A 115,343-nucleotide genomic window follows, 5' to 3' on the forward strand; every position below is an offset into this window, starting at 1 on the left:
ACTAACGGACACCGAGCGAAGTCGAGGTGAAACTAAATAGAATTTGGCTACTGGCAGAATTGCGTATATCCATATAAATTTTTGATGTAACATTTTTCTAATCAAGAAAGTCCATTCCTCGAGTCGATTAAGTAAGTTTTTGGACGGCTTCTGGGATCGTCAATTTAGTCTGTTCACCGGAATTCATATTCTTGACAGCAATCTGCTGCGAATTGATTTCTTCCTCGCCGCAAACACCCACAAAAGGAATCCCTTTCTTATTGGCAAAATCAAACTGCTTTTGGATCTTGGCCTGATTGGGAAAGATCTCGGTTTTAATTCCTGCATCACGAAATTGATTGAGCAACCCTAAGGCATACTGAAATCCCTGCTGATCAAAATACGTCAGCAGCAATCGAGTACTCGTGTGAGTTTCTTTCGGAAATAAATTCAATTCATCCATCACATCATAAAGGCGATCTACTCCGAATGAAAAACCGACCCCAGACACCCCTGAAAGCCCAAAAACTCCAGTTAGATTATCATATCGCCCTCCCCCACTGACCGATCCGATAGATACATGGTGAACTTTCACTTCAAAGATCGCACCTGTATAATAAGTAAGTCCTCTGGCCAACATGATATCGAAGTCAATGTGGTCTAGGTTCTCTCCCATTTGCTTAAGGATCTCAAATGTCTCTTCCAATTCCTTTACTCCCTTTAAACCCATTTCAGAATCCCTCAAGAAATGTTTCAAAAACTCAAACTTACCGTTCAGATCACTTTGCAATGCGACTAAAGGAGCGAGTTTTTCCAATGATTCATTTCCAAACCCCCGTTGGGTCAATTCTTCTTTCACCTTCTCCCAGCCGATCTTATCCAGCTTATCAATTGCTACACATAGCGGGCCTTCTTTTCCAGATTCTCCTATTGCCTCTGAAATTCCTGTAAGTATTTTTCGATTGTTGATTTTGATGCTATAATCCCTCAGTCCCAACTTCTCAAAAACACGTCGGATCATCAAGACGATTTCAGCTTCGCAAACCAAACTATCTGTCCCGACCACATCGGCATCGCATTGATAAAATTCTCTGTAGCGACCTTTCTGAGGACGATCTGCCCTCCACACCGGCTGGATTTGGAATCGCTTGAATGGAAAAGTCAACTCATTGCGATTCATCACGACATAGCGGGCAAATGGAACAGTGAGGTCGTAACGAAGGCCTTTTTCGGAGACTTTACTCAATACCGAACTTGAACCCTTTTCTAAATCAGAGGCATTCACATCTTTCAAAAAATCCCCACTATTTAACACTTTGAAAAGAAGTTGATCTCCCTCATCTCCATACTTCCCAGTTAGAGTGCTGAGGTTTTCCATCGCTGGAGTTTCGATCTGCTGGTAACCAAAAAGTTGAAAAGTATCCTTGATAGTGTCCAAAATAAAGGTTCTTCGGGCCATCTGCATGGGTCCAAAATCTCGGGTACCTTTTGGCAAACTCGGCTTTTGCATGAGTGATTTTTGGTGAATGAATGCCAAATTTATTTAAAAATCACCAAATGCCTGACTAATTCCCGCTAATACTCTGGAATAAAATAGGAAGTTTTGTAGGCAGTAATAAATTGTTTACTTACTTTTGCACCTCGTTTTGAACTCAAAAATTTAAACATATACGACCATGGCAGTAACCACATTAAAAAGAAAACTGAAAAGAAAAAGACAAGGTCAGACCGCTCGCGTGATCAAAATCAAGCAATTGTGCGCAAAGCCTGTGATCAGAAACGTAGACGTTGAGGCTTTGAAAGCTTCTTTCGCTAAGTAATCACTAGTCTCATAAAGATACTTGAGGCGACCCTTGGTCGCCTTTTTTGTTTATTCCAAAATTTAAAAAAGAGGAAATTCCTATTTGTTTCTTTCTTTTTGGAGTCGCTCAAATTCCTCCAGTAAGGCAATGAGCTTGATCCGCACATTTTTATCAGAAATATCCAGCCCCATAGCTGAAAACTGAGTGGTAATAAATTTCAAAGCGTTGTAAGGGGTCACTTGGACTTTTTTAAATGCTGCTTCTTCCGGTGTAAGGATATTGTTATACATGTCCATTAGGACATATCCACGGTCAGAAGTTCGCAAGACTTCGAGTGCCTTGTCGATGACAGAATTCCAATTCATTTGTGTTAAGGGTTGAATAAAGGGTGGGTTAAGCTTTAGGAAATTTTCCTCGCCAAAAATACAGAATTGAACCCATTCACTTAAAGATCAAACGCAAATCCTTCATTTAACTTTATTTTTTCCATTTCGTGGTAAAATTAAAGAGATACAATCCTTATTTTGGATAAACTTTTATCGCAAACCGATCAAAGCAGAAAGCACTAGGGCGCTGATAGGTGAATTTTTAATTTTAAAACGGACAAAAAATGGGTGTTTCACCAACTGTTGCCTTCCAGACTTTGCGAAGTATCCCAGAGTTCTCCAATGTCCCTGACGGGCAATTAAAATGGCTTTTTGAAAATTCAGAAATCAGATCTCTCCAAGAGGGGGAATTTCTATTTGAACCGAACCAACCCATCGAGTGGATCTATATATTCCTTGAGGGCTCTCTGGATTTATATTATTTTCAAGGAGGAAATAAAAGATCCCTTGCCCAATATCAAAAAGGAGGAATTCTAGGATACCTCCCCTATTCTCGAGCCCAGAAATCCATCGGGTATGGTGAAATCACCAGTCAGGCGAAAATTCTCAGCTATCCCAAATCAAAAATTCAGGAATTGATCCATCAAAACCCAGAATTAACCGAGGAATTCGTGCATTTCATGGTCTCACGTGTTCGCAGCTTCACCTCACAAAATCTACAAAACGAGAAGATGCTCGCACTTGGAAAACTTTCGGCTGGTTTGACACATGAACTAAACAACCCAATAGCTTCAATCAATCGGGATAACGCAGAGCTTCATCGGCTTTTTCAGTCTGAGAATATGAGCAACTTTTCTCTAATATGCTCAGGATTAGATGTTTCACAAAAGCATCAGTTGATTGAAGCTATCGAAAAGTGGAAAAAGTCCAACCGTCCCAAGGAGATGAAAGCTTTGGACATTCGTAGACTCGAAAAGGAATGGGTAGACAGACTTGAAAACTGGGGAATAGAAGATGCCGACGAAACCGCAGAAGTTTTTTGCGACTTTGGAATCAATCAGGAAGAAATCAGCCTGTGGGTAGAAAAAATCAAACCTGATGCGCTTCCTGTTTGGCTGGGATGGATCCAGTTTCTGCTTCAAAGTCAAGCATTGATTAACAATATCCTAACTGGAACTGAACGGATAGGAAAACTAATAGGAGCGGTAAAATCCTATACCCACATGGACCAAGCTCCCGAAAAAGGTGAAGTAGATTTGGTTCGTGGGATCGTAGATACTTTGGCAATTTTAGCTCATAAAATTAAGGATTCTAAAGTTAAAGTCTTGTTTGAAAAACCCGAAATGGAAGTATTCATTTGCGGATATGCCGGAGAACTCAACCAAATCTGGACAAACTTGATCGACAATAGTATTGATGCGATGGAAACTACATCCGATCCAACTCTTGAAATAAACCTGATTCCCGAAAAAAGCAAGGTTTGCGTTGAATTGATTGACAATGGAACAGGCATTCCAGATGAAATTAAATCGAAAATTTTTGATCCATTTTTCACCACCAAAGCCATCGGAAAGGGAACGGGAATGGGTTTGGATCTTGTTAATCAAATTGTCTTAAAACACGGTGGAACCATTCGGGTGGATTCAAAACCCGGCCGGACAATTTTCAAAATAGAATTACCAAAAGACTAATGCAAAATCCTGTAATCCTCATAGTGGACGATGATCCTCAGGTACTTCGCTCCATTAGCAGAGATCTGAAGTCCCGATACAGAAAAGACTACGAACTCCTGAGTACTTCGTCTGCCAAAGAAGCCTTGGAGTTGCTCACCGACCTCAAAAATCAGGGAACCGATCTCGCACTGATCGTCTCCGATCAACGGATGCCGGAGATGGAGGGAGTTGACTTTTTGGAAAAAGCAAAACCATTTTTCCCAAAAGCAAAAAAGGTGCTGTTGACCGCATATTCCGACACCAATGCTGCGATCAAAGCAATCAATCACATACAGTTGGATTACTACCTAAGTAAACCTTGGGATCCGCCTCAGGAAAAATTATTTCCTGTTTTGGATGAGCTTTTGGATGATTGGCAATTTGACTTCCGCCCTGAATTCAAAGGGATAAAAGTGGTCGGATTTCAGTTTTCACCTGTTTCACATGCGATAAAAGATTTTCTATCGGGCCACCTTGTGCCATATCAATGGATTGATTTTCCCAATCATCCCGAGAGCAAATTGCTGATGGAATCCAATAATTTCAACTCGGAGTGCCTGCCAATTGTCTTTTTTCCCGATGGAAAAATTATCCAAAAACCAACCTTGAGCCAACTGGCAGAGTCGATTGGACTCCAACAAGCAGTAAAGGAAGAAACCTATGATGTAGTCATCGTTGGAGCTGGACCGGCAGGCTTGGCTGCGGCAGTGTATGGCGGTTCGGAAGGATTGAAAACCTTGCTTATTGAGCGAAAGGCTCCGGGCGGACAGGCTGGAACAAGCTCAAGAATTGAAAACTACCTCGGCTTTCCGACGGGATTAAGTGGTGCTGAATTGACCCGTAGAGCTTTGGCACAAGCCAAGCGCTTCGGTACTGAGTTTATTTCTCCTGGAGAAGTAAAAGCTATTGGACAGCAGGGCACCTACAAAATCATCCACCTCGCTGACGGACAAAAAATCCCTACCAAAGCAGTTGTGCTTACCGCCGGGGTCGACTATAGAAAATTGGATCAACCAGGTTTGACTGAACTCAATGGCGCTGGAGTATATTATGGCGCAGCAAACACGGAAGCTGCAGCCTGCAAAGAAAAAGATGTATTTATCGTCGGAGGAGGGAACTCTGCCGGCCAAGCAGCGATGTATCTTTCCCAGTTTGCAAAATCTGTGACGATTCTAATTCGGAAAGATTCGTTGACATCCACTATGTCTTCCTATTTGATTGAACAGATTTCGCTAACTCCCACCATACAAGTTCTGGGAAATTCGGAAATTGTCAAGGCTTATGGAGATTCCAATTTAGAAGGACTTGACATTAGAGACTTGAGTAAAAATGAGATTAAGAATTTCCATGCTGATGCTCTGTATATATTTATCGGTGCCAAGCCGATGACAGAATGGCTTGATGAAGGGATTGTCTTGGATGAAAAGGGATTTATCGTAACGGGAAGAAATCTTTTGGGGCTTACTGAATTCAAAAAATCATGGAAAAAAGACCGAGAACCACTACTTCTGGAAACGTCCATTCCTGGTATTTTTGCGGCAGGAGATGTACGATCAGGAGCTATGAATCGAGTAGCATCTGCGGTTGGTGAAGGTGCCATGGCAATCAGTTTTGTTCACAAGTTTCTTGCGGAATAGCAAAATCCTGTTTCCGGATTTTCTCTTTACTCACGAATTTTTTTTTAACAAATACTATTTTTCTACATACCCTATAATATTTGTAGAGTATAAAATCAGAATAAATATTATTTATATATTTGTCATACTAACTATTGGTATGACACAGGAACTATTTGCAAAGTATTCTTTCCTCCTCGATCGCACGGCGCGAAAGGTAAAGCAATACGCGCAGCATCAGTTTAAGACAGGCGAATTCGACGTCACTGTAGATCAATGGCTAGTCTTGAAAAACCTTTCCGAAAACGAACTGTTAAGCCAAACGGAATTGGCCAATCTTGTTTTCAAGGACCACCCCACGCTCACACGAATCATTGACTTGCTTTGCAAAAAAGGTTATGTGGACCGAGTGCCACATCCTCAGGACAGAAGAAGTTTTCAACTTCATTTGACAGAAACGGGTCTGGCAAAAGTAAGTGAACTCAAACCGAAAATCCTGGAAATCCGGGAAAAGGCATGGGAAAACCTGACATCAAGAGATTTTGAAGAGTTTAAGCGCATTCTGGATACTATTTACCAGAATTTAGACAGTCAAAATTTAGAAGAATAAAAGTATTTAGCATACTAATTATATTTGTACGAACATTTTGGAATTTACATGGGTTAAAACCCAAAAACCATGAACACAAACACAATCCACACTGACCTTTGCATCATCGGTGCCGGCCCTGTAGGGCTGTTTGCTGTTTTCGAAGCAGGATTGCTTAAGATGCGTTGCCATCTGATCGATGCCCTTCCTCAAGTAGGAGGTCAGCTGTCGGAGATTTATCCTCAAAAACCGATCTATGATATCCCTGGATATCCTGAGGTGAAAGCGCAGGATTTGGTCGACAACTTGATGGAGCAGGCGAAACCATTCCAACCAACTTTCACCCTTGGTGAGCGTGTTGATCATTTGGATAAGCAAGCCGATGGAAGTTTTATTGTCACTACAAGTGATAAAACCCATGTCCATGCACAGGTAATTATCATTGCAGGCGGCTTGGGTTGCTTTGAGCCAAGAAAGCCGGTTTTGACTAATCTGGAAAAGTTTGAAGGTAAAGGAATCACCTACATGGTGAAAAATCCGGAAACTTTCCGAGACAAAAATGTAGTAATTGCAGGTGGTGGAGATTCAGCATTGGATTGGTCCATTTACTTGGCCAAAGTTGCCAAACGAGTAACCCTTGTTCACAGAAATGAAACTTTCCGTGGTGCACCGGATTCCGCGGCAAAGGTTTTTGACTTGGCAAACCGAGGCAAAATCGATTTGATCCTTTCTGCAAACTTGAAAGAAGTAACCGGAGACGAAAAACTTGAAAAGGTAATCCTTGAAGATAAATACAAGCAGGATATGGTTTTGGAGGCTGACTATCTTATCCCACTGTTTGGGTTGAGTCCAAAGCTTGGCCCGATCGCAGATTGGGGATTGAGCATCGACAAAAATGCTATTGAGGTAGACACACGTGATTACTCCACCGGAGTGGAGCGGATTTATGCTATCGGAGATATCAATACCTATCCAGGCAAATTGAAGCTGATCCTTTGTGGATTCCACGAGGCAGCAATTATGATGCATTCAGCTTTCAAATACGTGTATCCAGATCAGAAATTGAGCTTCAAATACACCACCGTCAACGGAGTAAACGCATTCTAATCACCCCAACCCCAGCCATGATCAAATTTACTGTAGAAGACCAAGACGGCAATCGCCAAGAAATCGAAGCCCCCGATGACATGGGTTTCAGCCTGATGGAAATCCTGAAGGCATCTGAATACCCCGTTTTGGCGACTTGTGGAGGAATGGCCCTTTGCGCTACCTGCCATGTTGAAATTTTGGAAGGTAAAGACGCACTTGGTCACGCGACTGACATAGAATTGGATCAGCTGGAAAACCTACCGGAATACTTTCCTACTTCCCGACTTGCCTGCCAAATCCGCATCGGAGATATTCTCGATGGTGCAGTGGTAAGGTTGAGAGGGGAAGATGTGGTTTAAAACAGTATCAAGTAGCTAGACATTAGTATCAAGATTTTAGAGGCAAGAGGCAAGAAGCGAGAGACAAGAGACAAGACTGAAAGAAACCACTTGGAGACAGGTGGTTTTTTCTTTGTCTTATTGGTAAGCTAAAAAAGGACCCGCATAGTTAAACAAATAGGTTATTTCAGTTTCAACATATTCTTCGGAAAAAAAGTCATACAGCTGTTGGTCAGTCACCATCCGAATGGATTTATCGCCTGGAAAATATTCTAAACTTTTTACTTCAAATTGATTAAGAAATCTTTTTGGGTTATTCGAAATACTTTCTTCGTCACCGAAATATTTCAATTCCACCTCGCCATTTTCTTTGAGCGCTACAATCCTCCGTGAGAATCCACATCCCCTAATAATTTCCACCTCTTTTGTAATTTCATCTACGCGATCCCAAAACATGAACGTGTCAAAATCCATGATAGGGGTTTGCCTATTCAGACGCCATTCTATAGAAAATTCTCCATTACCACACCATGTAAAATTAGCTACGTGCTCGGTGCTTTGCTCACCTGAATTCGTAAAATCTACAGGAATAGCTGTAGAAATAGATTCTGCAACATATACACCATAAGGTCCATCAGGTTTTTCTTCTTCCTTACACCCAAACAAGAAAATAAGGCTAAAAACATAAAGGATCGTAATTTTTCTCATAGTTAAATGTAAATATTAATTTGATTAATTTTTCTATATGTATATCCGCAATTCTGCCAGTAGCTAAATTTTATTAAGTTTCACCTCGACTTCGCTCGGTGTCCGTTAGTTTTGCTTTTAGGGGAGGGGAGGTATATGCGGCTGCGCCGCATATACCTCCCCTCCCTTTAATAACCTGAAATCCGGTGGCCGAGCAGCTTGTCCGCCGTGGCGGGAAGTCGAGGCCATTTTGATCTACTGGCAAAGAGGTAGATAGATTTTTTTATTTCGCTAGGTGAAACTTACCTATTCATTTTTTGAATGATTAAAAACGACCTCTTATCAACTTTTCAACTAGTAAATTCTAAGAAAACCGCCTAATTAACAGTATTTGCGCTGCTTAACCAGCCTAATTTACATTAATTGGGCTGGTCAAATACTTTTTTTGCCATTCGGCTCCCGTTTACTTGTCATTTTTAGCACATGGAAACCGATAAAAACGACACCCAAAACATCCACTGATTTTTCATTAACTTTCTTCCCTCTCAATTTATAAAAAAATGAAAACCCTACTCCTCTTCCTGTTTTTCATCCCCAATCTGGTTTTCTCTCAAATCACAACAGAACAAAAAGAAGATGCAGTCAAAATCCACCAATTGATCGACCAATATTCTCAAGCAAGGGAAACACAGGATACCGTTTTACTTAAAAGTATTTTGACAGAAGACATCGATCAATTGGTATCAAGTGGAGAATGGAGAAATGGAATAACTGAGTCTCTAAAAGGAATGCAAAACAGCACCCAAAGCAATCCTGGAAGTCGAATCCTTAAAATAGATAAAATTAAATTTCTGGCTGACGAAATTGCGTTAGTAGATTGCCGATATACCATTAAAACCCCCGATGGAAATGAGCGGAAAATGTGGAGTAGTTTTATGGTAATTAGCCACAATGGTAAATGGAAAATCACAGCGATTCGAAACATGAATCCAACTGTAGGATATTAAATAAGTCAATTCTTAACCTTCTGATTTTTAAATATTTTCATTTAGTTTTATATAAGTTCACTTCGGAATTCAACAATTAAATCAAAAAACCGAAAGACGATTGAATAAGCAGCGTTATCATTTCCCAAAATGCCGAAGTATGTAATCGAGCGAGAAATTCCCGGAGCGGGAAAACTCAGCACTGAACAATTGAAAGGAATTTCGCAGACTTCCTGCGGAGTGCTAAGTAATATGGGACCTCAGATTCAATGGCTTCAAAGCTATGTCACTGGGGATAAAATTTACTGCGTTTACATTGCTCCAAATGAAGAGATGGTCAGAGAACATGCCCGGCAAGGAGGTTTTCCATCCAATTCCGTAGCAGAAGTCAAAACCATTATTGACCCAACTACGGCGGAATAATCATTTGCAGAAGTAAAGAAGAGGCTGTCTCAAAAGGCTTCTCGGTGTCAGCCTGAGCACCTGACCAACGAGAGTTGGGCAGTACGAAGGCCATTTCCAGTAAATTAGGCTACATTTCGACTACGCTCAATGTGACAATCGGTACTTATGAGACAGCCTCTTCGTTTTTCGATCAATCCTTACATAACCAATTTAATGAAATGAGAAGGCTTCTCCTTTTTTCACTGATCTCGCTTTTTCTCTTGAATTGCAAACCTACTTCCGAACCGCCTACTTTAATTCTAACGAATGGTAAAATCTGGACTGGAGAAGGCGCTGACACCTTTGTGGAAGCTATGGCTATCACCGGAAATAAAATAACCCAGCTAGGCTCTTCGGAATCAATTCTAGCTTTAGGCAGCACAGAAACAGAAATCATCGATCTACAAGGAAAACTCGTCACTGCAGGATTCAACGATGCTCACATTCATTTTCTTGGTGGATCATTGGGTTTGACCCACGTAGATTTATTGGCCACATCTTCATTGGAGCAGGTCCTTTCAATAACTCAGGAATTCAATAAAAACAATCCTGAAAAAGAATGGATTACCGGTCGAGGTTGGCAATACACCTACTTTGAATCTGGTATGCCTGATCATCAAACCATGAAGGCTCTTGACATTGATAAGCCGGTATTCCTTCGTGCTTACGATGGCCATAGTGCCTATGCCAATCCGAAAGCCATGGAAATGGCTGGAATATCATCAGCAACAGTTTTCGAGGGTTTCGGAGATGTGGTAAAAGATTCCAATGGAAATCCTACTGGAGCCCTCAAAGAAGGAGCTATGGGATTAGTGGGAAATCTTGTCCCTGCACCAACTTATGAAGACAAGATTCAGGCGCTCCGACAAGGAATGGAACTTGCCGCCTCCCTTGGAATCACCAGCATGCAGAATGCCAGTGGATCTGAGGAAGAGTTAAATCTTTATCTAGACTTGCTGAAAAAAGAAGAACTGACCGTCCGTTATGCTGCTTCTTTTTCCGTAGGAGAAAAAACTTCCCTAGACCAACTTGCTCGCTTCAATTTTTTAAAGGATAGCATAGGCACCGAAAACTCTTGGATCCGGGCTGACGCCATCAAATTCATGATCGACGGAGTCATAGAATCTCACACAGCGGCCATGCTGGAGCATTATTCCGATCTGCTTTCAGATGACGAATTAGCACTTGGTATGCTGAATATCACCGAGGAAAAATACAAGACTTTAGTAAAACATCTCGACGCAATGGGTATTCGACTTTACACTCACGCTATCGGTGACCGAGGAGTACGGGAGGTGTTTATAGCCTATGAAAAAGCAATTGAAGAAAATCCACCTCGCGAGAGAAGACATCGAATCGAACACATCGAAACCATATCGCCCGATGACATTTCACGATTTGCAAAGTCCGGGATCCTGGCGAGTATGGAACCCATTCATGCTGATCCTGGCACAGTGGGAGTTTGGGTAAAAGCAATCGGAGAAGAACGTTTGCCTTGGTCTTTTGCCTGGAAGTCGATTCTGGAAAGTGGCGCTCAATTGGTTTTCAGTTCTGATTGGCCCGCCTGCATCAGTCTCGATCCAATTCGTGGGATTCACGTCGCTGTCAACCGTCGTGATCCTTCAGGTTTTCCTGAGAATGGATGGATTCCTGCCGAAAAAATCAGCATTTACGAAGCGATGAAGGCCTACACTTCAATGGGAGCCTATTCGAGTTTTGAGGAAAACAGAAAAGGACTTATCAAAGTCGGTCACCTTGCAGACTTGATTGTCTTTTCTCAGGATTTGTTCACAATAAATCCTATGGACATCCATACCACCAAAGTCGAAATGACAATTGTGGATGGAAATGTAATCTTTGAAAAATAAGTGCTTCGTTTAAAAAATACCCAGAACTGGGTATTTTACTGATCTGAATAATATTCAACTTTAAGTAAGAATCTTAGAAAATCCAGACATACCCTCAACCAATAGTAGAACCAAAACTCAATAAAACATGCCAGTTGAACCTTTAAAAGAAACCCCATTGATTTCCGGACAAATCGAAATCCTAGATTATAATGTAAATTTTAATATTATGGCTGAAAGAGATCAAACCGGAAAACACCTACCCAAGATTGTTCACCAAATAATCCTAAATGGACGGAATCTCAATGGACACGAATTCACGACTGTAGATATTCGGTTTCGTGAATCAAAAGACATTGTAACTAATCCTGCTGGTTCGACAGAAAAAGTAATCATGGATATTCCAAAAACCGATTTTGAATCCTTTGATTGGCTTTTGAAAAAAACAATCGACTCCCAGAATTCTGATCGAAAAACTCTCCTAATGGAATATTATTCGACTCAAAATTATAATGAGTACCATGTAACTTTTTTCATGGGCTAAAGGATATCCAAAAAATGTCGAGAATCTTTTGTAGCTATTGGATTCCTCTTTTCGTTCATGAGTAAAAATCAAACTACCTATGAAAAATCTACTTTGGATAATCGGATTGCTTCTTTTCGCAAGCTTCAGCTGTGAGGATACCTCAGAAAAAACTTATAAACTGGGAGAATTGGAGGAACTGGGCAAAGAAATTCAGGCCCTTTCAGAATCTGTGACCTGCACGAATTCTTCCGAATGGAGATTTACTCCAATGGGAAGTAAAGCCTGCGGAGGTCCAATTAAGTATATCGCTTATCATCAGAGTATTGAGCAGAAATTTCTGGATTTGGTCACCCAATACACCAAACTTCAGGCTGAATACAATCAAAAAAACAATGTCATCTCAGATTGTATGCTGGTAGCTTCCCCAAAGTCAGTGACCTGTGAAGGTGGGAAGGCAATTCTGGTGAATTAAAAAATATATATCCATATATTCCCTATAGGAATTGTAGGATTTTATATTTTTGCGGTCTAGCATACCGCCATGAATCAATCTGTCTTCTTTTACCTTGGAATTCTAATCGCTTTTTTGGGATTTAACCAAGCGACTTTTAGTCAAACCACCTCTCAAAAAGCAGTGTGGTACGGGTATTTTTTTACAGTTCCGATTGATTCAAACTGGTACACAGTAACCGAAATTCAAGAAAGACATCAGGTTGATCCTTTCAGCCAAAATCAATTTCTTGTAAGAGGCAGACTTCATCGGTCATTGGGAGAATCTTGGGATTCTTCTACTGGCATGAGTTTATTCTTACACCATCGAATTGCCAGATTGGACAATGAAGATTTTGAATGGCCCGAACGTCGCCCTCATCTAGATGCGACTTTCAAAACCAAGATTTTTAAAGTCCCCATTGAACAGCGAATCCGAACAGAAGCCAGGTTTTACAAAAACTTGGATTTAGAAACTGGACTGCCGGATGAAGGATATTTTTTTCGGGCATTCCGATATCGATATCGCATTCAGGCCACGATTTCTATAGCTGAATTTTCAAATGGGAAATCACTTAGGTTAAAATTCGCTGACGAGATCATGGGGATGTCAGCAGGAGAAGTTGGTGCGTTGAGATTTGATCAAAACAGAATCAGTGGGGATTTGAATTTTTATCTTTCTCGGGATTTAATTCTAGAAGTTGGATATCTCTATTGGCATCAAAAAAGAGAATCAGGCGCTTTTTTGGATCAGCATATTCTTCGGACCGTTGTAAGGCATAGGCTTGATTTTTCTAAAAAGTAAAGAGCCGAATATTCGACCTTTTGGTTAACAAAATGGAGTTAAGTTTAAATCTGCTATTGGTATTTCTTATTGATCTTTTTGATCCATTGTATCAAACTGAGACAATTATAATTGCTTGATCCAAAAATTCCTAGTTACTTAGATTAGAATTAAATCCATTATGCCTTTACCTGATTTCTCAGCATATATCCCTCACATCGCATTTGATTCTGTAGTCTTTGGATTTTCCAAAGGAAAATTGAAGATCCTTCTCATGGAATACCATGCTACAGGCTGGTTTGCTCTTCCGGGAGGATTTGTGGAGCGCAATGAAAATTTGGAAGATGCAGTAAAGCGAGGACTATTAGAAAGAACAGGTCTCCAAGATGTCTATTTGGAACAATTTCACACGTTTGGATCATTAGATCGCTTCCAGCCAGAGGTGATGAAGACGATTTTTGAGGCCAACAATCATTCTATTGAATGGGGTCATTGGCTATTGGACCGGTTTCTTTCTATCGGCTATTACGCACTTATAGATCATGAAAAAGTCACCTTGCAGCCAGATGCCATCTCGGATTCTATCGCTTGGTATGATATAGAACATTTGCCGGAACTGATTTTTGATCACAGCACAATTGTTGAAAAAGCACTTCAAACTCTTCGGGAAAATCTAGATCGAAAACTAATTGGGGGAAATCTCCTACCCGATCGCTTTACCATGAATGAGCTTCAAGCTGTGTATGAAGCGATTTTGGGAGAAAAACTCCGTAGAACCAGCTTTCAGCGAAAAATGCTCAGCATGGATATTTTGGACCGTCATGAAAAATTATTCACAGGCAAAAGTCATAAAGCTCCCTATCTCTACAGCTTCAAAACTCAATAACCGTGAAAATTACACTCTTTACACAGATTTTAGCGATGAGCTTTCTGTTTTTCTCCTGCGGAAAAACAGAAAAGTCTTCACTTATTTCAATTGAATCAGTAGCTGTTGAAGGTGGATTGATTTCCGGAAAAACGGATTCAACTGGGCAAGTGAAAATCTTTAAAGGGATTCCTTTTGCAGCACCGCCACTAGGAGATCTTCGTTGGAAAGGACCTGAGCCAGTTCAACCTTGGGATGGCATCAAAACCTGCACAGAAAACCCAGCTTCTCCGATGCAAAAACCACCAGTTCCTTTCTTTGCCTGGTCCGAAGAGTTTTTGATTCCCAAAGAACCTATTTCAGAGGATTGCTTGTATCTAAACGTTTGGACAGCTGCGGACAAAGCTGATGAAAAACGGCCAGTAATGGTCTGGATTTATGGAGGAGGATTCGGGTCAGGAGGCAGTACAGTACCACTTTACGATGGAGAAGACTTAGCCAAAAAAGGAATTGTCGTAGTCAATATTAATTACCGTGTTGGAATTTTAGGCTTTTTGGCTCATCCAGAACTTAGCTCCGAAAACCCTGATCAAACATCCGGGAACTATGGTATTTTGGACCAGATTGCAGCATTGGAATGGGTAAAAAAGAACATTGCAGCATTCGGCGGAGATCCTGATAATGTTACCATAGCCGGTCAATCCGCCGGCGCTTTCAGTGTAAATGCCCTGGTGGTTTCCCCAAAGGCAAAAGGACTTTTCCACAAAGCTATCGCCCAAAGCGGAGGAATATTTACAAGAAATAATGGATTGGTTACTGGGATTAGAGGGGCAGAGGAAAGGGGAAAAGAACTTACAGATCAAATGAACTTATCACTTGCGGATCTAAGAAAAATCTCGCCGGACAGCCTCATTAAAATCCCTGGAAGATATGGCCCTGTGTTCGATGGAAAGGTTCTTCCAAGTGTGAGACAAGCATTTGAGGAAGGTAAATTCTCCGATGTTCCTCTTCTGACAGGTTGGAATGCCGATGATCGAGTTTCGGGCAATCAAGCATCCTCACCGGAAGAATTTAAAGCAAATGCCGAAAAACAATATGGAGGCCGGGCTGGAGAATACTTGCAATTATTCCCTGCTGGAAATGAAGTTGAACTCCAAGAGACTTTGAAAACAATAGGCCTACTTGGTTTCGGTTTCCAAAATTACACCTGGGCAAGGATGCAATCTAAGAAAGGACAGAAAGACGCCTTTTTATATTATTTCACTCGAATTCCTCCAGGCGAACCCAATTATGGAGCATTCCATTCCGCTGAATTTAGCTATGCACTTCATACCCTTCGCAACTGGAACAGGCCATTTGAACAGGAGGATTTTGATTTGGAAAAAATCATGTCAGCCTATTGGGTAAACTTCGTAAAAACAGGAAATCCAAACGGCGAAGGACTTCCTGAATGGCCGATTTTTGATCCGGAAAATCCACTCGTCATCGAATTAGGTGCAGAGATTAAGACAAGAGCCTTACCATTTTGGGAGCAAATGAAGTTTATGGAAAGTATTAATTAAACTTAATTAAAAGTGAAAAATATGTATATAAGGAATCCTGCCAGTAAGCGAATTTCCATTGGTCAAGGGGTCGGAAGACCGAAGACCGAAGTATCCAAAATCAATCGTTCCTCAGAATTTTTACCAGTAAATTTCAATCTACTGGCAAAGTAGCGTATTTGAAAATAACTAACTACTCCTTCATCAACTTCTGCAAAACTTCTATTGCCGCCTCTGAAAGCACTGTTCCCGGCCCAAAAACAGCCGAAACACCCGCATCAAATAGAAAATCATAATCCTTCTGAGGAATCACCCCACCGGCTACTACCATGATGTCAGGACGTCCCAGTTCTTTCAATGCTTCAATCAACTGAGGGACCAAAGTCTTATGGCCAGCAGCCAAAGACGAAGCTCCGACGATATGAACATCATTTTCGACAGCCTGCTCGGCTACTTCCTGAGGAGTCTGAAAAAGTGGCCCGATATCCACATCAAAACCCAAATCCGCAAAACCGGTAGCAATGACTTTTGCACCACGGTCATGTCCATCTTGCCCCATTTTTGCTACCAAGATCCGAGGACGACGACCCTCAACCTCCGCAAAGCGGTCTGATAATTCCTGTGCTTTTTTGAAAGAGTCCTGATTTTTCACTTCTGCTGCATATACTCCTGAGATCGCTTGGGTTTGGGCTTTGTGTCGACCAAATACTTTTTCCATCGCATCGGAGATTTCCCCTAAAGTAGCCCTTTTTTGCGCTGCTTCTACTGCCAAGGCCAGCAAATTACCTTCTCCCGATTTGGCAGCATTCGTGATTGCCTCCAGACTTTTTTCCACCTCAGCTGGATTTCTTTTGGACTTCACTGCTTTCAACCGTTCGATTTGAGAATCTCGAACAGCCTGATTGTCCACATCACGAACTTCAATTTCACTTTTTTCATCGACCTGATAGCGATTTACACCGACGATGATATCTCGTCCGCTATCAATTCTTGCTTGTTTTTTAGCCGCCGCTTCTTCGATTCTAAGTTTTGGAAGGCCGGTCTCGATTGCCTTAGCCATGCCTCCTAATTCCTCCACTTCCTCGATTAAACTCCAGGCTCGCTGCACCAACTGATCCGTCAAATACTCCACATAATATGAACCGCCCCATGGATCCACCACTTTTGTAATTCCTGTTTCCTCCTGCAGTACCAATTGCGTGTTTCTGGCGATTCTTGCAGAAAAATCGGTTGGCAAGGCAATCGCCTCATCCAGTGAATTGGTGTGGAGTGACTGTGTATGTCCCATCACTGCGGCCAGCGCTTCAATGGCTGTACGAGTGACATTATTGAAGGGATCCTGCTCGGTCAGCGACCAACCCGAAGTCTGACAATGCGTTCGCAAGGCAAGGGATTTGGGATCCTTGGGATTAAACTGCTTTACAATCTTCGCCCAAAGCAATCGACCTGCCCGCATTTTGGCGATTTCCATGAAGTAATTCATTCCTATGGCCCAGAAGAAAGAAAGCCTTGGAGCAAAATCATCAATATCCAGCCCTGCTTTGATTCCAGTTCTAAGGTATTCCAGCCCATCGGCGAGTGTGTACGCCAATTCCAAATCCGCTGTCGCTCCTGCTTCCTGCATGTGGTAGCCTGAGATGGAAATGGAGTTGAACTTGGGCATTTTTTGCGAAGCGAATTCAAAAATATCCGCAATCAGCTTCATGCTCGGCTGAGGTGGATAGATGTAGGTATTTCGCACCATAAACTCCTTCAAAATGTCATTCTGAATCGTACCAGAAAGCTGTTCGGGCTTCACTCCCTGCTCTGCGGCTGCTACGATGAAAAATGCCAAAATTGGAATCACCGCCCCATTCATGGTCATGGATACAGACATCTGATCCAATGGAATCTGATCAAAAAGGATCTTCATATCCTCCACCGTGTCAATGGCGACTCCGGCTTTACCCACGTCTCCCTGAACTCGTGGATGATCTGAATCATAGCCCCGATGCGTCGCTAAATCAAAAGCAACAGAAAGTCCTTTTTGTCCTCCGGCTAGGTTTTTTCTGTAAAAAGCATTGGATTCTTCTGCGGTAGAAAATCCGGCATATTGTCGGATCGTCCAAGCCCGCTGTACATACATCGTACTGTAAGGCCCACGGAGAAATGGTGGAATTCCGGCAGCAAAGCCCATATGGGGTAAATTTTCGAAATTCTCAGAATCAAACCGGTCAGGAATCGAAATCTGCTCCGGGGATTCCCAAACAGTTTGCTTTCCTTCTGCTACAGAGTCAGCTTGCCCTATTTTCCAATTTTTAAAGTCGGGTCTCATGCAATTGTCTGGTTTTGAAGTTCGACCAAATAAGAAGCTCGACTTGGCTTCAATTCATTTCCATTTTCAGTAATCGGGAGAAACTCAAGATCGTTTTTCAATTTTTGCGAAGCTGGAAATTTGTTGACTCCGATTTTGCCAACTTTTCCGGAGAGAACTTGATTTTGCTGAATTACTCGACTTTGCTTTACTTTTTGCTGGATTTCACCTAATTCAAATGAAGCCTTCCATCCACCTTTCTCTTCCAAAGTTTGAAGTCCAGCTCTCGTTTTTTTCATGATTTGAGAAATCAAAAAATCCAAATAAAATGAGCCGGCAGCAGGGTCAAGTACTTTGTCGAGATAAGATTCATGAATTAAAATCGAAGAAACGTTTCTGGCGACCCGAAGCTCAAGTTCTGATGCATTTTGATTTTGTAGTGGCACTACCCAAATTCCATTTGCACCACCCAATACCGCTGCCATGGCTTCGTAAGTTTGCCTAATCAGATTGGTGTGGGCATCCAATGTGGTTTTGGACCATTCTGATGTTTTGGCGAAAATAAAGGGCTCTGGGGGATTAAGCTCAAGGTCATATTGGCGTGCAAGGTCTACAGCAAATAGTCGAATTGCTTTCAATTTGGCCATTTCAGGAAAATGCAAATCTCCAATTGCAGTATATAACCCACTTTTCTCGAATAGCACTTTCGGGTCAATTTCGGATTGGGCGATTAATTCCACCACTTCTCCAAAACCAAAAATCAATTCGTCCAAACCCGTTGCCCCTGATTCGGAGTAGCGGCTAAAATTGAAATGAAAGGCCTTGAAGTTTGGTGACTTTGGGCAGATGGACAGTATGTCTTTCAAAACTGAAATCATTTCACCCCAACTTTTCCCATCATCAAAAAGAAAGTCTATTGGAGACCAAAGCAAACCACCAGTGAGGATGTTTTCATCAGCTCCATTTTCTTTTGCCCAAGCCAAAAAAGACTTCAAAGCTGTTAAGGGATCTCCTGTTGGCTTGATCAAAAGAGAAATGTATTCGGGCAAAACTCCCTTCAGCAATTCCTCAAGAGTTTCATTTCCCTGCAAATGGAGAATGAGGCCAGTCGCACCATTTTCCAAAGCATTCAATACTTGTTTATTGGTAGTATATGGATAAACCGCCACTAGATTTGCCCAGTTTCTGGAAGGAAGACCAGTGACCTCCGGCGCACTTTCAAAAGTGTTTTCCGGAAATTTTCGGATATCGAAAAGATCTTCTTTGGTGTAAAAAGGCTGAATTTCAATTTCATCCCAAAGCAAAGAATTTAAGCTTTGGTCAAAATCTTTTCCTTTTAAGTCTCGAATAGCTTGACTTCTCCAAGCCTCTTTACTTGTTGATGGGAAGTCTTCAAAAAGATCTCTTATCATAATTGGGTTTATTAAATCCTGTATTTGGATTAAGTCAAAAATAAGGAATGACAGGGGAATTGTCAGTTAGAAATGTAATTCAAAAGCTTTTCTAAACCCGAAAATCCTAACAGTCTAACATTCAATACATAATGTTAAAAACTGGGGATTCACTTTATAGCCATTGAAAATTTTTATCAAATTATTTTTTATAAAAGAAACAATTTGGAATGATATTTTCTGCCAAACATTATTCTGAAGCTTGCAAAAATTCTCTAAAAATTGACTTTTTCAAGCCTTATTTGATTTTTTATTTAAGTTAATTTTCCACAAATTTGACCCCCTTGCAATCGTCAGGGAATCCAGGATTACAATCTGAAAATTTTTCTAAATGAGTTTGGAAGCTAGCGCCGTATGGAATGAGTGTTTGCGTGTTATTGAACAACACGTCAACGAGCAGAGCTTTTCGACCTGGTTTAAACCAATCCATCCTATTAAACTGGAGGGTTCTAGCCTCACAATTCAGGTTCCAAGCCAATTTTTCTACGAATGGTTGGAGGATAACTATGTGCAGGTGCTCAAACTTGCCATCAAAAATACTTTAGGTCAAAATGGTCGCTTGGACTATGCCGTAGTCGTAGACAAAGGCAATTCAAACAATCAGCCTTATGTAGTGTCTTTTCCTCAAGGAAATGCTCCTGGTAAGAAGCCTTTCGAACAGGCTGAAGTGAAGACTCCCTTTCAGATGCAATCGCTAAATGCAGACATGCTGACGCAAAGCAACCTGAATCCGACCTACTCATTCAGCACTTATATCGAAGGAGATTGTAACCGTCTAGCCAGATCAGCTGGATTTGCAGTAGCTACCAAACCCGGAATCACCTCTTTTAACCCACTTATGGTCTATGGAGGAGTTGGTTTAGGAAAAACTCACTTGGTTCAGGCCATCGGAAATGAAATCAAAAACGGTCCCGAGGATAAGTTTGTACTTTATGTCTCTTCAGAAAAATTCGTGAATCAATTCATGGACTCCATCAAAGATGGTAACGTGAAAAGCTTCACCAATTTCTACATGCAAGTGGATGTGCTAATTATCGATGATATTCAATTTTTAGCCGGAAAAGACAGGACACAGGAAATGTTTTTCCATATTTTCAATCACCTGCATCAGAATAAGAAGCAAATCATCATGACTTCGGATTGTCCTCCTAGGGATCTGAAGGGCTTGGAAGAACGCCTGCTTTCTAGATTTAAATGGGGTTTGACCGCAGATTTGCAAATGCCGGACTTCGAAACCCGTGTTGCAATTATTCGTCGCAAGATGGAATCCGAGGGGATCATTATCCCCGATGACGTGGTGGAATATTTGGCTTATTCCGTGGATACCAACGTTCGTGAATTGGAAGGTATCCTGATTTCCTTGATTGCCCATGCGTCGCTCAATCGGGTCGAAATCAGCCTTGAACTTGCGAAAACGGTCATAAAAAACTTCATCAAAGACATAGAAACTGAAGTTGGTATTGATTTTATCCAAAAGGCAGTTTCAGAATACTTCGGGATTCAGCTGGAAGATCTTAAGGCCAAAACCCGTAAGAAAGAAATAGTAATCGCCAGACAAGTTGCGATGTATTTTTCCAAAGAGTTTACCAATCACTCGCTCAAGTCCATCGGATACCACTTTGGGGGCCGGGATCACAGTACGGTAATTCATGCCGTTCAGACTGTGAACGACATGATCGAAACCGACTCGGGCTTCAAACATTCTGTTGGAGAGCTAAAGAAGAAGTTCAAGATGAGATCCTATTAATCTCTGGATTTCTCACCAAAAACTAAGTCCGTCACGAACTTAGTCCCTCCCGCTTCCCTTAAACTGATCCTCTTTGTAGGCAAAAAGCACATTGAAAGTCGTCAATGAACCATAGCATCTCGTGATGTATTGCTGCAAGTTGACCCGATCTTCGTCGTCCAACTTTGGATGGTTATTGATATTTTGCTCAAGTACTCGAAGCTTTTCACGCACCATGACGATTTTATGAAAGAACGTTTCGACTGGGATTTCCTTTGTCTGAAGATTTTTGTCAGAAGGCTCGATTACTAATGTACCTCCCATCCACTTTCCACCCAAAGGAATCAATGGTGCCCGTTCTGAAGTAGCAATCAACGCTTCCCGAATCGCTCTTTCCACATCTTTCATGCTGAGCATAGGAAAGTCAGGTGCTTTAGCTTCCACCACACTAAATCCTTCATAATCCCTTGCCAAAGTTTTGACTTCCTCCGAGGAGGAAAAATAAATTTTGTAATAAGTCTCATCTACAGAGACGATGACTCCAGTTCCAAATTTCGGATGGCCAATTTTGCTTCCTACTCCAAGATCGCTTGCTGACATAGTTTGTTAAAAAAAGGTTGATTTACTGCCAAAATAAAGAGAAAGTACGAAATCTATCCTGCCTAGAATTAAACTTTAAACAGAAAACAAGAAAGTCTGTAACTTTTTCGAAAATCGCACATTACTTAACCGAGGATTTTCCACTCAATTCCACTCGACTTTGTAAAAAATGAAAAAAATCATTCCTCAACTAATTTCCGTTTTTCTAGGCTTCACCTTTTGGGGTGCCGGAATGGTCAAACTTTACGCAGGACACAGATTTATCGGATGGATTGGTCCGCCTTGGCTCGTCGAGCGTTTGGCAGAATACGAATTAGGGCTTTTTGCAGAATTTATTGCCATTTGCCAGATCACAATTGGTTTCATGCTACTTACCACACGGTTCAAGCTCATAGGAAGCATCATGTTGTTGCCAATGATTTTGAATATCCTCATGGTAACTGTTTCGCAAAACTGGGCAGGAACGCCCTATGTACTAGCCATTCTTTTGTTGATGAATCTATACTTGCTTTGGCAGTATCGAGACTATTTCCAACCCTTGATCGATGAAACTTTTCCCATAAATTCATTGAGAACGAAATCAGAAAGAACGTGGATTGGCCATGGGATTTGGCTTACTGGCCTGATTATTAATCTATTATCTATCCCGGTATCCCATTCGCAACTTTATCTGGCTTTTTCTCTGGTGGGAATAGGTCTTTTATTAAGTCTCTTGGCATTTAGGCTGGATCGTTATTATCTTAGCTAACAATATTTTGTTACTTCAGAATGACTGAAACATTTTTCAAAATCCTTCTATTTCTCCACATATCAGGAGGTTCAATTGGGCTTATGTGTGGGATATTGGTTTTCATCTTAAGAAAAGGGGATCGAAGGCATCACACCTTAGGAAAGGTGTTCATTTTCGGGATGATGTTGGCCGGGTTTACATCGTTAGCGATGGCCATACTTCACCCAAACACCTTTCTGTTTTTGGTGGGAATTTTTACAATCTACTTGGTTGGAACTGGGGCAAGAATTATTTCCACCAAGAGCACCTTGTCCAATCACCCGATCGACCGAATGCTTCAAATTGGCATGCTTCTCTCGGGGTCTATCCTGATCTATCTAGGTGCTAAGGGTTTAATTGAGGGGAATTATTTCGGAATTGTCTATGTCGTATTCGCTTCTATAGGACTCGTGATGGCAATTCAGGATATTCGGACAGCTTCCAAAACTCCATCCGACAATAAAGCTTATATCCGAAAGCACTTGCAGCGCCTAGGGGGTGGATTTATTGCTTCCGCTACCGCTTTTTTGGTAGTAAATCTTACAGCGCTTCCAGAATGGTTTCCGGTTTGGTTGCTCTGGATTCTTCCTACCATTTTGATTACTCCATTGATCGTCTTTTGGTCAAAAAAGTATAAACCAGCCAAATTAATTTCAACCTAATCTCAACGCACTATGGACATCTATCCTTATCTCAACTTTGACGGCAAAGCCGAAGAAGCCATGACCTTTTATCAATCTGTTCTCGGAGGTGAATTCGAAGGCGGAATCAGCTATTTCGGCGAGGCCCCTGGAATGGACCTACCCGAAGATGAGAAAAACAGAGTCATGCATATCAGCCTCAAAATCGCTGAAGGCCTAAAAATTATGGCCAGTGACACCAGCCCAAGCATGGGGCAAATTTGGATCAAAGGAAACCATAATTATGTCTCGATTAACGCAGATTCAAAGAAACAAGGAGAGCAAATATTCAATCAACTTTCTGAAGGTGGATCGGTGGAAATGGATTACCAAAAAACCTTCTGGGGAGCCTATTTTGGCAGTTTCGAAGACAAATTCGGCATCGGTTGGATGGTGAATTATGATTTGAAGACTGGAGAAGAGTAGTATCAAGTATCAAGACTTAAGTATCAAGATTGGAGACTGAAGACCGGTGTTAAGTATTATTTATCAAGATGTTAGTATCAAGAGCGAAGACTAGAAACAAGAGACAAGAGACACTTCAGTCTCCGGTCTTCCGTCTTCGGTCTTCGGTCTTCCAGCTGATTTAAATAATAAAATCGTTCAGTGGGGAAATAGCATTTAATCATTTCTAATCCTACGCCGCATTTCGAGCTGCGTTGATGATGCCAAACATTGTTCTAAGGATGAGCTTGTCGAGAATTTCTGTGGATCCTTCATTTTCAAGGATAGTTTGAATCGCATACTGCTGGATCGTGATCAATGGTAAAACGATTCGCTCCCGGATTTCAATTGACCTTTTGGTCACCAGATTATCCTCCATGAGCTCCTCCATGTCCGCTATTTTCTTTAGTTCTTGAACCGAACATTCGAATTCAGAAAACAGCATTTGCCAAAACTCGCTATACTCAGGATTGTCTTTTAAATAGGCTGTGGCTGGATAAAAGCACTTTTTGAGTGACTGCATGGAATTACTGAGGAGAGTTCTGAAGAAAAGACTGTCTTGGTAAAGTTTCTTTAGCTCTTCTAACCCACCTTCCTTCTCCACGGCATTGATTGCGGTTCCTACACCATAAAATCCCGGAATATTTTGCTTCATCTGAGCCCAAGATCCTACAAAAGGAATTGCCCGGAGATCTTCAAATTGAAGTCCACCATCTTTTCCTCTTTTCAAAGGTCTGGAACCAATATTAGTCATCCCGAAAAATTTCAATGGAGCAACATGCTCTAAATAAGGGACGAACTTCGGATGATTTTTTAGATCCTTGTATTTTTCGTAGCCGATATTGGCCAATTTTTCAATGAGCGCTCGCTGTGATTCATTTAGACTTTTTTCGAAGTCAGGATACAAATGGCTTTCCACCCCGGCGCTCAACAATTGCTCAAAATTATAAATACAGGAAGCCTGCTTTCCATAATTGGATGAGATCGTCTGACCCTGAATCGTCACTTGGATTTCAGAATTTTCCACTTTCTCGCCTAGCGAGGCATAGAAGTTATGAAGATTACCTCCTCCTCTGGCTACCGGGCCACCTCTACCATCGAAGAATACGACACTGATCTCATTGGCTCTGGAGGCCTGAGTCAGTTCTTCCTTTGCAATGAGAATTGACCAGTTGGCTTTAAGATATCCTCCGTCTTTGGTGCCATCCGAGAAGCCAAGCATGATGTTTTGTTTGTTGCCCCGACTTTCCAAATGCTTTCTATACTCGGGCATTTGATATAATTGGGTCATGATTTGGGGAGCCATCTTCAGATCATCGACGGTTTCAAAAAGCGGAACGATGTCTAATGGCAGTTCGCCGTCTTTTTTTCCTAGGGTCAATTTGGCCATCTGATACACTTCTATCATATGAAGTACAGATTGGCAATTGGAGATAATATAGCGGTGTAGCCCATCTTCTCCATTGGTTGCTTGTACGGAATTGACAGTCGCCATTGACTGCAGCATTTCTTTATGAAATGGCTCTTTGTATTGATCCAAGACCGGAAGTTCCTTGGTCTTCATGACCTTTTCAATCAGTTCTTCTTCAGTGCCGCTAAATTCTTTTCCCTGAAGGCTGAAAACCTCCTCCCAGAGCCCGTCATGTTTTCTGCTGTCCTGCCTCAAATCCATGTAGGCAAAGTGAAAACCAAATATTCGCACCTTAAGAATAAACTGATCCAAAAGATCTAAAAATAAGCCATCATGATGGATGATCAGTGCTTCTCTTGCTTCAAATAGTATCGCTAGGAGATCTTCTTTGGATGAGAAAATTTCTTTGTTTTCAAAAAGGCTGAAGTAAATTCCTCGTTCCGCTTTGACTATATGTTCCTCTACATGATTGAAAGTCAATCGCTTTCGAAGCTTACGTAGATCACGATAATAGCAACGCATCAACCATTTCTTCAATCTATCGGCCACTTGAAGGGTAGTCTCGTGCGTGACAAAAGGATTACCATCACGATCTCCTCCCGGCCAGAATCCTACTTTCAGAATCGCAGGATTTTCCCAAGTATGGAGTGGCTGTCCAAGGCCTTTGAGCAGGCGAATGATGATGTCCGGAATGCTGTGATAAAAGACATTTTCAAGGTACCAGATCAGACTGATTGCTTCACCGAATGGCGTCGGCTTTTCCCGATTAATAAATCCTGTTTTACCCAATTGCTGCAAGAGCAAATTGATGCTTTCCAGATCATCGGTACGAATAGCATGCTCCAAGTCAGTGATAATACCCAACACATTACCGGGATAAAACTGCGTGGGGTGAGCCGTGAGTGTCAGTCTGACAGAGAAGTTTTTAAGCTTTTCGATCAGTTCTTCTTTTTTCCGGTCGGTTTCTACGCGGCTGATTAGGGCTTTAATGGAGCCTTTTCCGGAGATGTCGTTGATCTTTTCGTAGGCTGCATCCTCGATGGAGTCAAACAAAACAACCTGCCGCTCCACATATTGGATCATTTGAAAAAGAAAATCAGTTTTCTTTTTTTCATTTTCGCCCGGCAGCATCTCCTCAAAGAATCCATTGATTATCTCCCGCGGGGATTTTCCGGCAGCAAAACCTCGCTCACATGCTTTTCCCAAAAAAGGAAGCAGAGTTCCGGTGACATAGATGTCATCAAAAGGCAAGTCTAAAAAGAGACTGTTGTAAATCGTAAATCGCTTGGCGACTTGGGTATCATAAACTTGAAACATCCAGGGTCAGATTTGATAGGTATGGCAAATTAATAATTTTTCTTTTTTTTTGAACCAAAAATGAAAATTCAACAAGTTTTCGAATCTTTTATTTTCTTTTTTACAGTTTTTATTCCGCTTTTTGATGAAAAAAGAAAAGAGTGGAAGTTAAAATTATTTGTATTTCCTCAATTCCATTAAGATTCACCTCGACTTCGCTCGGTGTCCGTTAGTTTTGTTTTAGGGAGGGGAGGAATATGCGGCTGCGCCGCATATTCCTCCCCTCCCTTTATTGTCCTCAAGTCCGATGGCCGAGCGTAGTCGAGGCCATTTTGATATACTGTAAAAGAAGCGGATAATCATATAAAATTATCTCTAATTTCAGGATATGAAATTCATCTACTTCCTGACGCTAGTTCTTACAGCAGCTGCCTGTAATTCTCCAAAACAAGAAACTCAAGTGATCACCACTCCCACACCTTCAAGTTATGAATTCTTGGTTGGAACCTACACTGATTCTCCGATTCAGGGCATCAATCATCTCTATTTTTCACCGGAGGAAAATATCCTGACCATTGAAACTATCGCGGCCGGAATTGCCAATCCATCTTTCGTCATTGCCTCTAAGGATGGGCAGCGGGTCTTTTCGCTAGAAGAAGCTTCCGGCACTCCAGGAGGACAAGTCTTGAGTTTTGTCAGAAACCCAACAGATAATTCGCTCACTTTAATTGATCAAATGAAATCCGGAGGAGATCATCCATGCCATATTTCGATTTCGCCCGATGAAGATTTTGTCATTTTGGGGAATTATACCGGAGGAAGTCTGAGTGTATTCAAAGTGTCCCCTGAAGGAATGCTGGAACATGCCCAAACGATAGCCCACAAAGGAAAAAGTATCAATCGAGACCGCCAGAAAAGCCCGCATGTTCACAGCACCACATTTGATCCGGAAGGAAAGCGGGTGCTTGTAGCCGACTTAGGCACGGACAAGATTTATGTGTATGACTTTGACGCTTCCAAAGCCGAACCATTGAAACTTTCAGGAGAATTTCCTGTGTCTCCCGGTGACGGACCTCGTCATCTCACTTTTTCAGCCGATGGAAAAGAAGTGCTTGTCGTGCAGGAAATGGCAGCAGCAATGGATGTTTTCTCTTATAAAGATGGAGTTCTGGAGCTAAAACAAGAAATTACCTTGCTCGATGAGGGTTTTGAAGGAAAGGTAGGGGCGGCAGAGATCCGACTTTCTCCCGATGGAAAGCAGGTTTATGTCTCCAATCGAGGAGATGCCAATACGATTTCGGTTTTTGGAAAGCGGCCTTCAGGTCAATATGTGTTGGTTCAAAATATCTCCTCAGGAGGCCTGATGCCCCGCAACTTCAATCTCACATCAGATGGTAAATACCTATTGGCTGCGCACCAAGCTAGCAATGATATTGTGATTTTTGAACGCGATTCATTTACCGGAAAACTCACCCAAACACTCTGGAAGGCAGAACTGAATAAACCCGTATATCTTTTCAGATTGAACGATTAGGAAGGAGTTTCCCAAGTTTGACCCGAATTGTATCGGATAAATCCTGACTTGATTTCCAGTGGTGATTCGAGGTTGTTATGGTACAATTTTCCTGTTCCCAAACCTTGAGGAATGGCTGATCCAAAAGTCGAGGCAAGTTGAGTGATGGCGTTGAGTCCAATATTGCTTTCCAGTGCCGAAGTCATCCACCAGCCAATATTTCGCTGCTCCGCAAGATAGATCCACTCCTGCGTTTCGAGAATCCCACCGACTAAGGTCGGCTTCAAAATAATATGTTGGGGCTGAATTTGATCGAGAAGTTCTTCTTTTTCCCTCACTCCAATCAATTCTTCATCCAAGGCAATTGCTAAGGGGGTAGAAATACAAAGTTTTCGCATTTCTACCCAATTCCCGGCAGGAATAGGTTGTTCGATACTTTGTATATCGAACTCGGCCAACCGTTTCAGCTTATTCAATGCTTCTAATGGAGAAAAAGCGCCATTCGCATCGATCCGAAGCGTAATTTGTTCTTTTGAAAAACGAGACCGGATATAGCCCAAAAGTTCTATTTCCTGCTCAAAATCAATGGCACCGATTTTCATCTTGATGCAATTGAATCCTTCACTTAATTTCTGATCAATCTGCTGCAACATAAAATCCCGATCTCCCATCCAGATCAACCCGTTGATCGGAATTGGTTTATGAACATCAAAAAATTCACTGGCTAGAATTCGCTTTTTTCCTCCATTGATCCAATCCAAAATGGCCGTTTCGAGCCCAAAGCGAATAGCTGGAAATTCTGCGGCAATCAGACCTTTCAATTTGAAAAGCACGGAATCCTGATCATTTTCCCAGGTTTCCTTACACATTTCCCTAAGCGTCTTTTCCAATATCGCCTCAAAATCTTCCCGGTAATCGAGACTGAGTTTGACTAAAGGCGCCGCCTCTCCCCAACCCATGATTTCAGGATTTTTGGGATCCCTAGCTTTGATCCAATAGACATCCCGAGTCTTCAAAACTCCACGGGAAGTCCCTGCATCAAATCTGAAAATGAGTGTTCGCTTGATGTATGAAAACTGAAGTTGCACTGTATTTACCATGGATTACTTAACCAAAAATACCGGAGAATGTCTGACTGAAACCTATATTTGTGCCCGAAAATAAGTGACAAATGCAGATTCCAAAGATCGACCTGAGTGAGTACGAATATACACTGCCTGATGAACGCATCGCTAAATTTCCTCTGGAAAAGCGAGATGCCTCGAAGCTTTTGCATGTTCAAGATGGGAAAATCGAACATCTGCATTTCTATAATCTTCCGAATTTACTTCCTGCAGACACACTTTTGGTGTACAATGACACCAAGGTGATTCCAGCACGATTGATTTTCCAGCGGGAAACCGGAGCGAGAATCGAGATTTTTTTGCTTCAGCCGATCGCTCCGACCACCGTAATTCCTGAAATCATGCTAGCCAAGCATCCTGTCACTTGGGAGACGATGATTGGCAATGCCAAAAAGTGGAAAGACGGCGAGATTCTCAAAGGTCATGTTCAAATAAATGGACAGGATATCGTCTTATCGGCAAAGTTAATTGACCGAGAAAAGAAAGCCGTGGAATTTTCTTGGGACGATGTTGAAATTGCTTTTGTGGACTTAGTCGAAGCTAGCGGAGAAGTCCCACTTCCTCCCTATCTCAACCGAAAGCCAAATGCAGAAGACAAATCGCGGTATCAAACGGTCTATTCCAAAAAGGAGGGCGCTGTGGCTGCCCCGACCGCCGGGCTTCATTTTACAGATGAAATTTTCGAAAAATTAAGATTAAAAGGGATCCAGGAAGCACAAGTCACGCTGCATGTCAGTGCAGGTACTTTTCAACCCATAAAAGCCGAAAACGTGCTCGAGCATCCAATGCACAGCGAGCAAATTCAAATCAGCAAGGAAACTATTGAAAAGCTTTTATCCCACCAAGGAAAAACTGTTGCTGTGGGAACGACTTCTGTGAGGACACTGGAAAGTCTTTTTTGGTTTGGAGTCAAGCTTTTGGAAGGAAAGGGGGAAGAATTCTCCATCGAAAAACTGTATGCTTATCAAGATCGGAAGTCGATACCAAGCAAAAATGAATCGTTGAACGCTGTACTTGATTTTATGAAAAAAAATGGCATTGAAAGCATTCTTGGAAATACTGAAATTTTCATCTTCCCGGGATATCAATATCGTATGATTGACGGCTTAATCACCAACTTCCATCAACCTGGATCGACCCTGATTTTATTAATTGCTACTATTCTAGGTGAAAATTGGAAGAATATCTATCAGGAAGCATTGGACAGAGAGTATCGATTCTTAAGTTATGGAGACAGTAGTTTGTTATGGATTTAATCCGGAATGTTTCCCAGTTTTTGAATTCCGTTCACTAAATCGTGGTAGTAAGTTCTGCCTACTGGTACCAGATCTGTAGCCACTTTGATTTCTCGGGTATTGATGGCGTTGATTTCTGCGACTTGCACGATGTAACTTTTATGAATACGCATAAATCGATCAGCAGGAAGGGCAGTTTCGAAGTCTTTCAGGATGTTTCGGACTGAAAAAACAGAATGTCTTGCAACCAGGGTGGTATAATTTCCATCCCCTTTCAACCACAGAATATCATCATATTTTACTTTGACCAGATTCCCTTCAAACCTTACAAAAATCGCATCTTTGATCAATATTTTATCCTCATGATTCCGCTCAAGTTCAGCTTTTCGATTTCCGTTTCCGTTGATCTTGATATCTTCCAGTAGTTCCTTCATAACTTTGGTGTTTAGAATGGCAACAGGGTGTATAATGAATTTGTTTTTCAAGGGCAGTGTTTGCCAATTGTGAAAAGCTAAAAATCGACTTTCCGGAAAATAAAATTCATCCAAAATCCTCAAATGATTCGATCAAAGGAATTTTCTAAATGTTTTTTCCCAATTACCTCATCATTATGAATATCACTAGTCCTATTTTTTTAATGTTCTTTCTTTTGATTTTTTCCTGTGGGGAAAAAGAAAAACCAGGTTCCGACATTGGCAAAGTGACCATTTCGGGAATGGAGCTTACTAAATCCACTAATCCCTCCGGTCGAACTTTAGCAACATCTCAATGGAAACATATTTTCTCCAATCAGCTGAATCTCACTTTCACCGGATCCGGAGGCGAGACATTCAGCCTTTCCCTCGATCCAAACGATTTCAGCAAGTCATACACCATCGATTTGCCCTTTGGAACCTATGAATACAGCGGTGCCTCCACAGCACAAGCACTTTCATCAACACTTCCAGTCAATGTTTCCGGCCAGTTGGTCGTTGATAATACCAACGAGTCACTTTTGCTGAAAGCAAGTTCGGATTACGGACTGTTTACATTTTCCAAACCGGAACTTTCCACAGCACCGAAAATTCTCGAACCACAAGCAGGAACGCTCTCCAGTACCTCAGATTTCTATTACACTTATGTTAAAGGCAATGAATTGCTGAAAACAGAAATTCCACTAAGCAATGGAAAGTCATTTCGAATCGTAGCACCTGCCAGAAGTTTTTTCCATCAGCAATACCAATTTTCCAGCTCCTCAACAGGAACTCCTGATTCCTTTCAGAAGGTAGATTTTGATGTTGCTTCAGAGCGATTGGTTTTGGGCGGAAATGGCTATCCTTCCATACTTTTCCCCTATCGCATCCATGAACTCGGAACTGCCCTAAATGAAACCTCTGGTTTGCAAAGAATTCAAGGCCGGCTGTTTTCAATCAATGACAGTGGCAACTCAGCGGAAATTCAGGAAATCAACCCTGCAAGCGGTTCGTTAATTCGGACGATCAAAGTGACCAATGCTCCAAATATTGATTGGGAGGATTTGGCTTCGAGTTCTACGCATTTGTTTATAGGAGATTTCGGTAATAATGTCGGTAACCGAACCGATCTAAAAATCCTGAAAATCCCAATTTCAAACCTCTTGAATCAAACTGAGGTAACAGCAGAAATCATCGAATTTAGCTATCCTGATCAAAGTGATTTTTCAGGATCGAATGCTAATCACAACTTTGATTGCGAGGCGATGATTTTCAGGGACAATCAGCTTCATCTCTTTTCAAAAAATTGGGGAGATGAACGGACTAAGCATTACACCCTTTCACCTACTGTCGGAAAGCAGGTAGCTGCTTTCCAAGAAAATTTTGATTCCAAAGGCCTTATCACTGGCGCAGATGTCAGCCCTGATGGCAAAAATGTCATTTTGTTGGGGTATGAAAACAAAGGAATCAGCTCAAGATCATTTGTCTGGACCTTTGCTTCAGTCACAGGATCTATTTTCTCAGGGTCGGGGAATCAGTTTTTTCTGGGAAGTCCCGCTGGATTAGGCCAGACAGAAGGTATTTCTATTGATTCCAAAATGGAATTAACGATCTCGGGGGAACGGATCAGTTTTAGTGGACTGACCGTTCCCCCGAGATTATTTAAAGTGGATGTAGGTGGAATTTTTACACCTTAGCCATTTCGCATTTTTTTATAAGCATTGATCAGTCCGTTGGTCGAACTGTCATGCGAAGTCACTTCGTCATCATGGATAAGTTCGGGAAGGATGCCATTAGCGAGTACTTTTCCCAGTTCTACTCCCCACTGATCAAAGCTGAAAATATTCCAAACGACCCCTTGTACGAAAATTTTGTGCTCGTACATCGCAATCAATTGACCCAATGTGTAGGGATTGATTTCTTTGACTAAGATGGAATTGGTCGGACGATTGCCTTTAAAAACCCGGTGTTGAGCGATCTTTTCGATTTCTTCTTCTGATTTTCCGGCCTTTCTCATTTCAGCTGTCACTTCTTCAAGTGATTTGCCTTTCATCAAAGCTTCCGTCTGAGCAAAGAAGTTGGAGAGCAGCTTCTGATGATGATCTCCGATTGGATTTTGTGAGATTGCCGGAGCGATGAAGTCACAAGGGATCAGATGGGTGCCCTGATGAATCAATTGATAGAATGCATGTTGGCCATTTGTTCCGGGCTCTCCCCAAATGATAGGACCAGTGGTGTAATTGACTTTTTGACCGTCACGAGTTACGTATTTACCATTACTTTCCATATTTCCCTGTTGAAAATAGGCCGCAAAGCGATGCATGTATTGGTCGTATGGTAAGATTGCCTCAGAAGTGGCTCCGAGAAAATTGGTATTCCAGATTCCAATCATCGCCAAAATGACCGGGATATTCCGCTGAAAAGCGGAGTGACGGAAATGCTCATCCATGGAATGGGCACCAGCTAACAGCTTTTCAAAATGTTCAAAACCTATCACGCAGGCAATTGGTAAACCTATTGCAGACCAAAGGGAATACCTACCTCCTACCCAGTCCCAAAATGCAAACATATTAGCCGGATCGATCCCAAAGACTTCCACCGCTTTTGAGTTGGTGGAGAGTGCAACAAAGTGCTTGGCAATTGCCGTCTCGTCTTTTGATTTTCCCAGAAACCATTCTCTTGCAGTGTGTGCGTTGGTCATGGTCTCCTGTGTAGTGAAGGTCTTAGAGGCAATAAAAAACAGTGTGGTCTCAGGGTCCACTTTTTTCAAGGTTTCCGCGATATGGGTACCGTCCACATTGGACACAAAATAGATGTCCAAATTTGGATTTTGAAAAGGCTTGAGCGCCTCCGTCACCATTACCGGACCAAGGTCAGAACCCCCAATACCGATATTGACCAGTGCAGTGATTGGTCTCCCGGTATAGCCAAGCCATTTACCGTAATAAATTTGGTCCGCAAAATCTTTCATCTGAGTCAGGACCGCATTGATATCAGGCATGACATCCTTACCATCGACATAGACCGGATGACCCTTTCGATTTCTTAAGGCAGTATGCAGAACTGCCCTATTTTCGGTTTGATTGATCGGCTCACCGGAAAACATAGCCTCTATCGCTTGATGAAGATTGGTCTCTCGCGCCAGATCCATCAAAGCCAACAAGATTCCGTCAGAGATTCGATTTTTAGAAAAATCCACCAACATATCTTCATGGTGAATACTAAATTCCTCAAATCGACCGGGATATTGAAAATGGGAGGAAATAGTGTGGTCTTTATGTTTTTCGACTAACTCGAGAAGCCTTGACCAAGCTGGAGTTGTTGTCGGGTTGATTGTATTCATGTGATTTTGGTTGATGGGATAAAGAAGCAAAAATAAGATTTATATCGAGGGAGTGATGGTGAAAAATGGCGTTTTGGGTTAAATTTCTAATTTGTAAAGTATAAATAACTCAAGAATCATTCCTCAATTTTTATTCAAGATCTGGAAAGCAATCCTATCGAGGCTTGGCTTTACATTCCGGTGAGATTTAAATTGGGTTAAAAAAAATCTGAAACTCGATTCAGACTAGATCAATTCTTTTTATTATTTCAGAACAATGGGAGAATTTTTATTTGAAGTTTAGAAAAGAGCAATCCCTATTATCTTATTTTTCAATAAAAATCCCATTTCTTTACTTTCTTTATCAAACCCAGCTTTAGTGGAAATCCTCATACTGAAAATTTTTATAGTCCTATTCACTGGATTCACCTGGATTCCCTTGATCAAATTTGATCACTGGTGGATTAGGGTTTTTGATTATCCTCGATTTCAGAAACTTACTGCTTTTACAATCTTTCTAGTTCTTTGGTTGATTTTGGGCCAGAGTGATGATCTATTTTGGTATTGGGCTGCGGGCATTTTAGTCAGCATGGTTTACCTTAGTTATTTGGTTTGGCCCTATTCGCCTTTGGGTAGAAAAATGATTCAAATGGTTCCCTTCGACCGCCAGAAAGGAATTCATTTAATTGTGGGCAATGTCTACCAATACAATCGGAAATTTGAAAAAACTATTGAAATTATTCAAAAAAACGATCCTGATCTTGTTTTCTTGGTGGAAACAGATCAAGCTTGGAATGAAGCTTTGGTTCCACTTCACGCTTCTTTTAAGCACCAAATTCTTCTTCCTCTGGAAAATACCTATGGGATAATTTTATTTTCAAATCTTCCAATCCGAAGACAAGAGATCAATTATCTAATCAATAAGGAAATTCCTTCTTTGGAGATTGATGTCGAACTTAGAAATGGACAGTTAATCACCATTTATGCAATTCATCCCTCTCCGCCTGTCCCTGGTGAAAGTCTGAAATCAACAGAACGTGATGCGGAAATCCTGATAGTTGGGAAAAAATCCAAGAAAAACCCATTGCCTTCGCTGGTTATCGGGGACTTGAATGATGTGGCATGGAGTTATACAACTTCGCTTTTCCTGAAAATTTCAGAAATGGCCGATCCGCGCAAAGGGAGAGGATTTTATAACACCTTCCATGCAAAATATCCGTTTTTTAGATGGCCGCTGGATCATGTTTTCATAAGTCATCATTTTGGATTGTCTAAAATCCATGTCCTTCCATTCATTGGTTCGGATCATTTTCCTATCGAGTTGAAGGCTACGTTAACTGAACTGAATACAACCGACATGGACAAAGCATCTATCGATGAAGTGAAAGAAGCCAATGAAAAAATCAGAGACGGAAGAAGGGAAGGCAAGCAATAATGAAAAAAACCGATCAATTGTGATCGGTTTCTGATGTTAGTTATCTTTTGCAGCTTTTTCTTCGGCTTTTGCTTTTCGCTTAAACCCTCTGTTGAATGGCCAAGTATATTCCAGCGCTTCCATTCCTTTGTTCAGGTTATAAGTAGCTGAATCGGTATTTTCTATCGTGCTTTTCAGCGACTTGGCAAATTCGGGATCATTGAGTAGCATACCCATTGGATTATCAGTGGAGCTTAGCTTATCTGTCAATTCACTCAGTTTTCTTGTCATTTCTTGGGAATTAGCCGCTGTCACCTTGAAGCTTTCCATGGTAGCTTTGAGGTCGGGAACCATTTCAGTATCTGTGGCCAATTCGTTGAAAAAGTTTCCATCCTTATTCATTTTTGCTGTAAAAGAATTCAAATCATTGATCATTCGAATACTGTTTGCCGATGCTCGGTCCAAGTTTACCAGAATGGCTTTGAAATTATTGGCTAGGGTGGCATCAGTCAGTGCCTGACCTACAATCCCTTCACCCGCCGCGATTTTACTGGTCAAAACTTTCAAATCTTGTGTGATTGCCACCAAGTTTTCATTGTTCACCTGCAGCGTCTCCATCATTTTATCTGTATCTAGTGGCATGACTGAGGTCAATCTGTCACCGTCTTCTACTGCAGGCACTTCTGTGCTCCCTCCATAGATTACGATGATTTTGTTCCCAATCAGACCATCCGAGCTGATCGTAGCTTTGGAGTCTTTACGGATAAAATCTGACACAGATTTCTCCACGTTCATCTCTACCTCTACTTGGGATTCTCCATAAAAATTGATTTTGCGGACAGTACCTATCTTCACTCCGGAAAACCAGATGTTGTTACCTGCCTGCAATCCTCCAATGTCATCAAATACAGTTTTCAATTGGATTGATTTTACAAATTTTTTCTGTTGACCTCCTAGAGTCATTACTCCTGCTACCAGAATTGCTATTCCAAGAAACACAAAAATACCTACTAGGACAGTTCGCTTATTTTCTCCTCTCATGAGTTTATAAAATTATAGTCGTAAAATGATTTGATTCGCTCGTCATCTGCATTTGGAAATACCTCATCAAACGTGCCAATAGCATTAAATTGCCCCTCCAGTAAAACTGCCATCCGATCTCCGGTCTGTTTGGCGCAGGTCAAATCATGGGTAATAACGATAGAAGAGGTCTTATATCGCTCTCTGACCTCAAGGATCAAATTGTTAATGTCTCCGCAGGTAATTGGGTCTAACCCGGCCGTAGGCTCGTCATAGAGCATAATCTCAGGGTTTAGAATCAGTGTCCTAGCAATGCCAATCCGCTTTTTTTGACCTCCCGATAGTTCGGAAGGCATTTGGTTGATCGTCTGAGGTAATCCTACACTATCCAAAAGATCCTCTATTCTTTTATCAATTTCTTTTCTGGTCAAATTCTTTTCATTTCTCACCAATGGAAATTCCATGTTCTCTTTGACAGTCATGCTATCATAAAGGGCAGAATTTTGAAAAGAAAATCCGATTCTTAATCGAATTGCATTCAAGGCTTTCTTTTTGAGTTGAGCCACTTCCTGACCCAACACCTTCATGCTTCCGGAGTCCTGTGTCAATAATCCTACCATGATTTTGATCAATACCGATTTACCAGAACCTGATTTCCCCAATACCACGAGGTTCTCTTGCTTGTACAGATCCAAGTCTACACCCTGTAGCACCTTTAAATCGCCAAAGGATTTTTTCAACCCTCTTATTTCTACTACTTTTTCTTTCTCATCCATGATTTATGACCCTCTGATTGCATTGACCACTTGAAGCACCAGAAGCTCCTCGATAAATATTAAGAACATCGCCATCACGACTGCTGCATTGGCTGCTAAACCAACCCCTTCAGTTCCTTTAGAGGAGTTATATCCCTTGTAGCATCCTACTATTCCTATCGTAAAGCCAAACAAGATGGATTTAAAAATGGATGAAGTAACATCCAAAAAGGTAATTGATTCAAAAACCTGCACAAAAAAGGTTGTCATACTTACCAGTTCATTTTTATTGACACTCAAAAACGAACCCATGAGGGCTACAAAATCGGTGTACATAACCAGTAGTGGAATCATAAATGTGGTGGCTAGGACCCTCGAAACCACCAGGAATTTGAAAGGATTCGTTGCTGAAACTTCCATCGCATCGATTTGTTCGGTTACTTTCATCGAACCTATCTCAGCACCAATGCTGGAGCCTACTTTTCCCGCTGCAATCAACGCAGTGACTAAAGGCCCCATTGCTCTTACCACGGCGATTGAAATTAAGGAAGGCAACCAGGATGCTGCCCCAAACTCAGTCAGTGAGGGTCGTGATTGATTGGTAAACACAATTCCCACGATGAATCCCGTAAGCGAAATTAATGGGAGTGACTCCACACCGATCCGGTAACATTGATGAACGACCTCCTTAAATTCATAAGGGGGCAAAAACACTTCCTGAAAAAATCTCTTCACGAAGTTCCATGCATCTGCTAATCCGGTAAAAAACTTATCAATTTTCTTTGAAAGCAAAGGCTTTCGGTCATCTGATTCTTCAGCCATAATATTATTCTGATTTCCGAAATTAAGTAATTTTATTAAAAGGCCCCGATTAATTGGGTCTAGCTAGTAAGGATATAATTCAGGTCACTTTCTCTGATAGGCTTTTCAAAAAAATCTGTGACAAAGGAATCCTCATTTGCCCGGTTTCGATCATCAGGAAATATTGAACTTGAAAGAAAGAAAAAACTCCCTTTATAATTCAAATTCTTTAACATTTCCAAAAAATTCCAACCATCCATTTTGTTTAGATTGATGTCGGAAATCACTACATCTGGCGGAGTACTTTCTATGAATTCCAAAGCTTGAGCGACATCTTCAAAAAAGATTAAGTCAACATCAATATTCATCAGACTTAATTTTTTCCGCATCAAAAGATGTTGAATTTTATCATCATCCAACACTAAAATTTTTCTTTTCAAAGAATGACTCATTGGGAAAAATCGTTGGTTAAGATTTAAAATTTTGAAAGCGATCCAAGCAGTTAAACAAAAGCAAGGAGAGGAATCGTTCCACTTGGATTGATATACTTCTAACACTATTCATGCCTACAATTCTTGTGAAATCTATTTTTAGGCAAATCTAATTTTTTTAGACAGTGCAAATTTTGACCTATCAAAACCTTATATAATAACGTTATAAATCAATGATTTAGATCTTCTGTTTTCATCAATTAATTAACTGCTAAATATAGAATTCCGAAGCCAAATTAGGCTGGAAGAAATTTTGACTGATATCTCTCTTTGGAGAAAATATTTCATCCAAAAAGGAAAAAGAAGCCCCATTCTGAAAAATAAGTTACTTTTAAACTATGTCCAAAATAGAAAATAAGCCTCGAAAACCTAACATAAAGAGGAGCGGTTTGATCCGAATGCTCATCTACCTTAGACAAAGATTTGACCTCGAAGAGGGCAAAGAAGATGAATTGGAAACTATCGAATACATCAAGAAAGATGTGGAATTTAAGGGGGCAAATCTTTGGATTCTAATCTTTGCAATCTTAGTGGCCTCGGTAGGATTAAATGTGAATTCCACTGCCGTCATCATTGGTGCCATGCTTATCTCCCCCCTCATGGGGCCGATCATGGGCATCGGGATGGCGGCAGGGATTAATGATTTTGACTTGCTCAAAAAGTCATTCAGGAATCTGATGATTGCAGTTTTTATCTCCATCCTAACTTCCACTATTTACTTTTCCATTACTCCAATATATGGAGCAGCGTCTGAATTACTCGCGAGAACTGAACCTACATTTTGGGATGTGTTGATTGCTCTATTCGGTGGACTTGCCGGAATTATCGCTGGTTCGAGAAAGGAAAAAAGCAACGCCATTCCAGGTGTGGCCATTGCTACTGCTTTGATGCCACCCCTATGCACAGCAGGCTACGGTTTGGCTACAGGTAATCTTTACTACTTCTTTGGAGCCTTTTACTTATTCTTTATCAATTCATTTTTCATCAGCCTTGCTACTTACCTGATTGTGCGGTTTATGGGCTATCCCAAAAAGCACTTTTTGGATGCTACAAGAGAAAAGCGAGTACAGACATATATCACTGTTTTTACCTTGTTGACACTGATTCCAAGTATTTATCTGGCTTATGGAATTGTCAAAAAAACGATCTGGAATGAGCAAGCACGGCAGTTTGTGGCTATAGAAATGCAATTTCCAAAAACACAGGTTTTGAACAGCAACTTTGAATATTCCAATTCAAGCAGACTGATAGAGGTAAGCTTGATCGGAGAATTTATCAAGGAGGAAGAAATTGAGATTTTAAATAATAAAATTTCAGCAATGGGCCTGACAGACACTGAGCTATTGATCAACCAAAGCGGTAGTAATGGCACAGATATCAATGTGTTAAGGAATGATATTCTAAAAGATCTCTATGAGCGGAATGAGGGTTTAATTCTGGATAAAGATCGAAAAATCGCTCTACTGGAACGCGAGCTCTCGGAAGATGCCCAAATTCGGACTCTAAGTAACGAAGTAGCTCGAGAGGCTAAAATCAATCATCCCAATTTGAGGAAATTTAGTTTGGGACGATCTATCTTCACTGATTTGGAAAAAAATGAAATCGATACAATAATCTCTGCTTATGCCTCCTTTCAACCCCTACCCCCACGAGCAGAGATCAAAAAACTACAGGATTGGCTTAAAATCCGAACAAAATCAGATACAGTCGCACTTATCATTGACTAAACACGCAACCATGAAAACCTTCTTTATTACACTTCTCATACTCCTTTTCGCTGGAGCAGCGTTTTCTCAGGATAAATACGACGAAGCTTTGGCGAATAAACTCGGAGCTGATGACTACGGTATGCGGAAATACGTGATGGCATTTCTCCTTCGCGGAGACAAAGTCAGTGAACACACACCTGAACAGCGGGCCGAAATCCAAGCCGGACACATGGCTAACATTGGAAAAATGGCCGAAATGGGTAAACTGATCGTGGCAGGGCCATTTATGGGGAATGATGAGCTTCGAGGAATTTACATCTTCGATGTCCAAACACTGGAAGAAGCTAGAGCTTTGACTGAAACTGACCCAGCTATCAAGGCAGGAGTCCTCAAGATGGACCTGAAAGAATGGTACGGTTCCGCTGCATTGATAATGCTACCGGAGATGTATCCTAAAGTGACGAAGAAGAGTTTTTAGTGATCAGTGTTCAGTTGTCAGTGGTCAGTTTTCAGTCGCAGAGTCAGACTTGGCTGTCGAAATCCCTTTTGGGGATGGTAAATTGTAAGTAGTCAGTGGCGAGTTGTAAAGTCAACAAACAACTTTCTAATCACTTTTTACCACTCACAAATTCTTTCCACTCTGCCTACTGAAAACTGAGACTGCCTACTATCACTGCTTACTCCTCACTTTTTACCACTTACAAAATCTGCCTACCGCAACTACCTCCCACAAATCTCCTTATACGGGCAATATTCGCATTTTTTTAGATCATCTGTCTGATCAAATGGCTTATCCGGATCAAACATCTCGGCGAGAAGTCCTTTTAGACCTAATTCAAATTCCTCCTGGTATTCCATGAAATTCCCAAATTCCTCTCCGTCCAAAACCAGGAAAGGATTAAACTTGGGATCATAGATATCCTTGATGTTGAAAATGGCAGGCTTGAGTGGCAGCTTATTATTTGGATTGCGATATTGATAAAAATAAGCATAGAGCATAGTTTGCATCGCTGCCTTATTTCGCTTTTTATTTTCCCGCTCAAAAAGTGAAGCCACAGACACCACCTTTTTGTCATCCTTACCGGTTTTATAATCAATCAGGCGAATGACCCCATTCTTTTGATCCACTCGGTCAATGTAGCCACCCAAGGCTACTTCACGTTTGCCCCAAGGAGTAGGCACAGCAATACCAGCCATGTATTCTTTTTCCAACCCGATTACCCGAAAAGTCCCGTTCTGCTGATCGTAGTTCAAAATTGCCTTCAGGTACTTGATAAAAATGGCTCTTGCGATTTGCAATTGTCCACTAAGTTGGAGTTCTTCCCCATCTTCGGCTTGGTAAAATTCCCGGATCGCATCATCGACCGCTTTTGGGATTTGAGGTTTGAGCCGCTCAATTTCGTGTGTATCAATCTCTCGAAAAGCCTCTCCTTCTTTGGGTGCATAGAGCAATTCGATGGCTTTGTGAAGCATCGTGCCAAAGGTCATCGGATCAATCTCTGTGACGACCTCCTCTTTTTCCTTAAGCCCGGCAACATAGCGGAAGTAAAACCTCAGCCTGCAATCCAGAAACATGTTGATTGCAGACGCTGATAGCTTTTGAATGTAAGCCGCCGGATCGGGATTAAATAGGAATTTTCCCATACTTCGAAGGACCGAATCGGTTTTTTCTATCTTAATCTCCCGGCCCGCAGTCAAGCCCACAGGCACCAACACCACCTCAGGCGATGCAATCTCCATTTCGGCTTGCATCTGCTGGATAAACCGACTTCGTTCCCCGGATTTGCCACCATCCGAAGCAGTGGTATAGATCAGGTGAACTTCTTCTGCCTGATGAAGCAAACGGTAAAAGGTATAGGCATAGATCGCGTCATTCTGCTCCTGAACAGGTAATCGGAAGGCCCGACGGAGATTAAACGGAATCATCGAATTGATCCCTCCACCAGGTGGAAAGCTTCCTTCATTCACATCACAAATAATCACTCGCCTGAAATCCAAGTTTCTCGACTCCAAGACCCCCATCACCTGCAGTCCTTCCAAAGGTTCCCCCTCAAACGGCAATTTCACCTCCCTGAAAATCTGACGGAAAAGTTTCAGAAAAAAATCTGCTTTGACAGGACCCAATGGGTTTTTTGCAAAAACCTCCCGAATCCGAGTCAATTGTTTGAAGGCCTGATACAAGTAACTTCGTTGAATCGGATCTTCCTTCAACTGGCCGGCAAGTGCCTGCATTAAATCACTCAAATAGCCAAAAAGGGCTTCAGATTCCAATTTTCTGAAAATGAGGGAAAATAACTCCCCTCCTGCCTGTAACTTTTCTGAGGGAACATCAAACTGATTGGATTTTTTGATTTCCTCCAGAAGCTTTTCCACAAAAATTGGATCCTGGTCCTTCAAGTAAGGAAATGAAAGCAAGTCCGTCACCGGTTTGTGGTAAAAAGAAAACGAGTGGCCTTTCACTTTTACATACCGCTGCAAATCCAAAACTGCGTCCAGAAACGCATAAATCGGAGCATTTCGGATGGGATAACCCATGGTCACATTGAGTTTGCCAATGCTATCAGGCAAGGAATGAAGCATGGGAAAAAGCAATTGCTCATCGGGAAGAATGATGACAGTTTCCTCAAGTGCCTCGTCCGATCCAATGGATTCCATCAGCTTGCCAACGAGATTAGCTTGATTGGTTTTGAGCGGAATGGAGTGTGTGAAAATCCTGGAAGCTTTTGACTTGATCTGATCAGGGATTTCTTTAGGGAAAGTAGGTCCAAGGATGGTATCTTTTCTGTAGTCTCTGAAAAACAAGCCAGCTTCTTGTCTTGAATCCAGGAGGTAATATGCATCCACATCCCAAAAAACTTCAGCCCCAAATTCCTTTACAAAGTGCTTGATCAACTTTTCTTCTGCGAGGGTAAAGGCATTGAATCCTACGAAATAGTAATGTTTGGTTGGCTTTGGGGCTGTGGAAAGACTCTCTGCTACCTGGCGGTAAAGTTGACCTGAGTATGCCAAACCAGTGGTTTTGAGATGGACTTGAAATTGAGTATACAACTGCCCCAGAATCTCCCAAAAGCGAAGAAACTTCTCCTTTTCAGTTTCATTCTGTTTTTCGAAGGATTTCCAAAACTGGGAAATCAACTCAACCTGCTCAGGGCTCAGGTAGCTCAGATCAGACTCAAAGGCTTTAATTTCAGCCAAATTCCGATAAACCGTTTTGGCATCTGCCAGAAACTGATCCAAGTCATTGAAGTCCTTCAGGATCAATTCCCCCCAGAAATAGAACCGGTCAAAATTTTCGGGTTTATCTTTTTCTTCAGCCCTATCCCTCAATTTGCTGTAAACCTGGTATAATTCAAAAATCAGAGTTAAGTCATCGGCGGGAGTCTGTTCGGCCAAGCCATAAAAAACTTGCTCAATAGTCTTCACTTCTGGCATCCAAAGCGGCTTTTGGATCAGATGGCCCAAGTGGCGAGTGAAAAACAAGCCTGCTCTGCGGTTGGGAAGAACCACAACCACGTCTTTCATATCCCTACCGGATTTCAATAGGGTGAGAGCGGTATTATTCAAAAAACTATCCATGGACTGCAATGATTTGGGTGGGTTCGAGGTAACAGAGGTATCCCTCTACTGGTTTTTGACTGAGCTGACTGATTAAGTGCATGTAATCCCTGACTTGGCTGAAGTGACTCTCTTTTTGCTCTCCTGTTTTAAAATCCACCACCACAGCCTTGTCTTTTCCGATTAAAATTCGATCAGGCCGTTTTTGACTTCCATCCGGAAGAAGAATTCCCTGCTCCGACATAGCCTGAAAATCATCGCTATACCAACTTTTGAACTCATCTAAATCAAAAAGTGCCTCAAGTTGGGAAGAGACCAAAATGCGGGTTTCCTCATCCAACCTCCCTTCGAAGCCAAATTGACGCACCAAATTCAGTCCTTCTTCCAGATTGTTTGCTTTTTCCAAAATTTCATGGACGAGCATTCCCAATAACCGTTGATTTCTGGCCGAAACTCCTGCCTCTGAAAAATCCCAGGCATATTCACGGGTTTTGAGCTTCGTCTTCCAATCGGAATATTCCCACCGCATCGGCGTGAAGGAAAAGTCCTTTTCCAACTGATCCTCTTTTGGTTCCGGCCAATCTCCCCATTCGAACATGGAGGATTCGGAATTCCAAAATTGCATGGAGTCCAAGTTTTCTCCGGAAAATCCTTTTGAAAACAGCTCATAGAGTAGATTACCAGTACGCTTGGGAGATATTTCACCTTTTTTATTCTGGGTAAAATCTGAAATTCCCCAAATCACTTCTTCCGCTCGGGTAAAGGCGACATAAAGCATATTCAATGAATCCAGATAAGCCAACCGAACTTCATTTCCATAAGTTGACTCAAATTCAGAATCTGCCAACATAGACTGATGAGTCAAAGGCAAGACAGTTCGCAATCCGGATTCAGTTTCAAATTCGCTCCATAGGATCGGTGCCTGTTGACCAGTGGCCACGATGGTCCAATCCAGAAATGGAAGAATAACGGCTTTATATTGGAGACCTTTGGACTTGTGAATGGTCAAAATCCGCATGGCATCGTGATCCTCCGGGATTTTGACGGTTCGCTTTTGTTGATTGAGGTCCCACCAATCCAAAAAACCACTGAGATCGGCTCGGTTCTTTTTCACAAAGTCAAAAACAGCCTCTTTGAAGCCTGAAATGTAAGAAAGGTCCTGCCGCTTTTCCACAAATCCCAAAAAGTCCAGCACCTCCTCCATCAACTCCAACAAAGGCAACTGAAGCCAAAAATTCAGCTTTGTTTTCATTTCTTTTTCCTTATTCTGGAGTCCGGCAGGCAGTTTATGCTTTTCAAACAACTCATGGGAATACTCCAACTTATGTATGAGGGAGTAGTAAAACCACATCGTTTTTATCGGAACCAAATCAGCCGGATTCTGCAAAAATTGAAGCATCGCAAGTAGGCATTTGACAGTTGGTGATTTGTGGAGAAAAAGAGATTCCTCAGACAGTACGTCAAAACGATATCCTGAATCTGGGTTTTCCCGGGCGTAAGTCATCAAAGCATCGGCAATCTCGGCTCCCTGCTGATTTTTGCGAACCAAAAAAGCAATGTCCTTCAACGCATATCCCTGATCCTGAAGCTTCATGACCATCCCTGGGATTCTATCCAGCACCCCGTTCAATTCCTCCGATTCCTCGTCTTCTTCCCACTCTTCCCCAAAGCCTCGTGCTTCTTTTTTGGAAAACTCAAGCCGTATTTTACCCTGAAAAGGCAAGCCTCGTTTCTTTTCAGGCACTTTTTGGCCTACTTCGGCAAAAGCTTCGGAAAGTAAATTCTCTGGATCCACGGAGAAACCTTGATTCATACCCTCTTGCATCAAAAGCGGAAGTTCCTTAAAAACCGAATTATTGAAATCAACCACTTTGGGAAGACTTCTGTAATTCATGTCCAAAGGCTTCACCTCTTGAAAATCCTTTCGAATCTGCTCCTGAACTTCATTCAATAACAGCTCCAGCCTACCCCCTCTCCAGCGATAAATGGACTGCTTCACATCACCTACCAACAGATTGGTATTGCCTGAAGCCAAAGAGTTTTCGAGCAGGGGTTTAAAACTTGACCATTGAAAATCCGAAGTGTCCTGAAACTCATCTATCAGGAAGTTTTTGTACTGATTGCCAATTTTCTCATAGATAAAGGGAGCATCGTTTCCTTTGGTGATTTCCTTCAAAAAATCATTTACATCCGAAATCAGCATAATTCCCTCTTCATCCTTTAAGTCTCTCAATTCTAAAATCAAGTTTCTAAAAACTCCAAAGGCATTTAAATTTCGCTGCAATGCCTGAAGGGTATTCCACTTAGTCCTGAGCGCCAAAGCGCCAAAAAGTATGTCTATCAAGCCTTCTTCGGCTGCAGCTTGGATGGAACTTGCCAACTTGGAAGTTTTGGTAAACCAATTTTGAGAATCCGGTAAATCCCGCTTCATGTTTTCGGAAAGCCCAGGAAATGGCTCGTTAGAATCACCCAGTTTATCAAATCGTTTGGCAAAAGTGTTAGCCCCCCCTTTGAAATCCGTCCATTCCAGACCATGGCTCAATCGGATTTCGCTGGCCTTTTTCTTCATTTCCTCGGCAGTTTGGATGAGATCTTTCTTTTTGGTCGTAATCAGCTTTCGGAATTCCGTCAAGAAACCATCCTGCTCTGCACTTTCTTTAAAAAGCTCCTTATGCGCTTTAAATTTTTCTTGGAAAATCTCCCTCCCCAGATTTTTGATGCCCTTACGAATATCCCAGGATTTGCCTTCCTCAATCTGTTCCTCAGCATAATCAACGAGCCAGGAACGAAGTGAGGCATCATCCGCTACTTTCTCCACCAATCGGTCTACCAAGCGTTCGAGTACTGCATCCTGATCCATTTCCAAGTCAAACTTAGCCTGCAGGTCCATCTCCCTGGCAAAGGATCGAATCACACGCTGAAAGAAAGAATCGATTGTGCTAACTGCAAAATATCCGTACCCATGAAGGATATCCAAAAGTGTTTCACTTGCCTTTGATTGAAGTTCGTTGGAATCAATTTCCAGATGCTTCATCAATTCTTGGTCAAGAAATTCCTCTGGCTTCACAATTCTGCTCAGCCTATCCAAAAACTCCAGGATTCGCTCCTTCATCTCCGCAGTTGCTTTATTGGTAAAAGTCACTGCAAGAATCTGCCGGAAAGCACCGGGGTTTGCCAGAGCAAGTTTGAGATATTCCAAGGTCAGCGTGTAAGTTTTACCCGAGCCGGCGGAGGATTTGTAGATGATGAAGGGTTTCTTGTCCATTGGAAAAAGTTAGGCTTCCAAGATAGGAAAGTGGGTTGTTTTAACTGTAGCTAAAAAATGAAGTTGACGAAAATTGTCGGAAAATATTGAACTAATTATTATTCCCCACCAGTAATAGATTGTGAATAGTGTTGTCTAGGAGAATTGAATTTCCAATTTGAAATTGTCGTTACATTGTCACGAAAATTGAGTTGGAGCCATTTTTCAGTATTAATCCCTTTGCACATAAGCTCAAATCCCGAATCCTCTATCTCTGAGAACCCTGCCTGCGGAAGGCCAAGTCTGTGGTGAAGAATCTTTGCAGTACTTGGTGTGTTCACAGAAAACCCTTTGCGATCTCTCATTTTTCCTCTGCGACCTCAGTGGTAAAACATTCCTCGATTCAAATCCTTTTTCCCACCCAATCCACAATCACCTTCATCACTTCCTCCCGATCCGAATCATTGATCAACTCATGATATCCTCCGGGAAAAATTTTAAACGTCTTATCTGCGGATTTTGCTTTTTGAGCTAGCAGTTCTGATCCTTTTGGATTGGTAAGGCGATCTGCATCCCCATGGATAAGTAGAAAAGGAAGGTCGAAATTTTCCGCTTGACTCTGGATAAACTGCATCATTTGATACAATTCATAGCCCGTTCGGGTCGGAATATTCTCCTGATAGATCAAAGTGTCAGTTTTATATTTCTCCACTTCTTCTGGAATCCTCGAAACTCCTGCTACATCCAGTTTTAAAACTTTGAACTTGGGTAAAATTTTATTGATCAGACCCGAAAGCGTGATCAATAGGTAGGATGTCCCCTCTGCTTCTTTGATTGCCGGCGAACTCATAATCACTCCAGTAGCCTCAGGTTTATATTTCAACACATAAGCCGCCACCAATCCTCCTCCCATGCTATGGCCATATAGAAATGAAGGTTTCCCGGGAAGGTAGGCTTTGACTTTCCCAAAAAGTGCATCAATATCCTTCAAATAATCCTCATAGGAATCGAAGTATGCCGTTGGCTTACCTTCAGACGATTTTCCATGCCCTCTTCCGTCAAAGGTAAAAACCGCCACACCCAAGTCATTCAGCTTTTCAACGATGTGCCCATATCGACCGCTATGTTCCCCCAATCCATGAACAAGTAGCAATCCTGCTTTCGGATTTTCAGGCATCCAAGCCTGGAGGTAGAGTTTCAGACCGTCGTGAGTAGTGTAGGAGGTTTCGAGATGGGACATGGATCGAATTAGTTTTTGATTAAATTTAGAATTATACCGACCATATTCAACCAAAATGGGTTTAGATTTTTCTTTTGTGGAAATCCCAACTAGCTGTTTTAAAATAATCTGCACCTCGACTCCGCTCGGTGACCGGAATTAATATAATTGAGAGAGGGGAAAGAAGTGCGGCAGCGCCGCACTTCTTTCCCCTCTCCAGTCAGCAGACCTCGGTGGCCGAGCGAAGTCGAGGCCGAATAGAAAATATCAAATTATTGAAACATCCTATCTATACCGAAAAATCCGGGATGACAGCCAAATTCAATTTAAACCCAATCAAACTGATAGTATCAAAAAAGTTTTCAGCTACCGAGTTGCGGGAAATTCGTATTTTGATCGAATTAAATTTAGAATTAATAGAAACACGCTGGGATGAGCACTTTAACTAATCTTAAATCAAACCAAGTCATAAACCTTTCTTTTACTAAAGAAAAAATGACTGTTTTCATGGAAGACGGACGTGAAATTGGTATTCCGCTTGAGTGGTTTCCAAGTCTCCGAGAAGCGACCAAAGAGCAGCTGGAAAATTGGCAATTCATTGGAAATGGTGAAGGAATTCACTGGGAAGAATTGGATGAAGATTTATTAGTCAGCGAGTTAGTATCTTAAGAATATACCTAATCGAGATTCGAGATTTTTCGAATCCTTTTTAATTAAAACCTAAAAACATGTTACGAAAAACACTTCCCACCTTCCTCTTATCACTAGTCTTAGTTTTTTCAGGACTTGCACAAACCAGTCTTTCCACAGAGCGCCTCGACCGCTACGATGCCTATTTCCAAAAAGAAATTGATGAGGGCAGGTTACCCGGAGTCGTTACACTTGTTTATAAAAACGGCGAAAAAGTCCATGAATCGGCCTTGGGTTACAATGATTTTTCTTCAAAAACTCCCGTAAAACCCGATCAAATCTACTACATCCAGTCGATGACCAAGCCAATTATCACCACGGCTTTCATGATGCTGTATGAGGAAGGTCACTTTTTCCTGAACGACCCGCTTCATAAGTATCTACCGGAATTCAAAGATGCCATGGTGGCTAAAGATCCGAAGTTGGGAACAGAAGGTGGTTTGGAGCCTGTCAAATCACCCATCACCATCGCCCAACTGATGAGTCACACAGCTGGGTTTTCCCATGGCTTGGGAAACTCCAAGGTAGACGAAGAAGTAATTCGAGGGATCTACTATGCCCAGCACAAAGATATTGCTGAACGGGTCACAGCATACGCCAAGCTCCCACTTTACGGCCAACCAGGCGAGCAATGGTACTACTCCGCTGCTCCTGATATTTTGGCAAGATTGATCGAAGTATTTTCCGGCAAGACGGCCGAGGAATTTCTAAAGCAGCGACTTTTTGATCCGCTGGGGATGAAGGATACCGGTTATAATCTTTCCGAAGAGCAAAATAAGCGAATGACTGTCTTGCATACTTATGATGATGAAAAGAAATTGATCAAAGCTCCAAGGCAAACCGCAACAACAGGAATCACTGTCTTTGCAGGAGCAAATGCGCTTTTTTCGACAGCACGGGATTATTCGCTTTTTGCACGGATGATACTCAATGGAGGAGAATTGGACGGTAAAAGATATCTCAGTTCGAAAACCGTCGAAATCATGTCACTTAACCAGAGCAAGGATCTTTTTCAGGATCCTGGGAAAGGTTTCGGGTTTGGATTTGCTGTGGTGGATGATTTGGCGGATACCAAAGCCTTGGGTTCGGAAGGTACCATTTATTGGAGCGGTGCCTATTGTACTTACTTCTTTATAGATCCAAAAGAGGAGATGGTCGCTATTTTCATGACTCAAGTCGCACCGTTCAGTTCGTACTATGAGAATAAGTTTAAGCAGATGATTTATCAAGCTGTTGAGTAGATATCAACCAGCTAAAAATCTCTGCTGAGATGATTTATCTCAGTATTTTCTGAGAAACATTTTGCTTATTTTGGAATACTTCTGGTCTTCCCTCCTATGCGAAAAATCTGTTTTTCATTCTCTGAAATTGGAGTCTTCATCGTCCTGATTTTTCTCTTCATGGGTTTTTTCTCCTGCAGAAAATCTGGAGAGGAGGTTATTTATCCCGAGAAAAAATCCCTAACCGAATCAGTTTATGCTTCAGGTTTGGTCAAAGCCAAAAATCAATATGAGGCATTCACTTTGGCAAGTGGACCTGTAGAGGAAATTTATATTAGGGAGGGTGACTCGGTAAAAGTCGGACAAGCCATTTTAAAAGTGTTTAGCGAGCGGGAAAAGCTCGGTCGTGAAAGCGCCCAACTTTCTCAGAACAATGCAACTCTTCAGGCCAATCAAGGTAGAATCCGAGATCTCGAACTCAGTATTGAGTTGGCAAAGAGCAAAAAACAAAATGATTCCCTGCTTTTCCTTCGTCAGAAAAATCTTCGAGCTCAAAGGATCGGAAGCGCAGTAGAATTGGAGCAACGAGAGTTGAATTTCCAAAACTCCAAAACCTCCTATGAATCGGCTTTGCTTCGCTATCAAGATCTCAAGCGAGACATCGAATTCAACTCCAGAAGCGCCTCAAAAAGCCTCGCCATTAGCGATGTTCTCCTTGGTGAGTATGTCCTAACCAGCAAAATCGATGGAGTGGTCTATTCGATTTTGAAAGAAAGGGGAGAAATGGTCAACCCCCAAACTCCATTGGCTGTCATAGGGAGTGCTGGGGAATTTCTTCTCGAACTTCAAGTGGATGAATATGACATCGCTAAAGTTGAATTGGATCAAGTAGTCATGGTGACGATGGACAGTTTCAAAGAGCAGGTTTTCGAGGCAAAAGTGAGTCGAATCTATCCGATCATGAATTCCCAAAGTAAGAGTTTTACAATCGAGGCTATTTTCACCAAAGCCCCTCCAAAGCTTTACCCGAATCTCACTTTGGAAGCCAATATCGTGACTCAAGTAAAAGCTGAGACACTGGTAATTCCGAGAAACTACCTCTGGATGGGTGATCGAGTGATCACTGAAAATGGAGATACGATTCCAGTAATAGTTGGAATCAAGACCTATCAATTCGCTGAAATCCTGGAAGGAATTGATGAAAAAACACCATTAATTCTTCCTGGACGATGAAATCGAGCTTGACGGAAGCGATACATACTGAGATGCCCCGATCCCTATCGGGGCTTGAAGCGAGATTCCATAAGGCCATTGAAAATCAAATTATAATCATATGAAGTGGTCCTTAATTTTTGAGATCGCTCAAGCCCTGATGTTTGCTCGAATGAAGCAAACATTGATTGCAGCTACAGGTGTGATGTTCAGCATCACCATGTTTGTGGCATTGCTGGGTTTCATGAACGGCTTGAATACCATGCTCGATGGATTGGTCCTGAATCGTACACCCCACATTCGTTTTTACAACGAAATCCGTCCCAACCCCAACCAGCCTATCGACCAAAGCCTACAGTTTGGAAAATCTTTAAATGTCATCCGATCCATCAAGCCAAGCACCGGTCGATTAGCCATTCACAATAGTGAAGCAATTATAAAGACTTTGGAAGAGGACTCCAGGGTATTGGGAGTTAGCCCAAAGATCTCCGCTCAGGTTTTTTTCAACGTCGGCACCATCGATCTTACAGGAATTGTCAGCGGAATCAACGTGGAAAAAGAGGCCGAGCTTTTTGCTTTTAACGATTATGTGACCAGCGGAAATTATGCGGATCTCAACCAAACCAACAGCATTATTCTAGGTAAAGGAGCGGCAGACCGGATGCTCGCTGACATCGGAGATGTGATTCAAGTGACTACTGCACAGGGAAATCGAATCCAACTGAAAGTCGTCGGTTACTTTCAATCTGGCCTTGGAGATTTTGACAATGTTAACAGTTATGCTTCCATCTCCACGGTTCAGAAAATGCTTGGCGAACCTCCCGCCTACATCACTGACATTCAGGTGAAACTTAAAGATCTAAGCCTGGCACCTCCTCTTGCGAAAGAATTTGGAAAAGTATTTGAAATCGATGCAGATGATATACAGACTGTAAATGCGCAGTTTGAAACAGGTACGTCAATCCGAACTTTAATCAGCTATGCAGTAGGAATCACCTTGCTTGTCGTATCGGGCTTTGGGATTTACAATATCCTGAACATGATGATTTTCGAAAAACTTGATACTATTGCCATCCTGAAGGCGATCGGATTCAGCAGTCAGGATGTCAACCGAATTTTCATCACGATCGCACTCACTATCGGCTTGGTTGGTGGAGCTTTAGGTTTGCTTTTTGGGTTTTTGGCTGGATTGGGAATTGAACGAATTCCATTTGAAACCGCAGCTTTACCCACAATCAAAACTTTCCCTGTGGACTTCAATCCTAAGTACTATTTTATTGGCGGCACATTTAGTCTGATTACCACCTATTTAGCAGGATTTTTTCCAGCGAGAAAAGCAAGTGGAGTAGACCCTGTAGAAATCATACGAGGAAAATGATAAATCCGGGCAAAGTCGTACTCGAAACGAAAAACATTGATAAGTTTTTCTACAATCCCACTGAAACGCAAGTCCTTAAAAAAGTCAGTTTCACAATCAACCGTGGAGAATTTGTCTCTGTGGTGGGGAAATCAGGTTGCGGAAAATCTACGCTGTTGTATATTCTATCCACAATGGACACCGATTACAAGGGCGAGCTTTTCATAGATGGGGAAAAAATCTCCGGGAAGTCTTCCAATTATCTTTCTCAATCGAGAAATGAGAAAATTGGCTTCGTTTTTCAATTTCATTATTTGCTTAATGAGTTTTCAGTTTTGGAAAATGTGATGATTCCGGGGTTGAAACTCGGAAAATATACCCGTGAGGAATTGGAGCATCGAGCACTGGAAAAGTTGCGGATCTTTGACATGCAGGATCATGCCACGAAGAAAGCAAATCAACTTTCCGGAGGTCAAAAACAAAGAGTGGCAATTGCCCGCGCCTTAATCAATGATCCGGTTTTGATCATGGGGGACGAACCCACAGGAAATCTGGACAAGAAAAACTCGGATATTGTCTACAATAAATTCCGGGAATTGGCGAAAGAATTTGGTCAAACCATGCTCATTGTGACCCACGATCCTGATTTCGCTGCCGGTACTGACCGCACCATTGAGATGGAAGATGGTAGGGTGGTTAATTTTTAAGCGATCTGTCCTTGATGATCGGGATCAGTTTTTTTTTTTCAGAGGGATTATAGTTGATCCATCGTCCCTGTTCCAGTTACAATGGATCAACCCTGAATCGTGTCCTCAAACAGCTTTCTTTAAAGGATACTCTTTAATCAACCATTCAGCAGGTATTTTAAGAAGTTGACTGAATTTTCTAATCATGGAAAGCGAAAGGGATTGCTTGTAATTCAAGACTTTGCTTACTGTTCCCTTATCCCCATATTCTTTAGCCAAAGTCGCAGCATTGTAACCAAAGTCCTGCATTCTTATTTTAATAATTTCTATTGGATCAACCTCAGGCAAATCCCACAACTTATTTTCATATTCTGACATCAAATGCACCAAAAGCATTTTTTCCTTATGCTCTTTGGAGCCTTTAACTGAGGCCTTTATGCTTTCATAGCGGTCTTTAGCCGCTAAAAAATCGGCTTCATTGTCAAGGAGATACCAGTTATTTTTGATTTCCATTTTCTAAGGTAATTAAATTGTAGTTGCGTCAATTTGATCATACTCTGAATGAGTACCTATAAAACGAATTTCTGCCAACTCATCTTCGAAATCCACTTCAATTATTATTCGATATTTATTTCCGACAATTTTAAACCTCGCCCTATTCCCTTTTATGATTTTAGCTGTAGGAAAACTATCCAATATATCTTGGTTCTTTTTCCAATTGGCATTTTCTACAACTGCCTTCCAAGTCGATAAGCTTTTTCCTGAATCAGAATGCTTTTTGGAAAATTTTATAAGGCGATATAAATATAGAATTACCATGTTAAAAGAGCCTTTGGCAAAAATAGAAAAAGGTTGGCTTTTTGCCAACCTTTTATGATTCAAATATGGAAAGCTCTGCTTTTACTTTTTATTATTTTCTCTTCATTATAAACCCCAAAAGATCATCATATCCCCTACTCCAAGTCCAAACGAATTGCGTGATCATAGGGATGTGCTTTTTCTTTGGATAGATTTCCAATTTAATGTCGAGGTTTTTTTCCTCTACTACTTTCATAAATCGTTCCCTTCCCGCCCGAATGCTAGGATAAGTCTCTTCGCCCTCTAAAATCAACATTGGAATCTGACCCTGATCCAAAAAGAAAATTGGTGAGGATTGCTTCCAAATCTCAGGATCTTGTGTAAATGCATTCGTGTATTTTTTTCCTTCTCCCTCACTGGTCTCCATCAAGTAGCCATACATATCCAAACCCGCAGGATCCATCAAAATAGCACCTTTTAAGGGGTTCTCTTTTCCCAATTTTTCAAAATTAGAATCTTTGACAGCCACCAAACTTGCCAAATGACCTCCGGCAGAATGCCCGGAAACGAAGATTTGATCAGGATTTCCACCATATTCCTGAATGTTTTCAGCGGTCCATATTACAGCTTTGGTAGCCGCAATTTCCATCGTAGGCACTTGGTACTCCGGATTGAGAGGATAATCAACAATCACGGCAACTACACCTCTTCGCGCCAATCTATTTCCAAGGAAACTATACGTCTCCTTTTTGCCACTTTTCCAGCTTCCTCCGTAATAGAAGATCAGGACAGGATAATTTCCAGCTTTTCTGGGAGCAAAAATATTAAGCTCCTTTTCAGGTAAATTCATTTTTGAATCAGCCTGCATGTAAGAAATGTTTTTGCTTCGCTTCACTGATTTGAAAGCGCATCCAAAAGTGGAAAGGCAAAGACTGAGAATAAGGAAACGGATAATTGATTGCATATGTAGGAGGACGGGAGATCGAAGACAGGAGACCGAAGAGTCTGCCCCTTATCATCTCATTTAAATTTGATACTCTGGAAATACAAAATTGTTATATAAAGATTCAATTTACGTTGTTAAAGTAAAATCGGATTGGAACAAATAATCTATAATCATAAGCTTCCATTTAAAATTGAACTTGGCTCTTCTTTTCTGGTGTGCTGGGTACGGAATCATACTTTTTTTAAAAATTCCAAATTTACTCCCGTCTTCGGTCTACGGTCTACCAGCTCTTTCAAAACACCAACAACCCATGCTCGCGGAGAATCTCCCAAACCTCGGAATCCAACATTTCCTGAAAATCTCCCAACTCCTGCTCGTAATTCTCTCGGATCGGCTTCAGGATATTGAGGTCTTTTTCGTAACTAACTTTTTCCAATAGCCATCTCACCCACTCGCCCAACTCAATCGGAAGTTCGATGGCGAAATCCTCTTTCTTTCCAGAAAAGATCAATTCGCAGAGTCCCTCATCAGTCTCCATGAATTCCGGAGGAGAACCGATCCAAATGATTCGGTTTTGATCTCGATAGGAAAATACCGCTTCGCCCTGAATCTGTCGTTCGATATACTTTTTGGGAATTGAAGACGGCGGAACTTTGATGTCAAACCAGTCCTTGAGGGGAATATCAAACCCAACTCCGTGCATGTAATTAAAGAGCGATTTTCTTAGCCCTTCGGAAAAAATCGCGTGATCTAATCCCACGGGATCGTCAAAGTCTAGTTCATTATTGGCAAAAGTCCCTACTTCCAAATCTGTCCGCTTTACTCCAAATGCTTTGGGATCCAAACCAACCGGACTATGCGCTGTCATGGCAAATCGATGCCAAAACCCGGATTGCAAAACACCAATTTCGAACAATTGACGCACCATTTCCATGGAATCGATGGTCTCCTGCGCGGTCTGAGTGGGGTACCCATACATCAGATAGGCATGAACCATGATACCTGATTGGGTGAAATGGTTTGTCACCTGAGCAACCTGTGCGACAGTTACGCCCTTTTTGATCAGTGCCAAAAGCCGATCTGAAGCCACCTCCAATCCACCGGAAACCGCAATGCAACCCGATGCCCGAAGCAAGCGACAAAGATCAGCTGTGAAACTGCTCTCGAAGCGAATATTGGTCCACCAAACCACCACGAGCCCACGTCTCAATATCTCAATTGCCAAATCCCGCATCAACGCAGGCGGTGCAGCTTCATCCACAAAGTGAAAACCATTCGTTCCCGTCTGGGCCATGATTTCCTCGATTCGATCGCAGAGAATTGTAGCATTGATCGGTTCGTATCGACCGATATAATCGAGCGAAACATCACAAAACGTGCATTTACCCCAATAGCAACCATGGGCAAGAGTAAGCTTGTTCCAGCGACCATCACTCCAGAGACGGTGCATGGGATTAGCAACCTCGATAACCGAGAGGTAATCCCGCAACTTCAAATCGCTGTAATCTGGCGTTCCGACTTCTCTTTGAGGAAGATCTTTTACTGCTGAATTATTCAAAAATTTGACTTCACCATCAACTCGAACAAAAGTGCGTTTTAGGTCATTCAGTGCTCTTTTTCCATCCAAATAATCAAGTAAAAGTTGGATCGGGGCTTCACCGTCATCCAAGGTGATGTAGTCGATGTAATCAAAAACTCTTGGATCCTTCAATGACCGAAGTTCAGTATTTGGATATCCTCCACCCATCCAAACTTTAATATCGGGATGGTGCTGCTTCAGGTATTGACCGCATTTGAGTGCTCCGTAGAGGTTGCCGGGGAAAGGCACTGAGAATGCCACTGACTCTGGTTTCCAGATTTGAATTTTTTCTTCCAAAAGATCCAGCAGCATGGAATCTATCAAACTCATCGGCTGATGGAGTGCTTCCTCCATTTCATCAAAAGTCAAAGCCGACATTCCCAATCGCTCGGCATAGCGGCTAAACCCAAAATGAGGGTCTACCGCTTCAGCGATCAGGTCACCGATATCTTCTAAAAAAAGTGTGGCCAGATATCTTGCTTTGTCCCGCACGCCCAAAGTTCCAAAAGCCCACTCCAAATCATCCAATTGTTCGAATCGACTGGCTTCGGGAAGGAAATTTCCCTCGGAAATGTGGTAGGCCAATGTGGGATTTTTGTCCTGTAAAAAATCAATGACCGTTCCAATTGTTTGCAGATAGGCCGACTTCATTCTCAAAATTCGAGCAGAATTCTCTGAAAGTTCCTCGGCTTTTTCAGTAGCAATTTCCAACACTCGACTGAGTCCGTTTTTGGAAAAAAGCTTCAAAATCACCTCAATCCCCAAATCAGCTTGCTTGCAAGAAACCTGAAGTGTATTCAAAAAACCCTTGATGTAAGCTGTCGCCGGATAGGGTGTATTGAGTTGGGTGAAAGGTGGGGTGATGAAAAGGACTTTAGTGGACAAGGGCACAGAGAGTTGAACTGGGTCAAAGGTCGTATTTATTCACCGCAGCCACGCTGTGATGGCAGAGAAAATTTAAAGCTTTTGGTTTTTTAGCCGCAAAGAGCACCAAGTCACGCAAAGGGAATCTGTGAACATCTGTGCCATCTTTGAGATATTTTTTTTACCACAGAGAAAAAAAGAGAGAGGTTTGGCTCTTCTCAAACCTTATTAGAACTGCATTCCATTAACCTATTTTCAGTCTTTTTAGAGAACACAGAGAAAGCTAAAGCTTTTGGTTCTTTAGCCGCAAAGAGCACCAAGTCACGCAAAGGGAATCTGTGAACATCTGTGCCATCTTTGAGCTATTTTTTTTACCACAGAGAAAAAAAGAGAGAGGTTTGGCTCTTCTCAAACCTTATTAGAACTGCATTCCATTAACCTATTTTCAGTCTTTTTAGAGAACACAGAGAAAGCTAAAGCTTTTGGTTCTTTAGCCGCAAAGAGCACCAAGTCACGCAAAGGGAATCTGTGAACATCTGTGCCATCTGTGAGCTATTTTTTTTAACCACAGAGAAAAAAAGAGAGTTTGATTTTGGCTCTTCTCAAACCTTATTAGAACTGCATTCCATTAACCTATTTTCAGTCTTTTTAGAGAACACAGAGAAAGCTAAAGCTTTTGGTTCTTTAGCCGCAAAGAGCACCAAGTCACGCAAAGGGAATCTGTGAACATCTGTGCCATCTGTGAGCTATTTTTTTTAACCACAGAGAAAAAAAGAGAGTTTGATTTTGGCTTCTATTTAACTTGATGAGAACTGCATGCCCGTATGCTTTTTTTGATCTCTTCTGAGTTCACGGAGAAAAGCTAAAGCTTTTGGTCCGAAGCCAGCCGCAGAAATCTGTGATTTTCAGTGGCCATCTATGAAAAATAATCCGCCAAGATCAGCGTCCTTTTCTGTGACCATCAGCGGGACCAATTTCTTGTGCGAAGCAAATCTGTAAAAACTTGCCTCCTGCAGGAAGATCTCTGAGAAATCAATATTCAAGAGGCCTAAAATATTAAAGTTTCTTAGAAAAATTTGTCGCCTAAATCTCCTTTTCTCAGTGAACTCTGTGGTGAAATTTCTTTCCGTTCCTTCGTTTGCATAGCAATCAATAAAACTAACCGCCCCATTACTTTTATCAATAAAGAGGAAATTTATCCGCTCATTTTAAGCCTCTACGATGAAATTGAAGCATCTTTGTCCCTATGAGCAACAACGACGTAATTCGATCCCTCCGCTATACCTTCGATTTCAATGATTTTTTGATGATTGACATTTTCAATAAAGGTGGTCTGACTGTCACTCGGGAAGAAGTGAGCAATTGGCTAAAAAAGGACGAGGACGAAGGATACAAAGCGATTTACGACAAGGATCTGTCAGCATTTCTCAATGGTCTGATCATCCTAAAACGCGGTCCAAAAGAGGACTCCGCCCCTGTTGCAGAGAAAACGCTGGACAACAATGCAATCCTCCGCAAACTGAAAATCGCCTTAGACATGAAAGACGAGGATATGCTAGCAGTTTTCGCTTTGAAAAGCTTCAGGCTGAGCAAACATGAATTGAGTGCCTTTTTCCGTCGACCTACTCAACCTCAATACCGACAGTGCAAGGATCAGATTCTACGAAATTTCTTGCAGGGATTACAGATGAAGTTACGGCCTGGACAGGAATAACATTGGATTTATTCAAGACATTTTAAAATGAGAAATAAAAAAAGGTTTAATTTTTTTTATTTTGGAATATAAAGACAGTCAAGTCATTAGAATTATTCTGGCTCAGCAATTAATTTAAGTGGGTCAAGGATTTTCCCATTGATTTTTTCTACCAAAGCCACCCTTTATGAACCAAGTCCAAAAGCTTGTCAAAGAAGTATCTGCTGCACGTAGTCGGTACCTCGAATTAATAGCCAATGTGTCAGAATTTCAGGCCCGATGGAAACCAAACACTGAAGTCTGGAATATTATCGAAAACACAGAGCATCTCTATTGGGCAGAACAAGGAGGGATTTTGGGGATGTGGAAAACACTTCATGCCATCAGAGAGGGGGAAATGATTCGCACCTATGAGTTCAATCATAAGGATTTGACAATCGAAGAAGTCGTCGAGAAAACCTGGCAACCACTCGAACAAGTTCCTTCTGTGGCTGCGCCGCGACTTGGGGGTTCATTATCTTTTTGGAGGACCTCTTTTTTGAATATGCAGAATGTCCTCGAAGCTTTCGCCCAAGACTTGCAGGAAAACGAACTGAGGTTGCAAGCACAGCATCACCCGATTTCAGGACCTTTGGACTTCCATCAGCGCTTGGAGTTTTTGCGATTTCATATTGACCGACATCGGGGACAGATTTCGCAACTTATTGCTACCATGCCTGTATTTTAATTTTCGGTATTGAGAGAATTGCAAGAATTAAATAAATCTCTTTTTAAATGGAAACTTCAGCAGACTTATTCAAGGAATTAAAATCTTTTTCAGAACCTGAGCTTCAAAAGGAAATTCTGAAACATGGGAAAATTATAAAAGCCAAGAAAGGCGATATCCTCATTCGTGAAGGTCAGTATTTGAACTTTTTACCTATCGTGATCAAAGGATTGCTTAGAGTATATCAAGAAAATGAAGACCGGGAAATTCTCTTATATTATGTGGGCCCGGAGCAAACCTGCATGATGTCCCTGTCAGCTGCTTATTTTGATTATTACAGCACTGCAAACGGAATAGCAATGAAGCCCTCTGAAATTCTTGTTCTACCCGCCCACTTGATAGCTGAGTGGCAACTTAAATATCCATCATGGAATAAGTTTATTCTCAGCACTTTCAAAAGCCGATACGATGAGTTGCTTTCAGCTTTTGGAAATGTGGCCTTCAAACCCATTCAAGTTCGGGTAAAGGAGTACTTTTCGGAGTATTTCAAAAATGAAGGGACAAGAAAAATCTCTATTTCCCACCAAACCTTAGCCAACGATTTGGGCACTACCCGAGTAGTAATTTCAAGGATTTTGAAGCAATTCGAAAAGGAAAATCTCGTCAAACTTCACCGGGGATATATCGAGCTAATTCATTAACTACCTAAATTTTATCAGGTAATTAAGCATATTGGCAATCTTATCTTCTGTTTTTTAGTATTTATTTTCAGTTTTGTATCATTTGATACACACATTTTTTGAGATCTGGCTTTATAATTAAGGAATCAAACTGTTAACGATTTCTGATTTTTTACCGAACCAGCAAAAAGTATGAAAAGTTCTCTAACAACACTATTAATCCTCTTGCTATCAATGGCTGCATTCACTACGGATGTGTTAGCACAAACGGACAAAACAACAAACTCAGAACTCAAAATTCTAATCCACATTACAAACGGTCCTGAAAACCCGACGGTCGCAGCACTTGGTTTCCTAATGGCTAAAACTGCAATCGAGGAAGGTAACTCGGTGACACTATTCCTTGCAGGGGATGCAGTTCAGCTTCTTCGAAATGACGTTCTTGACAATTTATCAGGTCTAGGTACCGGAAAGTTGAGAGAGCATTATGACACGATTGTGAAGGGAGGAGGAAAATTCTATTTATCAGGCATGTCAAGTAAGGCTCGTGGGCTTACTGAAGCGGATTTGGTAGACAAACCATTTGAATTTGCTATGCCTAAGGTACTTCTTAAGTTGTCGATCGATAGTGATCGAATGTTTGTGTACTGATACTTTAAAAACTAAACACTAATAATGATGGAAAAACTAATCCGTTGTCGAGATGTAGGCTTTGATTGCGAGGGTGTCATCAAAGCCAAAACTGAAACAGAAGCATTAAATCTTGCCGCTGAGCATGCCAAAACAGTACACGGAGTACGAGAAATCACTCCCGAGATAGTTGACAAAATCAAGTCAGTTATGGTTGATTTACCCGATGATAAAACGACTTAGGAAAACCGAAATGCAAAGTTTGAAAAGTGGTAAAATTAAGTTGAAAGTGAACATTCACCATTGATTATTCTAGCAGACTTATTTTTTTCTCATTTGAAGACATTTTGGAGCTTCTGTTCTATTTAAGTATTTTACAGGAAAACCACTACTTATGCGAATTCCTGTCTTTATATTTTGCTTCCTTTTTTCTATATCCCTTTCGGCCCAAAAACTGGACAGAAATCAACTCGAAGCTCTTACCGAAAAACAATGGCAGCCTGCTTTGAAACTCCTGAACGAGATTGTTGCAATGCCTAATGATGCTGTTTTTCCAGAGCAGATCGAAGTGAACATCAAATGGTGCGAGCAGGTCTTTGCAGCTCGGGGTTGGACGCAAGAACGACTGGAGACCGGTGGAATTCCTCTACTACTCCTTGAAAAAAAGCAACCCAATTCAAAAAAAACGGCACTTTTCTACTTCCATGTGGACGGACAAGCGGTAGATATCAGCAAGTGGGATCAGCCAAATGCCTACGAACCAGTTCTGAAAACACAGGCTGCCTCCGGAAATTGGGAAGTCCTACCGATGGAAAGACTTCAGACCGAATACAATCCTGATTGGCGAATATTCGGACGCTCCACATCAGACGACAAGGGTCCATTGGCCATGTTTATTGCTGCATGGGATGCTTTGGCTGAGGCTGGTCTTTCTCCCGATTATTCGGTGAAAATCATCCTGGATTTCGAAGAAGAACAAGGATCTCCACTCCTTCCTGCTGCAGTGGTAAAATACAAAGGCAAATTAAACGCAGACTTGATGTTGATCATGGATGGACCGCGGCATACCTCCAATCTTCCAACTTTAAGTTATGGGGCTCGGGGAATTTCAGATCTCTTCCTTACCACCTATGGAGCCAAACTCCCCCAACACAGCGGTCATTATGGGAATTACGCCCCAAATCCAGCTTTATTGATGAGTCAGCTCCTTTCTTCTATGAAGGATGAAAACGGAAGAGTGGTCATTCCCGGATTTTATGATGGAATTACTTTCACTGAGGCGGAGCGAAAAATCTTTGCTGCTGTACCAGATAATGAACCCGAAGTGAAAAAAAGATTGGGAATTAGCCGAACCGATCAAGTTGGGCAAAGTTATCAGGAAAGTATCAACTACCCCTCGCTAAATATCCGAGGTATGTCCGCTGGCTACACCGGGTCACAGTCTACCACAATCATTCCTTCTATTGCGTTAGCTGAGTTGGATATGAGGCTGGTACCTGAATCAGATCCAGTGAGGCTATTGGGCCTGATCAAGGATCATATCAGGAATCAAGGCTTTTATATTACCGAAACCGATCCTACAGATGAGGAACGTATGACCTATCCCAAGATAGTAAAGGTGAGTTCTACCATTTCCTACCAAGCTTTCCGCACTCCGATGGATTCTCCCACGGGTGCTTGGTTGAGGAAAGCGATGAATCGTGCTTTTGGGGAGGACCCTGTGCAGATAAGAATTTCTGGGGGTTCAATTCCCATTTCACCCTTTGTAGATGCCTTAGGTATCCCTGCAGTCACCATTCCCACCGTAAATGCCGACAACAATCAACATAGTCCAAACGAAAATCTCAGACTCGGAAATTACAAAGAAGGGATTTTGACAATTATGAGCATTTTGAATGAGTCGATGTATTGATTCCCAAATGGTTTACTAATATGTTCGATATCTTCACCAAATTCAAAATTTTAACAAAAACACAATTGATCTAGGCAACTGGAAGCGTTTCTTCGCTTTCAGGATTAGTATCATTTGCTATAGGTAATTTTTTAACCTCATCGAGTTCTTCCACTTCTTCGGTCTTTTCTCTCGCTAAAAATAAAGTTGAAGATCCAGTACCCATTCCCACAATAGTACGCATGGCCTTTTCGGGTTCAATATCCAAAAACTTCATTTGGGCAACTGGAACGTGGTAAATATTACCGTTCATTGGATTTGGTGCAGTCGGGACGAAAACCGTGTAAACTCCATCACAAGCTTTTTCTGTAATAAAACCTGTCAGCAAAACACCGGTATTGTAAGCATCTATCAAGACCACCTGGCTAAACGGCATTTTTTTAAGTCCCGAGAATTGCGCGATGGTTTCTTGGAGGGTAGAATAAAGAGGAATTTTCAATAAATATCTAGTTTCGAAACCCTTAAAGGATTTGATACTTCTGGCACTTCTAATGATCAATCCTATAATAAAAATCAGTCCTATCAGGATCAGTAATGCCAGTATATTGATGAAAAATTTGTGTTCATCTGCATTCTTATCCAGAAGAGAACTAATAGGAGCAACAATATTAAAAACGAACTTAAAAACTAAGGACAATAAAAATAAAATAATGATGGTGGGTAATACCAATAACAAGCCATTCAATAATGTCTCAATAAAAAATGGTTTTGACCAAAAACGATCTAAAGGAACTTGTTTCTTTTTTGGAGCGGAAGGGGTGCTTTTCATTTATTTTTAAATGTAGGGTGAAGTATTTATTGGTAATAAATTAATGAAGGTTTGACCTAAAAGCTGGAAAATTATAATCATGATTCCCAATAGTTGATTGAATCTCCATTGTTTAGATAATGGGACTACAATAAATAAAGGGATTTCACTCTTAATTGTAATCAACTCAGTAAAGATCCATCTATGGAGAAAAGCATGCCAAGCCATAAACTCGAATAGAATTGTGAGAAAAAATAAAATCATTCAATTAAACTCAAAGATTTAAGCCCAATCTGGGAATTTTTTTTCTCTCTTAGGGAAATGCCCAATTGGCTTAATTGCATTAGATCGTTCTTGATTATGGATTTTTACTTTCTAAATTCAAAACCATTCGAAGTGTCTCATAAGTATATTTCCCCTCAAAATACTCGAAATATGGCTTTAGTGAATCATATTTTCCTGCAACCGATTTAATTTCCTTGATATCATTTTCGGCGACAAGTTGCTCCAATTTTAGAACTCCTGCCCTCACTCCATGAGCTAAATGACCTATAATGGTAGAAACAGCAAATTCTCGTTCAGCGGCTATTTCCTTCGGGTTTTTACCTGCCAAAAACATCCTGATACTGATGGCTTTGGAATCCTCTTTTTTTTCTTTAGGTTCTCGTTGGACTTTCTCTTTTGACTTTTTTCGGCCGGTTTTAGTGCTGGATTTTGCTTTTCCAGGATGGGATTCCCTGATAGAAGCCAGAATTTCTTTGCGAAGCGATGCGATTTGCTGATCCAAGTCGGGCATCCTTCCGGTGATCTCCCCTTTCAAAATCGCCTGAATCAAACGTCCACTCCTAGCAAGGTCCAGATACTTCCGTAGCATTTCCAATTCCAGTTCCTCCAGCCCATTTTGGTAAGATTTGATTCGGGAGAAATCTTCCACCATCACCTCATGCAAGATCAGCTTTCTCAAAATACCGGTAAGAAATTCCAGGTAGTACCCTGTACCCTTTTCTACCCTTTGCATCAGTTTTTCCTGATCACCTTGCTGCAAGAGAAGCTGAAGTTGAGAGCGGAATTTTCGGGTGTTTTCACCTTCCGAAGTTATTATTTCGAAGATTACAGCAAGATCTTTTTTAAGACTTTCATCTTCAAATTCAAGGCTGCTTTCCTGATCTTTGTCAAATTGATTCAGCGACTTGAGAAGACTTTCAAACTCAAAGGTATTTTGAATCAACTGGCTCAAATACTGACTTTGATGTGCAGAAAGAAGCTCTGTCAAGCTCTGTTGAAGTCCGGTTCCAGTAGTAAAATCCACCACTTTAGGATCAGAATAGATCACATCTGACTGGACACGTGTGCGCAGAACCAAACCTTCTAAACTCCGCAATCGGCTAAGCGCAACATAGACCTGGCCTGGAGCGAAAGCTTGACCCACATCGATTATAGCCCGGTCGAAGGTCAAGCCTTGACTTTTATGCACAGTCACTGCCCAAGCGAGTTTGATTGGGAATTGTGAAAAAGTACCGATCACCTCCTCCTCCAGTTCCTTAGTCTCGGGATTGATTCTGTATTTCTTATTCTCCCAAAGTTCTTTTTTCAATACATATTGTTGGTGTGAATCATCCATTTCGACTTTAATTTCTTCTTCGTCAAGGCTAATCACTGTGGCCAACTTGCCATTGAAATATAAAGAAAGTCCCGAAGTGTCATTTTTGATAAACATCACTCGCGCACCAACTTTTAGTTCAATGGATTGTGGAAGTGGAAAGAGGTTCTCAGGAAAGTCCCGCTCCACATCAGCATCATAAAAGAATGAGGGAGTATCCAAGTTTCGTAATTCCCGAAGATTCTGCTCATCCGCCTTGTAATTATGAGTGGTGAGTGTGATACAGGGTGGTAGGTCTTGAATTTGATCATGGGTTTTGAAGTGTTGATTGAGAATCCGGACGTCCTCCTGAGTGGCTCGATTATCACGTAGATTATTGAGAATTCGGATAAAAACATCATCCTGCTGCCTGAAGATTTTATCCAGTTCGAGGTAGATCATTCCTGAGTTTTGGAGAGCTTTTGCTTCAAAGAAGTGCATGGAATTGTAAAACCTGTTGAGAACAGTCCATTCCTGATCTTTGACTATGGGGGGAAGTTGATATAAATCGCCGATCAACAGCACCTGAACGCCTCCAAAGGGGACCTTGTAATTTCGCTTTACACTTCTTAGACGATAATCTATCGCATCCAAGATGTCCGCACGAAGCATACTCACCTCGTCAATCACCAGCAAGTCGATTACTTTGAGGACATTCCTTCGAAATTGATTCAAGGGATGTCTCCTTGCCAGTGTCTGCTGCGTATAAAATCCTGAATTGTCGGTGTAGTGACCTTCCGCTTCCCTAGTGGGAAGAAAGGAACCAAAGGGCAGCAAAAACTGGGAGTGGATTGTGACTCCTTTCGCATTCAGTGCAGCAATCCCAGTCGGAGCCACTATTAAGTAGCGCTTATGAGTCAGTCTGCTGAGATCTCTAAGGAAGGTGGTTTTACCCGTACCAGCCTTTCCTGTCAAAAAAATCGGAGCTCCTGTGTTGTTGACAAATTTTGCCGCCAACTGTAGCCTATCGGTGGATTGATTTTCCATTAAACTAAATTAAATTAATTCTTTAAAAAGTCACATTGCTAATTCTATTTCTTCTAACTTTTGAGCCTGTTTTAAAATAATTTTGACCATGACCCTAGAAGAATTAAAAGCAAAAGTCGGTGAAGCTCTCGCTGATGCTAAATCAAAGATTGAAGAGCTGGACGCAAAAAAGGACAGCATTTCGGAAGAACTAAAGGATGAATTCCAGGAGAGAATCGACGAGCTACGGGCTAAAAAAGAGGAACTGGAATCAAAAATTGACGAACTCGAAGATGTCTCCGAGGATAAATGGGAAGAAATTAAGGACGTCTTGGGTGATTCCATAAAATCCTTCAAAGAAGGATTCACGAATTTGGGGAGACTATTTGAATGAATAAAAAGCCGGAAATCCGGCTTTATTTTTCTGAGGACTTTAGAAATTCTTGTGCCACTCCTCCCGGCACTATGGTCAAAATTCCCTCCTTGGTACTTTTCCACACCAGGTGAATCGGACCTCGATATTGGTTACGCTGAGTAGTGTAGGTTGCCGTCTGGTATTTTCGTTCTCCAGGTAAATTAGAATTATTCACAGCCAAATTGGCAAGAGAAGATAATACCCTGTTTTTCTTTTCGGTTCCTTTTTGATAGAGCTCAATTTTCAAATCAGTGTAGTCAAACCTCAGTTGATTGGAAGATTCTCGACTATTGCCGTGAATCTGTACATTCATTCGTACCAGATCTCCCGAAACAATTTCCCCATTCATAATTGGCTTAAGAAGTTCGTTTATTTTTGTGAGATTAAATGAAGTGAAGTCAACTCCCATATCAAATTCATCCCGGTCATAGGGTACTTTCAAATCAATAGTAAGATTTCCTGATCCTTGAATTTTGGCAGTAAATTTCCCTCTGATATGTCCTAATGCTGCCTGAGATTCCGGAATCGAGGTTAGGTTAATCAAATCTCCATTGAGGTTATCAATATGTAGTTGCCAATTTTCATTTTTACCGGGCACCATTTCCCCATAAACTATCGTAGCATTTGTCAACTTTAACGTGTCCAATTTTAATGGAAAGTTAATTTTATTGATCAAACCTTGAAAAAGCGGCTTCATCTCATCAGGTGGCCTTGCTATATTTTTATTTCTAAAATCCTCAAACTCCAAGCCCTGAAGCTCCATCTTCCTAGCTCGTATATCCAAATTTGAATAGAGATTACTATTAGCCTCAATTCCCGAAAGAATCAGTGCCTCCAGTTCAACCTCTATCAAATCCACCTGGAAATCTGTCTCTAAGGATGCTTTTTGCAGACCATCCGAATATTTTAAAGAAATCGTATTCAGAATTAATTGTTGACTTTCGGTATCGAACTCAATTTTTCCGACTTTTAAAGACTGCTGATTATCCATCAAATAGTCTAGACTATCTATCGAAATCAAAATACGTTTGTAATCAAAAGGAATTGGATAATTCCATTTCAGCGAATCAGTAGCAAGTTCTGTAGCGAGAATATTCAAATTATTGAGGCTTCCTATTTGGTCTTCCCCTAGAAGCATTACAGCACTTGCCCTGTCTAATTGAAAATTACGAATTGCACCTCTGGACAAAAGATCTCCAAACAGACTCTGAAGTGCTACTGCCGGCTTCTTTTCATCAGGATTTTCCAGGGGAATGTGAATGATAAACTCAGGCTGTGAAAAAGAAAGCTCCTGAACATCGAGCACCTTATTCCAAATCAATTTCAAAATATTTACCCGAGTCATCATCACTTGCACCACATCTCCCTCCACAATTACCCCAATCTTTTCCCCTAAGGGGGTAATTTTTACCTCATTTATCAGGATCGCTCCCCTGAAAAAATCCACTTCCAGCTGTTTAAAATTGACATTATATTGTCGATCTGGATCAGCATTGACCACAGCTTCGAGATTATTATTAATCCATGTTTTCCCCCAATAAACCCCAACTACTATTAATAGTAGAATTGCAAAGAATATCCAGAGGAATACTTTAAGGAATTGCATAAAAGTCAAATTTGAAGAAGATGACCATGAATTGTGATTTCCAATTTATTTTGGTGAGTAATATTTTAATATTTACATTCTTAATGCCAACCTCCATTTATCGGTGTTCGGTTGAAGGTAGGACTACAATTCCAAGATATTATGAATGAAAAATGAAAAATATCTTTCTCCCTTTATCAAATTTGGCTATACGGGTAAAATACAATTTTATACATTTGAGAATGAAGCAATTTTTCTTCGCTTGGATTGCAATATGTTTTATTGCACTCCCCCTTTCTGCACAGGAAATTAAAATATTAACTTTTAATATTCTCCACGGTGAGCGTGCAGATAAGCCATCTACACCCAGTCTAGCAGAACTAGCAAATCTACTTATACAGATTCAGCCCGAGGTAATTGGTCTTCAGGAAGTGGACAGTATGACCCTGAGATCTAAAGCCATCTACGGGGAACCCATAGATTTGATCAGGAATCTTTCGCGAGAGACAGGGTACAAAGGTTATTTTGGCAGAGCGATGGAATATGATAGTGGCGCTTATGGCAATGGTGTTTTAGTGAAAAAGGGATCAAATTATCATACTTTGAACCTTCCTAGCCCGGCTGGTGGCGAAGTGCGAGGGATTGCGTGGGTGAAAGCAGAACTCAAAACTTTGGAGGAATTTTATTTTGGCTCAACACATCTTTGTCATGAGTTTGAGGCAAACAGGAAGGCTCAACTGGACTCCATCCTTTCCTATGCGGATTCATTGGATAAACCGGTGGTCTGGGTGGGAGATCTTAATTTTACTCCCGACTCTCCCGAGTACAGCCTGATTCCCAGCCATTGGAAAGAAGCTGGGGCAGAAGCGGGTGTCTTGCAAAACACTTATGGTTCGTCTGAAAATGGTGCACGAATTGACTACATCTGGTATGATTCCCGAAAGTTTGAACTGGTAGAATATAAGGTATTAACAAACATCACTTTTTCGGATCATTATCCCGTTTGGGCCGTGCTCCGAATGAAAAAACAAGAGGAATGAAGCAAATCACCTGGTTTAGATTGATAGTTTTAGGTGGCATTATTTTGCTTTGGAAATGTTCGCCCGTTGAGAAAGAAGTCCAATGGCAAGACCTTTTTAATGGAAAAGACCTTAATGACTGGATAATTAAAATCCGAACCCACGAAATAGGTGAAAATTTTGCCAATACCTTCCGGGTCGATGATGGAATGATGCAGGTACGTTACGACGGCTATGACCAATTTGATAAACAATACGGTCATATTTTCTACAAAAAACCATTTTCCTATTACCTTCTTCAAGTAGAGTATCGATTTGCAGGAGAGCAATGTCCAGGTGGAGAAGGTTGGGCTTTGAGAAACAGTGGAGCGATGCTTCACTCTCAGGACCCAAAAACCATGTTAAAAGATCAGGATTTTCCAATCTCCATCGAAGGACAGTTTCTTGGTGGAAATGGCGTAGATCCCCGCAGCACCTGCAATCTGTGTACTCCGGGAACCAACGTAGTAATGGCAGATACACTTTTTACCCCACATTGTTACAATTCATCATCTCAAACCTATCATGGAGATCAGTGGGTACAGGCCAATTTCATTGTTTTGGGAGATGAAGAAGTTTATCATTTGGTAGGTCGGGACACTGTAATCAGTTATTCCAAACCACAAATCGGAGGGGGAAATGTTAACCCGGTAGATCCAGCCGTTAAAATTGATGGACAGTTAATAAAGCAGGGATACATTTCCCTTCAGAGTGAAAGTCATCCGATTGATTTCAGACGGGTAGCCATTCTGGATTTGAACAAAATAAAGGATGATCCAAAAAAGCTGAAAGAAACAGTAAGCAAAGCATTGAATTTGAAAATTGAAAATTGATCAAAGGCTTTAAAACCATTTAGAAAATTAAGGTCATTAAGTTTGGGACGAATGCTTCTTAAAAGACTTCCCTCATCCTTGCCACTTGACCATTGAATTTGAAAATTGAAAATTCATCAAGAACTTTTAACCATTTAGAAAATTAAGGTCATTAAGTTTTGGGATGAATGCCTTTGACAAATGACCTCCCTCATCCTTGCACCTTGCTCATTGAATTTGAAAATTGAAAATTTATCAAGAACTTTTAACCATTTAGAAAATTAAGGTCATTAAGTTTTGGGATAAATGCCTCTGACAAATGACTTCCCTCATCTTTGCCACTTGATCATTGAATTTGAAAATTGAAAATTGACTTCGTGCTTCTAAACCCTCACCTTGGTCGTTCCTCCACCAGCTAGCGTGATCGCAACGGGCTTGTTGGTTTTCCAATGACCTCCGGTAAAATCAGGCACATCAATGGAATTGGATCGATTGGCCACCGACCACTCACTGAGCGGCGAGATACAGCTCCAAAGTGCAGCATCATACACATCCTGATCGAGTGGAAGTCCATTTCGAAGGCAATCGATAAGTCTCCAATCCATCATAAAATCCATGCCACCGTGACCTCCGATCTGCTTAGCTAATTCTCCAACCTTCTGGACAATTTCGGGCGTGTATTTGGTCTGAAGATCTTTCATTTCCTCCTCTTTCATCCAATTGTGGCCTTTTGAGACTTTTTGATCCGGATACTTCTGCGCATAACCTTCTGTGCCACTGACTACATGTAGTCTAGAGTAGGGTCTTGGTGAAGTTACATCATGCTGAATCATGATGGTTTTGCCTTTTTTAGTCTTGACAACGGTGGTATTCATGTTTCCACGGTAACTCTTTGAAGCATAAGAGTTCCAAAAAGGATCCTCCATTGCCAATTCCTCCGCCTTCGCTTTCATTTGAAAGTCATTGGAAGAAACTGACGTTAAAAAATCCATTTGATCACCTCGGTTCACATTCAGGATTTGGCAAATTGGGCCTAGTCCGTGTGTTGGATAAAGATTCCCATTTCGAAAGTTTTCTTCCAATCTCCACATATCCTGGTAGCCTTTGTTTTTATCAAAATTTAGCCAAAGTAGATCATGTATGTAAGCACCTTCCACATGTAAAACTTCCCCAAAGAATCCCTCACGTGCCATTTTTAAGGTCATCATTTCAAAGAAATCATAGCAGCAGTTCTCTAGCTGCATGCAGTGCTTTTTGGTTCGCTCTGAAGTCTCCACGAGTTGCCAGCATTCTTCGAGGGTTCGTGCAGCAGGAACCTCAACCGCAGTATGTTTTCCGGCCTCCATTCCAAAAACCGCCATGGGCACATGCCATTCCCATGGAGTGGCGATATATATCAGGTCCAAATCGGTTCGTTCACACATTTTTTTCCAGGCATAAGCACTTCCTGAATAGAGTTCTGGGCTATGTGGTGTTCCTTCCAGGGATTTTTTGGCTTTCTCGGCCTTTTCAGGAACCAAATCGCAGAGCGCTTTGATTTCCACCCCTTCGATTTTGCTCAGTCGATCCACGGCCCCGGGACCTCTTTGGCCCAAACCCACAATACCCACTCTCACAGTTGGAATTTTTGGTGCTGCAAATCCACTCATATTAAAGGTCTGCATTCGGGATGCTCCATATTTCGCCTCAAATGGCAAGGTTTGGAATTCTTCTGCAAAGGCGCTTCCTACACCAAAAAGGCCCAATCCTGCCAATCCGGTTGATTTTAAAAATTCTCTTCTGCGATTTATAGTCATTGGTGCATTTTTTGGGTTTGCCATAGCTATTTAACAAAAAAATGAAAGAAGTCCGTACCGAATTTTACAAAGCATAAAAAAAACCGAAAGCAATCACCTCCGGTCTTTCCCAAAATTTGAAAGCACTATCAATTGTCTGTGTATAATTTAGGCCGTTTTCACCTTACAAGTCTTGATTCCCAAAAGTGTATACAAAGGACAAAAACTAACCAAACTTGTCAGCGTAAAGATGGCTGCGACCACCAAAGCGATAATTCCTAATGTGCCTGTCAGGGTTCCTGTAAAGTAAAGTACAACTAACACTGCGGCTATTATTAGCCTGATGATTTTATCGGTGCTACCCATATTTTTTTTCATGATTTGATGGATTAAAGAGTGAAACAACTTGCCTAGACTTAAAAACTAAAGTTAAGCAAAGTGAAAGACTTGTTAAATGACAAAAGTCACAGAAGGGAGTGATTTTTTGAAGGGAAATACCCAGTACTGGGTATTTTTAAGTCCCAATTTTTTAATAAGATTGAAGGAGTAAAAGAAAACAAGCTATGACATTCAGTGTCAGAGGTTTTGATCTTCTTCCGAAACCGATTATTCTTATAAAAAATCATTGTTATGAGATTCAAACTGATTTTAGAACGAACTGGAGCTGGGAAATTTATCCCCATCAACTACCAATACGAACTTTCTTCGGCCATTTACCGAATCGTTGATGAAGCAGATTCTGAATTTGCAACCTTTCTTCATCAACAGGGCTATCGGGCCAATGGCAAACCTTTCCGTCTGTTTACTTTCTCCCGGCTATTTTTCAAAGGATTCAAAGTCCTGACCGAATCCGGCAGAATTGAACATTTCGGGAGAGAAGTAGCAGTTGAAGTCAGTTTTTTGGTGGATCGGATAGCGGAAGAATTTGTAAAGGGCCTCTTTATTAACCAAGAAATATTCCTTGGGGATAAAATCTCAGGTACCACCTATCAAGTACAGCGAATAGAGGCAGTTGCAAAACCCCTGTTTTTACCAACAATGCACTACCGATGCCTCTCTCCCATCCTCATCAAACGGAAGCGAGAATCAGGCGGAGAAGACTACCTCAGTCCTGTGGATAATGGCTACTCCGACATCCTTCTTGAAAATCTGATTTCGAAAAGTTTGGCCTATTCACAAGCCATAACTATGGAAGCGGGAGTATCAGATGAACGTCCTGAGATCAAACTAGATATAAAAGGAAAACTATTTAAAAACGGAGTGACCATCAAGCAACTGACACCACAGCAAACTAAGCTGATTGGATACAGCTATGAATTTGAATTAACTGCCCCAGTGGAACTGCAAGAAATAGGTTATTATGCCGGTTTCGGGCATTTGGGAAGTCAGGGTTTTGGGTGTGTGGGGGTAAAATAGAAGGTAAAAATGAAATCAGAAATCAATACTTATTTAGAACCTGCTTCTTTAAGCTTTTTTAAAAATTCCTCTTTTGAGATAGGTTTAGCCACTTTCTTCAGGGCTGCCCAAACCTCTTCTCTTTCTTCAAGGGTTCGCGCATTAGCGAAAGGATTATCTGAATCGCTTTTTCCTAATTTTTCTGCTTTTGATTGCATGGTGATCCAAATGTACAAAATTCACTCTAAACCTATTGCCTACAAAAATAATTTTCAATGTCAATCTCACCCGCAACCTTTACTTGCAAAATTTTTATTCGATTGTCATCGAATTTTGCTGCAATTAATAAGATCCTTTTGGAAATACTATATCCACAGGCTAAATGAAACATTTGGTCTTTTGGAAATTCGTCTAATTCCCATAATCTCCAGTTCGGGTTGCTGTACACGGTTAGAATTTCTTTTTGGGATATTTTATCCGGATAATCTCCTCTGCCATGGTAAAGTTCTGAAAAATCAATATCGATATTCATTAATTGATAGTTAGTACCCTAAACCTTATGTTGCGCAACCAACACACTGGAATTGAAATTAAGGAGCTTCAAAAGTGCCTCTTGTTTGTCTGCCGCACTCAATTGAACACACTAGAACTTTTCATATTGGCTTACAGAAGAATAAAAATGTATCCCGAAAATGAGTTTCGCAGGTAGAATACCCAAATAAATAAAGGATTCCTAAAGAAGGATAGGTACCTGTTAACTCTTAGGATTAATTATTTCTTACTCCACTTTACCGTACATCCGATAGCCTTGGTGGTTTCCACAGCTACTTTTTTATTCCCAAGCACGTCCCTCATTGCATTTTCAACATACCGTTCGGTGACAGCAGCTGCATCTTGGTGATTGTTGTCAATAGCTCCGATGTATTTGACTACGTATTTTCCATTTTCCTTATTCAAGAGGTAGACATGTGGGGTTCTGGTTCCTCCATAGGCCTTGATTACATCTTGGCTTTTATCATAGACGTATGGAAAGGGGAATTTTTTTTCCTTGGCCCGCTTCTTCATTTGGTCAAAACTATCACCTGGGCTTACCTTTTCGTCATTGGAATTAATTGCGATCACAGGATAACCCAATGGAGCGTAGGTGTTGTGCAATGCAATCATCCTATCCTCGTAGGCCACTACATATGGGCAAGTATTACAGGAAAATATTACGAGAGCACCTTTCTCCCCTATTGCATCGAGTGAAACTTGCTTACCATCCACACCCGGAAGAGTAAAGCCGCTTGCTTCATCTCCAATTCTAAAGCCTGACTCCTGAGCGAAGCCCTGAGAAACCAACAAAAACCCTAAACTGAAAATTGTTAAGAACATTAAACTTTTCATCTGTCAATTATTTAAGTTTTTCAATAAGTAAATTCAATTCTTCCTCATCCAATTCCCCTTCGTGGAAATGTCGTTCCCCTGAGGGTTTTATAAATAGAGTGGCTGGTATTGCACCTGACCAACTGGGATCAACCTTGTCAATCCACCTGTTGTAATCCACGTCATCCAATAAAAAAACCGGCGCTTTGACTTTTCTTTTTTGAATGAAATTAGTCACTCGATCAGGTTTTCTACCGTCATCCAAGGAGATGAAAACCAATTCCAAACCTGAATGATTTTCAGCAGCCTGATCGAAATAAGGCATTTCCTTGATACATGGGGCACACCAGGTAGCCCAAAAATTAAAGACTCTCAAATTATCTGAGGGCCCCAATGTCATGGTCTCAAACTCCTCGAAAGAAATGATTTTGAATTCCGATTTGAAACTATCGGATTGAGGAGAAATCCAGAGTGCAAAACTAAGAATCAGTGAAAACCAAAAGCTCATAATTGATTAATTATCAGATTGTACTGTTGGTGAAGTGATATTTGTAAACATTTAAAAAGACGGTGAATAGCCAAAAATGTTAGTCCGCTCATCAAAAAATCATTCAAATGATAAGGTGAAAACGTGGCTGTCTCAGAAGTACTGAATGTCACATTGATTGCAGCTAGCCCGCCTTGGTGGGAAGTCGAAATGTAGTCCAAGTCCCTAGGAATGGCCTTCGACTTCTGTTACCTTGAGCGCCTGCCTATCCGATAGGCAGGGAGTAGAAGGGTCAGACTGACACTGCAACCCTTTATGAGACAGCCTCATCTTTATTTATCCTTCCTCTGATTCCTCTGACTCTTCATAACTCCCCTCAAATTCTTCAGCAACAATATCATCCTGACTCAACCAGTATTCTGAGGTGAGCACTTTGAAATTCTTACCGTCTTTTGATTCAATATTCCAAAGGATATCTTCCGCCTCCGGAAACGGAATGTTTGTGGCCATTTTTTCGGTAAATAACCTTTTGATCAGATTGCTGTCCGATAGTCCTTCGGCCAACAATTTAAGGATGGCCTCTTTTGTCAATTTGAACTCTCCATTTTCTTCGAGAGGGCTTATCTCACATTCAAATTGACTGGCCTTGATATTGGGAAATTTGCCATTGAAAGCTTTAAACAACAATTGATTGATGTGGAAAAGCCTACTATGAAGGTGAATCTCGGGATATTCCTCAGAGATTTTGTCCAATAGCATATCGTTGGAAATTTGCTCTATCTGTCCTTTGTTCAATTCCTCACTCAACTTGTACTCGAGTACGATGGCCGCTGCTTCATTGGGCTCGAAGTCGGTAATCGCCATCATTAGCAATTCCCGCAAGGAATCTTTATCAGCCGAAGCAGCATCCGGGAAACTGAAAAGATCCAAAAGTTGGATATAGTCATCATTGGACCAATATTCTTTGACTTCATCCAAAGTTTTGAATGAGTTGATTTTTATTTGAAATTTCATACGTTTTGTTAATTTTTAAACTGTTATGATGAGTTAAATAAGGTTTTTAGCTCATAAAAAAATCTAAAAACCAAGTGGGACTGATAAATGTAAGTAGGATATAAATCCTCAATTTTAGCTATCCTATTTTGAATTTCTTCTACTTGCAAAGACAATATGTGAATCAGCAAATCTGAATACATCATACTGCTCAGCCTATCCTACACAAGGCCATTTCAGGCAGACTAGTTCCAAGTGTTCCAAGTAATTCCTAAAGCAATTTTTGAAATTTGAAAAAGAAAAGAATACCCAAAAGCTCAAACCTATTTCAAAAAATAAGCACTCATCACTCGCTCAGCAGCTTTTCCCTGCGGGGTAAAATCCGGTTCGCGCTGATGGCGCTCAGGGTACCATTTCCAGAAAAAGACTCCGGCCATCCAGGATTTTTTCCAGGCTGTTTCAAAAAACGCTTCGTAACATAGCGCCTGAACTTCTTCCGAAAACTCAATTTCTTTTCGCTCGTTGGGCCAAACCCATGGCTCCACAGCTGCATCGACCGTATTGCAATAGCCAATTTCAGTGAATAAGACAGGTTTTTTGTACTTTCTGACCACCTTTTCGATTTTTGGCAAATGGCTTTCCCATGACTTTTTCAACTCATTCAAATTAGGATTGTGATCTTTTGCCAATGGGAAATATGCTTGTACTCCTATGTAATCCAGGGCATCCCAAAATTTCACTTTTTCGAACTCGGTGAAGTTTGCAGCATAGGTAATTTTCCCGGAATAGACTTTTCTTACTTCCGCTATGATTGCTCTCCATTCCTTTTCCCGCTGAGAAGTCAGTTCCAATTCGGTCCCCACGCAAAGCATAGGCATCTTCAGATCTTCCGCCAATCTCGCATAATCAAGAATAAACCCTTGATAATTTGCAAACCAAATTTTCCAATCTGCCTCATTTTGCATTTCGATCTCTCCAGGCCAACTGCCTCTCGCCCACAGATGAGGCTTCATCATATTCATAATTCCTTTGGAAGCTGAAGAGTCATAAGTAGCCTTGATCCCGGCTGGAGTTTCACCCCACCATCGCCTTTCGTTACTCATATCCCAGCGGATTTCGGGAGTGTTTTTTTCACTTTGCCAGCCAAAAGGAGTCTGAGAAATAGCATTTGCTCCGGTAGCAAGCAATGCCTGAACTTCTCCCCCTTGAAGCGGCTGACGACTACCCACCCAGCAGACGCCTTTCCACTTTTCCTCGGTTTTCATTAAGTTTTCGGCAGGAATAAAAAACCAGATGAGGAAACTCAAGGCAACCAAACCCACTGAACTAAAAAGATATTTGCTGATCATGGGCTTCATAAAGAATGGAATTGGATACAGAATTAATTTGTAATGGCTACTACGCTAATATTCTCCAAATTGATCTCAGAGAGTTGCTCCAATTTACCTGAAATGTAGAGTTCTTGCATCTTTTCGACAGGAGTATTTTTATTAGCCGGCTTAAGATTCAAATAGTTTTGAAATCGGATTCCACCGACTTCCTTAAAACCATTTACTTCACGCATTCTTACCCCACCTCCCTCGGTATGGTAACTGTATGCCATGTAATCCAAGTAATAATCCTCCACGCCAATCCAATACAAAAACTCGTCCTCGTAATGTTCTCCCCCGCCCTCCGGCACAAATGTCACTTTGATCAAATGATACTTTTCACCTTTGATTTCAGTTTCTCCAAGGTAAGTTTTGATTGCTGCGGAATCATTTAATCCATAAGGAAGAAAGGCGAAATAGGCCACCGAATTTATCGATCGGGAAAAAGCTCCAACACGTTCTTCGGTAAGTGTATCGATCCTTGTACCATTAACTTCTCGGACAAATCCTGAATTGTTCAGCACGTCCTTTACTCGTCCCGTGGAATCGGTAAACTCCCGGATGTATTCGAATGCTGAGGGAGATTTGAAGATGGTGTAGTGGATATTTCTAAAATCAAACTCGATTTTGGAGCTCTCATAGGTCTTTCCACCATGTGCTTCAATAGAGGCATCGACAATCTTTTCGGCCTCGGTTCGCTGGTTGCAAGAAAAACACAGGATACTAACTGCGAGAATGGATAGTGTATAAATTATTTTTTTCATCAATTTTTAGAAAGAAATGGAAATACTATGGAAATAAACTCTCCTTCGGAGAATGAAATACTATGGAAATATTTCGCAAAGCATATTTCTCCGAGCGCAGCGAGAATTTTTCAATTGTATTTCTTATCTGAAATGTACTAGAACGTTATTTATTTAGATTATTTGAGAATTTGATAATCCGAATACCTGTACTCAGCCCTGAGAAACAGCCTTTCCCCATTATCGTTCACTCTCCAGCTTTCCCGTTTGCCATGAAATTTGAGTCCATCGACTTCCTCAAAACTCAAGTTGTAAACCAAGCTCCGATGATCCTTCAATTGGACTTCAATTCCAATCATTTCCGAAGTCTCCGGCTCAAAGTAATACCACCAAATATCTGATCCCTGACCATAATCCACTTGAATCACATCAATAGGTTTTCCATTTTCTAGCGTTTTCTGACCTTCAAAGCTAAGGTTTGTTCCTTCATCGAGTAGTTTCCAAGGCTGGGCGACGGCATAGAAGGCTGCATCAAAGTCTTTCTTTTTTGATGCTAAAAACCCTTCATTTTTCACTTCATTTTCCCCCATGTAGTAACTCATCTTTGATCCATCCCAACTGGACACATGTGTGACACTGTCTTTAGTCCAGGTGATTTTCCCCTCGAAATAGGGTTTGAAACGGAATTCATGCCATTGATCCAATTCGCTTTCTACTGAACCATCATCACTTAAAAGGCGAGTCCATTTTCGGAATTTTAGGCTTTTAATCCCTTCCCATGATTCCGTACCCCCATGCGCTGCTATCGATTTTTTCAAAAGTTCTTGCGCTTGCTTTTCTGAGCTTGGGGCACATGATATCACCAAGTAAGAAACCAGCAATATCAAAAGCGGTAAAATTGGTCTCATGATTTGAAGTTGGGAATTCTGTAAGGACGAAAGTAATCAAAGAAAATCGCAGCAAAAACAAGAAAATATTCAGTAAAAAGGAAGATTGGGCTTTCTTTAAAATCTGTATTTCCGTAAGCCTGATAAGAAAAAATTACAGCGAAGGTCCAAATCAGGAATGTGTTTCGGTGAGTCAATAAGCTTAATCCAAAAGCCGGAATAATGTACCAAGGATGTACCACCGGCTGCAAGATCAAATAAATGAGATAAATCAGCACCAATAAGTCCACCAATTCAAAAAGAGATTTAGGTTTCATTTTCCAAGAGAAAAAAACAATAGCAAGGAGTGTTGCGCCCGAAAGAATTTTAGTCAGTGTCTCAATAGTATTGTACCCTTTAATCCAAAATCCAACTTCTCTCAGCAAGTAATATACAGATCCATTAAACTCGAATTTCCCTTGATACAGCCTGATGCTCTGGAAAAAATTCAGGTAGGAATCATCCCAATAAAGCCAGACGAAGCAAAGAATTACCGAGAAAAAACTGGCAATCCAAAATGTCAAATTTTTTCTGGCTTCTGCAAAGAATAAAAACGCCGGTACAAGCATTAAAGGCAACAACTTCATACTAATAGCCAAACCCCAAAATCCTCCCGAAAGCCAATTTTTCCTTTTTTGCAATGCAAGCAAGGATGCCAAAAGAAAAACTAAAACAAGCCCTTCAAAATGGAGATTCCCTGTGATTTCGAGGATTATCAGAGGATTAAACCAATAAAGTAAAATTATTTTTGAAGGCTTCTGAAATAGTTCAAGAAGCTTCCAAAGCAGGTAGAAAACGGCTATTTCTCCTAAAATCAGCATCAATCGCAAAGCAAAAAAACCATTCCAAATAGAACCATTTGAAGCTACGGCTCCAATCGTGAAAACAGCTTGGTTGAGCGGAGGATAGACAGAATAGTAATCGGGAGAGTTTAGCTTATCAAAAAGCGAATTGAGATAGGAATTGTCTGAATCGGGCTGTGCTTCTTGATATTCCCGAGGAGTTTGAAGGTACGGGTTTTCTCTTACTGTCAGGAGTTCTCCATCCCAAAGGAAGCGATATACATCATCGGACCATTGAGGAGCAAATGCAAAAACAGCCAATCGGAGTAAAATGCCTGCCCAAAAGATTTTGGTTCGGTTGATTCTATGTTCCGAAAGAAAAAACAAGAGGACCATTCCTGAAAAAATTAATCCAAATAACCCAAAAGTCAGCCCGAATTCAAATCGCGGAGTTTGGGCTAATACAAAAAGAAGTCCTGCCATCAGCAGAACCAACAGGTATTTCAACAACTGTTTTCCTCTCGGATTCAAAGTCCCAAGTCCTTTCTCAAGGGTTCATAAATCGACTCGTTCTTATTCCAATAATCCAGCATCTGCATGGAAGATCTCGTCGCTGTCGTGATTTCCTGCTGCCCATTGGATTTGGTCCAAGTCTCCGTGAAACTCAGAACTTCGAACGGAAAAAACTGCTGGTATTGAATAGAAAATTTTCGTCCGATTTCATTGTAAACCACCTCGATTTCTGCCTGATTCGAACCAAGCTCTTTTTTAGAAATTGTCGCTTGTTCAGCCTTTAATGGAATATGGGCGAAGCGCTGAAAAATCAAACTTGGAATCAGTTTTTGATTTCCCATGGGAATCAAATCAGGGTTAAGTCTGATCAAGTTGAAAAGTTCATCCTCTGCAGAAGCGCCGATTTTGGAATCCGTGTCTCCTTCAGATTCAAAATAAGAAAACTCGCTAGTGCGGTAATTTCCGTTTTTATAATTCATTTGCGTGAATGCTTGTCCACACCATTCGGTAACTGAAGCTGTGAGCTTTGGTGAACGGACATCATCATATACCGGCGTAAAAACCGAGAGCATGGTATTGTAGGGATAAACACCCGTCATAAACTCACGCGTCATATTCAGCTTGAGCACTTTTTGGGCATCAGAGCGCTTCTTCTCAGGATTGTCCAATTTGACTTGCTTGGATTTTGAAAAATCCTCCGTCACAAAGATCATCACTGCCGTTCCCGGACGAACCTCACCATATCGACTCTGCTGAAGATCAAAGACATTGATTTCTGCTTTTCCCTGATACCAGTAGGTAGAAAATTGTCCTTCGTTTATTCCCTCTCGGGTTGAAGAATTGCAAGCCGGAAGTAGGAAGGACAACCCAACGACCCACAGTATATTAAACTTATTTCTCCTTATTAAAATCATGTCTTTGAATAAGTTGAGTTATCTCTTCTTTGAGTTTTGGCAAATGGTTAATGGAAATTCCCCAGATTGTTTCAGGCGAAACTGAATCATATCCATGGATAATTCTATTCCTGGTATCAACAATTTTTCTTGAACTGGAAATCTGAATTTCAGGATTTGATTTAAGTAATTGATTCACTGCCTCTCCTATAATTTCAATATTTCGTTCGACAGCTTTTCTTGTCTTAAGATCCTTTTTGAACACGAAATAGTCTCGGGGCTCAGGTAAAAAATCAAAGATTTGATCAATAGCAGTTTGAATATCTAATAATCTGCTTAAATCTTTAACCTTCATAAACCACAACCTTGGATCGCTCGATTTCCTGTCTAATAATCGGGTTCAAATCAGCTCTTTCCTCCAATAAATCCACTGACCTACCAAGAATTCTTTCAAGTCCAAATTTGAGATCGAAATATTTCTCAGTGTATTCCAAGGGGTCATTTTCTTCCAAGTCAACAATTAAATCCACGTCACTTTCTTCTCCAAAATGATCTGTAAGTACGGATCCGAATGCATAGAGAGATTTGACCCTATTCAACTGACAGAGTTTTTCGATTGACTTGAGATAAGGACTTAAATTTTCCATAGCTGAATTTGAAAATAATGCTATAACAAACTGAATCACCAATATTTAAATATCGTGAAAATAATCTTATACCCCGCTCCGATCACTCCTTTAACTGTTCCACTTACTTTAGATACGCCAATTCTCTTACGGTAGTTCACCGGAACTTCAGAGTAGCGAAGACCGGCCTTATGGGCCTTGATTTGCATTTCAATTGTCCATCCGAAGTTCTCATCCACCATATTCAGATCAAGTAACTTCTTCCAGACAATGGCGCGAAAGGGACCGAGGTCAGAGAATTTTGCGCCTTGGATATATTTCATCATCGTCGTTGCAAGCCAATTCCCAAACACCTGAGGAAAGGTCATGGAGCCACTTTCCCGCTGCCCTAAAGCTCTTGAACCGATGACCATATCAGCTTTTCCATCCAAAATTGGCTGAATCAAATCCATCATTTCATGGGGATAATCACTGTAATCTCCGTCTAAGAACACCACGATATCGGGCTGAATTTCTTGATTTTTAATCCAGTCCATCGCTGTTTGGCAAGCTTTTCCGTAGCCTTTTTGAGGTTCAAAGACAACTTTTGCTCCTGCTGATTTGGCTACTTCCCCTGTTCTATCGGTTGAGTTGTTATTTGCCACCACGATATGGCGGACAAACGAGGGAATTTCTGCAATGACTTTTGGAATCGATTTCTCCTCGTTAAATGCAGGGATAATGACGTCAATGATGGGCGGATTCTGCATCAACTGGAATTAGCGGCCTAAGCCGTAGGATTTAAATGAGGTGATAAAAACAAGACTGTAGCCAAAAGCCAACATCGCATGAAATGGAAGAAACAGGAAGTTTTCTCTGCTGAATGCCAACCAAACCATTCCCCAGAATGCCACAGCTAAAAGCCCCTCAAACCAAGTGGTGATTGGCATTCGATGAAGTAAGTAACGATTGCCTGCCAGCTTCACTTTTCCTGATTCGAGATTGAATTTTGGAGTCCGTATAAAAGGCGATTTCTTTCCTGAAAGTCCTTCCCAAACGGCCTGTGCATTATGAAGTGCCAGTCCCATGGATACAGATAAAAATAGAGGCAGCTGCCAAATCACACCCAAAGCTGATTGGACAAAAGATCGCTTCCCGTAAAAATAGGAGACTAAATAAACTCCGGCAATCAGCACAAACCCGACGAGAAAGATACCCGATAATCGCACAAGAAACTCTGGAATGAGCCCCTTTTCGCCCGCCCACCAAACTCCAATGCTACTCAAACTTGTCAGCAGCACGGCAATAAAAATGGTGGAATTAAACAGGTGTGCAAACGAATGGAATTTAACCCGAAAGGATAAATTTTCTTTGCTTACTGCCCCAGCATGTTTCACGGCGCATTCTGCACCACCTTTGGTCCAGCGAAACTGCTGAGATTTAATCGCTGACATAATCGGCGGCAACTCGGCCGGAGATTCAATTTCAGGCCGGTAGACAAATTCCCAGCCTTTGCGCTGCGCACGATAGCTCAAATCCAAGTCTTCTGTCAAGGTATCGTCATGCCAATTGCCTGCGTCAAGGATGCAAGTTTTTCGCCAAATCCCTCCAGTCCCATTGAAATTGATGAATGCCCCTTGATGATTTCTACCCATCTGCTCAATAAAGAAATGAGCGTCTAGTGCGAATGCTTGTAGTCTGGTAAGCAAGGAATAGTCTCTATTGATATGCGTCCATCTCGTCTGAATCATCCCGATTTTTTCTGAGGAGAAAAAAGGTATTGTTTTTAAAATGAAGTCCGGATCAGGTACAAAATCAGCATCGAAAATTGCGATGAATTCTCCAGAAGCTTTTTTCAGTCCCTCACGAAGCGCACCAGCTTTGAAGCCTTTCCTGTCAACCCTATGAATATATTGAAAGTTAATTTCAGGATGTTGCTTGATTTTTTCCCTGATCAATTCTACCGTCTGATCTGTGCTGTCATCCAATAGCTGGATTTCAAGTAATTCCTTCGGGTAATTGAGCTTTGCGGCAGCATCTATCAAACGCTCCACCACATAGAGTTCATTATAAACTGGTAGTTGAACGGTGACTTTTGGCCATGCTTCGGTTTTTTTGGAAAGAAAGCTTTTAGAGGATTTTCTGGCCTTAAGGAAATGAAAAAGTAAATGGCCTTGCGCCAGACTATATATCAGAATAAAAAGCATTCCCAGAAAATACAGGCCGCAGAAGAAATAAAGGAAAATCATTATAGGTTAATCTTGATGGAATCATTGCCAATGATTATTGGCAATTCATTGATTCGGTTTTCTTCAGGCCCGTTTTCCAACTTCAGCACCCCACGCGGACAGACAGCTGAGCATATGCCACATCCAACACAGGATGAACGAACAATGTCCTGTCCACGCTGTGCATACCAACGCACATCGATCCCCATCTCACAATAGGTGGAGCAATTCCCACAGGAAATACACTGACCTCCATTAGTTGTGATTCGAAAACGGGATTTGAATCGCTGGACTATCCCTAAATAAGCTGCTAGAGGACATCCAAAGCGGCACCAAACTCGGTTACCCATAAATGGATAAAATCCTGTTCCGACTACTCCTGCGAAGGCCGAACCAATGGCAAAACCATAAAACGAATGTAGTTGGTTGGTAATATTTCCCAAAAGGCTAAACCCTGAAAAATAATTTGCAATAGTAATCGCTGTCATCACCACTGCTAAAACCAAAACGCTGTGAATGATTACTCGCTCATATTTCCAAGCCTTGACAGACTTATCTGAAAGCTGGCGAAAGGGATCTCCTACAGTTTCAGCTAATCCTCCACAGCCACATACCCAAGAGCAATACCATCTTTTTCCAAAGAAATAGGTGAATACAGGAACTGCTATAATGATTAACAAGATCCCCCAGATTAGCATAAACAAGCCAACTCCTCCACTGGAAAGGAAAGTGGAAATCTGATAATCGTAAAAGAAGTCGTAATCGAGTGGCCAGATATTTTTGAAATCGTAATAGGGTTGATTGAGCAATACGAGGATCTCCGGAATCAAAAAAGCAAAGGACGTCTGAAAAAACATCACAGATGCCGTGCGGATTTGCTGGTACTTGTTGCCTCGGTATCTGCGAAACATCCGGATGCCCATGACGATAATAGCCAAGGTATAAATCAAACCATATAGAAACCATTGACTGGCAGGATTGCCTGAAATCATCTCCGAGATTGGATTGACCATCCAAACAAGCGCTACCAAATAAGCCGGAAACCAATATAAAACGATGTAAAAAACAATCAGAAATGTTCCCGTCAACATTCCTAAAAGCCCTCGATTTTTTAAGGAAGAATGATAAACTCCATTATTTTTAATTCCTTCCGGTTCGTCTTCATGCTTTCTGAAATTATATAAAAACCCACCAATGACAGCCAATCCGATGGATAGGATGAAAAATATCCAGGGGTTTTCCCTTACAGGTCCTTGAAAGCCGACTTTTGCCAAAGCAAAACCATAATCATCCCAAATGACATCGTCCCAAAGTTCTTGAGATTTCAGGCCATCATTATAGGTATTGAAATTTTCTCTAAAAGCCGCTAAGAAAGTGAAGTTAGTGCTGTATTCTTGCCCATACATTGGAGCAAGAATTTTCGCCATACTTTCTTGATGAATTTCCTTGGTATTGGCAAGAACAAGTTCCTTTGAAAGCGTATAAGTCCCAATAAATGGGATAAGGATAAACGCTGTCAAGCCTATCAAAAACAGCCCTAAACCAATTTTTTGAATGCTTTTCATACGCTGGCACCGAAAAGTTTTTGAATGAATGTTTTTTTCGAAGGATGAAAATTTCCCCCATATTCAGCTTTGAAAGCCTCTTGGATCGCAATGTAGTAAGGAGCAAAAAACTCAGGGTCGAAGTTTGCTGTTTTAAGCCTAGACATAACCTTTGCTCCCGACCATTTTTCCCGAATCGCTCGATCCATTACTACATGTCGAAGTCGAAAACCAAAGTTGTTGATACCAATAATCTTCCCTTGCCGATCCATCAGCATACGAAAAGAGACTTTACCACTTGAATGCTCCCAATAGAAATTTTTAACCTGATCTGAATCCCATGAGGCAGGAACAGGTCCATAAGTTTGGTATTCAATGTCCAAAAATTTAGCTGAATTGAACCATACGCCTGGACGATAAGGAACTGGATTTTCACAAAGATTATGTGCAAGCGTCTCTCCATGCATTCTTCCAGTGTACCATACTTGCTCGATAGGTCTTCGATCAGGAGCTGGGGCTTTATCAAATTCAGCACAATCTCCTATCGCAAAGACATCAGGCAGGTTGGTGCGAAGGTATTGATCGACCTTCACTCCACGATTCACTTCCAATTCTTTGCCCTTTAGAAATTCAATGTTGGGAGATACTCCTGCAGTAAGTCCAACAAACTGGCAACGAATTTCTTCACCATTTGTAGTAATGACTCCGCGTACTCGACCATTTTCATCCGAAAGTATTTCTTTCAATTCGGTCTCTAGCCTTAGTTCAATATGATGTTCTCTGATATGTCTACCAACAAGTTCGGATTCTTGCTTTGGTAGAATGTTATTCCAAAATCCACTTTCTCTAACCAAAAAAGTGACCTGGATTTTCTTATAGGCCAGCATTTCGGCCATTTCAATCCCAATCAATCCCCCTCCGACAATCACTGCATGCTGAACTCCACTTTCTGTATTCCTTTCCATCAATTCCAAATCCTGCTTGCTGTAAAGTCCCTGAACTCCTAGGAGATCTTGACCCGGCCAGCCAAATTTATTCGGCTTGGAACCTGTAGCGATGACCAAACTGTCATAAGCTAGATTTTCACCAGAAGAAAGAACTACCGCTTTGTCTGCAAAGTCCACCTTTTCCACCCAACCTTCTTTAAGATCAATTCTGTTTTTCTCCCAAAAATGATTTTCATAAGGTTGTGTATGCTCAAATTTCATGTGGCCCATATATACATACATCAAGGCCGTTCTAGAAAAGAAATATTTCGATTCCCCTGAAATGATTGTGATTTTTATTTTTGGGTCCCGCTTTCGCAAATGGCGTGCACAAGTAACACCGGATATCCCGTTTCCAATAATTACGACATGCCGATTTTTACTCATTGGGTAGATAAAGTTTAGGATAAGTCACCGAAATGCTTTGATCTATTCGTTCAAATTCCAGTTGTAATTCATATGAGAAATTTTTGCGTTAGGCTTCAATTTCACCTTGGAATACATATTCAAGAAGTCAATTAAGGTACCTTTTTTGGTGAAATCCCCCTTGAACCAAGAGAAAATGGAAGAGATTTCTGCTTTGTCTGCAGAGATCTTATTTCGGGTAGGATCATTAATGAACATTGTAGCTACCTTGGTCAGCTGAGCTTCGACTTTATCCGCTACAAATGCCTCGTTGAGTAGAGGAGGACAAGAAACAGAAGCGCAATTTACAGCAAAGTGAATCCGAGGTTCGTCAAACTCTTTTCTCAAAATCGAGTGCTCGATCTCATCCAAACTAGAAGGAACTCCACCAATCTCGAAAAATTTATAATGCCAAACATCTTTGAGCAATGGAATTTTGAATGAAGGTCCAAGGTCCTTAATGCTTTTCACCGGATAATTGTCCACGATAAGTGTCACCGTGAAGGCATTGTATGCATTGATCCAATAGACAAGCTGCTGATCTTTAGACCATGTTTTTCGGTCAGGGGCATTAGCGCTTAGAAGCTTGGTATATTTCTCTAGCTTGGCTTTATCTTTTATAAATCCCTTGTAGTCAACATTACCGTTTGGCTTGACGTGGGCTTTGAGCAATTGATCCCAAATCTCATGACTAGGAGGTGTAGTTCCTGCTACTCCCAAAGTTGAACTTCGGCAAGAGAAAAGGAATGAAGAAAGGAATAGGAAGAAAATTATTGGGGATCGTTTCATTGTTAGTTTTTGATTTGAAGGAACCTACGTAAAAAACGAAAGGTAGGCTTGAGTGGAGGGTTAAATTGTCGGGAATTTGACAAAGGTCCTTAACTAATAGACTTTTTCGCCTTTTTTCAGCCAAATACCCCATGTCCTGGAATAGGTATGTACCTTCTGGGAGGGTTGACCCGCTGCTTCAAGAGGCTTTGATTCATTGGCCCAATGGATGATTCCCCCATAGAGGTTATACACTTGGGTGAATCCGGCATCTACTAGTTGCTTGCCAATATCCTGAGATCTTGCACCGACAGTACAATAGACCAATACTGGTTTATTTTTATCCAGTTCAGCGGTAGATTTTATGTTGAAGGAGTCGTATCCGACCCATTTAGCTCCTGCAAGGTGGCTCACTTCAAACTCCTCCTTTTCCCTTGTGTCAAGAATTTGATAATCTGATAAACAGGTTATTTGATCTGGTTTTACAATCGGAAATTTTTTGTCATAAATCCCATCCAGCAAAGCCTTATAGGCAAATGATTGGGCGAAGGCAGCTGTAGATAGGAAAAAAAGACCTAAGCAGGGTAAAACAACTCTGTAAAATATCTGACTTTTGAATTTGCTCTCTTTAGACATATGTACACAAACCCAGAATGGTCCGTTGTAGTTCTATTTAAGCGTAAAAGTCTGATAATCGAGCAAGTCCACGCTTATCTTTGATGATTATCTTTTTGCCTTCCAACTCAATTAGGTTGTCCTTTTTGAATTCTGAAAGTAATCGAATCACCGATTCAGTTGCGGTACCTACAATTCCGGCAATTTCTTCCCTACTCAAGATTAAATCAATTTTTTGGTTTTCTCCACCCTCTATTCCATAGGAATTACCCAATTGAAGCAATACAAATGCTAGTCTTTCTCGGATACTTTTCTGGGTGGCGTCTGTTAGTTTTTCTTCCATTACTCCTATTTCATGACTGAGAGATTTAGTGATCCTCCTAAGAAACGGAGTATTATGGAGTAGTGAGTTCATAAATGCCTCCTTTGGTACGAAGCAGATTTTGGCATCTTCCACAATCATCGAAGAATTAGTGTAATTTTCTTCCCCCAGCAAGGCCGCATAACCCAAAAAATCGCCCTTTTGAGCCAAGTGAATGATCTGCTCTTTTCCGTTTGATGCAGTTTTGTACACCTTCACTACTCCTGAGTTGATACAGAAAATGCCCAAGGGCTTAGTACCCTCATTATAAAGGATTTGACCTTTGCGGTGGGAGATTAAATTTTTATGTTCTGATATCACACAGATCTGTGCTTCTGACAAATCAGAAAAAAGGGAGTACTTCCTACTAGTACAAAGTTCGCACGGTGTATTATGTGAATGGCTGGACATTATTTCGCTGGTCTAATTATCCGTAATTTAAAAAAAGACTGATGGTTATCATATAAAAAAACTGCTTATTTCGGACATTCGGGCAAACTAGCTCGCTGTATGAATTTCTGGTCTTCAAGTGAATATTCCATAAAAAGATGCTTGAGGCCATTTGATAAAATTAAATTCGGGCAATTAAGCTTTGTATTGTAGGTCATTATTTGATTTAGCGTCTTTCCATCTATTTTAATATTTGGGGCTTTGCATTCCACCAAAAGAAACGGATTGCTTTGTCTGTCAAAAACCACGAGATCAGTCCTTTTATTCATCTGATTGTATTTCATACCTTTTTCAAGTGAAAAAAGTCCCCTAGGGTACTGATGATGATTAATCAAGAAGTTGACCCAATGCTGACGAACCCATTCCTCCGGAGTTAAAATCAAGTGTTTTTTGCGCAAGGAATCGAAAATCCAAAGTTTACCCTCATCCTGAAGGAGATCCGGCTGGAAATGCGGAAGATTTAAGACAGGCAGATTTATTTTTTGATTCAACTCAACAGGCATTCCCAAAGATGGTAAAAAACGATTCTTTTTATAATAGGAATGGTCTTAATCAAAGTTTAGGTAGGGTCTAATTTTTTCGATCCATTCTGATTTGAAAATTTTCACCTTCATCAGATCATCCGTCGATTTGAAGTTTCCGTGTTGATTCCTAAAGGCAATCAAGACTTTGGCCTCTCCATAACTGATATATGGATGTGCTGCAAGTTCATCTAGCGTGGCAGCGTTGATATTTATTTTTCTGAAAATTTTGGAATCAAAGTCAAAAAAATCCCAAATGGAACTGATCGTTTCGCTTTTCGTGCCATACACCTCCAGCAATTGATTTTGAGAATGAAAGCCACCCAAATTTTCCCGGTATTTGATTATCCTTCCTGCTGTCGCTTGACCAATGCCTGGGACAATTTGAAGGGTAATCGAATCCGTCTCTGAAAAAGAAATTCGATTCAGGTTCTCAATTTGCTTTTGATTCCGCTTTGCTTTGACAGTATCCTGTGGATTGAATGTAGGTAATGGGGAGGATTCCAAAGGAATTCCCAAATGTCTCAAGCTATCAAGTCGGGTTTGGTATTGAACGAGCGTTCTTTCTGCACTAAGGTTTTTAAAAAAACCAATAGTATTAGGCAGCAATCCAAACAAAATCAAAAAAGGAATCAAAAGAATAAATCCTTTTGACTCTTTTCTTGAGAATCCCAAGTAGGATTTCATCCAATAAAAAATAGTCTTCCTCATAGCAAAAAAAAAGAATATGATGGTCTAGTAACTTATAAGTTAAAACTTTGAAAATTATATTCCAATTTCAAAGGAACTTGATTATTAGGAATTGATTATTATTTAGATGAATTCTAAATTACTCCAGAGCGGAGTGAAATAAACTTTTACGGGGGCATAGTCTGTTAAATTTGCAAAGCAAGACTTGAAAATATGCACACCAAGTTTAGAGCATTAAGTCTCTCTCATAAAACAGCCCCTGTACACATCAGAGAATTAATTTCTTTGGATGAGGCCTCCATTCATCGTATCCTACTGAAGCTTAGGGAGTTTTTCAGTTTAGGTGATGCTCTGGTATTGTCTACTTGCAACAGGACAGAGGTATATTACACGCATTCCCTTGATCTCAGTACAGAGATTATCAAACTGATTGGTCTGGAAAAAGGGCTAAGCGATGTCATCAATTATCTGGATTATTTCGAAGTCTACAACAAAGATCGTCAGGCGATTGAACATCTATTCCGAGTCTCAATAGGTTTAGAAGCTCAGGTAATTGGTGATGTTCAGATTTCCAATCAAGTCAAAAGAGCTTATCAAACCGCCGCAGATTTGGATATGGCAGGCCCATTTTTGCATCGACTGATGCACACCATTTTTTTCACAAATAAGCGAATTGTGCAGGAGACTTCATTCAGGGATGGAGCTGCATCGCTTTCTTACGCTACGATTGAACTTATTGACAGTCTTACTTCAACCATCTATCAGCCTCGAATCCTTCTGATAGGAGTGGGTGAAATTGGTGAAGACGTAGCTAAAAACATGGTGCATTTGCCTGAAGCAAAAATAAAAATCACGAATAGAACCCAATCCAAAGCTGAAGAAATCGCAAGCCCACTTGGGTTTGAAGTCATTCCTTTTGAAGAATGCAGAGAGGCTATGAACGAAGCCGATGTAATCATCTGCTCGATCACGAAAAATGAACCTTTTATCACTAAGGACCTCGTCAAGCAATTCGATATCCAAAGCTACAAGCTACTCGTCGACTTATCTGTCCCTCGGAGTATAGAAACTTCCGTTGAAGATGTGCCTGGAGTAGTGCTATATAATGTTGATAATATTCGCAGTAAAGCTTCAGAGGCTTTGGAAAAAAGGCTGGCAGCAATTCCAAAAGTAGAAGAAATCATTGATGAAAATATTGAGGAGTTCTACAGCTGGAAAAAAGAAATGATGGTCTCCCCCACGATCAACAAACTCAAGCAGTCTTTAGAGCAAATTCGTCAGGAAGAACTCACAAGATTCCTTAAGAAAGCAGATCAAAAAGAGTACGACCTCATCGATAAAATTACAAAAAGCATGATGCAGAAAATCCTGAAAGTACCAGTCGTACAACTCAGGGCGGCCTGCAAACGTGATGAGGCAGAGGAAATGATCGAAATAATCTCAGATATTTTTGATCTGGAGAAGATTAAAATCGAAAAATAATCCGAGTTTAATTCACTGGAAATGACCGAAGGATCAACTAGTATCCTTTGGTCATTTTATATTTAAGGCAAACAGAATCCAAATCCCAAAAATGTCACCTACCTCATTTCGCTCACTCCTAGCCTTACTGGCTATTTCCCTGTGTTCAAACACCCTTCTGGCCCAAACTTGGGAAGTTTATGATATGCAAGGAAATCTCAAATCCCTCGCCATATATGACAGAATCGAAGTACTCAGTGAAACAGTAATCACCGGTAAAAATGAGAAGGGTCTGGCGATGCTTTCTCGGGAATTGAAGCCCTTGGTAGATCTCAAAGGAGATAATGTCTTTCAATACCTTGCTCCCTGGATTCTTGTCAAAGGTCCGAATGGTATCGGTGCTTTTCATGAATATGGTATTTTGGCTTTACCATCAGAATACGAAGAGATCGAGACCTATTTCACTTATTTAATAGGTCGAAAAGGCAGGGAATATTGGCTTTATGAAAAAGGAAATGGCAAAACCACGGCTTTGGGACCTTGGGATAGTTGCAAATTCACTAAAAATGGGATAATCATCGCCCAGAAAGATGGAAACTATTTTTTACCAAGATCAAAAGACCCAGAAAGGAGGTACCAACTGATAGAAGAAAACGAAGGAAGCTGTCTTTTAGCCAAAGAAACGACCGGATTCGGTATTCTTAATTTCGAAGGTGATTACGTCATGCAGCCAATTTTATCTCAGTTGGAACATTCCAAAGGAGATTATTTCTATGGCTTTGATGAAAACCAATACCTACTTATAAAAGGAGACTTTATCCGTTCCGACGTTTCATACAACTCTTATCATAAAATCACAAAAGAGGGAGACCTCATGCTTGAATATATTCATGGCAAACTCCGACGTGTCATGGAAGAGGACGGAATCCTCCTCGATGCAGTAGGCATGGAATCAGTTCGTGTGGTCGGTGATAATTTATATAACGTCACATTCAGAGATAAATCGGTAGGGCTCTTGGGGAAAAAAGGTTGGCAAGTCCAGCCCACTATCGGCCCGACCTGGATCAATCCCGGAACGGAGGGTCTTTTTCCGGCTGGAAAAGATGGGAAAACAGGGTTTGTCAATTCATCCGGGAAATGGATCATTGATCCACTTTTTTCTGAAGCGAGCAATTTCTATGAATCAGTATCTTTTTACAGAAACTCTTCGAAATGGGGATTGATAGGAACGAATGGAAATATCATCAGCGATTCAAGATGGGATGAGATAAAAAATTTCTCCTCAGGTATTGCCATAGCTAAAGAAAGCGGCAGGTTTTTTCTTTTGGATAAAACTGGTAAAGCATTGAATCAGGAAGGCTTCGACCAAGTTTGCAGACTGAAAGAAGGATTTTTTCTGGTTGAAAAGGAAGGTAAAAGAGGACTTTTGGACAATTCAGGAAATGAGATTTTCTCTGTGGAATTTGAAAATATCCAAGTTGAAAAACCCGATTTCTTTATCGTGACCAAAAATAAATTAACAGGAGTCTTAAATGAAAAAGGAGACGTGATCTTACCAATCAACTATCAGGAAATCGTTGCTGACTGGACGGGGAATCAGATTCTAGCCAAGGAACTTTACAAGCCTGTATTGATCCAAGTGGAAGAACCAACTAGTGGGAAAAGGAAAAAGGGAACTTGATTGCTCCCTTTTTTTATTCAATTCAGATTATTTCTTTTCGGATTTTCCTATTCCTGAATCTTTCGAGTCCTTATCAGAACTGGCGATTGATTCCCGCATGGAGGTATCAGACTTGATATTTTCCATTCTGTAGTAATCCATTACTCCCAACTTCCCAGACCGGAAAGCTTCTGCCAATGCTTTGGGAACTTCAGCTTCCGCTTCGATTACTTTGGCTCTCATTTCCACATTTCTGGCTTTCATTTCCTGCTCGAGAGCAACAGCCATGGCACGTCGCTCCTCGGCTTTCGCTTCAGCTACTTTTAAATCTGCAGATGCTTGATCAATTTGAAGTTTTGCACCGATGTTAGTTCCTACGTCAATGTCAGCGATATCAATGGATAAGATTTCAAAGGCAGTGCCCGCATCCAAACCCCGCTGAAGTACCAATTTTGAAATCTTATCAGGATTTTCCAACACAGTCTTATGATTTGCGGAAGAACCGATAGAGGTCACAATCCCCTCACCTACTCTGGCCAAAATCGTCTCCTCACCAGCACCACCGACAAGCTGGGCAATGTTTGCTCGGACAGTCACTCTTGCCTTAGCAATCAGCTGAATCCCATCAGCGGCTACCGCAGCTACATTAGGTGTATTGATCACTTTTGGGTTTACAGAGATCTGAACTGCCTCAAACACATCCCGACCTGCTAGATCAATAGCTGTAGCCTGCTTAAAAGTCAAACTTATATTGGCTTTATCCGCTGAGATAAGTGCTCGAATTACAGTTGGCACGTTACCACCTGCCAGAAAGTGAGTTTCTAAATCATTAGAAGTCAGATGCAAACCAGCTTTGGTAGCTGTAATCAAAGAATTGACAATGATACTTGGTGGAACTTTTCGGATTCTCATCCCGATGAGCTCACCAATTCCGACTTTGACATTGGAAAACTGAGCGGTAATCCATAAGCCCACTGGGACAAAATAAAGAAAGATGAATAATAATACGATTCCTGCAAACGCAGCAACCAAAAGGAATAAAGAATTTGATGCCTCCATAAAGAATTATTTAACTAGAATTTTATTGTTTTCAATTTTAATTATACTCACGGTCTTGCCTACTTCGATAAAGCCACCTTCAGATTTGACTTCGTAGCTGACATCACCAAAAGCTGCTTTGCCAATAGGCTTGATATCCGATACTGCCGTACCCACCATGCCAATAGTAAGTGCGCTAGTCCTACCGTCAAACGCACCACCTTGCATGGATGTTTTTAAAGAAAACCGTTTCCATATTCCTGAACTAAAGCCATACCACACCGCAACAAGATTCAAAATGGCTGAAATTCCGACGATCCAATAAGCAGTTTCTGAATCAAAAGCGCTGAAGGCATAAACGACTCCAGCTAAACTGACTATCATTCCAAAAATCCCAACAAAGGTGGTTCCCGGTATAAACAATAATTCGATCAGAAGGAGAATCAATCCAATAATCAAAAGACTGGCTAAGATCACGATTGTCATGGGACTGTTGAGATAGATATAGAATTTAGCGTAAAATACGAGATTAGAAGGGTAAACCCATAAACCAAAATGAAAAACCCGGAAGGATTATTTCCGGGCCTTGATATGTTGATATTAATACGCTTTGGCAAAATATACTCTGCCCTCGGAAGGATTTCCTGTGAAAACACAGCTACCTGTTTCCTCTTTTCTGTCTAGAGGAATACAACGGATCGTGGCCTTCGTAAGCTCTTTGATTTTTTCTTCGGTCTTGGAAGTTCCATCCCAGTGCGCAGATACAAAACCACCTTTGTCATTTAAGACTTGTTGAAACTCCTCCCAAGAATTGACTTCCGTGGTGACAGAAGCTCTGAAATCCAGCGCTTTTTGGAAAATTCCATTCTGAATATCATCCAGCAATTGCGTGATTTTTTCGGAGATGGGTTGAGAGCTAAGCTCGAAAGTTTCTTTAGTAAGATTATCTCTTCTGGCTAATTCAATAGTCCCATTTTCCAGATCTCTTGGTCCAATTCCTATTCGAACAGGAACACCTTTAAGCTCATACTCCGCAAATTTCCAACCTGGCTTATGGGTATCCCGATTATCATATTTAACTGAGATGCCAGCTTTTCTAAGTTCAGCGACTATTTCATTTACCTTAATTGAAATCGCTTCCAGTTCGGCTTCACCTCGATAAATCGGTACAATCACCACTTGAATTGGGGCAAGTTTAGGAGGAAGTACCAATCCGTTGTCATCAGAATGTGCCATGATAAGTGCCCCCATCAACCGTGTACTCACACCCCAAGATGTTCCCCAGACATATTCCAGCCCGCCTTCTTTTGTTGCAAATTTCACATCAAATGCTTTAGCGAAATTCTGACCCAAGAAATGCGAAGTACCAGCCTGAAGCGCTTTTCCATCCTGCATCATTGCTTCGATACAAAAAGTATCATCCGCACCGGCAAATCGCTCATTTTCCGTTTTTCTGCCTTTAATCACAGGTACAGCCATATACTCCTCTGCAAACTGGGCATAGACATTCATCATCTGAACTGTCTCATCCATCGCTTCTTTCGCTGTCGCATGTGCAGTATGACCTTCTTGCCAGAGAAACTCCGTAGTCCTGAGGAAAAGTCGGGTTCTCATTTCCCATCTGACCACATTGGCCCACTGATTTACCAGAAGAGGGAGGTCACGATAGGATTGAATCCAATTTTTATATGTACTCCAAATTACCGTTTCGGAAGTCGGGCGAACAATTAGTTCTTCTTCAAGCTTTGCATCCGGATCTACAATTATTCCCGACCCATCTTCGGCATTTTTTAGCCGATAATGCGTCACCACTGCACATTCCTTGGCGAAGCCTTCCACATGGCTTGCCTCTTTACTCAAAAAAGATTTTGGGATAAAAAGTGGAAAATAGGCATTGGTATGTCCGGTTTCCTTGAACATGATATCCAACTGTGCCTGCATCTTTTCCCAAATAGAGTAGCCATAGGGCTTAATTACCATGCATCCACGCACGGCTGAGTTTTCGGCTAAGTCTGCTTTCTTTACCAATTCATTGTACCACAGGGAATAATCTTCACTGCGCTTTGGAAGTCCTTTGCTCATTTGTTGGTTAGAATGTTAAAATGTCTTTATTTTTGCTTAATTAGGGCTGGCAAATATAATCCAAAAAGTATAACCTCAGGGTTGTCAGCTCGTATAACAAAGTATCAAACAACTTCAACTATGAAGAAATTATCCATTATTACCGCTTCACTTCTCATTGGCTCAGTTATCATTTCATCCTGTAGTACCAATAAACTGGCTACGACTGCAACTGAGGACAATCTTTATTTTATGGCTTCGGACACGAAAATTGCCACGCAATATGCTGTGGCAAATAATAATCCAAAGTCATTCCAAAACATTTCCCAGGAACCCGGAGTAGCAGATCAAAACTTTAGTTCCAGAAATGTAAATCCTGAATATATTTCCAGATACCAATCTAATGACAACTCTTCCGCTTCAGAAGATGTAATTTATTTTGATGAGGGAGCGGGTCAGCAAGCAAATGCGGGAAATCCCAATGCTTACGACAATTACTCTGTTCGCCAAAATCAAAATGGATTCAATAACTCTCCAAACATTAATTTCAATATCGGAATGGGTTATGGATTTGGAGGAATGATGAGTCCTTGGGGCTTTTATGATCCATTCTGGGGACCGTCTTTTGGTTTCAGACCAAGACTTTCTCTTGGCTTCGGTATGGGCTTTGGATGGGGAAGTCCATTCATGCGCATGGGAGGTTTCGGATGGAATGACCCTTTCATGATGGGAATGGGTGGCTTTGGCTTCGGCAATCCATACGGTTTCGGCTTCGGCAATCCTTACATGGGATTTGGAGGTCTTGGTTTCGGTAATCCGTTCTTTGGTGGATTAGGTTACGGAGGCTTTGGCTATGGAAGACCAATTTTTGCCGGAAATAATATCTTCGTTCTCCCTGGTAGCGAGTATGGTAACAGACAGACTGCTTATGGTGCACGCCCTACAAGAGGTTCTTCATTGACCAATTCAGGAATTGGTGGAAACCAAGTCGGTGTAATGCCTAGTACTTCCAGAGCCCAAGCCAGAGGTAATGCAGCTAATGCAAATAACTCTTCAGCGAGAAGTTTAGTCTCTTCTGAAAATTCAAGAGCTTCAACTCGAGATTTCAGCAACTCTCAAAATGATTATTACAATTCAAATCGAAGTAGAGTAGCAACAAATAGAAACATCAGTTCACCTGCAACAAACCGTGGAGCAGCAACGACCAGATCAAGCAGTGCAATACCTTCTGCTCGAACAAATAATGCTTACACTCCAGCGAATAATATGAGAAGTGGTTCCCCTGCTAGAGGCACATCACCTTCTTACAACAATCCTAATAGCAGGACTAGCAGTCCATCATACAATCGGAATTCAACTCCTACTTACAACAACCGTTCTACCGCTCCTACCTACAACAGGAATGCGAACCCAACAAATATCAGATCGGTGGCACCAAGTAGAACAAACTCCTCACCTTCATATAACGCTCCAGCTAGATCAGGTGGCGGTGGCGGTGGTATGAGTGCACCAAGTAGAAGTTCTGGTGGATCTTCAGGCGGAAGCGTCGGAGGATCCAGAGGAGGAAGGGGGAATTAATTTCCCCTTTTTTTTTGCGAAAATTCTGCACAAATGCTGTTAACTACCGTTAATTCTTTAAAACCAAATTATTATCCAATGAGGGTTCTGACTATTTTACTTTTCATCAGTTCATTCACAATTACAGGAGCTTTTGCTCAAAGTGGTTATTTCGAAGATGCTTATCGATTTAGCCGCGTAAATCCATCCGGCTCCGCAAGAATCCAAGGGATTGGCGGCACACAATGGTCACTCGGTGGTGATGTATCCAATATAGCCGGAAATCCTGCTGGCCTAGGCTTTTTCAGATCATCTGAAGCGAGTATTAGCTTAGGCTATTCCGACTGGAAAGTGGACACTAGGTATTTAGGGCAAAACAAGACCTATAACACGACCAATTTCAATGTCCCAAACATGAGTTATGTCATGGCCAATCCGAAAGGCAATCTAGAGTCGAGAGCGTTCAAGGGAGGCGCATTCGGATTCTGCTATCAGCGGATAGCTAATTTCAACACAGAATATGGGTATTTCTCAGATCAACCAGGGGAAAGTTCGATAATCGACTTTTATCTGCAGGATGCCTTTGGAATGCCTGAAAATCAAATCGAAAATTTTGGTTTGACTGGATTAGCATACCAAACCTACCTGATCAATCCTATAGCCTTTGATGAGCAAGGAAACCCAATTGCTAATCCGAATACATACGATTCATTTGTTTTGGGTCTTCCGTTTCAGGATGAAAACATTACCCAAGAAGGTAGCTCGAATCAAATCTCCCTTTCCTACGGAGCCAATTTCAATCATAAGCTTTTCATAGGCGGAGGGATAGGAATTAGAACTCTGTCATTTTCTTCCACCAAAATCTACAATGAAGAATTTGTAGATCAGCCCTTAGCCAACTCAAGCCTTACAGAAAGATTATTCATCTCTGGTGCTGGCGTTAATTTAAATCTGGGGGTGATTTATAAACCGATAGATTACTTAAACCTTGGCTTTATCTTCCAGTCCCCCACTTGGTATTCATTGAATGAGGAATATGAAGCAGGAATGACAGCCAATTATAATAATTACTATTTCGAGCAGGAAGACATAACCTTGGGTACCCAGACGGCTTTGTCAAATTTTGTAATCAGTAATTATGGTCTAAATACTCCTCTCAAACTTGGTGGAGGAGCGACCTTTTTCATTGGAAAAAATGGATTCATTTCGGCGGATGTGGATTGGGTTGATTACAGTGCGGGTAGAATCAGTTCCAACGACTTTGACGAAGGACCTGACAATCGCGTCATAAGAAATTTATATGGCAGTACTCTAAACTACAGGTTAGGTGGTGAGGCCAGATTCGACATCTTTAGGTTAAGAGCTGGCTATGCCTATTTTGGTGATCCTTTTGCCAATTCTCCAGATATAAGCCAAACTACACAACAGTTGAGCGGAGGATTTGGAGTAAAACTTAAATCCATATCAATAGATTTGGCATTTATCAATCAGAAGTATAAAGGATTGTATCGAAGCTATCAAGTCTTGGACTCTAACGACAACAATTTTGGGCCGATTACCCAACTTCAAAACTCCATCACCTCAGGAGTACTTACAGTGGGATTTAATTTTTAAAAGGAAAACTTTATCAAAATCAAATGCTTGGGGATTTTTCTCCAAGCATTTTTTTATGCGTTAAAGAGTATTAAAGTTTTTGATCCTTGCTTGATTCAGCATTTGTCATGGGTAAAGTAAAATAGAAAATGCTACCCTTTCCCAGTTCACTTTCGGCCCATAATTTTCCCTCATGACGTTGAATAATTTCATGAGAAATATATAACCCAATCCCTAGCCCCTGAAAATGAATTGCTTGTTCTTCGATGCGGTGGTACTTATCAAAAATATTATTTAAGTTTTTCTTACCTATTCCGATACCATTATCTCTTATTGATACTTTTATCATTTCCTCATCCTGCTCCACATGTAAAAAAACCTTTTCTTCGCCCGGAGAATATTTTACAGCATTTGATAATAAATTTATCAGCACTTGCTGCAGCCTTTCTTTATCACCATAAATACTGTTGCAAACTTCACCTGTTTTTATAATTGTATGGGTTGGTAAAATTAGCTGCATGTTTTTCACAGTTCTTTCTACCATATCATTAAAATCAAAGTTTGTTATGGAGTATGTTAACTTGCCTAGCCTTATCTTACTCACATCCAACAATTCGGTGATCAGTTCATCAAGCCGGTTAACAGATTCATTTGCTTTTTGGGAATATAGATTTGCCTCAGTGTTGTCATCCTCTAAGGTAAATTCCAGCATTTGCAAATAAGCCTTAGCTGTAGTAAGCGGCGTCTTTAATTCATGGCTAGCAATGCTGATGAATTCATCTTTTCTGTCATCATTTTGCTTTTGTTGTTCTATATCAGTATTTGTACCGATCCAATGTGTGATTTTTCCTTCATCGCTATAGACAGGGTTAGCACGGGTAAGGAAGGTGCGGTACAACCCATCAATTCCGCGTATTGGATAGATAAGTTCCCAAGGAATATTAATTTTCCAGGCTTCGGACACAAAGTTTACCACTCTATCGACATGGTCAGGATGAAGTAGTTTTTCCCAGCCCAATCCTCGCATTTCCTCCATTGTTGTGCCGGTGTAATCAAACCATTGTTGATTATACCAGTAAATCCAACCATTTCCATCTGCTATCCAAGCAAGATTCTGGATATTATTTGCCAGCGTGTTGAATTGCTTTTCACTGTCCAGTATTTTATCTGCGGCAAGTTTTTCCTCATGCACATCTACCACGGTGCCTATCATTCCTTCATACTGTCCGTCTTCGCCGAACTTAGGGCTACCTCGGTCAATAGCCCATCGGTAGTCTCCATTTTTTACTTTTAGCCGATATGAGGCCATGAAGGATTTTTGCGCTGCATTGGCTTCTAAAAAAAGCCTTCCTGTTTCCTCCTTGTCATCTGGATGCGTGGCATCAAGCCAGCCAAAACTAAGTGCCTCTGCTTCGGTTTGCCCGGTATAGCTATACCAGTTTTTGTTTAAATAACTACAGCTACCATCGGGTTCGGTAATCCAAATAATCGCAGGAACTGTATCAGTCAATTGCCGAAAATATTTTTCGCTTTCTTCTATTTTTTTACGTGCCAGTACCTGTTCAGTGACATCTACTGCATGAACCAGTATCCCATCTATTTCCCCTTCATTGTTATGTGATGCCTGGTAAACAAAATTCACAAAAGCATCTTCAGGCCTTCCAGCCCCCCGATCAAACTTTGCAGGCATTTCATTGCCAATAAAAGGTTCTCCTGTGGTATAAACATTGTCGAGGATCTCGAAAAAACCTTGGCCTTCTAATTCAGGTAACCCTTCCCTTATGGTTTTTCCTAACATATCGCTTTTTCCGACAAACCGGTAATAATGGCTGTTGGCAAGTTCTACAATATGTTGGGGTCCGCGAAGCACACAAATCACCGCAGGGGCTTGCATAAATAACCTACTCACATTCTCTTTGGCTATTACAATGCTTTTATTTGCTATTGCCTGTGTAGTCACTTCATTGGCTATAATAGTTACGCCAGAAATGGTTTCATCAGCTTCTTTATAGGGCTGAAAAATGAAATTGAAATACACGTCTTCCCAAATACCATTTCGCTCCAGTTTCACCAATTCTTCATGTCCATAGAAAGGTTTTCCTGTTATATATACTTGTTCTAGCAAGGTTGCAAATCCCTGCTCTTTAATTTCAGGCATCAATGTTAGGAGTGACTTGCCTTCGATGTCTCCTCCCTTGCCCCAAACGCCTTTTATAGCATCATTAGCCAATGAAACAACCTTGTCTTCTCCTTTTAATATTGCAAAGGCAAAGGGTGATTCCATTAGAAGGTTGCTAAAGCGTTTTTCATTTTCTTTAATTTTTTTTCTAGCCTCAACCTTTTCTGTGATATCATAGGTCACCGCCATAACTCCATAAATTTCTCCAGAATTATTTTTCAATGGCTCCATAGAAAAATTAAAGTAATACTGCCGAAGTACTCCTTTATTCTTGAGGTCAAGCATGAGGGCATATTCGGGAAAAGAATATGATTCTCCTGTTTCCAATACTTTGTCAAATAATTCCAATGTGCCTGTGCCTTCCAATTCAGGAAAAAGGACTTGCATACTTTTGCCGAGTAAATCGGCAGCTTTTCGGTTGCTTAATTTTTCGTAAGCCTTGTTTGCCAAAACGTATTTATGTTCCGGTCCTTCAAAAATAGCAATGGCGGCAGGCGCGTTTAGAAAAATATTTTGAAGTTTATTTTCATTTTCTTCAATTTTTTTTCTTGCTAAAACCTGTTCCGTAACATCTACCCCGTGAACAAATATCCCATCGATTTCCTCTTTACTGTTTTTAGAAGGTTGGTAAATGAAGTTCATATAAACCTCCTCCAACTTTCCATTTCCCTTATCCAACTGTGCAGGAATTTCATTTCCAATGAATGGTTCGCCTGTGGCGTAAACAGTATCAAGAATTTCAAAAAAACCTTGTCCTTCCAGTTCAGGTAATACCTCTCTAACAGTTTTACCAATTACATCTTTTTTACCTATAAGATTCAGGTATTCTTCATTTGCAATTTCATAAACAAGCGAAGAGCCCCTCAACACACAAATAATCGCAGGCGCTTCCATAAATAAATTACGAATATTACTTTCTAGCGACTTCCGAAGCTTAATAATGTTTATTTGCGCTTGTATTCGAGCCAGTAATTCTTTCCTGGAAAATGGCTTTACCAAGTAATCATCAGCGCCTGTTTCCCAACCTTCAATTCTTGATTCTTCACCTGCTCGGGCGGTCAAGAAAATAACAGGGATATTTTCGGTGGCTTTATTGCTTCTAATTTCCTTCAATAAGTCCATACCATCCATCACGGGCATCATAATATCAGATAGCACCAGTGTAGGTTTACTTTCCTTTATTTTGCGCAAGGCGTCTAGCCCGTTACTAGCGGTAATGACATTAAAATGAGCTGACAGAATAGACCGAAGGTGTAAACGCATATCGGCGTTATCCTCAACCACAAGAATAGTTGGTAGCTCCGGCCTGTTTTGATTTTCGATTGACTTTTTTGCTTCTAACAGTTCTGCGTCCAGCAATGCCTGTGCTTCATCGATATAAATGGCATTGGAAATTTTATATGCATCATTTTCTATTTGAGAAATCTGTTGTTCATTCAAATGTCCTTTGCCATACGGAATTTTCACAATGAAAACACTCCCCTCATTAAGCTTACTCTCGACCTCAATGGTGCCGTGATGTATTTGCACCAATTCTTTTATCAGCGATAAGCCAATCCCTGTTCCTTCATAGGTTCTACCACTGACATTTTGCTCCCGGTGAAAGCGTTCAAACATATTAGGCAATTCAGCCTCGGGAATGCCTATTCCGGTGTCTCTTACTTTCAGCACTGCAAAATCTTTTTCTGCAGAAAGCTCCACACTAATTTTACCCTCCAGTGTATATTTAAAAGCATTACTTAAAAGATTGAAAACAATTTTTTCCCACATCTGTATGTCCACATACATTGGCTGAATGATGGAGTCAGCTTTTACTTCCAGCTTCAAATCAGCTTTTTCGATTACCGAGCGGAAATTGGATGCAAGATTTTTTGTGATCGTAATGATATCAACCAAACTAAACACGCCCTGTTGTCTTCCACTTTCTACCCGGCTAAAATCGAGCAAGGTATTTACCAATTTGAGCAAACGAATCCCATTACGGTGCGTTGATTCGAGATTTCCTATTTCGCTTTCACTGAAATTATTGTCCTTCTTATTTAATAATTCTTCCAAAGGACCAAGTATAAGTGTAAGGGGTGTACGGAACTCATGACTGATGTTGGAGAAGAAAACAGTCTTGGCTTTATCGATTTCTGCTAATGCTTCAGCTCTTTTTCGTTCCTGCTCGTAACTATAAATATTCGAAAATGCAGTATTGACCGTGTTTGACAGCAGATCGTAAAAATTGGAATACGCGTGATCTAATTCCCTACGGGCACTGACACCCGCCACAAAAAATCCAAAAGGCTGTTCCCTCGATGCAATTTGAATTGGAAATACCAAGGCTGAATTGGGAGCTTCAGGATAAGGTCCACACACAAATTCACCAAATTTTTCCCTTAACCCTTTTACTACAACAGGCTGCATTTTATCGAGTGCTTCTTTAAAAGGCCATACTTGTTGTGGGGAATTAATAGAAACTGCTTCTTCAGAAAGTGGTAAGCCGGCACTAACACCAACAGCACTTTCTAGGCTTACCGACTCATTTTTTTCATCCAGCTTATAGAATAATAGAAAAGGTATGTCAAGGCAAAACTCATTGTAGGCTTCCGTTATCTGTTTGTATGTATCCTGATTTGACTTTGCATCGGAAATGTATTCGGCAATATTTCTCAACACCTGCGTCCTTCTTGCGCTAAGCATTTGGCCGGTGGATTCGGTAATAGGGTGAAAAATACCACCGACCTTTCCCGATTCATCCGTAATAGGTGTAAAAGAAAAAGTCATAAATGCTTCTTCGAGATAGCCAAAACGATCCAAAAACATCCGTTGGTCCTTAATATATGTACCTTCGCCATGTTGTCCTCTGGTAAAGGCATCTCCTACAACCGGCAGTGCCGTTTCCCAGCAAATCCGAAAATTTTGCCCTAATGATTCAGGATGCTTTGCTCCACAAATGGGCCGATAACTGTCGTTGTAAATTTGAATTGTTTCGGGCCCCCAGGCAATAAGAATGGGAAAGGGTGAGGACAAGCAAAGCCCGACAGAAGTACGCAGACTTTGAGGCCAGGTATCCGGCGAACCTAAAGGAGTTTTAGACCAGTCTTTTGATCGAATGAGTTTGCCCATTTCACCACCACCGTTCAGAAAATTGAGCTTTGTATTCGTATTTGTTTCTTCCATCTGCTTCAAACCTCTTTTTTTTTCAATAATTGTTACGCCCGAATTATTGAAGAATTTATATTTTTTGGATGCATTGCACGCGTGTTGCAATTAATCAGAAAAATTTTATCCCAAAAAATCGATGTGCTCAAAAAAACAAAGAATTGCCAATTTTTTTTCCAATTACTTGCTCAATTGGTTTTGTATTCTTTTAGATTCAAAGCTGGGTAAAGTTAAATGGGTCAAGATCCCTATTGGAATTCTTGCAGTTGAGAAGGTCGTAAAATCTTAATTTTACCAACCCACCTGCTAAAAGTAAGCTTAGACTAATTTGATCTACAGGCCAAGAGGAGAATAATCAGATTTTGTTTTCAAGCGAATTCAGAAACCTGAAATAACCTTTCCAAGGCATATCACTTTTTTTGTCACTTATATAATTACTTTTAACAAATCACCGATGAATTATTGATTAACTCTATATATGACAATCCAAAAGAAAAATCTGGTCTTAGCTTTTATTGCAGCAGTTAGTCTTTTAATCATTCATTCAATTTTTTATTACTCCAGAATCAATGTATTTATTGAATCCGCAGCCTTGGTAAATCATACCACACATGTCACCCTGGAACTGGAAAAAATCAAGGGTATTTTCAGAGATGCTGAAACAGCCCAAAAAGGATACTTGCTCACACATGATGAGTCCTTCCTCAAAGATTTTACAGATGGTCTGAATGAATATCCCTCACAAATTAAACTGGTAAAAGAGCTGATTTCTGATAATTCAGAACAACAAAAAAGTCTGGCAATTGTCGAGCAGCTTGCACGGGATCGTGATGATTATCTCAAAAATCTGATTAATGTAGAAAAAACAAGAACGGTGACAACCGACGAATTATTAGTTAGCCAAGCTATCAAAGACAGTCTAAGGTCGCAAGTGAATGAAATGATCACTCTCGAAAATTCCCTGTTGGAGCAAAGGTCAAAAGACCTAGTCCAACAGAGTATTTATGCACCTTTACTGTTGTTGTTTTCAAGTTTAATTTCACTTGCGATACTCATTTTCTCCTATTTTAAATGGAACGAGTCCTTAGTCAAAGCGCATGATTTTAAAACAAAAGGAATGTTACAAGCCTTTGAACTGAAATTATCAAAGGAGAAGTTAAAAATCGAAAACAGGTTCCGTGAAATGGTGGAACAAGCACCTGTAGCAATTTGCCTGCTACGTGGTAAAGATTTGGTGGTCGAAATTGCAAATAAAAAACAGCTGCAATCCTGGGACAGAACAAAAGAGGAGATGCTCAATCGGCCCATTTTTAAAGATGTGCAAGAGGAAAAAATTAAAGATTTGGTGGAAATGCTTCGTGGCGTGTTGGAGACAGGTAAACCTTTTACAGCCACCGAAATGGCATCTCTACAATTCCGGGACGGAATCGAGCGAACAGTCTATATGAATTTTATTTGCGAACCTCTTTTTGAGAATCAGGAGATTGTGGGGATTATGGCCGTTTCCACTGATGTCACCGAACAGGTACTTGCTCGAAAGGAAGTTGAGGAAAGCGAACAGCGATTTCAAGCAGCTGTAAAAGCAGTGAAAGGCATTTTATGGACCAATAATTCTTTTGGTGAACTGGAAGGAGAGCAAATAGGCTGGAGTGTACTTACTGGACAAACTTATGAGGAATATCGGGGCTTTGGATGGGCAAATGCTGTACATCCCGAGGATGTCGTTCAGACGATGAAAGGGTGGAATCTTGCGATGGAAAATCGCAGCATTTTTGATTTTGAGCATCGGCTAAAAACAATAGATGGAAGTTTCCGCCACTTTTCGATCCGAGCAATTCCACTTTTTAATGAGGACGGTACTGTGCGCCAATGGGTAGGTGTCCATACCGATATATCCGAACAAAAAGACGCAGAGCAAAAAATAAGAGAAAGTGAATCCTATTTCCGCAGGCTAACCGATACTGTGCCTGCTATTATCTGGATTACCGAGCCCAATGGAACTTGTAGCTACCTGAACAAGCTTTGGTACGACTATACCGGACAAACGAAAGAAGAATCCTTGGGATTTGGTTGGGTCGATGCCATACACCCTGATGATAAGGAACAGGCTGAGGAAAGTTTTATTTCGGCCAGTTCAGCACAGCTTCCTTTTTCCAAATTATCCAGATTTCGAAATTCCAAGGGAGAATATCGCTGGGCAGTAGATAGTGGTAGCCCGAAATTTGACGCAAATGACGTGTTTGAAGGGATGATCGGAACAGTGATAGATATACATGAAGAAAAGTTGGCAGAGGAGAAATTAGCTTACCGCACAGCCTTATTGGAAGCGCATAATCAGGCAAGCGTAGATGGGATTTTGCTAGTGGATGCAAAAGGAAAAATTATATCATACAACCAGCGATTTATTGAAATCTGGAATATGCCTCAACATATTGTAGATGCAAAAGATGATGAAGCCGCCTTATCCTTTGGTATGTCCCAATTGTTGTACCCTCAACAATTTATTGATAAGGTAAAATATCTATATGAGCATCCTAATGAAAAGACTATTGATTATCTGGAATTTAAGGATGGAAAAATAGTAGAGCGAAACGGATACCCGGTAATTGGTGAAGATGGGTCTTATTATGCATGGAGTTGGACATTCAAGGATGTGACCAGGCAAAAACAAATTGAAAAAGAAATTAGGGAAAGTGAAGAGCGTTTCCGTTCACTTGCACAAACATTACCCCAATTGGTATGGGTTTCCGATGGACAGGGAAAAGCGGAATTTTCCTCTATCCGATGGAAAGAGTATTCAGGATTAGAGCCAAATGGCGAGTTAGAATGGAAAGAAATAGTTCACTCTGAGGATTATGAAAGCATCAATGCTGGTTGGATCCACAGTTTAGAAACCGGTAATATTTTTAAATCCGAAGTACGACTTAAAAATAAAGACAATGAATACAGGTGGCATACTGTGATTGGAGAGCCAGTTTTTGATCAGGAAAATAATATTGTAAAATGGGTTGGGGCATTTACTGATACTAATGAACAAAAACTAAACGACGAGCGGAAGGATGAGTTTGTAAGCATTGCCAGCCATGAAATGAAGACACCCCTGACCACTGCCAAAGCCTATCTGCAAATGCTGGAACTTACGCTGGATGATAGCAACGAAGAAGCAACCCTGTTTACACAGAAAGCCAATGAATCCATTGACAGGCTTACTGAACTGGTAAGCGAATTATTAGACGTGAGCAAAATAAGGTTGGGAAAATTACAGTATAATCTCGCCTTTTTTAATTTTAATGAGTTGATTAATGACACGGTTAAGACAATACAGCTGACCTCTCCTACTCATAAAATAATCAAAACTGGAAAAGTGAACGATCAGGTCAATGGTGATAAATACAGATTACAGCAGGTGGTTATTAACTTATTAACCAATGCCATAAAATACTCACCAACAGCAGAAGAAGTCTTCATAGGTATTGAGCAAGAAGATGACACCATCCAAGTATCAGTGAAAGACACTGGTATCGGGATTGCCCAAAGCAGTCTGAATAGAATATTCGACAAATATCATCGGATTGATGAGCATGCAGTTCATTTTCAAGGTTTGGGTATTGGGCTGTTTATTTCCCATGAAATCATTCAGCGTCACAAGGGTAACTTGTGGGCAAAAAGTGAGGCAGGAAAAGGAAGTACCTTCTATTTTACTATACCTATAAATAGCTAATCACTACACTAAAATTACGTTACAAATGATAGAAACCCGAGAAATTAAAAACACGCAAAATAATTCGGACAAACGAATTTTAGTATATGATGACAACATTGAGATTTTAAGAATGTGCCAAATATTATTTACAAAATACCATTACCAAGTGAAGACAATCTCAAGATGTGAAGATGTGATTAATGATGTCAAAAACTTTAAACCCCACTTTATTTTAATGGACCTTTGGATACCTGAAATAGGTGGTGAGAAAGCGGTAGAATTGCTGAAGGGAAATTCAATGACCAATTTTATCCCCGTATTTTTATTTTCAGCTAATTCCGATATAAGGGAGATAAGTAAACGAGTAAATGCAGACGGTTATATATCAAAACCCTTTAATATCAAAGAATTTATAGAAACAATAGAAAACCAAGTTCGAATTTACAAAGACAAATAAAAAAATAATCTGATTATACGCTATTCTGCCAGTAAGCAAATTTTATTAAGTTTCACCTCGACTTCGCTCGGTGTCCGTTAGTTTTGCTTTTAGGGGAGGGGAGGTATATGCGGCACAGCCGCATATACCTCCCCTCCCTTTAATAACCTGAAATCCGGTGGCCGAGCAGCTTGTCCGCCGTGGCGGGAAGTCGAGGCCATTTTGATCTACTGGCAAAGAAGCGGATAATCAGATAAAAAAATAATCCCCAATGTGTTACCACCCATTAGGACTCTTTTTTCCCAGCACGGGAGTTTGTTTTTTTTAATGTGTGTAAAAATTAATCTCCAAATAATAAGCTTTGAATAAGGTAAAACAAACCTCAGATTCAAAATCTATTAACCAAGCAGATTGAAAGGGATATTTGGAAATGTGACTTTAGTTTTAATATAATTTGATAATTGGTCTCAGACTCGGTCTAAAAATTGAACTTATGTTGTTCGAAACACAAAACCACATTTGCCATGAGCCACAAAATCTTTAACTCCCAACAAACCACTCCTCATGAAGAGGCTAAATTAATTAGGTATGATTCCGCTAGGAACCAATCTCTTAAAATTGAAATGAATAGGACCAATTTCACGAAAGAAGTTACTCCTACTCTTCAAACTACCCATCCTTCTAAGAAAAATTAATCGAATAAATATCAAGTGGGATTAGTATTCCTAAAGTACACTCTAAAGATAGATCCTTTCCCCTCTTCACTTTCGACTTGAATATCACCGCCGGCATTGGTGATAGTTTTTTTCACCAGGTAAAGCCCCACGCCAAGTCCTTCGACATGTACATGCCCCCGCTGAAAGGCACCAAATATTGTCTTCTTTTTTGCATCCGAGATCCCCAATCCATTATCCTGAATAGAAAGCAACACATAATTATCAGATTGCTCAGTTCGAATCGTGATTTCGGGTTCACGATTAGGTGATCGATACTTGATTGCATTGCTCAAAAGATTAAACAGGATACTCCTCAAATTCTTTTTCGAAAATTGAACCTCCGTCTCTTTTAAATCATAAATGATTTTTGCATTTGAACTTACAATTCGACTCTGAATACTCAATTCAACTTCTGATAGAATTTTCTTTATGTCAATATTTTCCTGTTGATCAACATCTCCTTCAATTTTTGCAATATCGGAGAGTTCGTTGATGATGTTGTTCAAATTGGAGGTGGATTTATCTACCATATCGATCAAATCTCTGACGTTTCTGATTTGTGGATCATCTGACTTACCATCCACAGCCTCTTTCAAAAATGAGATAATGATGTACATATTAGTCAAAGGCCCTCTCAAATCATGGGAAACTGCATAAATGAAATTATTATGGTCTGCATTTATGCGAGAGAGTTTATCCTGAATCTTTTTTATTTCAGTTATATCATTGAATGAGATAATCGCTCCATCATTACGGTTATCCTGTTGTTTTATATAAGGTATCCCCATCATTTGATACCATTTGCCATCTAAGGTTTGAACCTCCTTTTCAATGGTCCCACCGGAAGAAATCACTTTCCAGATGTCATCCATCAGAGTGGAGAATCGAATATTTGTTGATATATCACTTATCGCTCTACCTACATCACTGTCTTTGAGATTGATCTGATTAACAGCGGAGGGTGTGAATTTTCTTAAGATAAAGTCTCTGTCTACATAGAGCTGTGCATTGATAGTGGATTTGAAGTAATTGTTCAAATCGTCATTCAATTCAGCCAATTCTCTGATTTTCAGCTGATACTCATTATTCACTGTCTGCAATTCCTCATTGACAGACTGAAGCTCTTCATTGACACTCTGCATTTCCTCATTGCTTGAAATGAGCTCTTCATTGTAGGAAGAAACATTATCATTGGAAATTTCCAGGGCATTATTCGCTTCGCTTAAGGTTTCCTTAGTATCTGCCAGCTCCTCTTTCAGATCTTCCATATATTGGGAAGTCTGGGCTTCGATGCTATAAGTCACTGCCTCGTTATCGCTACTTTGCTCAGTATCATCGTCGCTGTACAATACTAAAATTACATTTTGGGAAGTGTTCTTTTCGACCAAAAACGGTTTTACCCAAACATTTACTGAAAGGATTTTTTCCTCTCTTTTGAATTTTATTTTCTTAACAGAAGCCTCTTTGTTATTCTTTATAGATTTATTAATCGTGGTAGAAGTAGTGATGGAAAGTTCTTCAGGCAACATTTCCAGCAAGTTGAAATTGAAGATTTTGGGAAGTAAAAATTTCTCATAGTTTCCATATGTCTGTAAGATCTTAAAATCAGTATTGACCCAAATTGCAGCCTCGTAACCGGATAAACTTAAAAGCGAATGATTGATCAACTCACTGAGGTTACCTCTTTCAGTTCTTTTGGTAGAAGGGGTATTTGGGTTTAGATTGATTGATTGTTTTTCCAGTCGGGGAGTAGTATATGAAGTATCTCTGTAGTTTCGGATTACTTCCATACTCTTAAATATTCTCCATTTCTTATCTACTTCCTCGAACGATTTTTTCAGATCACCCAAGCTTTCGCTAGGACCTAAAAACAAATACCCTCCTAAATTCAAACAAAAATGGAGTGAAGTGAGGATTTTCTTTTGAAGTATAGGATTGATGTAGATGAGAAGATTTCGACAACTGATCAGATCAATTTTGCCATAGGGAGGTTGTTTTACAATATCATGATCAGCGAAAATCAGCATTTTCCGAATATTGTCCCTTACTTTATAGTGATTATCTTGCTTAATAAAAAACTTCTCCAGTCTTTCGAGGGAAACATCATGGCTGATACTTGCCGGATAGATGCCCTTTGACGCAAAAAGGAGGGCTGATTTATCAATATCACTCGCAAATATCTTTACTTCTAAATTTTTCTTGAGCTCCGTGAGTTGCTCAATGATCAAGATGGCTAGCGAATACGCCTCCTCGCCTGTAGCGCAACCCACAACCCACACTTTGAACGTATCGACTTGGAGCTTGTGCTCTATGATTTCGGGAATTACTTTTTCCTTTATTACCTCAAACGCTTCCTTATCCCTGAAAAATTTGGTGACACTGATGAGAAATTCTTTAGCTAATACCTCAATTTCAGCTGGATTAGCTTCCAAAAAAATTACATAATCTATTAGAGTAGCAATCTTGTTTTTAGCCATTCTTAAAACAATTCTTCTAAGAATAGTTGGTCGTTTATAATCCGAAAAATCAAGTGGAGTATGCTTTTCAATCAATTCAAGAATCTTTACCAGATGAGCTTCATTTTCATCGTCAATAGGTGAAGTCAACTTATTCTCTAGATGATTCCGGTTCAGATAGGTAATAATTTCTTCCGGGATCAAATCCGGAGTAAGGATCACATCCACATTTCCTGAATCAATCGCACTGTTGGGCATGCCATCAAACTTGGCACTTTCAGGATCTTGAACAATCACGTAGCCCCCATTTTTTTTGATTGCGGCGATTCCTTTGGTACCATCAGTTCCGGTACCGGAAAGAATAATAGCGATGCTCTTATTTTTGTGACTCAGTGCCAATGAATCAAAAAATATGTCGATTGACTTGTTGGGCTGCTGGGCAATGATGTCATTCAAAAACAAAGTTCTGTTTTTGATAGTCATATTTTTCCCTTGAGGCATTAAATAGACCCGGTTTGGTTCTACGAGCATCTCATTTTCAGCAATTGATATTTCCAGTTTGCTGTGCTTCTCGAGCAATTCTGCCATGAAGCTTTTATGATCCGGAGAGAGGTGCTGTATGATTACGTATGAAACTGCATCTTCAGGCGTATGGTCAAAAAGCTGATGAATCGCTTCCATACCTCCCGCAGAGGCACCAATAGCGATGATATAAGGACCTTCCTGATGCGCTTTCGATTCTTTTTTCACTGTCTTATCGATCTTAAATTATAGCAATTCAATTTGTATCGCTAGAGTTAGTCACTGTCACCTTTCCTTTCCAATACTAAATTGATCTCCTACCCAAAATCTTCCTTCCTCAAAATCAACATTCGAATTTCAGCGCAATTTATTGAAGATACGTAAAATAAAAACAGTAATTAGTAGAACATTTTAAATAATTTATCTCTAAGGCGAATGATAATATATACTTAATCCAAATTTTCGAAATTTATTCTTGATTGAGCACAATTGATTTATTTTAAGATTGAAATAACCAATTAAACACTCGATAATGGAAACAAAAAGAGGTGCAGTAAACTAAGTTCACTGCACCAAAAAATAAGAGTACTTATTTCAATTTATTTTTAGAACTGATTTCAGCAAAAATTTAGCTCTATCGATAATATGAAAATCAGCGATTTAACAGTTTAAAAATTATAGTCTAAATAGAATTACATTTTGTCACATTCTGCTTTGCACTTTTCAGCATGTTCCAAATGAGTTCTCAAAGTTGGAAGTTGATTAGTTGCCCAAGTTCGGATTTGCTGACTTTTAGAATCATTCGACGCTTTTTCGAAAAGATCAATAGCATCTTCATGGTGATCTACCATCATTTTGCTGTAAGCTTTGCCGAAATCAGCTCCCGTTTTCTTCCCTAAATCATTGAATGCACCTTCAGAGTTTGAAGATGCTGATGTTGGGATCGACACAGAATTGTCACGCGCCAAGGTTTCAAGAGAAGCGAGCGTTTTGGTATGACCATCTTCCATCATTTTTCCCAATTCCTTAACATGCGGAGTGGTACCTTTTTGTTGGGCTAATCTTCCAAGTCTGATTTCTTCCAACTGCATCTCAGCAGCCTTGATCAAAAATGTGCTATCGTTATTATTTTCAATAACTAAGATAGTTTTATCAGCAGTAGAAGGACTGTTCATATTTCTATCTGCTGTCTGACTGTTCATGTCTCCTGACGGAGATCGTTGATTCATATCAGTATTTTTAGCCATATCTTTTGTGTCAGTTCTGTTGTTTTCAGAACATGAAGACATAAAAATTAGCGTTCCGGCCAAGCCTAATGAGAAGGCTACAATTGGCATTAATTTGATTCGATTGTTCATAATAGTATGGTTTTGCTTTAGTTCTTAAGCTATGCAAAGGGTATATAGACCCCTTGCATAGATGGGAAATTGGTATTACCAGTGGATTTCCTCACCACGGTTAGTTTTCCAGTTATTTTCCAAATACTTGGCATCTTCCTCGTTTTTAGGCTTCACTGAGATGACCACATTACCTTCTTTGATTCCTGATTCATATAATTTTGCTCTTGCTTCAGGAATACCTGAACCCACCAAGGCTCCAATGATTCCACCAGTCAATCCACCTGCACCAGCACCAGCCAATCCTGCGGCAATTGGTCCAGCGATCAAGATTCCAAGTCCAGGTATTACTACACTTGTTCCGATAGCCGCTACTACGCCGACAATTGCACCGATTGTACCTCCGATAGCAGATCCCTTGCCTGCATGTTCTGCTGCTTTGGTTCCAATCTCGGTTCTATCAGACTCATCTTCGTTATAATGCGCTTTCCGCGTTTCATCAGACATGACCAAGTTGATGTCATCCTTTGAATAACCTCTTTCATTTAATGAATTGTAGGCATTTTCTGTACTTTCACGGTCACGAAACATTCCCGTTAATACTCTCTTATCAGAAGAAGTTTCGGCGTGTCCGTTATTTCCAACTCTTGAATTTTCCATTTTGATTGTAAATTTGATTAAAT

General features: G+C 40.8%; 99 protein-coding genes. 45 read left to right on the forward strand and 54 right to left on the reverse strand.

Annotated features, from left to right (window positions below):
- Window positions 1–127: 127 nt before the first annotated feature.
- Window positions 128–1,489, reverse strand: a complete 1,362-nt coding sequence (gene hisS, locus ACK4HU_RS08400; protein WP_409805456.1) for a histidine--tRNA ligase — start codon at window positions 1,487–1,489, stop codon at window positions 128–130.
- 166 nt (window positions 1,490–1,655) lie between these two features.
- Here hisS and ACK4HU_RS08405 point away from each other — a divergent pair, with 166 nt between their 5' ends.
- A complete protein-coding gene (locus ACK4HU_RS08405; protein ID WP_409805459.1) occupies window positions 1,656–1,799 on the forward strand; it encodes a hypothetical protein in 144 nt (47 codons plus the stop codon).
- Window positions 1,800–1,879: 80 nt separating this feature from the next.
- On the opposite strand, the gene ACK4HU_RS08410 is transcribed toward ACK4HU_RS08405, so the two are convergent.
- A complete protein-coding gene (locus tag ACK4HU_RS08410) occupies window positions 1,880–2,146 on the reverse strand; it encodes a hypothetical protein (protein ID WP_409805461.1) in 267 nt (88 codons plus the stop codon).
- Between the two features lie 245 nt (window positions 2,147–2,391).
- Here ACK4HU_RS08410 and ACK4HU_RS08415 point away from each other — a divergent pair, with 245 nt between their 5' ends.
- From ACK4HU_RS08415 to ACK4HU_RS08435, 5 genes are all read left to right on the forward strand, one after another.
- The gene (locus ACK4HU_RS08415; protein WP_409805464.1) at window positions 2,392–3,798 is read left to right on the forward strand and encodes an ATP-binding protein; all 1,407 of its coding nucleotides are present in this window, start codon (window positions 2,392–2,394) and stop codon (window positions 3,796–3,798) included.
- A complete protein-coding gene (locus ACK4HU_RS08420; protein ID WP_409805467.1) occupies window positions 3,798–5,456 on the forward strand; it encodes an FAD-dependent oxidoreductase in 1,659 nt (552 codons plus the stop codon). Before ACK4HU_RS08415 ends, ACK4HU_RS08420 begins: the two co-directional genes overlap by 1 nt.
- A gap of 139 nt (window positions 5,457–5,595) precedes the next feature.
- A complete protein-coding gene (locus ACK4HU_RS08425; RefSeq protein ID WP_409805469.1) occupies window positions 5,596–6,045 on the forward strand; it encodes a MarR family winged helix-turn-helix transcriptional regulator in 450 nt (149 codons plus the stop codon).
- Window positions 6,046–6,114: 69 nt separating this feature from the next.
- Window positions 6,115–7,131: an NAD(P)/FAD-dependent oxidoreductase gene (locus ACK4HU_RS08430; RefSeq protein ID WP_409805472.1), complete on the forward strand. Its 1,017-nt coding sequence runs from the start codon at window positions 6,115–6,117 to the stop codon at window positions 7,129–7,131.
- A 17-nt stretch (window positions 7,132–7,148) separates the two neighbouring features.
- A complete protein-coding gene (locus ACK4HU_RS08435) occupies window positions 7,149–7,472 on the forward strand; it encodes a 2Fe-2S iron-sulfur cluster-binding protein (protein WP_409805475.1) in 324 nt (107 codons plus the stop codon).
- A 117-nt stretch (window positions 7,473–7,589) separates the two neighbouring features.
- On the opposite strand, the gene ACK4HU_RS08440 is transcribed toward ACK4HU_RS08435, so the two are convergent.
- Window positions 7,590–8,159 carry a hypothetical protein gene (locus ACK4HU_RS08440; RefSeq protein ID WP_409805478.1) on the reverse strand — a complete coding sequence of 190 codons (570 nt, stop codon included), beginning with the start codon at window positions 8,157–8,159 and terminating at the stop codon, window positions 7,590–7,592.
- A gap of 539 nt (window positions 8,160–8,698) precedes the next feature.
- Between ACK4HU_RS08440 and ACK4HU_RS08445 the strand changes: the two genes are divergently transcribed.
- From ACK4HU_RS08445 to ACK4HU_RS08480, 8 genes are all read left to right on the forward strand, one after another.
- On the forward strand, window positions 8,699–9,145 hold the full coding sequence (locus ACK4HU_RS08445) for an SgcJ/EcaC family oxidoreductase (protein WP_409805481.1): 447 nt from the start codon (window positions 8,699–8,701) through the stop codon (window positions 9,143–9,145).
- Between the two features lie 129 nt (window positions 9,146–9,274).
- Window positions 9,275–9,547 (forward strand): DUF4242 domain-containing protein, encoded by a 273-nt coding sequence (locus tag ACK4HU_RS08450; RefSeq protein ID WP_409805484.1) that lies wholly within the window; start codon window positions 9,275–9,277, stop codon window positions 9,545–9,547.
- A 200-nt stretch (window positions 9,548–9,747) separates the two neighbouring features.
- Entirely contained in the window at window positions 9,748–11,436 is a 1,689-nt protein-coding gene (locus ACK4HU_RS08455) for an amidohydrolase (RefSeq protein ID WP_409805485.1), read from the forward strand.
- Window positions 11,437–11,563: 127 nt separating this feature from the next.
- The gene (locus ACK4HU_RS08460; RefSeq protein WP_409805488.1) at window positions 11,564–11,959 is read left to right on the forward strand and encodes a hypothetical protein; all 396 of its coding nucleotides are present in this window, start codon (window positions 11,564–11,566) and stop codon (window positions 11,957–11,959) included.
- A gap of 79 nt (window positions 11,960–12,038) precedes the next feature.
- Window positions 12,039–12,413, forward strand: coding sequence for a hypothetical protein (locus tag ACK4HU_RS08465; RefSeq protein WP_409805491.1), 375 nt, complete (start codon window positions 12,039–12,041; stop codon window positions 12,411–12,413).
- 69 nt (window positions 12,414–12,482) lie between these two features.
- Window positions 12,483–13,235 carry a DUF2490 domain-containing protein gene (locus tag ACK4HU_RS08470; protein WP_409805494.1) on the forward strand — a complete coding sequence of 251 codons (753 nt, stop codon included), beginning with the start codon at window positions 12,483–12,485 and terminating at the stop codon, window positions 13,233–13,235.
- A 160-nt stretch (window positions 13,236–13,395) separates the two neighbouring features.
- Window positions 13,396–14,100 (forward strand): NUDIX hydrolase, encoded by a 705-nt coding sequence (locus ACK4HU_RS08475; RefSeq protein WP_409805497.1) that lies wholly within the window; start codon window positions 13,396–13,398, stop codon window positions 14,098–14,100.
- A gap of 2 nt (window positions 14,101–14,102) precedes the next feature.
- On the forward strand, window positions 14,103–15,641 hold the full coding sequence (locus ACK4HU_RS08480; protein WP_409805499.1) for a carboxylesterase/lipase family protein: 1,539 nt from the start codon (window positions 14,103–14,105) through the stop codon (window positions 15,639–15,641).
- A gap of 172 nt (window positions 15,642–15,813) precedes the next feature.
- On the opposite strand, the gene scpA is transcribed toward ACK4HU_RS08480, so the two are convergent.
- Entirely contained in the window at window positions 15,814–17,934 is a 2,121-nt protein-coding gene (scpA, locus tag ACK4HU_RS08485; protein ID WP_409805501.1) for a methylmalonyl-CoA mutase, read from the reverse strand.
- Window positions 17,931–19,325 (reverse strand): methylmalonyl-CoA mutase family protein, encoded by a 1,395-nt coding sequence (locus ACK4HU_RS08490; RefSeq protein ID WP_409805504.1) that lies wholly within the window; start codon window positions 19,323–19,325, stop codon window positions 17,931–17,933. Before ACK4HU_RS08490 ends, scpA begins: the two co-directional genes overlap by 4 nt.
- Window positions 19,326–19,695: 370 nt before the next feature.
- Between ACK4HU_RS08490 and dnaA the strand changes: the two genes are divergently transcribed.
- Entirely contained in the window at window positions 19,696–21,111 is a 1,416-nt protein-coding gene (dnaA, locus tag ACK4HU_RS08495) for a chromosomal replication initiator protein DnaA (RefSeq protein WP_409805507.1), read from the forward strand.
- Window positions 21,112–21,150: 39 nt separating this feature from the next.
- Here dnaA and ACK4HU_RS08500 read toward each other — a convergent pair whose 3' ends face one another.
- Window positions 21,151–21,690, reverse strand: coding sequence for a hypothetical protein (locus ACK4HU_RS08500; protein ID WP_409805510.1), 540 nt, complete (start codon window positions 21,688–21,690; stop codon window positions 21,151–21,153).
- 169 nt (window positions 21,691–21,859) lie between these two features.
- Between ACK4HU_RS08500 and ACK4HU_RS08505 the strand changes: the two genes are divergently transcribed.
- From ACK4HU_RS08505 to ACK4HU_RS08515, 3 genes are read left to right on the forward strand one after another with little or no spacing between them, the layout of a single operon-like run.
- Window positions 21,860–22,438, forward strand: a complete 579-nt coding sequence (locus tag ACK4HU_RS08505; RefSeq protein ID WP_409805513.1) for a hypothetical protein — start codon at window positions 21,860–21,862, stop codon at window positions 22,436–22,438.
- A gap of 20 nt (window positions 22,439–22,458) precedes the next feature.
- Window positions 22,459–23,121 carry a hypothetical protein gene (locus tag ACK4HU_RS08510; protein WP_409805516.1) on the forward strand — a complete coding sequence of 221 codons (663 nt, stop codon included), beginning with the start codon at window positions 22,459–22,461 and terminating at the stop codon, window positions 23,119–23,121.
- A 12-nt stretch (window positions 23,122–23,133) separates the two neighbouring features.
- On the forward strand, window positions 23,134–23,565 hold the full coding sequence (locus ACK4HU_RS08515) for a VOC family protein (RefSeq protein WP_409805519.1): 432 nt from the start codon (window positions 23,134–23,136) through the stop codon (window positions 23,563–23,565).
- Between the two features lie 211 nt (window positions 23,566–23,776).
- Here ACK4HU_RS08515 and ACK4HU_RS08520 read toward each other — a convergent pair whose 3' ends face one another.
- A complete protein-coding gene (locus tag ACK4HU_RS08520) occupies window positions 23,777–26,311 on the reverse strand; it encodes a phosphoenolpyruvate carboxylase (RefSeq protein WP_409805522.1) in 2,535 nt (844 codons plus the stop codon).
- A 367-nt stretch (window positions 26,312–26,678) separates the two neighbouring features.
- Here ACK4HU_RS08520 and ACK4HU_RS08525 point away from each other — a divergent pair, with 367 nt between their 5' ends.
- Window positions 26,679–27,824 carry a lactonase family protein gene (locus ACK4HU_RS08525; RefSeq protein ID WP_409805525.1) on the forward strand — a complete coding sequence of 382 codons (1,146 nt, stop codon included), beginning with the start codon at window positions 26,679–26,681 and terminating at the stop codon, window positions 27,822–27,824.
- Here the strand turns inward: ACK4HU_RS08525 and ACK4HU_RS08530 are convergent.
- Window positions 27,821–28,903 (reverse strand): o-succinylbenzoate synthase, encoded by a 1,083-nt coding sequence (locus ACK4HU_RS08530; protein WP_409805527.1) that lies wholly within the window; start codon window positions 28,901–28,903, stop codon window positions 27,821–27,823. The two genes, ACK4HU_RS08525 and ACK4HU_RS08530, sit on opposite strands and share 4 nt — an antisense overlap.
- Window positions 28,904–28,974: 71 nt before the next feature.
- On the opposite strand from ACK4HU_RS08530, the gene ACK4HU_RS08535 reads away from it, so the two are divergent.
- Window positions 28,975–30,183 carry an S-adenosylmethionine:tRNA ribosyltransferase-isomerase gene (locus ACK4HU_RS08535; protein ID WP_409805530.1) on the forward strand — a complete coding sequence of 403 codons (1,209 nt, stop codon included), beginning with the start codon at window positions 28,975–28,977 and terminating at the stop codon, window positions 30,181–30,183.
- Here the strand turns inward: ACK4HU_RS08535 and ACK4HU_RS08540 are convergent.
- The gene (locus ACK4HU_RS08540) at window positions 30,180–30,596 is read right to left on the reverse strand and encodes a LytR/AlgR family response regulator transcription factor (protein ID WP_409805533.1); all 417 of its coding nucleotides are present in this window, start codon (window positions 30,594–30,596) and stop codon (window positions 30,180–30,182) included. The two genes, ACK4HU_RS08535 and ACK4HU_RS08540, sit on opposite strands and share 4 nt — an antisense overlap.
- Before the next feature lie 176 nt (window positions 30,597–30,772).
- Between ACK4HU_RS08540 and ACK4HU_RS08545 the strand changes: the two genes are divergently transcribed.
- Entirely contained in the window at window positions 30,773–32,311 is a 1,539-nt protein-coding gene (locus ACK4HU_RS08545) for a hypothetical protein (RefSeq protein WP_409805535.1), read from the forward strand.
- On the opposite strand, the gene pgi is transcribed toward ACK4HU_RS08545, so the two are convergent.
- On the reverse strand, window positions 32,308–33,957 hold the full coding sequence (gene pgi, locus ACK4HU_RS08550; protein ID WP_409805537.1) for a glucose-6-phosphate isomerase: 1,650 nt from the start codon (window positions 33,955–33,957) through the stop codon (window positions 32,308–32,310). The two genes, ACK4HU_RS08545 and pgi, sit on opposite strands and share 4 nt — an antisense overlap.
- 358 nt (window positions 33,958–34,315) lie before the next feature.
- On the opposite strand from pgi, the gene ACK4HU_RS08555 reads away from it, so the two are divergent.
- The gene (locus ACK4HU_RS08555; protein WP_409805540.1) at window positions 34,316–35,371 is read left to right on the forward strand and encodes an endonuclease/exonuclease/phosphatase family protein; all 1,056 of its coding nucleotides are present in this window, start codon (window positions 34,316–34,318) and stop codon (window positions 35,369–35,371) included.
- Window positions 35,372–35,407: 36 nt separating this feature from the next.
- On the opposite strand, the gene ACK4HU_RS08560 is transcribed toward ACK4HU_RS08555, so the two are convergent.
- From ACK4HU_RS08560 to ACK4HU_RS08575, 4 genes are read right to left on the reverse strand one after another with little or no spacing between them, the layout of a single operon-like run.
- Window positions 35,408–36,391, reverse strand: a complete 984-nt coding sequence (locus tag ACK4HU_RS08560; RefSeq protein WP_409805543.1) for an MlaD family protein — start codon at window positions 36,389–36,391, stop codon at window positions 35,408–35,410.
- Window positions 36,388–37,146: an ABC transporter ATP-binding protein gene (locus ACK4HU_RS08565; RefSeq protein ID WP_409805545.1), complete on the reverse strand. Its 759-nt coding sequence runs from the start codon at window positions 37,144–37,146 to the stop codon at window positions 36,388–36,390. Before ACK4HU_RS08565 ends, ACK4HU_RS08560 begins: the two co-directional genes overlap by 4 nt.
- Before the next feature lie 3 nt (window positions 37,147–37,149).
- Window positions 37,150–37,947, reverse strand: a complete 798-nt coding sequence (locus ACK4HU_RS08570) for an MlaE family ABC transporter permease (RefSeq protein WP_409805547.1) — start codon at window positions 37,945–37,947, stop codon at window positions 37,150–37,152.
- A 59-nt stretch (window positions 37,948–38,006) separates the two neighbouring features.
- On the reverse strand, window positions 38,007–38,378 hold the full coding sequence (locus tag ACK4HU_RS08575; RefSeq protein ID WP_409805550.1) for a two-component system response regulator: 372 nt from the start codon (window positions 38,376–38,378) through the stop codon (window positions 38,007–38,009).
- A gap of 377 nt (window positions 38,379–38,755) precedes the next feature.
- Between ACK4HU_RS08575 and ACK4HU_RS08580 the strand changes: the two genes are divergently transcribed.
- Window positions 38,756–40,144: a TIGR00341 family protein gene (locus ACK4HU_RS08580; protein ID WP_409805552.1), complete on the forward strand. Its 1,389-nt coding sequence runs from the start codon at window positions 38,756–38,758 to the stop codon at window positions 40,142–40,144.
- 10 nt (window positions 40,145–40,154) lie between these two features.
- Complete coding sequence (locus tag ACK4HU_RS08585; protein ID WP_409805554.1) at window positions 40,155–40,604, forward strand: YciI family protein; 450 nt, start codon at window positions 40,155–40,157, stop codon at window positions 40,602–40,604.
- Between the two features lie 242 nt (window positions 40,605–40,846).
- Here the strand turns inward: ACK4HU_RS08585 and ACK4HU_RS08590 are convergent, their stop codons facing one another.
- The 3 genes from ACK4HU_RS08590 to ACK4HU_RS08600 form a co-directional block, all read right to left on the reverse strand.
- A complete protein-coding gene (locus ACK4HU_RS08590) occupies window positions 40,847–43,702 on the reverse strand; it encodes a PD-(D/E)XK nuclease family protein (protein ID WP_409805556.1) in 2,856 nt (951 codons plus the stop codon).
- Window positions 43,695–46,946: a UvrD-helicase domain-containing protein gene (locus ACK4HU_RS08595; protein ID WP_409805559.1), complete on the reverse strand. Its 3,252-nt coding sequence runs from the start codon at window positions 46,944–46,946 to the stop codon at window positions 43,695–43,697. The genes ACK4HU_RS08590 and ACK4HU_RS08595 overlap by 8 nt, the downstream gene beginning before the upstream one ends.
- A gap of 382 nt (window positions 46,947–47,328) precedes the next feature.
- Entirely contained in the window at window positions 47,329–48,165 is an 837-nt protein-coding gene (locus ACK4HU_RS08600; protein WP_409805561.1) for a lysophospholipase, read from the reverse strand.
- Window positions 48,166–48,576: 411 nt separating this feature from the next.
- Between ACK4HU_RS08600 and ACK4HU_RS08605 the strand changes: the two genes are divergently transcribed.
- From ACK4HU_RS08605 to ACK4HU_RS08625, 5 genes are all read left to right on the forward strand, one after another.
- Window positions 48,577–48,813 carry a DUF2442 domain-containing protein gene (locus ACK4HU_RS08605; RefSeq protein WP_409805564.1) on the forward strand — a complete coding sequence of 79 codons (237 nt, stop codon included), beginning with the start codon at window positions 48,577–48,579 and terminating at the stop codon, window positions 48,811–48,813.
- Window positions 48,814–48,872: 59 nt separating this feature from the next.
- Window positions 48,873–50,075: a serine hydrolase domain-containing protein gene (locus ACK4HU_RS08610; protein ID WP_409805567.1), complete on the forward strand. Its 1,203-nt coding sequence runs from the start codon at window positions 48,873–48,875 to the stop codon at window positions 50,073–50,075.
- Window positions 50,076–50,171: 96 nt separating this feature from the next.
- Window positions 50,172–51,287: an efflux RND transporter periplasmic adaptor subunit gene (locus ACK4HU_RS08615; protein WP_409805569.1), complete on the forward strand. Its 1,116-nt coding sequence runs from the start codon at window positions 50,172–50,174 to the stop codon at window positions 51,285–51,287.
- 100 nt (window positions 51,288–51,387) lie between these two features.
- Window positions 51,388–52,644, forward strand: coding sequence for an ABC transporter permease (locus ACK4HU_RS08620; protein WP_409805571.1), 1,257 nt, complete (start codon window positions 51,388–51,390; stop codon window positions 52,642–52,644).
- Entirely contained in the window at window positions 52,641–53,330 is a 690-nt protein-coding gene (locus ACK4HU_RS08625; RefSeq protein WP_409805574.1) for an ABC transporter ATP-binding protein, read from the forward strand. Before ACK4HU_RS08620 ends, ACK4HU_RS08625 begins: the two co-directional genes overlap by 4 nt.
- Before the next feature lie 105 nt (window positions 53,331–53,435).
- Here ACK4HU_RS08625 and ACK4HU_RS08630 read toward each other — a convergent pair whose 3' ends face one another.
- From ACK4HU_RS08630 to ACK4HU_RS08645, 4 genes are all read right to left on the reverse strand, one after another.
- Window positions 53,436–53,822 (reverse strand): type II toxin-antitoxin system HigA family antitoxin, encoded by a 387-nt coding sequence (locus ACK4HU_RS08630; protein WP_409805576.1) that lies wholly within the window; start codon window positions 53,820–53,822, stop codon window positions 53,436–53,438.
- A 12-nt stretch (window positions 53,823–53,834) separates the two neighbouring features.
- Window positions 53,835–54,176 carry a type II toxin-antitoxin system HigB family toxin gene (locus ACK4HU_RS08635; RefSeq protein ID WP_409805579.1) on the reverse strand — a complete coding sequence of 114 codons (342 nt, stop codon included), beginning with the start codon at window positions 54,174–54,176 and terminating at the stop codon, window positions 53,835–53,837.
- A gap of 43 nt (window positions 54,177–54,219) precedes the next feature.
- On the reverse strand, window positions 54,220–55,071 hold the full coding sequence (locus ACK4HU_RS08640) for an alpha/beta hydrolase (RefSeq protein ID WP_409805582.1): 852 nt from the start codon (window positions 55,069–55,071) through the stop codon (window positions 54,220–54,222).
- 274 nt (window positions 55,072–55,345) lie between these two features.
- Window positions 55,346–57,517, reverse strand: a complete 2,172-nt coding sequence (locus ACK4HU_RS08645; protein ID WP_409805584.1) for a B12-binding domain-containing radical SAM protein — start codon at window positions 57,515–57,517, stop codon at window positions 55,346–55,348.
- Window positions 57,518–58,742: 1,225 nt separating this feature from the next.
- On the opposite strand from ACK4HU_RS08645, the gene ACK4HU_RS08650 reads away from it, so the two are divergent.
- The 6 genes from ACK4HU_RS08650 (at window position 58,743) to ACK4HU_RS08675 (ending at window position 63,117) form a co-directional block, all read left to right on the forward strand.
- Window positions 58,743–59,210 (forward strand): DUF1456 family protein, encoded by a 468-nt coding sequence (locus tag ACK4HU_RS08650; protein ID WP_409805586.1) that lies wholly within the window; start codon window positions 58,743–58,745, stop codon window positions 59,208–59,210.
- A gap of 166 nt (window positions 59,211–59,376) precedes the next feature.
- Window positions 59,377–59,916 (forward strand): DinB family protein, encoded by a 540-nt coding sequence (locus ACK4HU_RS08655; protein WP_409805589.1) that lies wholly within the window; start codon window positions 59,377–59,379, stop codon window positions 59,914–59,916.
- A gap of 47 nt (window positions 59,917–59,963) precedes the next feature.
- Window positions 59,964–60,596: a Crp/Fnr family transcriptional regulator gene (locus ACK4HU_RS08660; protein WP_409805592.1), complete on the forward strand. Its 633-nt coding sequence runs from the start codon at window positions 59,964–59,966 to the stop codon at window positions 60,594–60,596.
- A 171-nt stretch (window positions 60,597–60,767) separates the two neighbouring features.
- The gene (locus ACK4HU_RS08665; RefSeq protein ID WP_409805594.1) at window positions 60,768–61,226 is read left to right on the forward strand and encodes a DsrE family protein; all 459 of its coding nucleotides are present in this window, start codon (window positions 60,768–60,770) and stop codon (window positions 61,224–61,226) included.
- Between the two features lie 24 nt (window positions 61,227–61,250).
- A complete protein-coding gene (locus ACK4HU_RS08670; RefSeq protein ID WP_409805597.1) occupies window positions 61,251–61,448 on the forward strand; it encodes a DUF1059 domain-containing protein in 198 nt (65 codons plus the stop codon).
- A 151-nt stretch (window positions 61,449–61,599) separates the two neighbouring features.
- Complete coding sequence (locus ACK4HU_RS08675; RefSeq protein ID WP_409805600.1) at window positions 61,600–63,117, forward strand: M20/M25/M40 family metallo-hydrolase; 1,518 nt, start codon at window positions 61,600–61,602, stop codon at window positions 63,115–63,117.
- A 70-nt stretch (window positions 63,118–63,187) separates the two neighbouring features.
- On the opposite strand, the gene ACK4HU_RS08680 is transcribed toward ACK4HU_RS08675, so the two are convergent.
- Window positions 63,188–63,925, reverse strand: a complete 738-nt coding sequence (locus tag ACK4HU_RS08680; RefSeq protein WP_409805603.1) for a DUF502 domain-containing protein — start codon at window positions 63,923–63,925, stop codon at window positions 63,188–63,190.
- A gap of 337 nt (window positions 63,926–64,262) precedes the next feature.
- A complete protein-coding gene (locus ACK4HU_RS08685; protein ID WP_409805605.1) occupies window positions 64,263–66,530 on the reverse strand; it encodes a helix-turn-helix domain-containing protein in 2,268 nt (755 codons plus the stop codon).
- Window positions 66,531–66,618: 88 nt separating this feature from the next.
- On the opposite strand from ACK4HU_RS08685, the gene ACK4HU_RS08690 reads away from it, so the two are divergent.
- Window positions 66,619–66,903, forward strand: a complete 285-nt coding sequence (locus ACK4HU_RS08690) for a hypothetical protein (protein WP_409805607.1) — start codon at window positions 66,619–66,621, stop codon at window positions 66,901–66,903.
- Between the two features lie 22 nt (window positions 66,904–66,925).
- Here the strand turns inward: ACK4HU_RS08690 and ACK4HU_RS08695 are convergent, their stop codons facing one another.
- A complete protein-coding gene (locus ACK4HU_RS08695; protein ID WP_409805610.1) occupies window positions 66,926–68,530 on the reverse strand; it encodes a DUF748 domain-containing protein in 1,605 nt (534 codons plus the stop codon).
- Between the two features lie 221 nt (window positions 68,531–68,751).
- Between ACK4HU_RS08695 and ACK4HU_RS08700 the strand changes: the two genes are divergently transcribed.
- Both ACK4HU_RS08700 and ACK4HU_RS08705 read left to right on the forward strand, forming a co-directional pair.
- Window positions 68,752–69,549 carry an endonuclease/exonuclease/phosphatase family protein gene (locus ACK4HU_RS08700; RefSeq protein ID WP_409805613.1) on the forward strand — a complete coding sequence of 266 codons (798 nt, stop codon included), beginning with the start codon at window positions 68,752–68,754 and terminating at the stop codon, window positions 69,547–69,549.
- Window positions 69,546–70,400 carry a DUF1080 domain-containing protein gene (locus ACK4HU_RS08705; RefSeq protein ID WP_409805616.1) on the forward strand — a complete coding sequence of 285 codons (855 nt, stop codon included), beginning with the start codon at window positions 69,546–69,548 and terminating at the stop codon, window positions 70,398–70,400. The genes ACK4HU_RS08700 and ACK4HU_RS08705 overlap by 4 nt, the downstream gene beginning before the upstream one ends.
- Window positions 70,401–70,762: 362 nt before the next feature.
- Here ACK4HU_RS08705 and ACK4HU_RS08710 read toward each other — a convergent pair whose 3' ends face one another.
- On the reverse strand, window positions 70,763–72,175 hold the full coding sequence (locus ACK4HU_RS08710; protein WP_409805619.1) for a Gfo/Idh/MocA family protein: 1,413 nt from the start codon (window positions 72,173–72,175) through the stop codon (window positions 70,763–70,765).
- A 147-nt stretch (window positions 72,176–72,322) separates the two neighbouring features.
- Window positions 72,323–72,532 carry a DUF2892 domain-containing protein gene (locus ACK4HU_RS08715; RefSeq protein ID WP_409805622.1) on the reverse strand — a complete coding sequence of 70 codons (210 nt, stop codon included), beginning with the start codon at window positions 72,530–72,532 and terminating at the stop codon, window positions 72,323–72,325.
- Between the two features lie 252 nt (window positions 72,533–72,784).
- On the opposite strand from ACK4HU_RS08715, the gene cas6 reads away from it, so the two are divergent.
- On the forward strand, window positions 72,785–73,570 hold the full coding sequence (gene cas6, locus ACK4HU_RS08720) for a CRISPR-associated endoribonuclease Cas6 (RefSeq protein WP_409805625.1): 786 nt from the start codon (window positions 72,785–72,787) through the stop codon (window positions 73,568–73,570).
- Between the two features lie 29 nt (window positions 73,571–73,599).
- Here cas6 and ACK4HU_RS08725 read toward each other — a convergent pair whose 3' ends face one another.
- The 21 genes from ACK4HU_RS08725 to ACK4HU_RS08825 form a co-directional block, all read right to left on the reverse strand.
- Window positions 73,600–73,767, reverse strand: a complete 168-nt coding sequence (locus tag ACK4HU_RS08725) for a hypothetical protein (RefSeq protein WP_409805628.1) — start codon at window positions 73,765–73,767, stop codon at window positions 73,600–73,602.
- 32 nt (window positions 73,768–73,799) lie between these two features.
- Window positions 73,800–74,081 (reverse strand): hypothetical protein, encoded by a 282-nt coding sequence (locus tag ACK4HU_RS08730; RefSeq protein WP_409805630.1) that lies wholly within the window; start codon window positions 74,079–74,081, stop codon window positions 73,800–73,802.
- Between the two features lie 239 nt (window positions 74,082–74,320).
- On the reverse strand, window positions 74,321–74,935 hold the full coding sequence (locus ACK4HU_RS08735) for a thioredoxin family protein (RefSeq protein ID WP_409805632.1): 615 nt from the start codon (window positions 74,933–74,935) through the stop codon (window positions 74,321–74,323).
- A gap of 7 nt (window positions 74,936–74,942) precedes the next feature.
- On the reverse strand, window positions 74,943–75,422 hold the full coding sequence (locus ACK4HU_RS08740) for a TlpA family protein disulfide reductase (RefSeq protein WP_409805635.1): 480 nt from the start codon (window positions 75,420–75,422) through the stop codon (window positions 74,943–74,945).
- Between the two features lie 315 nt (window positions 75,423–75,737).
- Window positions 75,738–76,415 (reverse strand): hypothetical protein, encoded by a 678-nt coding sequence (locus ACK4HU_RS08745; protein ID WP_409805637.1) that lies wholly within the window; start codon window positions 76,413–76,415, stop codon window positions 75,738–75,740.
- Window positions 76,416–76,717: 302 nt separating this feature from the next.
- Window positions 76,718–77,752 (reverse strand): glycoside hydrolase family 113, encoded by a 1,035-nt coding sequence (locus ACK4HU_RS08750; RefSeq protein WP_409805640.1) that lies wholly within the window; start codon window positions 77,750–77,752, stop codon window positions 76,718–76,720.
- A gap of 23 nt (window positions 77,753–77,775) precedes the next feature.
- Entirely contained in the window at window positions 77,776–78,528 is a 753-nt protein-coding gene (locus tag ACK4HU_RS08755) for a DUF6503 family protein (RefSeq protein ID WP_409805642.1), read from the reverse strand.
- A 158-nt stretch (window positions 78,529–78,686) separates the two neighbouring features.
- The gene (locus tag ACK4HU_RS08760; RefSeq protein ID WP_409805645.1) at window positions 78,687–79,415 is read right to left on the reverse strand and encodes a DUF6503 family protein; all 729 of its coding nucleotides are present in this window, start codon (window positions 79,413–79,415) and stop codon (window positions 78,687–78,689) included.
- Window positions 79,412–80,725: a glycosyltransferase family 87 protein gene (locus ACK4HU_RS08765; protein WP_409805647.1), complete on the reverse strand. Its 1,314-nt coding sequence runs from the start codon at window positions 80,723–80,725 to the stop codon at window positions 79,412–79,414. The genes ACK4HU_RS08760 and ACK4HU_RS08765 overlap by 4 nt, the downstream gene beginning before the upstream one ends.
- A 17-nt stretch (window positions 80,726–80,742) precedes the next feature.
- Window positions 80,743–81,642 carry a hypothetical protein gene (locus ACK4HU_RS08770; protein WP_409805649.1) on the reverse strand — a complete coding sequence of 300 codons (900 nt, stop codon included), beginning with the start codon at window positions 81,640–81,642 and terminating at the stop codon, window positions 80,743–80,745.
- Window positions 81,620–81,976: a DUF86 domain-containing protein gene (locus ACK4HU_RS08775; protein WP_409805651.1), complete on the reverse strand. Its 357-nt coding sequence runs from the start codon at window positions 81,974–81,976 to the stop codon at window positions 81,620–81,622. Before ACK4HU_RS08775 ends, ACK4HU_RS08770 begins: the two co-directional genes overlap by 23 nt.
- A complete protein-coding gene (locus ACK4HU_RS08780) occupies window positions 81,966–82,268 on the reverse strand; it encodes a nucleotidyltransferase family protein (RefSeq protein ID WP_409805653.1) in 303 nt (100 codons plus the stop codon). The genes ACK4HU_RS08775 and ACK4HU_RS08780 overlap by 11 nt, the downstream gene beginning before the upstream one ends.
- 35 nt (window positions 82,269–82,303) lie before the next feature.
- Entirely contained in the window at window positions 82,304–82,996 is a 693-nt protein-coding gene (locus tag ACK4HU_RS08785; protein WP_409805656.1) for a glycosyltransferase family 2 protein, read from the reverse strand.
- 9 nt (window positions 82,997–83,005) lie between these two features.
- Window positions 83,006–84,475, reverse strand: a complete 1,470-nt coding sequence (locus tag ACK4HU_RS08790) for a cellulose synthase family protein (RefSeq protein ID WP_409805658.1) — start codon at window positions 84,473–84,475, stop codon at window positions 83,006–83,008.
- Window positions 84,475–86,019 carry a 4Fe-4S binding protein gene (locus ACK4HU_RS08795; protein WP_409805660.1) on the reverse strand — a complete coding sequence of 515 codons (1,545 nt, stop codon included), beginning with the start codon at window positions 86,017–86,019 and terminating at the stop codon, window positions 84,475–84,477. The genes ACK4HU_RS08790 and ACK4HU_RS08795 overlap by 1 nt, the downstream gene beginning before the upstream one ends.
- Window positions 86,016–87,371, reverse strand: a complete 1,356-nt coding sequence (locus ACK4HU_RS08800) for an NAD(P)/FAD-dependent oxidoreductase (protein WP_409805662.1) — start codon at window positions 87,369–87,371, stop codon at window positions 86,016–86,018. The genes ACK4HU_RS08795 and ACK4HU_RS08800 overlap by 4 nt, the downstream gene beginning before the upstream one ends.
- Window positions 87,372–87,413: 42 nt before the next feature.
- On the reverse strand, window positions 87,414–88,178 hold the full coding sequence (locus ACK4HU_RS08805; RefSeq protein WP_409805664.1) for a DUF547 domain-containing protein: 765 nt from the start codon (window positions 88,176–88,178) through the stop codon (window positions 87,414–87,416).
- Between the two features lie 93 nt (window positions 88,179–88,271).
- On the reverse strand, window positions 88,272–88,793 hold the full coding sequence (locus tag ACK4HU_RS08810; protein WP_409805666.1) for a rhodanese-like domain-containing protein: 522 nt from the start codon (window positions 88,791–88,793) through the stop codon (window positions 88,272–88,274).
- Between the two features lie 37 nt (window positions 88,794–88,830).
- Window positions 88,831–89,544, reverse strand: coding sequence for a Crp/Fnr family transcriptional regulator (locus ACK4HU_RS08815; protein WP_409805668.1), 714 nt, complete (start codon window positions 89,542–89,544; stop codon window positions 88,831–88,833).
- Window positions 89,545–89,609: 65 nt separating this feature from the next.
- The gene (locus tag ACK4HU_RS08820; RefSeq protein ID WP_409805670.1) at window positions 89,610–90,086 is read right to left on the reverse strand and encodes a type I restriction enzyme HsdR N-terminal domain-containing protein; all 477 of its coding nucleotides are present in this window, start codon (window positions 90,084–90,086) and stop codon (window positions 89,610–89,612) included.
- Between the two features lie 45 nt (window positions 90,087–90,131).
- Entirely contained in the window at window positions 90,132–90,791 is a 660-nt protein-coding gene (locus ACK4HU_RS08825) for a ComEA family DNA-binding protein (RefSeq protein ID WP_409805672.1), read from the reverse strand.
- 216 nt (window positions 90,792–91,007) lie between these two features.
- On the opposite strand from ACK4HU_RS08825, the gene hemA reads away from it, so the two are divergent.
- Together hemA and ACK4HU_RS08835 are read left to right on the forward strand one after the other, a co-directional pair.
- On the forward strand, window positions 91,008–92,276 hold the full coding sequence (gene hemA, locus ACK4HU_RS08830) for a glutamyl-tRNA reductase (protein ID WP_409805675.1): 1,269 nt from the start codon (window positions 91,008–91,010) through the stop codon (window positions 92,274–92,276).
- Window positions 92,277–92,367: 91 nt separating this feature from the next.
- Complete coding sequence (locus ACK4HU_RS08835; protein WP_409805677.1) at window positions 92,368–93,936, forward strand: WG repeat-containing protein; 1,569 nt, start codon at window positions 92,368–92,370, stop codon at window positions 93,934–93,936.
- A 27-nt stretch (window positions 93,937–93,963) separates the two neighbouring features.
- Here ACK4HU_RS08835 and floA read toward each other — a convergent pair whose 3' ends face one another.
- The 3 genes from floA to proS form a co-directional block, all read right to left on the reverse strand.
- Window positions 93,964–94,974 (reverse strand): flotillin-like protein FloA, encoded by a 1,011-nt coding sequence (gene floA, locus ACK4HU_RS08840; protein ID WP_409805679.1) that lies wholly within the window; start codon window positions 94,972–94,974, stop codon window positions 93,964–93,966.
- Between the two features lie 6 nt (window positions 94,975–94,980).
- Window positions 94,981–95,439 (reverse strand): NfeD family protein, encoded by a 459-nt coding sequence (locus tag ACK4HU_RS08845; protein ID WP_409805682.1) that lies wholly within the window; start codon window positions 95,437–95,439, stop codon window positions 94,981–94,983.
- A 114-nt stretch (window positions 95,440–95,553) separates the two neighbouring features.
- Complete coding sequence (gene proS / locus ACK4HU_RS08850; protein ID WP_409805684.1) at window positions 95,554–97,035, reverse strand: proline--tRNA ligase; 1,482 nt, start codon at window positions 97,033–97,035, stop codon at window positions 95,554–95,556.
- 120 nt (window positions 97,036–97,155) lie between these two features.
- On the opposite strand from proS, the gene ACK4HU_RS08855 reads away from it, so the two are divergent.
- Complete coding sequence (locus ACK4HU_RS08855) at window positions 97,156–98,592, forward strand: hypothetical protein (RefSeq protein ID WP_409805686.1); 1,437 nt, start codon at window positions 97,156–97,158, stop codon at window positions 98,590–98,592.
- A gap of 78 nt (window positions 98,593–98,670) precedes the next feature.
- Entirely contained in the window at window positions 98,671–100,185 is a 1,515-nt protein-coding gene (locus tag ACK4HU_RS08860) for an OmpP1/FadL family transporter (protein ID WP_409805689.1), read from the forward strand.
- A 70-nt stretch (window positions 100,186–100,255) separates the two neighbouring features.
- Here the strand turns inward: ACK4HU_RS08860 and ACK4HU_RS08865 are convergent, their stop codons facing one another.
- Window positions 100,256–105,508 carry an ATP-binding protein gene (locus ACK4HU_RS08865; RefSeq protein ID WP_409805691.1) on the reverse strand — a complete coding sequence of 1,751 codons (5,253 nt, stop codon included), beginning with the start codon at window positions 105,506–105,508 and terminating at the stop codon, window positions 100,256–100,258.
- Window positions 105,509–105,968: 460 nt separating this feature from the next.
- Between ACK4HU_RS08865 and ACK4HU_RS08870 the strand changes: the two genes are divergently transcribed.
- Both ACK4HU_RS08870 and ACK4HU_RS08875 read left to right on the forward strand, forming a co-directional pair.
- The gene (locus tag ACK4HU_RS08870) at window positions 105,969–109,211 is read left to right on the forward strand and encodes a PAS domain S-box protein (protein ID WP_409805694.1); all 3,243 of its coding nucleotides are present in this window, start codon (window positions 105,969–105,971) and stop codon (window positions 109,209–109,211) included.
- A gap of 25 nt (window positions 109,212–109,236) precedes the next feature.
- The gene (locus ACK4HU_RS08875; protein ID WP_409805698.1) at window positions 109,237–109,650 is read left to right on the forward strand and encodes a two-component system response regulator; all 414 of its coding nucleotides are present in this window, start codon (window positions 109,237–109,239) and stop codon (window positions 109,648–109,650) included.
- A 685-nt stretch (window positions 109,651–110,335) separates the two neighbouring features.
- On the opposite strand, the gene ACK4HU_RS08880 is transcribed toward ACK4HU_RS08875, so the two are convergent.
- The 3 genes from ACK4HU_RS08880 to ACK4HU_RS08890 all read right to left on the reverse strand — a co-directional run bounded on the left by ACK4HU_RS08880 (window position 110,336) and on the right by ACK4HU_RS08890 (window position 115,320).
- On the reverse strand, window positions 110,336–113,551 hold the full coding sequence (locus ACK4HU_RS08880; protein WP_409805701.1) for a chemotaxis protein CheB: 3,216 nt from the start codon (window positions 113,549–113,551) through the stop codon (window positions 110,336–110,338).
- A gap of 464 nt (window positions 113,552–114,015) precedes the next feature.
- Entirely contained in the window at window positions 114,016–114,681 is a 666-nt protein-coding gene (locus tag ACK4HU_RS08885) for a DUF4142 domain-containing protein (RefSeq protein WP_409805704.1), read from the reverse strand.
- Window positions 114,682–114,756: 75 nt separating this feature from the next.
- Window positions 114,757–115,320, reverse strand: a complete 564-nt coding sequence (locus tag ACK4HU_RS08890; RefSeq protein WP_409805707.1) for a hypothetical protein — start codon at window positions 115,318–115,320, stop codon at window positions 114,757–114,759.
- Window positions 115,321–115,343: the final 23 nt, after the last annotated feature.

Source organism: Algoriphagus sp. (genome assembly GCF_046296635.1).
In the GTDB taxonomy this organism is placed as follows: domain Bacteria; phylum Bacteroidota; class Bacteroidia; order Cytophagales; family Cyclobacteriaceae; genus Algoriphagus.

Coding starts and splice junctions, on each gene's coding strand:
- ACK4HU_RS08715 (WP_409805622.1), bottom strand. CDS start 72,532: ATGAAAAAAAATATGGGTAGCACCGATAAAATCATCAGGCTAATAATA.
- ACK4HU_RS08710 (WP_409805619.1), bottom strand. CDS start 72,175: ATGACTATAAATCGCAGAAGAGAATTTTTAAAATCAACCGGATTGGCA.
- ACK4HU_RS08660 (WP_409805592.1), top strand. CDS start 59,964: ATGGAAACTTCAGCAGACTTATTCAAGGAATTAAAATCTTTTTCAGAA.
- ACK4HU_RS08500 (WP_409805510.1), bottom strand. CDS start 21,690: ATGTCAGCAAGCGATCTTGGAGTAGGAAGCAAAATTGGCCATCCGAAA.
- ACK4HU_RS08565 (WP_409805545.1), bottom strand. CDS start 37,146: ATGGATGAGAAAGAAAAAGTAGTAGAAATAAGAGGGTTGAAAAAATCC.
- hemA (WP_409805675.1), top strand. CDS start 91,008: ATGCACACCAAGTTTAGAGCATTAAGTCTCTCTCATAAAACAGCCCCT.
- scpA (WP_409805501.1), bottom strand. CDS start 17,934: ATGAGACCCGACTTTAAAAATTGGAAAATAGGGCAAGCTGACTCTGTA.
- ACK4HU_RS08535 (WP_409805530.1), top strand. CDS start 28,975: ATGCAGATTCCAAAGATCGACCTGAGTGAGTACGAATATACACTGCCT.
- ACK4HU_RS08725 (WP_409805628.1), bottom strand. CDS start 73,767: ATGCAATCAAAAGCAGAAAAATTAGGAAAAAGCGATTCAGATAATCCT.
- ACK4HU_RS08780 (WP_409805653.1), bottom strand. CDS start 82,268: ATGGAAAATTTAAGTCCTTATCTCAAGTCAATCGAAAAACTCTGTCAG.
- ACK4HU_RS08625 (WP_409805574.1), top strand. CDS start 52,641: ATGATAAATCCGGGCAAAGTCGTACTCGAAACGAAAAACATTGATAAG.
- ACK4HU_RS08730 (WP_409805630.1), bottom strand. CDS start 74,081: ATGAATATCGATATTGATTTTTCAGAACTTTACCATGGCAGAGGAGAT.
- ACK4HU_RS08515 (WP_409805519.1), top strand. CDS start 23,134: ATGGACATCTATCCTTATCTCAACTTTGACGGCAAAGCCGAAGAAGCC.
- ACK4HU_RS08755 (WP_409805642.1), bottom strand. CDS start 78,528: ATGAAAAAAATAATTTATACACTATCCATTCTCGCAGTTAGTATCCTG.
- floA (WP_409805679.1), bottom strand. CDS start 94,974: ATGGAGGCATCAAATTCTTTATTCCTTTTGGTTGCTGCGTTTGCAGGA.
- ACK4HU_RS08885 (WP_409805704.1), bottom strand. CDS start 114,681: ATGAACAATCGAATCAAATTAATGCCAATTGTAGCCTTCTCATTAGGC.
- ACK4HU_RS08745 (WP_409805637.1), bottom strand. CDS start 76,415: ATGAAATTTCAAATAAAAATCAACTCATTCAAAACTTTGGATGAAGTC.
- hisS (WP_409805456.1), bottom strand. CDS start 1,489: ATGCAAAAGCCGAGTTTGCCAAAAGGTACCCGAGATTTTGGACCCATG.
- ACK4HU_RS08875 (WP_409805698.1), top strand. CDS start 109,237: ATGATAGAAACCCGAGAAATTAAAAACACGCAAAATAATTCGGACAAA.
- ACK4HU_RS08520 (WP_409805522.1), bottom strand. CDS start 26,311: ATGTTTCAAGTTTATGATACCCAAGTCGCCAAGCGATTTACGATTTAC.
- ACK4HU_RS08870 (WP_409805694.1), top strand. CDS start 105,969: ATGACAATCCAAAAGAAAAATCTGGTCTTAGCTTTTATTGCAGCAGTT.
- ACK4HU_RS08675 (WP_409805600.1), top strand. CDS start 61,600: ATGCGAATTCCTGTCTTTATATTTTGCTTCCTTTTTTCTATATCCCTT.
- ACK4HU_RS08810 (WP_409805666.1), bottom strand. CDS start 88,793: ATGTCTAAAGAGAGCAAATTCAAAAGTCAGATATTTTACAGAGTTGTT.
- ACK4HU_RS08470 (WP_409805494.1), top strand. CDS start 12,483: ATGAATCAATCTGTCTTCTTTTACCTTGGAATTCTAATCGCTTTTTTG.
- ACK4HU_RS08450 (WP_409805484.1), top strand. CDS start 9,275: ATGCCGAAGTATGTAATCGAGCGAGAAATTCCCGGAGCGGGAAAACTC.
- ACK4HU_RS08610 (WP_409805567.1), top strand. CDS start 48,873: ATGTTACGAAAAACACTTCCCACCTTCCTCTTATCACTAGTCTTAGTT.
- ACK4HU_RS08820 (WP_409805670.1), bottom strand. CDS start 90,086: ATGCCTGTTGAGTTGAATCAAAAAATAAATCTGCCTGTCTTAAATCTT.
- ACK4HU_RS08695 (WP_409805610.1), bottom strand. CDS start 68,530: ATGCAATTCCTTAAAGTATTCCTCTGGATATTCTTTGCAATTCTACTA.
- ACK4HU_RS08420 (WP_409805467.1), top strand. CDS start 3,798: ATGCAAAATCCTGTAATCCTCATAGTGGACGATGATCCTCAGGTACTT.
- ACK4HU_RS08600 (WP_409805561.1), bottom strand. CDS start 48,165: ATGTCCCATCTCGAAACCTCCTACACTACTCACGACGGTCTGAAACTC.
- ACK4HU_RS08580 (WP_409805552.1), top strand. CDS start 38,756: ATGTCCAAAATAGAAAATAAGCCTCGAAAACCTAACATAAAGAGGAGC.
- ACK4HU_RS08545 (WP_409805535.1), top strand. CDS start 30,773: ATGAATATCACTAGTCCTATTTTTTTAATGTTCTTTCTTTTGATTTTT.
- ACK4HU_RS08740 (WP_409805635.1), bottom strand. CDS start 75,422: ATGAGCTTTTGGTTTTCACTGATTCTTAGTTTTGCACTCTGGATTTCT.
- ACK4HU_RS08705 (WP_409805616.1), top strand. CDS start 69,546: ATGAAGCAAATCACCTGGTTTAGATTGATAGTTTTAGGTGGCATTATT.
- ACK4HU_RS08425 (WP_409805469.1), top strand. CDS start 5,596: ATGACACAGGAACTATTTGCAAAGTATTCTTTCCTCCTCGATCGCACG.
- ACK4HU_RS08825 (WP_409805672.1), bottom strand. CDS start 90,791: ATGAAATCCTACTTGGGATTCTCAAGAAAAGAGTCAAAAGGATTTATT.
- ACK4HU_RS08770 (WP_409805649.1), bottom strand. CDS start 81,642: ATGATTTTAATAAGGAGAAATAAGTTTAATATACTGTGGGTCGTTGGG.
- ACK4HU_RS08620 (WP_409805571.1), top strand. CDS start 51,388: ATGAAGTGGTCCTTAATTTTTGAGATCGCTCAAGCCCTGATGTTTGCT.
- ACK4HU_RS08855 (WP_409805686.1), top strand. CDS start 97,156: ATGAAGAAATTATCCATTATTACCGCTTCACTTCTCATTGGCTCAGTT.
- ACK4HU_RS08570 (WP_409805547.1), bottom strand. CDS start 37,947: ATGGCTGAAGAATCAGATGACCGAAAGCCTTTGCTTTCAAAGAAAATT.
- ACK4HU_RS08815 (WP_409805668.1), bottom strand. CDS start 89,544: ATGTCCAGCCATTCACATAATACACCGTGCGAACTTTGTACTAGTAGG.
- ACK4HU_RS08505 (WP_409805513.1), top strand. CDS start 21,860: ATGAAAAAAATCATTCCTCAACTAATTTCCGTTTTTCTAGGCTTCACC.
- ACK4HU_RS08785 (WP_409805656.1), bottom strand. CDS start 82,996: ATGCAGAATCCGCCCATCATTGACGTCATTATCCCTGCATTTAACGAG.
- ACK4HU_RS08775 (WP_409805651.1), bottom strand. CDS start 81,976: ATGAAGGTTAAAGATTTAAGCAGATTATTAGATATTCAAACTGCTATT.
- ACK4HU_RS08665 (WP_409805594.1), top strand. CDS start 60,768: ATGAAAAGTTCTCTAACAACACTATTAATCCTCTTGCTATCAATGGCT.
- ACK4HU_RS08800 (WP_409805662.1), bottom strand. CDS start 87,371: ATGAGTAAAAATCGGCATGTCGTAATTATTGGAAACGGGATATCCGGT.
- ACK4HU_RS08805 (WP_409805664.1), bottom strand. CDS start 88,178: ATGAAACGATCCCCAATAATTTTCTTCCTATTCCTTTCTTCATTCCTT.
- ACK4HU_RS08795 (WP_409805660.1), bottom strand. CDS start 86,019: ATGAAAAGCATTCAAAAAATTGGTTTAGGGCTGTTTTTGATAGGCTTG.
- ACK4HU_RS08510 (WP_409805516.1), top strand. CDS start 22,459: ATGACTGAAACATTTTTCAAAATCCTTCTATTTCTCCACATATCAGGA.
- ACK4HU_RS08540 (WP_409805533.1), bottom strand. CDS start 30,596: ATGAAGGAACTACTGGAAGATATCAAGATCAACGGAAACGGAAATCGA.
- cas6 (WP_409805625.1), top strand. CDS start 72,785: ATGAGATTCAAACTGATTTTAGAACGAACTGGAGCTGGGAAATTTATC.
- ACK4HU_RS08700 (WP_409805613.1), top strand. CDS start 68,752: ATGAAGCAATTTTTCTTCGCTTGGATTGCAATATGTTTTATTGCACTC.
- ACK4HU_RS08890 (WP_409805707.1), bottom strand. CDS start 115,320: ATGGAAAATTCAAGAGTTGGAAATAACGGACACGCCGAAACTTCTTCT.
- ACK4HU_RS08440 (WP_409805478.1), bottom strand. CDS start 8,159: ATGAGAAAAATTACGATCCTTTATGTTTTTAGCCTTATTTTCTTGTTT.
- ACK4HU_RS08575 (WP_409805550.1), bottom strand. CDS start 38,378: ATGAGTCATTCTTTGAAAAGAAAAATTTTAGTGTTGGATGATGATAAA.
- ACK4HU_RS08845 (WP_409805682.1), bottom strand. CDS start 95,439: ATGACAATCGTGATCTTAGCCAGTCTTTTGATTATTGGATTGATTCTC.
- ACK4HU_RS08735 (WP_409805632.1), bottom strand. CDS start 74,935: ATGAAAAGTTTAATGTTCTTAACAATTTTCAGTTTAGGGTTTTTGTTG.
- ACK4HU_RS08455 (WP_409805485.1), top strand. CDS start 9,748: ATGAGAAGGCTTCTCCTTTTTTCACTGATCTCGCTTTTTCTCTTGAAT.
- ACK4HU_RS08860 (WP_409805689.1), top strand. CDS start 98,671: ATGAGGGTTCTGACTATTTTACTTTTCATCAGTTCATTCACAATTACA.
- ACK4HU_RS08460 (WP_409805488.1), top strand. CDS start 11,564: ATGCCAGTTGAACCTTTAAAAGAAACCCCATTGATTTCCGGACAAATC.
- ACK4HU_RS08595 (WP_409805559.1), bottom strand. CDS start 46,946: ATGGACAAGAAACCCTTCATCATCTACAAATCCTCCGCCGGCTCGGGT.
- ACK4HU_RS08590 (WP_409805556.1), bottom strand. CDS start 43,702: ATGGATAGTTTTTTGAATAATACCGCTCTCACCCTATTGAAATCCGGT.
- ACK4HU_RS08865 (WP_409805691.1), bottom strand. CDS start 105,508: ATGGAAGAAACAAATACGAATACAAAGCTCAATTTTCTGAACGGTGGT.
- ACK4HU_RS08790 (WP_409805658.1), bottom strand. CDS start 84,475: ATGATTTTCCTTTATTTCTTCTGCGGCCTGTATTTTCTGGGAATGCTT.
- ACK4HU_RS08405 (WP_409805459.1), top strand. CDS start 1,656: ATGGCAGTAACCACATTAAAAAGAAAACTGAAAAGAAAAAGACAAGGT.
- ACK4HU_RS08605 (WP_409805564.1), top strand. CDS start 48,577: ATGAGCACTTTAACTAATCTTAAATCAAACCAAGTCATAAACCTTTCT.
- ACK4HU_RS08475 (WP_409805497.1), top strand. CDS start 13,396: ATGCCTTTACCTGATTTCTCAGCATATATCCCTCACATCGCATTTGAT.
- ACK4HU_RS08585 (WP_409805554.1), top strand. CDS start 40,155: ATGAAAACCTTCTTTATTACACTTCTCATACTCCTTTTCGCTGGAGCA.
- ACK4HU_RS08760 (WP_409805645.1), bottom strand. CDS start 79,415: ATGAGACCAATTTTACCGCTTTTGATATTGCTGGTTTCTTACTTGGTG.
- ACK4HU_RS08655 (WP_409805589.1), top strand. CDS start 59,377: ATGAACCAAGTCCAAAAGCTTGTCAAAGAAGTATCTGCTGCACGTAGT.
- ACK4HU_RS08630 (WP_409805576.1), bottom strand. CDS start 53,822: ATGGAAATCAAAAATAACTGGTATCTCCTTGACAATGAAGCCGATTTT.
- ACK4HU_RS08445 (WP_409805481.1), top strand. CDS start 8,699: ATGAAAACCCTACTCCTCTTCCTGTTTTTCATCCCCAATCTGGTTTTC.
- ACK4HU_RS08430 (WP_409805472.1), top strand. CDS start 6,115: ATGAACACAAACACAATCCACACTGACCTTTGCATCATCGGTGCCGGC.
- ACK4HU_RS08640 (WP_409805582.1), bottom strand. CDS start 55,071: ATGCAATCAATTATCCGTTTCCTTATTCTCAGTCTTTGCCTTTCCACT.
- ACK4HU_RS08530 (WP_409805527.1), bottom strand. CDS start 28,903: ATGGTAAATACAGTGCAACTTCAGTTTTCATACATCAAGCGAACACTC.
- ACK4HU_RS08415 (WP_409805464.1), top strand. CDS start 2,392: ATGGGTGTTTCACCAACTGTTGCCTTCCAGACTTTGCGAAGTATCCCA.
- ACK4HU_RS08685 (WP_409805605.1), bottom strand. CDS start 66,530: ATGGAAAATCAATCCACCGATAGGCTACAGTTGGCGGCAAAATTTGTC.
- ACK4HU_RS08465 (WP_409805491.1), top strand. CDS start 12,039: ATGAAAAATCTACTTTGGATAATCGGATTGCTTCTTTTCGCAAGCTTC.
- ACK4HU_RS08410 (WP_409805461.1), bottom strand. CDS start 2,146: ATGAATTGGAATTCTGTCATCGACAAGGCACTCGAAGTCTTGCGAACT.
- dnaA (WP_409805507.1), top strand. CDS start 19,696: ATGAGTTTGGAAGCTAGCGCCGTATGGAATGAGTGTTTGCGTGTTATT.
- pgi (WP_409805537.1), bottom strand. CDS start 33,957: ATGAATACAATCAACCCGACAACAACTCCAGCTTGGTCAAGGCTTCTC.
- ACK4HU_RS08750 (WP_409805640.1), bottom strand. CDS start 77,752: ATGAAGCCCATGATCAGCAAATATCTTTTTAGTTCAGTGGGTTTGGTT.
- ACK4HU_RS08650 (WP_409805586.1), top strand. CDS start 58,743: ATGAGCAACAACGACGTAATTCGATCCCTCCGCTATACCTTCGATTTC.
- ACK4HU_RS08435 (WP_409805475.1), top strand. CDS start 7,149: ATGATCAAATTTACTGTAGAAGACCAAGACGGCAATCGCCAAGAAATC.
- ACK4HU_RS08615 (WP_409805569.1), top strand. CDS start 50,172: ATGCGAAAAATCTGTTTTTCATTCTCTGAAATTGGAGTCTTCATCGTC.
- ACK4HU_RS08560 (WP_409805543.1), bottom strand. CDS start 36,391: ATGAGAGGAGAAAATAAGCGAACTGTCCTAGTAGGTATTTTTGTGTTT.
- ACK4HU_RS08690 (WP_409805607.1), top strand. CDS start 66,619: ATGACCCTAGAAGAATTAAAAGCAAAAGTCGGTGAAGCTCTCGCTGAT.
- ACK4HU_RS08525 (WP_409805525.1), top strand. CDS start 26,679: ATGAAATTCATCTACTTCCTGACGCTAGTTCTTACAGCAGCTGCCTGT.
- ACK4HU_RS08835 (WP_409805677.1), top strand. CDS start 92,368: ATGTCACCTACCTCATTTCGCTCACTCCTAGCCTTACTGGCTATTTCC.
- proS (WP_409805684.1), bottom strand. CDS start 97,035: ATGAGCAAAGGACTTCCAAAGCGCAGTGAAGATTATTCCCTGTGGTAC.
- ACK4HU_RS08680 (WP_409805603.1), bottom strand. CDS start 63,925: ATGAAAAGCACCCCTTCCGCTCCAAAAAAGAAACAAGTTCCTTTAGAT.
- ACK4HU_RS08490 (WP_409805504.1), bottom strand. CDS start 19,325: ATGATAAGAGATCTTTTTGAAGACTTCCCATCAACAAGTAAAGAGGCT.
- ACK4HU_RS08670 (WP_409805597.1), top strand. CDS start 61,251: ATGATGGAAAAACTAATCCGTTGTCGAGATGTAGGCTTTGATTGCGAG.